Here is a 112,436-nt window from a genome sequence, read left to right on the forward strand (position 1 = left end):
GGCCGCGCCGCGGCCCGTGCTGATCTGCGTCGACCAGGAAGGCGGGCGCGTGCAGCGCTTCCGCGAGGGCTTCAGCGACCTGCCCGCGCTGGAAGGCTTCGGCCGCCTGTACCGCGAGGACCCGGAGGGCGCGCTGCGCCTGGCCGAGCAGCACGCCTGGCTGATGGCCAGCGAGATCCGCGCCACCGGCCTGGACCTGAGCTTCGCGCCGGTGGTCGACGTCGGCCACGGCAATCTCGCGATCGGCGACCGTGCGTTCTCCGAGGACCCGCAGGTGGTGGCCGAGTTCACCCGCGCCTACGTTCGCGGCATGCACGCGGTGGGCATGGCCGCCACGCTCAAGCACTTCCCCGGCCACGGCACGGTGCGCGAGGACACCCACTTCGACACCGCGGTCGATCCGCGCACGCTCGACGAGATCCGTGCCCACGACCTGGTGCCGTTCGTCGCCGGCATCGAGGCCGGGGCCGACGCGGTGATGCTGGCGCACGTGGTCTATCCGCAGGTGGCGCCGGAGCCGGCCGGTTACTCCTCGCGCTGGATCAACGACATCCTGCGCGGCGAGCTCGGCTTCCGCGGCGTGGTGTTCTCCGACGACATCGGCATGGCCGCGGCGTTCTCCGCCGGCGGGGTGAAGGCGCGCGTGGACGCGCACCTGGACGCCGGCTGCGACGTGGTCCTGGTCTGCCACCCGGAGCTGGTCGAGGAATCGCTGGCCGCGGTCGCGAACCGCAGCCTCAACACGATGGCGCTGGTCGGCCTGCTGGGACGCGGCGGACTGGGCTGGGATGGCCTGCTGGCCGACGACCGCTACGGCGGCGTGCAGGCGCAGCTGGCCGCGCGCATGGGGCAGACGGCATGAACGTACCGAAGTTGTCCGAAATCATGGAGTCGGCCGAACTGCTGTTCGACCGCGACGAGCTCGAGGACGCGATCGAGGACATCGCCGACGCGATCGTCCCCGACTACGCCCGGGACGGGCAGCCGCCGCTGTTCGTCACCGTGATGCACGGCGGCCTCCCGTTCGCCGGGCAGCTGGCGTTCGCGCTCGGCGAACGCGGGCTCGACGTCGAATTCGACTACCTGCACGCGACCCGCTACCGCGGCGCCACCACCGGCTCGCGCCTGGCCTGGCTGCACCGCCCGGCCACGCCGATGCGCGGCCGCCGCGTGCTGCTGGTCGACGACATCCTCGACGAGGGCCACACGCTCAAGGCGGTCAAGTACTGGTGCGAGGACCAGGGCGCGATCGACGTGCGGATCGCGGTGCTCGCGACCAAGGCCCACGACCGCTGCGTGGACGACATCTGCGCCGACTACAGCGGCGTCGAGGTGCCCGACCGCTACGTGTTCGGCTACGGCATGGACTTCCACGAGCAGGGGCGCAACCTGCCGGGGATCTACGCACTCGGCGACTGACGTCCGCCGGCGCGCCGCGTCCGACCGCCCGCCACCCGCGAACCGAACTGCCATGACCTCCGACCAGATCGAACTCGCCGTCATCGGCGGCACCGGCCTGTACGCGCTGGCCGAACTGCGCGACGTGTCCAGCCACCAGCCCGACACCCCGTACGGCACGCCGTCGGGCCCGGTGCGGGTGGGCACGCTCGGCGGCCGCAGGGTCGCGTTCCTCGCCCGCCACGGCGAATCGCATTCGGTGCCGCCGCACAAGGTGAACTACCGGGCCAATCTCGCCGCGCTCAGGGTGCTGGGCGCGCGCCAGGTGCTGGCGCTCAACACGGTCGGCGGCATCACCGAACGCTTCGGGCCGCGGGTGCTGGCCTGCCCGGACCAGCTGATCGACTACACCTGGGGCCGGATCTCGACCCTCTGCGAGGAACCGGGCACCGAAGTGCTGCACGTGGACTTCGGCGACCCGTACACGCCCGCGCTGCGCGCGCGGGTCCTGGCCGCGGCGGCCGCGGCGGGCGTCGCGGTGGTGGATGGCGGCTGCTACGGCGCCACCCAGGGCCCGCGGCTGGAGACGAAGGCGGAGATCGCGCGCATGCGCCGCGACGGCTGCGACCTGGTCGGCATGACCGGCATGCCCGAGGCCGGGCTGGCGCGCGAGATGGGCCTGGATTACGCCTGCCTGGCGATCGTGGCGAACTGGGCGGCGGGTGCCGGACCCGATCCGGATGAAACCATCACCCTCGAGGACGTGCTCGAAAACGTGGCGGCGGCGTCGGCCGGCATCCCGGCGCTGGTGTCGGCGCTGCTGGCCCGGTGATTGCATGGAACCCTGATGCTTTGCATACTCGGGCGGTCCGGGGAGGGCGGCTGCGGTTTGGCCGACCGGGCGCCACCAGCCATCACGAGGTTCGACGAGTCATGCAATACGGCACAGTGAAGTGGTTCAACGACGCCAAGGGGTTCGGGTTCATCGCGCCGGAAGACGGCAGCGCGGATGTGTTCGTCCACTACTCGGCGATCGACGCCAAGGGCTTCCGCAGCCTGCAGGAAGGACAGCGCGTCCAGTACGAGGTCACCCAGGGCCCGAAGGGCGCGCAGGCCGCCGGGGTCCAGCCGGTCGCCTGAGGAATCCGACAGGCACGATTTCAAGCCCCGCTCCGGCGGGGCTTTTTTCTGGGCGGGGCGCCGGCGGGGCGCGGGGGGACGGATGAAGCGCCGCATCGCGATCATCGGCTACGGCAGCGCCGGGCAATGCGCGGCGGTGCTGCTCGAGCGCGACGGCCACCACGTGGAGGTATTCGAGCGGGTGCCGGCGCCGGGACCGGTGGGCGCCGGGTTCCTGCTCCAGCCCAGCGGGCTGCAGGTGCTGTGGCGGATGGGGCTGCTCGAGGCGGTGCTCGCCCACGGCGCGCCGGTCGAACGGCTGTACGGCGAAACCGCCGCCGGACGCGCCGTGATGGACATGCGCTATGCCGGGCTCGATCCGCGCCTGGTGGGGGTGGGCCTGCAGCGCGGCGCGTTGTTCTCGATCCTCGCCGGGGCATTCGCCGGCCACGGGCAGGTCCGGGGCGGGACCGCGATCGCCGCGCTGGAGGACGAAGGACGGGTGCTGGTCGACGGCGCAGGCCGGCGCCATGGTCCCTACGACCTTGTGGTGGTGGCCGACGGCGCGGACTCGCTGCTGCGCGGCCAGGTCGGCCGGGTGCGCCGGGACCGCCCCTATCCCTGGGGTGCGCTGTGGTGCCTGCTGCCCGCGGCCGGCTGGCCGCACCTGCGCGAACTGCGCCAGCGCTATGCCGCGGCGCGACGGATGGTGGGCTTGCTGCCGGTGGGCACGCGGCCGGGCGAAGAGGTCGCGCGACTGGGATTCTTCTGGAGCCTGCCGATCGCGCAGTTCGATCGCTGGCACGCGGATGGCGTCGACGCCTGGAAATCGTCGGTGCTGGACCTGTGGCCGGAGGTCGAGCCGCTGCTGTCGGGCCTGTGCGAGCCGGCGCAGCTCGCCCGTGCCGGCTATCGCGACAGCGTGCTGGCGCGCTGGCACCGGGGGCGGGCGGTGCTGGTCGGGGACGCCGCGCATGCGATGAGCCCGCAGCTCGGGCAGGGCGTGAACATGGCGCTGCTCGACGCGATGGCGCTCGCCGACGCGCTGCGCACGCGCGGCGACGTGCACGATGCGCTCGCGGCGTTCGAGCGCGGGCGGCGCCGGCACGTGGCGATCTACCAGCTGTGGAGCCGCTGGCTGACGCCGATGTTCCAGTCCGAACTGGACATGGTGGCCCGCCTGCGCGACCTTGGGCTTGGTCCCGTCGGCCGGCTGCCGCTGGCACGCATGCACATGCTGCGGGTGCTCGGCGGCACCCAGCAGGGCCTGTTCGGCCGGCTCGCGCTGGACGAGGCGTTCGTCGAGGCGCTGGCCCGCGGGACCGCCCGGCAGGTGCAAGGAGGACAGTGATGGACGCCACCCACGTCGTCGAGAACCAGCCGCCGGAATTCGCGCCGCGCGACCTGTGGCGCGACGACGCCGCCCTGCGCGAGGCGCTGGCGCGCGAGGGCGGCGGCGCCTTCTCCGACGTCGTGGCGCGCTACGGCGCGCTGGCCGGCGGCGAGCTGCTGGCGCTGTCCTTCGACGCGCACCGCGACCGGCCACGGCTGCGCACGCACGACCGCCATGGCCACCGCATCGACACGGTGGAGTTCCATCCGCACTACCACCAGGTCATGGACGCGGCGATCGCCGGCGGGGTCGCCGGGCTGTCGTGGGCGCGGCCGGAGCCGGGCGCGCACGTGGCGCGCGCGGCGCTGTCCTACCTGCACTACCAGGCCGAGCCGGGCACCAGCTGCCCGCTCACCATGACCCACGCCGCGGTACCGGTGCTGGCGCGCGAGCCGTCGCTGCGCGAATGGGTGGCGAAGGTGGCGGCCTGCCGGTACGACCCGCGCGACGTGCCGGTGGCCGGCAAGCACGGCGTCACGCTCGGCATGGGCATGACCGAGAAGCAGGGCGGCAGCGACGTGCGCGCCAACACCACCACGGCGACGCCGCAGGCCGATGGCGGCTACGTGCTGCGCGGGCACAAGTGGTTCTTCTCGGCGCCGATGAGCGACGGCTTCCTGGTGCTGGCGCAGGCGCCGGGCGGGCTCACCTGTTTCCTGCTTCCGCGGCGGCTGCTGGACGGGACGCTCAACGGATTCCGGCTGATGCGGCTCAAGGACAAGCTGGGCGACTGGAGCAATGCGTCGTCGGAGATCGAGTTCGACGCGGCACGGGCGCATCGGATAGGCGAGGAAGGGCGCGGGGTCGCGACGATCATCCAGATGGTGATGCTCACCCGCCTGGACTGCATGCTCGGGTCGGCGGGGCTGATGCGCATGGCGTTCGCGCAGGCGCTGCATCACTGCCGGCACCGGCGCGCGTTCGGGCGGCGGCTCGTGGAGCAGCCGCTGATGCGCAACGTGCTGGCCGACCTGGCGATCGAGGCCGAGGCGGCGCTGGCGCTGTCGATGCGGGTGGCCGGCGCGGTGGATGCCGCGCCGCGCGACGCAGCGCAGGCGGCGTTCGCTCGGATCGCGACGGCGATCGGCAAGTTCTGGATCTGCAAGCGTGCGCCGGGCTTCGTCAACGAGGCGCAGGAGTGCCTGGGTGGCGCTGGATACGTGGAGGAATCGCTGCTGCCGCGGCTGTACCGGCAGGCGCCGCTCAACTCGATCTGGGAAGGCAGCGGCAACATCCAGTGCCTGGACGTGCTGCGGGCGCTCGCGCGCGAGCCGGAGACGGGCGCGGCGCTGCTGTCTTTCCTGGATTCCGCGGGCGGGCGGGACGATGCCTACGACGCCGGGCTGGAGAGGGTGCGCCGTCTGCTGGCAACGCCGCCGGGCGAAGCGCACGCGCGTTCGGCGGTGGCGGCATTGGCGGTGCAGCTCCAGGCGGCGGCGCTGCTGTCGGCGGGGAGTCCGCTGGCGGACGTGTTCTGCCGCAGCCGGTCTGGAGGCATCGGGCCGGGGGTGTATGGAGTGCTGGCGCCGGAGGTCGATTTCGATCTGGTGCTGGAGCGGGCCGGGGGCGGGTGACCTGGTCGGGCGGGGGCGCCCCGGGCAGGGTCGGAAGGCGAACTCGATGGTTTCGGCGCGACGGTTGGGTCGCGCCGCGGCCAGCGGGCCTGCTCCGCGAATGTCCGGCGCGCGCGGCGCACGCCTCCCCCTTGAGTCCGCTGCGCAGGCCAGCCGGCCACGGCGCATCTGGGCTCGGGCAACGTCGGGCGGGCGGAGGCGAATGACCGTGCTCCCTCCCCCGCAGGCGGGGGAGGAGGTAGACGGGGGCGCCCGGCTCCCTCCCCCGCGAGCGGGGGAGGGTTGGGGTGGGGGGAGGTCGCCAGCGCATGTCATGGGACCGCGGTGCCCCCCTCCCGGCCTCCCCCCGCAAGCGGGGGGAGGGGTAGACGGGGGCGCCCAGTTCCCTCCCCCGCGAGCGGGGGAGGGCGGCCTGCGGAACGGGAAAAGCCGGCCGCGGAGTCCCGGCGGCCGGCAGGGGGCAGGACGATCAGGTGCGACGGATCACTTCGACAGGAAGTCCAGCAGGTCCTGGTTGAGCCGCTCCTTGTGGGTGTCCGTGATGCCGTGGGGGCCGCCCTCGTAGACGACCAGCTCGGCGCCCTTGACCAGCGCCGCGGAGGCGCGTCCGGAGAGGTCGATCGGCACGATCTGGTCGTCGTCGCCGTGGATCACCAGGGTGGGCACGTCGATCTTCTTCAGGTCCTCGCGGAAGTCGGTGGCCGAGAACGCGGCGATCGAGTCGTAGGTGTTCTTGTGCCCGCCCTGCATGCCCTGGGCCCAGAACGACTGGACCAGGCCCGGGTTCGGCGTCGCGCCGGGGCGGTTGAAGCCGTAGAACGGGCCGGACGCGATGTCGAGGTACAGCTGCGAGCGGTTCTCGATCGAAGCCTTGCGCAGTCCGTCGAACACCTCGATCGGCAGGCCGCCGGGGTTGTCGCCGGTCCTGAGCATCAGCGGCGGGACCGCGGACACCAGCACCGCCTTCTTCACCCGCGAGGTGCCGTGGCGGCTGATGTAGCGGACCACTTCGCCGCCGCCGGTGGAGAAACCGACCAGGGTGACGTCGCGCAGGTCCAGGGCGTTGATCACCGCGGCCAGGTCGTCGGCGTAGTGGTCCATGTCGTTGCCGTCCCACGGCTGGCTCGAGCGGCCGTGGCCGCGGCGGTCGTGGGCGACGACGCGGTAGCCCTTCGAGGCCAGGAACAGCATCTGCGATTCCCAGCTGTCCGAACTCAGCGGCCAGCCGTGGCTGAAGGTGACGACCGGGCCGTCCTTCGGGCCCCAGTCCTTGAAATAGAGGCGCACGCCGTCCGCGGTAACGACGTAGTTGCCGTCGATGGTGGCGGCGGAAGCGGCCTGCGGGCCGGTGGCGGCAGCCAGGGCCAGGGTGCCGGCTGCGACGGTACGGGCAATGGTGTTCATGGCGTTGTCTCCGTGCAGTTGGGGGAGGGGGCCGGCCGGATCGCGGGCGGTGGTGGCGCCTGCGTGGTGTCGTCGACCGGCGAGGCATACTCTGGGCGCGTTGCCGGGACATCTGGTGATGTAAAGTCCTGAAAAGTTGACAGGGAGTCCGCCCATGACCGACCGGTTGGCTGCATTGATGGCGCACTTCCCGGTGCGGGCCCGGGTCTTCAACACCGGTCCGCTGTGCGGCATCAACACCGTCGTGGACGACGGGGAACACGGACAGCTGCACCTGCTGCGCGCCGGCGTGCTCGATCTCGTCCATGGCCGCGAGCAGATCCGCATCTCCAGGCCCAGCCTGCTGCTGTATCCGCGGCCGATGGCGCACCGCTTCATCACCGACGCCGAGCGCGGGGCCGACATGGTGTGCGCGCATCTGTCGTTCGAGGGAGGCGCGGGCAATCCGGTCGTGGCCAGCCTGCCAGCCTTCGTGTGCGTGCCGCTGGAGGAACTCGATGGCGCGGAGTCGCTGCTGTCGATCATGTTCGACGAGGCGTTCGGCGCGCGATGCGGGCGCATGGCCATCGTCGAGCGGCTGTTCGAGGTGGTGATGGTGCAGGTGCTGCGCCACCTGCTGCACGGCGGCGAGATCCGCGTCGGCATGCTGTCGGGGCTGGCGCATCCGCGCCTGCGGCATGCGCTGGTGGCGATGCATGAGGCGCCGGCGAAGGAGTGGCCACTGGAGGAACTGGCCCGGATCGCGGGCATGTCGCGCAGCGTGTTCGCGGCGACCTTCCGCGACACGGTCGGCGTCACCCCCGGGCAGTACCTGCAGTCCTGGCGGATCAGCCTCGCCCAGCAGGCGCTGCGGCGAGGCCGGCCGCTGAAGATCGTCGCTTCGCAGGTGGGCTACGGGAGCGAGGCCGCGCTCTCGCGCGCGTTCAAGGCGCAGACCGGGCACTCGCCGCGCGCGTGGCGCAAGACCAGCGTGGCGCCGCTGGCCGCCGCCGGCATGGGCCGATGAGTGGCACTGTCGCCCGTCCCGCGTCGCCGCAGAGGACCGCGCCCGGCGGCCCGCAGACGGCCTTGCGGAACATCGGCGCGGCCGGCCACGGACACCGGCTGTGGCGGCGGGTCCGCGCTCCCGCCGTGCGCATGGCGCCGGCGGAATGTGCGCGCGCGGCTCCGCCGCCCGCGCAAGGGGCCTCGGGTCAGGCCGCTTCCGGCTCGCCGCGCGCCCGGGCGAACGCCGCGGCCACGGCTTCCATCGCGGCGATCCAGGGGCCGGGCCCGTGGCTGACGCGGGCGACGCCGAGCCGCGCCAGCTCCTCGAAGGACGGGCAGCCCCGGACCCACATGATGTTGACCGGCAGCGGCGATCCCTGCACCACGCGCCGGATCAGTTCGGGTGCGACCAGGCCCGGCACGAACAGTCCGTCCGCGCCCGCGGCGGCATAGGCGCGGGCGCGCGCCAGCGCTTCGTCGACCAGGCCGGCATCGTGCGTGTCGGCCGGACGCTGCAGGAACAGGTCGGTGCGGGCATTGATGAAGAACGGCAGGCCCGCGGCTTCGGCCGCGGCGCGCGCCTGGGCGAGCCGGGCGGCCTGTTCTTCGACCGGACGCAGGCCCGACGCCAGCCCGTCCTCGAGGTTGCCGCCGACCGCGCCGGCCGCGATCGCGCGCGCGACGGTCTCGGCCGGGTCGTCGTAGCCGCGTTCCAGGTCCACCGTCAGGGGCAGTTCGCTCACCTTCGCGATCCGGGCAACCGTGTCCAGGGTCGCCTCCAGCGGCAACTGCTCGCCGTCGGGCAGGCCGTGTACGGCGGCGATCGCCCAGCTGCTGGTCGCCAGCGCCTCGGCGCCGCAGCCGGCGATGGTCCTGGCGCTGCCGGCGTCCCAGGCGTTGAACAGCAGCAGTGGCCGCGGGCCCTTGTGCAGGGCGCGGAAGACGTGGGCGGACGGGGTGCGTGGATGCATGGTATGGCTCCTGGCCGTGAAGTCGCGGCACAGGCTGCGCGCGGCGGCGACCGGCGGCAATGACGCGCAGGTCATGCCGCCATGACCCCCGGGTCATGGCGGACGCGTCGCGGCCGGCCGTATCCTCGCGGCATGGATGCAGCGCGCCAGCGACCGGGCAGCGACCTCGTGCCGACGCCGATCGGCGCACGGCTGCGCGAGTGGCGCACCGCGCGGCACCTGAGCCAGCTGCAGCTGGCGTTGGCCGCGGAAACCTCGGCCCGCCACCTGAGCTGCATCGAAACCGGCAAGTCGCGGCCCGGACGCGAACTGCTGGCGCGGCTGGCCGACGCGCTGGAAATGCCGCTGCGCGAGCGCAACGCACTGTTGCTGGACGCGGGCTTCGCGCCCCAGTTCCCCGAGAGCGCGCTCGGCGCGCCGGTGCTGGCGCGCATCGACCAGGCCATCGACGCGATCCTCGCCCAGCAGTCGCCGTACCCCGCCTTCCTGATCAACCGTCGCTGGGACGTGTTGCGCGCCAACGATGCCGCCGCGCGGGTCAACCGGCTGATGCTCGGTGGCCGCGACAGCGCCCACGCCAACATCATGCGCCAGTTCTTCGACCCGGCCGACCTGCGCGCGGCGGTCGCCAACTGGGAGGAGGTGGCCGGCGAACTGATCCGGCACCTGCACGAACAGGTCGCGGCCGTGCCGGGCGACCGCGTCGCGCGCGAACTGCTCGAGGAGATGCTGGCCTATCCCGGCGTCCCCGCGCGCTGGCGCACGCGCGACCTGTCGTCGCCGCCCTCGCCGCTGCTGACCACGACGCTGCGCCGCGACGGGGTCGAACTGCGCTTCTTCTCGACCATCACCACCTTCGCCATGCCGCGCGACATCACCCTGGACGAGCTGCACATCGAATGCTGCTTCCCGATGGACGACGCCACCGCGGCCCACTGCCGGGCGCTGGTCGACGGGTCCGCCGGCGCCCGGTTCAGTCGATGAACTGCAGCTTCGCCAGCTCGGCGTAGAGGCCGCCCTGGGCGAGCAGCTGGTCGTGCGTGCCCTGGGCGACGATGCGGCCGCGGTCCATCACCACGATCCGGTCGGCCTTGAGGACCGTCGCCAGCCGGTGCGCGACCACCAGGGTGGTGCGGCCTTCCATCAGGTGCTCGAGCGCGGTCTGCACTGCGCGCTCGCTCTGCGCGTCGAGCGCGGACGTCGCCTCGTCCAGCAGCAGGATCGGCGCGTCGCGCAGCAGCGCCCGGGCGATCGCGATGCGCTGCTGCTGGCCGCCCGACAGGCGCGCGCCGCGTTCGCCCAGCTGTTCGTCGTAGCCGGCGGGCAGGGCGCAGAGGAAGGCGTGCGCCTCGGCGGCCCTCGCGGCGGCCTCGACCTCGGCGTCGCTCGCCTCCAGGCGACCGTAGCGGATGTTCTCGCGCGCGCTGGCGGCGAAGATCGCCGGCTGCTGCGGGACCAGCGCGATCGCCCCGCGCAGTTCGACCGGATCGAGGCTGGCGATGTCGACGCCGTCGACCGTGATCCGCCCCGACTGCGGGTCGTGGAAGCGCAGCAGCATCGCGAACACGGTGCTCTTGCCCGCGCCCGACGGACCCACCAGGGCCACGGTTTCGCCGGGCTGGACCTCGAGGCTGAAGTGGTCCAGCGCCGGCGCGTCCGGACGGGTGGGGTAGTGGAAGGTCACGTCGTCGAAGCGGATCGCGCCGCGCAGCGGCTGCGGCAGCGTCGCCGGCTGCGCCGGCGCCGCGATGCCGCTGCGCTCGGACAGCAGCTCGCCGATCCGGCCCATGCCGCCGGCCGCGCGCTGCAGTTCGTTCCACACCTCGGCCAGCGCGCCCACCGAGCCCGCGCCCAGCAGCGCGTACAGCACGAACTGGCCGAGCGTGCCGGCCGTCATCTCGCCGCGGATCACGTCGTGCGCGCCCAGCCACAGCACCAGGATGATCGCGCCGAAGATCAGCGAGATCGCCACCGCGGTCACCAGCGCCTGCACCGTGATCCTGCGCCGGGCGGTGGCCACGGCGAGCGCCACCGCCGCAGCGAAGCGTCCGCGTTCGTACTCCTCGCGCGCGTGCGCCTGCACGGTGCGGATCGCCCCCAGCGCCTCGCTCGCCAGCGCGTTGGCGTCGGCCACGCGGTCCTGGCTCTGGCGCGAGATCTTCTGCAGCCTGCGGCCACCCAGCACCAGCGGCAGCACCAGCAGCGGGATGCCGACCAGCGCCCAGATCGCCAGCTTGGGGCTGGTGACCAGCAGCATCGCCACGCTGCCGACCACGGTCACCAGGCTGCGCAAGGCCACCGACATCGTCGTGCCGATCACGCTGCGCAGCAATTCGGTGTCGGCGGTGAGGCGAGAGACCAGCTCGCCGCTGCGGGTGCGCTCGAAGAACGACTGGTCGAGCCCGACCAGGTGGCCGTAGAGGCGGTTGCGCAGGTCGGCGACCACGCGCTCGCCCAGCAGCGAGACGAAGAAGAAGCGCGCCGCGGTGGCCAGCGCCAGGGCGATCGCCACCAGCAGCACCAGGGCGAAGGTCGCATCGATGTTGCTGCCGCTGCTGAAGCCGCGGTCGATGATCTGGCGCACCGCCACCGGCAGCGCAAGCGTCGCCGCGGAGGATCCGGCCAGCGCCAGCAGCCAGGCCGAGAACAGCGCCTTGTGGCGCATGACGAAGGGCCACAGCGTGCGCAGCGAGCCGATCGGCGCCCTGGTGGCGGTCGTGCCGGCGTCGCCGGACGGATTGCCGTGGGCGCCACCGCGCCGGTCGTGGGTGAACGCCATCAGCCTTCGTCGTGGAACCGTGCCCGGTCACGGGTGGCGTCGCGGAGCCGGGATTTCAAGTCGGCGACGGAATCGGCGGGGAGTTCGAGCTCGGCGCGCATGCCGTCGGCGTCGAAGGCCTCGCCCAGTTTCACCGCCGAGAACTGCGGCAGCAGGTGGTGGAGCTGGGCGATGTCGGCGAACGGAACGTGCACCGCGACGGTCGCGGTCTCCACCAGCGGCAGGCGCGGCGCCAGGCGCAGGCACTCGGCCGCGGCGCCGCCGTAGGCGCGCACCAGCCCGCCGGCGCCGAGCTTGATCCCGCCGAACCAGCGCGTGACCACGACCACCACCCGGTCGAATCCCTGGCCGTCGATCGCGGCCAGGATCGGGCGCCCGGCGGTGCCGGCCGGTTCGCCGTCGTCGCTGCTGCGGTAGTCCTGGCCCAGCCGCCAGGCCCAGCAGTTGTGGGTGGCGTCGGGGACCGACACCTCCTGCACGAACGCGGCCGCCTCCGCCGCCGACGCGACCGGCGCGGCATTGGCGAGGAAGCGGCTGTGCCTGACTTCGAGCGCGTGGCTGGCCCGCTCCGCCAGCGTGTCCAGGCTCATCGGTCGAGCAGCGGGCGCAGGTCGTCGGGGACCATGGCCTGCGGATGGCGGCGCACGAACTCCTGCAGGCTGGCGCGGGCCTCGTCGAGGCGGCCGTCGTCGCGCAGTTCGCGGATGCGCTGCAGCCAGGCCTCGCGCACGCCGGGCGAGTCGGCCGATGCGGGCGGCTCGTCGTCGAGTGGCTGGTCGGCGGCCATGTCGATCGGCGGCGGCGCCATCGCGGGTGCGGCCTGGCGCATGCGCGGGCGGGCCGCGGCCTGGTCGACGGCGGTCGGCGCGGCGGCCGCCGGAGGCGGTGGAGGCGGTGGAGGCGGTGGCACGAACAGCTCGGCTCCGGCTTCGGCCTCCGCGGCCTGCTCCGGCGCAGGCGGGGCGGGAGAAGGCATGGGCGGCGGCGGCGCGGGAGGCGAAGGCGGCGGCACGGCGGCCTCGGCGCGTCGGGCTTCGGCGCGCTCGGTCGCGGCCCGGGCCGCGGCGGCGCGGGCCGTGCGCTCCGCGGACTCCCTGGCGTCGCGCTCCGCGGCATCGGCCACTGGCGGCTCGGCGGGCGGGGGCGGCTGGGCCGGGGCGTCCGCGGCCTGCTTGCGTGCAGACTGGGCCTGTGGTGGCGCCGGGGTGGACGCGGCAGCGGGCGCCGCGGTGGCGTCCCCGCCGTCAGGGTCGGCTCCGGCGGCCGGCATCGCCGGGGCCGCCAGGGGGCGTGCGGCGGGCGCCGGGGGGCCGGCGACGGCGGCGGCTTCGGAGGGCCGTTCCACGACCGCGTCCGGCACCGGCCGCAGCTGCCAGGCCACGCCCAGCGCCAGCGCGAGCGAGGCGGCGATGCCGAAGCCCACCGGCCAGCGCAGCCGACGGCGCCGCGCATGCGGCGCCGGGCGCGGCTGCGGCGGCGCGCCGGAGCCGGCGGCTTCGGCCCGGGCGGCGGCGAGGATCGCGGCATCGAGGGCTGGCGAAGGCGCCGCCTTCGCGTCGAGCTGCGCCAGGCGGCGCGCCAGCTCGCGCTCGGCCGGGTCGAGCGGTTCGTGCGGCGGCCGGTTCACGGCACCACCTCCGGGCCCAGCCGGGCGCGCAGCTTGTCCATCGCGTAGCGCAGGCGCGATTTCACCGTTTCCCGCCCCACGCCGGTCACTTCCCCGATCTCCTCCAGGCTCAGTTCCTGCTCCAGGCGCAGCATCACCACCTCGCGCTGCTCGGGCGGCAGCGCGTCGAGCGCGAGCTGCAGCTGGCGGCGCTGCTCGAACTCCGACAGCCGCCGCTCCGGCGTGTCGGGATCGGGCACCCGGGCGGTGCGCTCGCCGGCGTCTTCCGGCGCCGCCGGCCGGTGGCGCAGGGCGCGCCAGTGGTCGGCCAGGCGGTTGTGCGCGATCCGGTACAGCCAGGTCGCGAACGCGGCCTCCGGCCTCCAGCCCGCGCGCGCGGCGATCACCTTCTGCCACACGTCCTGGAACAGTTCGTCGGCCAGCGCGCCGTCGCGCAGCTGCCCCAGCAGGTAGCGGTACAGGCGCAGCCGGTGGCGCGCGTAGAGCTGCTCGAACGCCGCCACGTCGCCCCGCGCATAGGCCAGCATCAGCGCTTCGTCTGCGGGTTCGGGGGCGGTGGCGGGCGCGGCCTCGTTCACCGGCAGCAGGGTAAGCCCTGCCCCGGACGGAGTGAAGCCGGCGCGGCCGCGCCGGCGTGGCGGGGCGGCCGCCGGCCGGGCGGCGATCGCGGTCGACATGGAGGTGCCAACGGACGGGCGGCGGGAACGGGGTTTGCCGGGGCAGGGCCCGAATGCCGTTATGCTTTGGAATTGGAGGTGTTTCACTTGTGAATATCCTGGCCGTCGAGGCGAGCGCGAGCGGTTCCCGGGTGCACCAGGGGCTTGCCGGCATCGCGACGCTGCTTGCGCGGACGCTGCCGGCCGGGGCATCGGTGGCCGTGGGCTGGCACGACCCGCTGCTGGGCAGCGGCACGTCGACCAGCGAGCGCGCGGGCAGCCGGCAGGTGCGGGCGGTGGAGGCGCTGCTGGGCGGAGCCGCGGCGTCCGGCGCCAAGGGCACGGAACTGAGCGACGCGTGGACCCTGGACGCGACCCGGATGGCGCTGGTCGTCGACGCCGGGGACGGACTGCCCGACGGCCTCCGCGACGGCTGGCTGGCGCTGGCCCGCAGCACCATCGACGCGACCTTCGCCAGCGCCCGCGCGCAGTCCCGGATCGAGGGCCTGCGCAAGTCCGAGCGCCTGCGCCAGGCCCTGTACCAGATCGCCGACCTGTCGGGATCCAACCTCGACATGCAGGAGATGCTGGCCCGCATCCACGCGATCGTCGGCACCCTGATGCCGGCCGAGAACTTCTACATCGTGCGCTACGACGACGTGCGCGACACGGTGCGGTTCCTGTACTTCGTCGACCAGCGCGACCCGTGGAAGGCCGACCCCGACCAGGAAATCCCGCTCTCGGACATGCCCAACAGCCTGACCGTGGCCATGCTGCGCCACGGCCGCCCGCTGCTGGGCCCGTCCGACCGGGTGCGGCGCATGCTCGGCGTCGAGCGCGACCCGGCGCACGGCCCGGACAGCGCCGACTGGCTCGGCGTGCCGATGCGCCGCGACGGCTACGTCGGCGGCGCGGTGGTGGTGCAGAGCTACGACCAGCCCGAGCGCTACACCCACGAGGACCGCGCCCTGCTCGAGTTCGTGGCCCAGCACATCCTCACCGCGCTCGACCGCAAGTCGGCGCGCGAGGAGCTCGAGCGCCGGGTCGAGGAACGCACCCGCGAACTGCAGCACGCCAACTGGGTGCTGGAGGCGGAGATCGTCGAGCGCGAGCGCGCCGAGCGGCTGCAGCGCGCGCTGTTCCGGATCAGCGAGCTGTCCACCACCGCCGGGAGCATCGAGCGCTTCTACGCCGAGGTGCACGGCGTCATCGACGAACTGCTCGACGCGCGCAACTTCTACATCGCCCTGCTCAGCGACGACGGCCGGCGCCTGGAGTTCCCGTATTCGGTGGACGAGCGCGACCCGGTGCGCAAGCCGCGCCCGCTCGGCCACGGCCTGACCGAGTACGTGCTGCGCACCGGCCGCGCGCTGCTGGTCGACCGCTACGGCATGGCCCAGCTCGAGGAAGCCGGGCAGCTGCGCAGCCACGGCTCGCGCGCGCACTGCTGGCTCGGCGTGCCGCTCTCGCGCGACGGCACCACGGTGGGCGTGATCGCGGTGCAGAGCTACACCGCCGGCACCGGCTTCACCACCGCCGACCAGGAACTGCTGACCTTCGTCGCCCACCACATCGACAGCGCGCTGGCGCGCAAGCGCGCCCAGGAGTGGCTCAAGGCCGCGCACGCCGAGCTCGAGTCGCGGGTCGAGGCGCGGACGCGGGAACTGGAGCAGGCCAACCGCGAGTTGCGCGCGCAGATCGGCGAGCGCGTGCGCGCGCAGCAGCGCCTCACCCACCAGGCGCGCCACGACCACCTCACCGGCCTGCCCAACCGGGTATTCCTGCTCGACCGGCTCGACAGCATGATGCTGGAGATGCACCAGGCCGGCCGGCAGCCGTTCGCGGTGCTGTTCCTCGACCTCGACCGGTTCAAGCTGATCAACGACTCGATGGGCCACGCCGCCGGCGACGCGATGCTGATCGAGGTCGGGCGCCGGATCCGCGGCGCGATCGGGGCCAGCGACATGGTGGCGCGGCTGGGCGGCGACGAGTTCGCGATCGTGCTCGATTCGGTCGCCGACGCCGACGCCGCCGACGCGGTGGCGGCGCGGATCCAGCAGAAGCTCGGCCGCTCGATGTGGGTGGCCGGGCGCGAACTGTTCCCCTCGGCCAGCATCGGCATCGCCCTGTGGCAGCCGCGCTACCGCCACGCCGACGAGCTGCTGCGCGACGCCGACGCGGCCATGTACCGGGCCAAGGCGCGCGGCCGCGACCGCAGCGAGCGCTTCGACGAGGAAATGCGCGCCGAGGCGATCCGCCTGCTCGACCTGGAGGCGGACCTGCGCCGCGCGATCCAGCGCGATGCGTTCGATCCCTACTTCCAGCCGATCGTGCGCCTGGCCGACGGCGCCGTGGTCGGGCACGAGGCGCTGCTGCGCTGGAAGCACGAGCAGCACGGCCACCTGCCTCCCTCGGAGTTCCTGCGAGTGTGCGAGGACAGCGGCCTGATCGAGCAGGTGGACTGGCTGCTGTACCGCCGGGTGGTGGACTGGATGGGCCGGCACCCGGACGGCTACGTGTCGATCAACGTCTCGCCGCGGCACTTCCACGCCGACGACTTCGCTGACCGCCTGCTGGAGATGGCACGCGAGGCCGGGGTCGATCCGCGGCGGCTGCGGATCGAGATCACCGAGGGCGCGCTGCTCGACGACGCCCCGCGCGCCGCGCGCATCCTGGGCACGCTGCGCGAGAAGGGCGTGGTCGCCCTGCTCGACGACTTCGGCACCGGCTTCTCGGCGCTGTCGTACCTGCACCGGTTCCCGATCCAGGCGCTGAAGATCGACCAGAGCTTCATCGCCGGCCTCGCCGGCGACACCCAGACCGAGAGCCTGGCCCTGGTGCGCGCGATCCTGGCGCTGGCCTCGACGCTCGGCATCGAGACCATCGGCGAGGGCGTGGAGACCGAACAGCAGCGCAAGGTGCTGGCCGACCTGGGCTGCACCTACGGCCAGGGCTTCCTGTTCGGGCGGCCGATGCCGCCCCGGGAAGGGCAGCGCCGGCGCGCCCGGCCGTCCGCGCTCAGCGTGCGATAGCCACGGGCGGTTCGTCCGCGGCGGTGCCCGCCACCAGCCGGCGCGCCCGCTCCACCAGGTCCACGAACTCCGCGCGCAGGCCCCAGCGGTCCTCGCCGCGCGACGCGCGCGCGGTCGCGGCGATGTCGCTCCAGTCCCAGTCGCCCAGGTGGGTGCCGCCGCGCAGCGCGTCGGCGAAGGCCGCGACGCTGGCGGCGAAGCGCAGGCTTGCCGATGGCGTCGTGCCGATCGCGCTGCGCAGGATCGGGGTTTCGACCAGGCGGCTGTCCGCCTCGTCCGGGCGCTTGTAGCGCAGGCGCAGGTGCGCCAGTTCGTTCGCCGCCGCGCCCCCCGCCGAAGGCGCCGCCGCGGTGCCGTAGCGCAGCGGCGGCAGGCGCTCTGCGCCGGAGCCGACCAGGGTGAGCTCGTACAGCGCGGTCACCTCGTGGCCGGCGCCGATGTCGCCGGCATCGACCCGGTCGTTGGCGAAGTCCTCGCGCGCCAGCATCCGGTTCTCGTAGCCGACCAGGCGGTACTCGGCCACGGTGGCCGGATTGAACTCGATCTGGATCTTCACGTCGCGGGCGATGGTGAGCAGGGTCGAGGACATCTCCTCGACCAGCACCTTGCGCGCTTCCTGCAGGGTGTCGACGTAGGCGTGGTTGCCGTCGCCGGCGTCGGCCAGGCGTTCGGCGAGGTGGTCGTTGTAGTTGCCGGTGCCGAAGCCGAGCGTGGTCAGGGCGATGCCCGACCTGCGCTGGTCGGCGACCATGGTCTCCAGCGAGCCGCCATCGACGGTGCCGACGTTGAAGTCGCCGTCGGTGGCCAGGATCACCCGGTTCACGCCGCCTTCGACGAAGGCGCGGCGGGCCATGGCGTAGGCCAGGCGGATGCCGTCGCCGCCGTTGGTGCTGCCGTGTGCCTGGAGTCGGTCGAGCGCAGCCAGGATCTCGTCCTTGCGGTCGCCGGGCGTGGGCGGCAGCACCAGGCCCGCGGTGCCGGCATAGGCCACGATCGAGACGCGGTCCTGCGGACGCAGCTGCCCGGCGAGTCCGGAGAGCGCCCGCTTGAGCAGCGGCAGCTTGTCGTCCGAGTCCATCGAACCCGAGGTGTCGACCAGGAACACCAGGTTGGCCGGCGGCAGCACGTCCTTCGGCACGTCGTAGCCCTTGATGCCGACCATCAACAGGTGCCGGCGCGCGTCCCACGGCGCCGGCGCGACCTCGGTGGTGACCCGGAACGGGGTTTCGCGCGACCCCGGCGCCGGATGGCCGTACGCGAAGTAGTTGATGAACTCCTCGGCGCGCACCGCGTCGGCCGGCGGGCGCATGCCGCGCCGCAGGAAGCCGCGCACGTTGCTGTAGCTGCCGGTGTCCACGTCGATCGAGAAGGTCGACACCGGCTGCTCGGCCGTGCGCTGCACCGGATTGTCGCCGGGTCGCTCGTAGCGGTCGGTCACCGCCGGCGGCGAGGACGGGTGCGGAGCGTAGGCGACCGGTGGCGGAGGCGGCGCGGGCGGAGCGAACGAGTCCATCGCGGACGCAGGCGCGGCCCTCCTGCTCGCGGCCTGGCTGCGTTGCAGCTGGCGGATCTCGGCCTGGCGCGCGCGCATCGCGTCGTGGGCGGCGGCCGCAGCCACTCCGGGTTCGCCCGGCGCGGCGACCTCAATGCCGGAGGTGGACGGCGGCGTCGAACGGCAGGCGGTGGCGAGCAGGGCGGTGGCGAGTGCGGCGGCGAGGGCGTTGCGGATCATGACCGGTCTCCCGTTGGGGTCGGGAACGGCAAACGGCCGACCGGGGCGAACGGGGTTCGACCCGCGCGCGGCACCGGCCCGGTCAGACGGGCAGGGCCTGCACCCGCGACAGCAGCCGCTCGAACACGGCGAACACGTCGGCATCGAGCTGGTGGCCCACCGCTTCCCCGAGCCGGCGCATCGCGGCCCGCGCCGGCATCGGCGCGCGGTACGGACGCCGGCTGGTCAGCGCGTCGAAGGCGTCGACCACCGACAGCACCCGGCACTCGAGCGGGATCTGCGTCCCGCGCAGCCCGTCGGGGTAGCCCGAACCGTCCACCGCCTCGTGGTGGTGGCGGATCAACCGCGCCACGCGCGTGGCGTCCTCGCGCGCCGTGGCCAGGAACAGGCGCTCGCCGCGCGCGGGATGGGTGCGCATCACGTCCCAGTCCCGGGCCTCGAGGGCGCGGTTGGCCAGCAGCACGCCATCGGGAATCCCGATCTTGCCCACGTCATGGAAGCGCGCGGCCAGGGCGAGGTCGCCCAGCGCCTGCGGGCCGAGGTCGCAATGGGTGCCGAGCAGGGCAGCCAGCTGGCTGACGCGGCCGCAGTGGGCGTCCGTGTCGGGGTCGCGCTGGTCGAGCGCGGCGGCGAGCACGTCCAGTGCGGCATCGTCGACGGACGGCGCGCCCGCGCATGCGGCGGGGAGGACTACGGACATCGGGGCGGTGTGGGTGGGGCGTGCGGGGGTGACGAAGCGGAGCCGCGCAGCGAACCGTCGCATTGCCGACATCGACCCGCGCATTCTACTGCGCCGGCCATGGCGTCGTCGGCCGGGGATAATGCCGGCATGCCCGCCCTCCGCCCGCCCGCCATCGCCCTGATGGGACCCACCGCCTCGGGCAAGACCGCGCTCGCGCTGGAGTGGGCCGGGCGCCATGGGGGCGAGATCGTCAGCGTCGATTCGGCGCTGGTCTATCGCGGCCTGGACATCGGCGCGGCCAAGCCCGACGCCGCCGAGCGCGCCCGCGTGCCGCACCACCTGCTCGACCTGCGCCAGCCCTGGCAGGCCTATTCGGCCGCGGAGTTCGCCCGCGACGCGCGCGCCGCGATCGAAGACATCGTCGCCCGCGGCCGCCTGCCGGTGCTCGCCGGCGGCACCGGGCTGTACTTCCAGGCGCTGCTGCGCGGACTCTCGCCGATGCCCGAGGCCGACCCGCCGACCCGCGCCGCGATCGCGCGCGAGGCCGCCGGACGCGGCTGGGCGGACATGCACCGGGAGCTGGCCGCGGTCGATCCGGTCGCCGCCGCGCGGATCAAGCCCGGCGACCCGCAGCGCATCCAGCGTGCGCTGGAGGTGTACCGGCTCAGCGGGCGTCCGATCAGCGAGTGGCAGCGCGAGGCCGCCCCCGCGCCGCGGCTGCCGGTGCGGGTGCTCAAGCTGGTGGTCGCGCCGGACGACCGCGCGCGCCTGCACGCGCGCATCGCCGCGCGCTTCGACGCCATGCTCGCGGCCGGGTTCCTCGACGAGGTGCGCGCGCTGCGGGCCCTGCCGGAACTGCGCGGCCACCCGGCGCCGCTCGACCTGCCGGCGATCCGCGCGGTCGGCTACCGCCAGGCCTGGGAGCACCTCGACGGCGCCACCGATGCGGCGCAGTTCCGCGAACGCGCCATCGCCGCCACCCGCCAGCTGGCCAAGCGCCAGCTCACCTGGCTGCGCGGCGAACTCGACGCACTGTGGTTCGACCCGGAGCGGCAGCGGGCGGCGCTGGACGACGCGGTGGGCCGCTTCCTGGGCCGCGGCTGAACCCCGCGCCGGCGCACGCGCCGCCCGGTCCATCCGCGCCCGCGGCGCCCCGTGCCGCGCCGTATGCGGGTTTTGTGAACCCGGCCGCCCGCCGAAACCCCGGTTGTGTACCATCGGGGATGCTGCCGCCGCGGGGGATGTTGCGGGTCGGGCGGCGCTGCCGGGAACCCGCGACCGTGCGCCGGCAGCCCACAACAATAACCAAGCTGGGGAAACACCATGTCCAAGGGGCAATCCTTGCAGGATCCTTTCCTGAACGCGCTGCGGCGCGAACGCGTGCCGGTGTCGATCTACCTCGTCAACGGCATCAAGCTGCAGGGGGTGATCGAGTCCTTCGACCAGTTCGTGGTCCTGCTGCGCAATACCGTGAGCCAGATGGTCTACAAGCACGCCATCTCCACCGTGGTGCCGGCGCGCAACGTGCGCGTGGGGCCGGGCGGCGGCGTCGTCCAGGCTTCCGGCGAGAACGGGGAGTCGCCGGCCGAGACCGCCTGAGGCGCCCGCGGTTGAAGTCGGGGCCGGCGGCCTCCATGTCCGGTGACTGAGCCAACCGCCGAGCCCCGATGCCGACCCAACTGTTCGAACGCTCCCGCAAGGGCGAGCACGCGCTGCTGATCCAGCCCCATGCCGGGGGCGCCCCCGACGATGCCGAACTCGAGGAGTTCTCCGAGCTGGCGCGCTCGGCCGGCGCGACCGTGGCCGGCGTCGTCACCGCGCGCATCGACCGGCCCAACCCGGCGACCCTGGTTGGCAGCGGCAAGCTCGAGGAGATCCGGGCGGTGTGCGAGGCGACCGGCGCCGACCTGGTGCTGGTCAACCACCCGCTCACTCCCGGCCAGGAACGCAACCTGGAAAAGGCGCTGGAGCGGCGCGTGGTCGACCGCACCGGCCTGATCCTCGACATCTTCGCCCAGCGCGCCCGCAGCCACGAAGGCAAGCTGCAGGTCGAACTGGCCCAGCTCAAGCACATGGCCACCCGCCTGGTGCGCGGCTGGACCCACCTGGAGCGCCAGCGCGGTGGTTCGATCGGCCTGCGCGGTCCCGGCGAGACCCAGCTCGAGACCGACCGCCGGCTGCTGCAGAAGCGCATGGACATGCTGCAGAAGCGGTTGGAGAAGGTCGAAGTGCAGCGCGGCCAGATGCGGCGCGCGCGGGTCCGCAGCGAACTGCCGCGGGTGGCCCTGGTCGGCTACACCAACGCCGGCAAGTCCACCCTGTTCAACGCCCTGACCGGTGCCGGCGCCTACGCCGCCGACCAGCTGTTCGCCACCCTCGACCCCACCGTGCGCCGGGTGGTCCTGCAGGGCCGGCCGCTGGTGCTGGCCGATACCGTCGGTTTCGTGCGCGACCTGCCGCATGAACTCGTGGCGGCGTTCCGCTCGACCCTGAGCGAGGCGCGCGAGGCCGACCTGCTGCTGCACGTGATCGACGCCGCCGACCCGCTGCGCGAGGAGCGCATCCAGCAGGTGGACGCGGTGCTGGCCGAGATCGGCGCGGGCGACATCCCGCAGCTGCTGGTGTTCAACAAGATCGACCGGATCGAGGGCGCGCAGGCGCGCCGCGACCTGCCCGAGCCCCTGGCCGCCGAGGCAGGCGCCGGGGCCGTCCCCGGCGGCACCGTGGCCCTGGCCCGCGAGCGGGTCTGGATCTCGGCGCGCGACGGCCTTGGCCTCGACCTGCTGCGCGACGCCCTCGGCGAGCGCCTGGCCAGGGGCCGCGTGGTGGGCGAACTGGCCCTGCCGCCGGATGCCGGCCGCCTGCGCGCGCGCCTGCACGCGCTCGACGCGGTGCGCGACGAATCCCACGACGAGCACGGCTGGAAGCTGCGCGTGGACCTGTCCGAGGCCGACGCCGCACGCCTGGCCACGCTGCCCGGCGGGGCGGCGCTGCGTCCGCTGCTGCCGGAGGTGGCCGCGGACTCCCTGTAAACTAGCCGTCCCGCCGCCCGCGGAACCACGGGCCACGGCCGCGCCAGAAGGCGCCCCGTGGCCGGGCCACCGCGCCGCGACGGGGCAGACGCACCGCCGGGCCAGTCCGGCGGCGCGCCCATCCCGACTGGAGCAGGCATGGCCTGGAACATCCCCGGCAAGAACAACGACGAGCGCCCCGGCAACCAGGGCCGCAATCCCTGGCCCCCCAGGCGGCGCCGCGGCAGCAACGGCCTCGGCGACTTCGGCGACCGCCTGCGCGGGGTCTTCGGCGGCGACGGCGGCGGCAGCCCGCTGCGCTGGATCGCGATCCTGCTCGTGGTGTGGCTGGTCTTCAACTGCTTCGTCCTGGTCGGCGAGCAGCAGCGTGGCGTGGTGCTGCGCTTCGGCGAGGTGGCCCGGGTGATGCAGCCCGGCCCCAACTTCAAGCTGCCGTGGCCGATCGAGACGGTGGAGAAGGTCGACGCCACCAGCGTGCGCACCTTCACCAACACCCTGCCGGTGCTGACCCGCGACGAGAACATCGTCATCGTCTCGTTCAACGTGCAGTACCGCGTCAGCGACCCCGAGCTGTTCCTGTTCGGCACCCAGAACGCGATCCGCGTGCTCGAGCAGGTGTCGCAGAGCGCGGTGCGCGAGCAGATCGGCCGCGCCGACCTGGACACCGCGCTCAACGCGCGCGGGCCGCTGTCGGTCGCCGCCTCGACCGCGCTGCAGGCCTCGCTCGACGCCTACCGCACCGGCCTGGTGGTCACCGAACTCAACCTGCAGGACGCGCGCCCGCCGGAGGAGGTCAAGCCGGCCTTCGACGAGGTCAACAGCGCCCAGCAGATGAACGAGCGCCTGGTCAACGAGGCCCGTGCCTACGCCGCGCGCGTGGTGCCGGAGGCGCGAGGCGACTCGCAGCGCCTGCGCACCACCGCCGAGGGCTACAAGACCGCGGTCGTGGCCCGCGCCACCGGTGACGCGCAGCGCTTCACGATGCTGCTCGACGCCTACCGCCAGGCGCCCGACGTCACCCGCCGCCGCCTGTGGCTGGAGACGGTCGAGCAGGTGCTGGCCGAGAACCGCAAGGTGGTCGGCGGCGACGGACGCCAGCTGATCTACGTGCCGATGACCCAGCCCGCCGGGCAGTCCGGCAGCCGCCGCGACGACAGCCAGCCGCCGGTGCTGCCGCAGGAAGTGATCGTGCCGCAGTCCGGCGCGACGCCCGACGCCGCCCTGCCGCGCCCGACCCGCGGCGCGCGCGCCGAAGGAGGTAGCCGATGAGACTGAACCTCGCCATCCCCGCCGTCCTGGTGGCGGCGCTGCTGCTGCTCGGCTCGGTCTTCGTGGTGCGCGAGGGCCAGACCGCGCTGGTGCTCAACCTCGGCCGCGTGGCCCGCACCAACCTCGAGCCGGGCCTGCACTTCAAGATCCCGCTGGTGGAGACCGCGCGGGTGTTCGACCGCCGCTTCTACGCCTCGGACTTCTCGCCCGAGCGCTACCTCACTTCCGAGCGCAAGGACGTGAGCGTGGACTTCGTGGCGATCGGCGTGATCAGCGACGTGGCCGACTTCTACCGCGCCACCGGCGGCAACATGGACATCGCCAACGACCGTCTGGCGCCGATCATCAAGGACTCGATGCGCAACGAGATCAACGCCCGCACCCTGCAGCAGCTGGTGTCGGGCGAGCGCGCCGAGATCATCGCCAACCAGCTCGAGGGCATCAACAAGGCCGCCGCGACGCTGGGCATGCGGGTGATCGACATCCGCCTCAAGCAGATCGACCTGCCCACCGACAGCGACGTGATCTCGCAGGTCTACGACCGCATGCGCGCCGAACGCCGCCAGGTCGCCTCGCGCCTGCGCGCCGAGGGCGAGGAGCAGGCGCGGATCATCCGCGCCCAGGCCGACCGCGAGCGCACCGTGCTGCTGGCCGAGGCCGAGCGCGACGCGCAGCGGCTGCGCGGCGAGGGCGATGCCGAGGCCACCCGCATCTACGGCGAGGCCGCCCAGCGCGACCCGGCGTTCTACGCGTTCCAGCGCAGCCTCGAGGCGTACCGCAACGCGTTCGAGAATGGCGAGTCGGTGATCGTGCTCGAGCGCAACGACCCGTTCCTGCAGTACATGCGCAGCGACCGCTGACGCGCGCCTCCGCCTCCCCGGCCGGGGAGGCCGGCCGGGACGGCGCCGCCGGCGCCGTCCACGGCGCCCATCTGCTCCGCCAACCAGGACCCGACCCGTGAAAGACCTCTGGGCCGCCCTCTGCCTCGTCGCCGTCCTCGAAGGCCTGATGCTGTTCGTCGCCCCCGGCGGCTGGAAACGGGCCGCCGAGCAGATGCTGGCCCTGTCCGACGCCCAGGTCCGCCGGATCGGGGGCGTGGTGCTTGCCCTCGGGCTCGTAGCGCTGTATTTCGTGCGCCACTGACGCGGCACTGGCCCCGGGGCCGGGAAACCCGGATAATGCGCAAAAGCCGGAGGGGCCCGATCCACGCGAGACGGTCCCCCGGCTTTTTCCATGCTTGCGCCCAGCGGTGCCGGACCGGCGTCGCCGGGCCTGGTGAGATCCACTCGAAGTGGTCGCGGCCCGGGGTCGCTTCTACAGGAGTCTTGCGGAAATGGGACAGTCGGTCGTCGTGTTGGGTGCCCAGTGGGGCGACGAGGGCAAGGGCAAGATCGTCGACCTGCTCACCGAGGAGGTGGGTGCGGTGGCGCGCTTCCAGGGAGGCCACAACGCCGGCCACACCCTGGTCATCGGCGGCCACAAGACCGTGCTGCACCTGATCCCGTCCGGCATCCTGCGCCCGGACGCGCTGTGCATGATCGGCAACGGCGTGGTGCTGAGCCCGGCCGCGCTGCGCAAGGAGATCGACGAGCTCGAGTCCAACGGCGTCGAGGTGCGCTCGCGGCTGAAGATCAGCCCGGCCACGCCGCTGATCATGCCGTACCACATCGCCCTCGACCAGGCGCGCGAGAAGGCCGCCGGCGGCAAGGCGATCGGCACCACCGGCCGCGGCATCGGCCCGGCCTACGAGGACAAGGTGGCGCGCCGCGGCATCCGCATCGCCGACCTGCACTATCCGGAGCAGCTGGCGGAGAAGCTGCGCGCCGCGCTCGACTACCACAACTTCGTGCTCACCAAGTACCTGGGCGTCGAGGCGGTCGACTACCAGGCCACGCTCGACGAGGCGCTGGCCTTCGGCGAGTACATCGAGCCGATGAAGTACGACGTCGCCGGCCTGCTGCACGAGCTGCGCAAGGCGGGCAAGCGGGTGCTGTTCGAGGGCGCGCAGGGCGCGCTGCTCGACATCGACCATGGCACCTATCCCTACGTCACCAGCTCCAACACCACGGTCGGCGGCGCGCTCGCCGGCACCGGCGTGGGCGCGGATGCGATCGACTACGTGCTCGGCATCGCCAAGGCCTACGCCACCCGCGTGGGCGGCGGCCCGTTCCCGACCGAACTCGACGACGAGATCGGCCAGGGCCTGCGCGACCGCGGCGCCGAGTACGGCGCCTCCACCGGCCGGCCGCGCCGCTGCGGCTGGATGGACATCGTCGCGCTCAAGCGCGCGGTGGCGATCAACGGCATCACCGGCCTGTGCATCACCAAGCTCGACGTGCTCGACGGCATGGACAAGCTCAAGGTGTGCATCGCGTACGAGTACCGCGGCAAGCGCACCGAGTATGCGCCGCTCGACGCCGCCGGCTGGGAGGAGATCACCCCGGTCTACCTCGAGTTCCCGGGCTGGGAGGAGAACACCCACGGCATCACGGAGTGGGACCACCTGCCGCCCGCGGCCCGCGCCTACCTGCGCGCGCTGGAGGAACTGGCCGGCTGCCCGCTGGCGATCGTCAGCACCGGCCCGGACCGCGACCACACCATCGTCCTGCAGGATCCGTTCGCCTGACCGGAACGCGGGCGGGCGTCGCCGCCCGCCCGGCTTGAACCGCGACTGAGCGCCGTCCGCCGGGCCACGCGGCCGCGTCCCCGGCTCACGCGGCCACAACGGGCCCGCTGGTCCACTTCCCCGGTGGCCAGCCCAGCACCCGCATCCAGACCGACCGAGACGCTCGAAGCGCGTTCGCGTGCCCGGCTGGGCCAGGGGCTGCCGCTTCCAGGACGCGGCGACACGCTCGGGCGCTGGCGGGCGCTGGCGGCGATCGGGGCCGAGGACCTGGCCCTGGCCAAGGTCCTGGAGGCGCACCACGACGCGCTGGCGATCCTGGCCGAACTCGATGCCGGGCCGCCGCCGCCCGGCACCCTGCTGGCGGTCTGGGCCGCGGAAGGCCCCGAGTCCACGGTCACGCTGCGCGAAGGCCCGGGCGGGCCGCGCCTGACCGGGCGCAAGCCCTGGTGCTCGGGCGCGCGCTTCGTCGATGCCGCCCTGCTCGCCGTCCGGGAGGGCGAGCAGCGCCAGCTGGTGCTGGTCGACCTGCGCCAGCCCGGGGTGCGCGTGCCGCCCTCGGGCTGGGACGCGGTGGGCATGTCCGCCATCGAAAGCGGACCGGTCGATTTTGAATCGGTGCCGTGCCGGCGCATCGGCGCGCCCGGTGCATACCTCGCGCGACCCGGCTTCTGGCATGGCGGCGCCGGCGTGGCCGCGTGCTGGCTGGGCGCGGCGATCGCGATCGCGCAGCGCATGGCCGATCCCGCGCGGGTCGAGCGCGATCCGCACCTGGCGGCCGCGCTCGGGCGCGTGGACATGGCGCTCGGTGCCGCAGCCGCGCTGCTGCGCGAACTGGCCGCGCGCATCGACGCCGACCCCGGCGAGCCGCACCTGCGCGAAGTGGTGCGCCTGCGTTCGGTGGTCGAGCGCGCCGGCCACGACGTGCTCGATGCCGCCGCCCGCACCATGGGGCCCGGGCCACTGTGCCTGGACCGCGAGCATGCGCAGCGCTGCGCCGATCTTTCGGTCTTCGTGCGCCAGAGCCACGCCGACCGCGACTGGGCCGCGCTCGGCCGCGAAGCGGCCATGCGGGAGGCGCCTTCGCGATGGGCGTTGTAGCGCTGCCGCGCATCGTCGGGCTGGGCCGGCGCGAGGCCGACTGGCGCCGCTCGCGCTGGCTGGCCGCGCTCGACGAGCGCACGCCGGCGGAACTGCTGCTGGGCTGGCAGCGGGTGGTGCTGGTGTCGCCGCACCCCGACGACGAAACGCTTGCCTGCGGCGGACTGCTGCGCGCGGCCGGCGCGATGGGGCTGGACGTCCATCTCGTCTCGGTGACCGACGGCGAGGCCTGCTACCCCGGTAACGCGCGCTGGACACCCGAGCGCCTGCGTGCGGTCCGCAGCAGCGAGGTGGCGCACGCGCTCGCCGCCCTCGGCGTGCGCGCGCAGGTGCACCGCCTCGGACTGCCCGACGGCGACGTCGACGGCCACCGCGAAGCGCTTGAAGCGACGCTGCGATCGATGTTGCGCCCCGGCGACCTGGTGCTCGCGCCCTGGGAGCAGGACGGGCATCCCGACCACGACGCCGTCGGCCACGCCGCGATCGCCGCGGTCGCCGGCAGCGACGCGCGCCTGCTGCGCTACCCGGTCTGGGCCTGGCACTGGCTGCAGGCCGACGCGCGCCAGGCGCCGTTCGAAGCGGTGCGCATGCCGCTGCCCCACGCCACGATCGCGCGCAAGCAGCGCGCGATCGCCTGCTTCGCCTCGCAGCTCGGCCTCGGCGTCCCCGGGGTCGCCAGCCCCGTGCTGCCGCCGCATGTCGTCGAGCGCTTCGAGCGCCCGTTCGAGGTCTATCTCACGTGAGCCTGGCGCGCTACTTCGAGCAGCTGTGGCAGGGCGGGGACGATCCGTTCGGCTACCGCAGCCGCTGGTACGAAGCCCGCAAGCGCGACCTGCTGCTGGCCACGCTGCCGCGACCGCTGTTCGAACGCGGCTGGGAAATCGGCTGCGCCAACGGCGAACTGACCCGCGAGCTGGCCGGGCGCTGCCGGGCCCTGCTCGGCACCGACCTCAACCCCCGCGCGGTGGCCGTGGCGCGCGAGCGCTGCACCGGCCTGCGCCATGTCGAACTGCGCTGCATGGAACATCCGCGCGAATGGCCCGACGGCCGGTTCGACCTGGTCGTGGTCGGAGAGATGGGCTACTACCTCGACGACACGGCGCTCAAGGCTTTCGCCAACCGGATCGAGACATCGCTCGAACGCAACGGCGTGCTGCTCGCCTGCCACTGGCGCCACGGCTTCGACGCGCGTCGGAGCGACACCGTGGGCGTGCACGCGCGCCTGGCCGCGATCCCCGGCCTGCACCGTATCGCCCACTACCGCGACGGCGACTTCCTGCTCGACTGCTGGAGCGGCGACGCCACCTCGGTGGGCCAGCGCGAGGGCCTGCGGTGATCGGCGTGCTGGTGCCTGCGCACGACGAGCAGGCGCTGATCGCCGGCTGCCTGCGTTCGATCCTGGTCGCCGCTCGCGCGCCAGGGTTGCGCGGCGAGCCGGTGCAGGTGGTGGTCGCGCTCGACGCGTGCAGCGACGGCACCGCCGACATCTGCGCCGCGATGGGCGTGCGCACCGTGTCGCTGGACGCGCGCTGCGTCGGCCGGGCGCGCGCCGCCGCGGCGGCGCTGCTGCTGGAGCAAGGCGCGCGCTGGCTTGCCTCCACCGATGCCGACAGCCAGGTGCCGCCCGACTGGCTCGCCGCGCAGCTCGCCTGCGGCGCCGACGCGTTCTTCGGCACCGTGCGCGTCACCGACTGGCTCGACTTCGCCCTGCGCGTGCGCGACGCCTTCCACGCCGGCGAACACCACGTCGACGGCCACCCGCACGTGCACGGCGCCAACCTCGGCGTGGCCGCGCACGCCTATCGCGCGGTCGGCGGCTTCCCGCCGCTGCCGGCCCACGAGGATCGCGCCCTGCGCGACGCCCTCGACCGCGCCGGCTTCGCCGTCGCCCGCCACGCCCAGCCGGCCGTCACCACCAGCGCCCGACGCGACGCCCGCGCCCGCCACGGCTTCGGCGACTACCTGCTGTCGCTCGAAGCGGCGGCCTGATCCCCGGGCATTCGCCCCCTCCCCGCAGCGTCCTCCACTTCCTCCCCGGCTGGCGGGGGAGGGGCGGGGCGTTTGGCCCGTCGGGGAGAAGGGCGCTGCCGGCCTTTCGCACCCGCGACTGGCCCGCGCCCTGTCCGGCGTGCACGCGGGCCCGGCCGAACGCTGGCCGCTGGGGCGACCGGCGCAAGAGGCCGGCATGTCGCGCAGCACCTTCGCCTTCCACGCAGTAGTCGCACCACCTCCGCCGACCAGGTCCTGCACAGGCGCCTGGGCCGCGCCGCCGCGCGCCTGCGCAGGGGCAGGGCGGCCACGGCCGTGGCGCCGGTGTCGGGGTTGGCGGACATGGCCGCGCTGTCGAAGGCGTTCCCGAGGCGGTCCGGGGTGTCGCCGAGGGGATGGATGCGGGAGGGAAGCTGGCGCCGACGTCCCAAGGACCGCGAGACCAGGGCCGGCCGTCCCAGCTTTTGCGACGCGGCCGGGGCAACATTCCGGCATCCACAGGGGAAAACCGCATGAGCCACGACATCCAGCCACTCGCGCGCGTAGTGGACGCGATCGCCTTCGCCGCCCACGCCCACCGCGCCCAGCGCCGCAAGGACGCCGACGCCACGCCCTACATCAACCACCCGGTCGCCCTGGTGCGCATCCTCGCCGTCGAGGCCGGCATCGACGACCCCGACGTCCTGTGCGCCGCCGCCCTGCACGACTACCTCGAGGACTGCTGCGGCCGCGACGGCCAGCCCAGCCCCGAGGAGGGCCGCCGCCAGCTGCGCGACCGCTTCGGCGAGGCCGTGCTTGCCTACGTCGAGGCCGTCACCGACGACAAGACCCTGCCCAAGGCCGAGCGCAAGCGCCTGCAGGTGGAACACGCCCGCCACGCACCCCACGGCGCCCGCCTGGTCAAGCTTGCCGACAAGATCGCGAACCTGCGGGACCTCATCGAGTTCCCGCCGGCCGATTGGCCGGCGTACCGGCGGCGGGAGTACTTCGAGTGGGCGGCTGAGGTGGTTACCCAGTTGAAGGGAACGCATCAGGCATTGGAAAACCTGTTCGAGCACCTGGTGGCATTGCGGCCGAGAGGTGCTGGGCTCTGATCGGAGCGGAACCTGCTGATTCCAGTCCGGTGCCCGTCCGACTGCGGTGACAGATGACAAGGCCTAACGGCAGAACGTGACGGGCAGCGTCAGACTGGCTGACGGATCCCTGACAGGCCCTGCCCGACGTCGTGGCACAGGTTTTGCTTGGTCCTCTCCGCCAACTATCGGGGAGGTGTTCCTATGGGTGCTCTCATGGAAGAGCTGATCCGCAGTCTGTCTGCCCAGACTGCGACCGACGTCTTCATTCTGCTCGTGATCGGCGTTTTCGCAGTCGCGGTGTTCCAGGCGTCCAAGCGGAGGCATTCCAGGTTCCTGGTCCATGCCCCGAGCGTCATGACGTCCCTGGGCATCCTCGGAACGTTCCTCGGCATCGTCATCGGCCTGCTCGAATTCGATGTCAACGACATCGACGGAAGTATCGGCCCCTTGCTCGAGGGCATGAAGACGGCATTCCTGACCAGTCTGGTTGGAATGACGTTTGCAATCCTGTTCAAGGCGGTGGACGCCTGGAAGTTCGCACCGGAGCGAGAGGCTGCCAGTGCTCCGGACGAGGTTACCCCAGCCCATATTCTTGCCGCGCTGGACAGGCAGGGCGAGAGCCTGTCGGCCATCGCACAGTCGCTCTCCGCCTCGGAGGAAGGCTCGGTGGTCGGTCAGCTCAAGATGGTTCGCGCTGACCTCGGTGACCACGCCAATCGGGCGAGATCGGAGCGTCAGCAGTTCCAGGAGAAGTTGTTCCGGCAGATGGAGGACTTCGCCAAGATGCTGTCGGAATCCGCCACCAAGGTCGTGATCGAGGCCCTCCAGCAGGTCATTTCCGACTTCAACCGGAATCTGACCGAGCAGTTCGGAGAGAACTTCAAGGCGCTGGATGAGTCGGTCAAGAAGCTCGTCGTGTGGCAGCAACAATACGCCGTTCAGGTTGAGCAGATGGGGCAGCAGTTCGCGCTGGGGGTCGAGGCTCTCCAGACGACAGGCGGTGCGATCGGACAGATCAAGGAAGACTGCGCACGCATTCCTGCCTCGATGGACGAGCTGCGAGAGGTCATCGAAGTCAATCAGCATCAGATCCGCGAACTTCAGCGCCACCTCGAGGCATTTGTCGCCATGCGGAATGAGGCCGTGTCCGCCGTGCCGGAGATTCGTGCGCAGATCGCGAACATGGTCGAGTCGCTGGACGAGGCTGCTTCGGATATGTCGACCGCGCTGACAGATCGTTCGGAGCAGTTCGCGACGCATGTCGAGCGCAGCACGGTCGCCATGAACGAAATGGCCAATGCAGTCTCGAACGAGGCCGAGCGGATCGGAAAGGAACTGGCGGAGTCCGTTAGCGAGATGTCGGCAACGGCCAGGGAGATGGTGCGCTCCCTGGAGAAGGCCTCGCAGGATGTGCATGAGCAAATTACCGCCTGCACTGAAGAAATGGCCGAGCTCATCCGGAGAGAGACGACTCGCGTCCTGACGGGCGTCGAGCAGCAGGTTGTCGCTGCGGTCGACAGGACCGGTGAGGCGGTCAACACGCAGCTGGAGGCTCTGGATCGGGCCGTGGCGCAGGAGCTGGAACGGGTGTTCAATCGTTTCGGACGGTCGCTTGCACAGATCTCGGATGGGTTCACCAATGACTATGCGTCGCTTGTGCAGCGTCTTTCCGAGCTGGCCAGGGTGGCGTCGTGATGCGTGCCGACATGTCCCAGATCATCGGCGACAATCCCGTCGGAGAGACGGACTCCGACCACTGGCTCAGTGTGTCGGACCTGATGTCAGGCCTGATGATCGTATTCCTGTTCATCGCCATCTCGATGATGCACTTCGTGCGAATCGAGCGTGACAGTATCAAGGAGATCGCGATGGCGTATCGCGATACCCAAGTGAGTCTTCACCGGGATCTGCTGGCGGAGTTCGGAGAGGACCTGGACCGATGGCAGGCCGAGATCGACGAGCAGACGCTGGAGGTCAGGTTCCTGAATCCGGAGATGCTTTTCGACAGCGGAAGAGCCACCATCCGGCGTCCGTTCCGGGACGTGCTCTCCAATTTCGTACCTCGATACATGGCCGTGATTCTCCGGTACAGGGATCGGATCGAGGAGGTTCGCATCGAGGGTCACACGAGCAGTGACTGGGCGCGGGGTGTCTCCGTGGACAATGCCTACTTCAACAACATGGGCCTATCGCAGGCGCGCGCCAATGAAGTGCTTCGGTACGCCTATGAAGTAACACCTTCGGATGAGGATCGCAGTTGGATGCGGGCGGCAGTTGCGGCCGTGGGGTTCTCCTCGGCCCGTCCGGTAATAGCGCCCGACGGGAGCGAGGATGTCTATCGCTCGCGAAGAGTGGCGTTCCGCGTGGTCACCGACTCCGAAACGCAGATCAAGCGCATTATCAACGACCGGCCTGGCAGGTGAGCCATGCGTTTGGACGTCGACTTCAGTGCGATCGAAGCGATCGCCGCTCGGTTCAGGTCCGAGCGAAAGTTCGAGATCAAGTCCGATGACGAGATGCCTCTGGAGCGTATCGACATCGAACTTGTGAAGGGTATCGAGATCCAGCTGTCCGATCTCGAGAGTGTCGACGGTTTGCTCGCCTACAAGGGCCGCCATGTCATTCTGTACATCCGCGACCACGCGGGCGGCTTCGACGACGCCATCCGGGATCCCGAGAATGGGAAGAGGTTCCACGTTGCGGACTGCGAGACCTTGGAATACATGCGGTCCCAGGGGAGATTCGAAAGGTACGTCGTCACCCAATCGACGACTGGTGACTTTGAGATCTCTGGAACCAGCTATGCGACGGGGCGGATCGCAAGTGGCGTCGCTCGTCTGAAGGTCTGCAAGAATTGCCTGCGAAAGCTCAATTATGATTCGTACGCACTTGCTCGGAGTTCTGAACGGAACAAGAAGCGTGATGCCTTCGATCTGCTGAAGTTCTTTGAAACCTATAGCACAAGATTCCGCCAGCTTCCGCGCGGCCTGGCCGACAGGCAGGAAGCGTCGGGGTACAGCCCATCGTGGCCGGAAACTTCAAGAAGGCTGCGCGAGGCGGCGTCCTTCACGTGCGAGGGCTGCACGGTTAGTCTTAGAGACCATCCGGAGCTGCTGCATGTCCACCACGTGAACGGCATCAAGAACGATGACAGGCGCTCGAATCTCCGCGTGCTTTGCAAGGATTGTCATCGGAAGGAGCCCATGCACGGACACATCTTCATCTCCAGAAAGGAGATGAGCATCATCACGCGGCTCCGGACCGAGCAAGGCGTCAGGCCGCGAGACTGGGAAGAGGCCCTCAGGCTGGCCGATCTCGCCATGCGCCCGACTATGGAGGTGGCACGGCATCAACAGTGGGGAGTACCCGAGTTTGATGTGGAGGTGCCGAGCACCAGGGGCCGAAGCCGGCTCGACGTGGTGTGGAAGGAGGACAGGCGTGCGATCGTGTATGAGAAGCCGTCCGAGCAGATCCCGGGATGGAGGATCGACACGGCCGGCGCCTTGCTCGACGAGCTGTCGTCGTCCCTGCGAGGTTGAAGCTGGCTAGGCGGCCGACCATTCCACGGAAAGTTCTTCCGCCTGCCTGAGGACGATTTCGGTCGCCTCCTCCTGCTTGTCAGGCGGGTACTTGTAGCGACGCAGGAGGGTCCGGACCATGACGCGCAGCCTGGCGCGCACTGTCTCGCGCTTGGCCCAGTCGACTGTGACGGAGTTGCGCAGGCTCTGTGTCAACTCGACGGCGATTCTCCTGAGGATTTCGTCCCCGAGTTCGCGAACGGCAGACTCATTGGCCGCCAGCGCATCGTAGAATGCGACTTCGGCCTGGTTGAGTCCCAGGCGTTCGCCGCGCTGGGCGGCTTCCTGGAACTTCTTGGCCATCTCGATCAGTTCTTCAATGACCTGGGCGGTCTCGATGGCACGGTTGCGGTAGCGGGTCAGGCTTTGCTGCAGCAGTTCGGAGAACTTGGTGCTCTGGACCACGTTGGTCTTGAAGCGTGACTTGATCTCGCCCTTGAGCAGGCGCTCCAGCAGCTCGACCGCCAGGTTGCGCTCCTTCATCTGGCGCACGTCTTCCAGGAACTCGTCGGACAGCACGCTGATATCCGGCCGTTTCAGGCCGGCGGCCGAGAAGATGTCGATGACCTCGTCGCTGACGACCGCGCGGCTGATGATCTGCCGCAGCGCATGCTCCTTCTGCTCGTCGGTCAGCTTCCTGTCGGTGCCGGCGTGCTTGGTCAGCGCTGCCTTGATCGCCTCGAGGAAGGCCAGCTCGTCGCGATAGGTCAGTGCCGCATCCAAGGTGCAGCACAGCGCGAAGGCCTTGCTGGCGGCAAGCACGGCGTCGGCGAAGCGCTTCTTGCCGTCTTCCAGTCCAAGGATGTGGTTGGCGACGGTGGGGAGCAGCTTCCAGGCATTGGTCCTGAATCCGGAATAGTCGACGCCGTGCAGCATCGAATGCAGCACGTCCATCTGCTCCTGCAGCACGGCCAGGGCTTCGTGCGCATCGATGGTGGGTTTGCCGCGGCCATGGGCCTGCGTGTAGCTCGCCAGGGCGGCCTTCAGCTCGTTGGCGATACCGATGTAGTCCACGACCAGGCCGCCAGGCTTGTCCTTGAACACCCGGTTCACGCGAGCGATCGCCTGCATCAGATTGTGGCCGCGCATCGGCTTGTCCACGTACATGGTGTGCAGGCAAGGCGCGTCGAATCCGGTCAGCCACATGTCGCGGACGATGACGAGCTTGAACGGATCGGAAGGGTCCTTGAAGCGCTTCTCCAGCTGCTTGCGGATGTCCTTGGTGTAGATGTGCGGCTTCAGCAGCGCCTTGTCCGAGGCCGAGCCGGTCATCACGATCTTGATGGCGCCCTGCATCGGGTCTTCGCTATGCCACTCGGGGCGCAGCGCGACAATGGCGTTGTACAGGTGGACGCAGATGTCGCGGCTCATGGCCACGACCATGGCCTTGCCGTCCATTGCGGTCAGCCGGTTCTCGAAGTGGTTCACGATGTCGGAGGCCACCTTCTGGATCCGCGGCGGCGCGCCGACCAGCTGCTCCAGTGCGGCCCAGCGGCGGAGCCGGGCGACCCTGGACCTCTCGTCTTCTTCGTCTTCGGTCAGCTCGTCCACCTCATCGTCCAGCTGGCTGACGTCCTCATCCTTCAGATCCAGCTTCGCGAGGCGGCTCTCGTAATAGATCGGCACGGTGGCGCCGTCACGCACCGCCTGCTCGATGTCGTAGATGTGGACGTAGTCGCCGAAGACGGCGCGGGTGTCGCGGTCGTCCATGCTGACCGGGGTGCCGGTAAAGGCGACGAAGGTGGCGCCGGGCAGGGCATCGCGCAGGTGCTGCGCATAGCCGTAACGGACTGTGCTGCCTCGCGGGTAGGGTGGCGTCGCCTCGGCGACCTTGCGTGCCTCGCCGTCGTTCGCCGCGGGCCCTGCCTCCTTCAGGTCTGTAGGGACAAGGCGCGCCTCGAACCCGTACTGGCTGCGATGGGCCTCATCGCAGATGACCACGATGTTGGAACGTTCCGAGAGCACGGGGAAGGTGTCTTCGTCCTCGCCCGGGGTGAACTTCTGGATCGTGGTGAAGATGATGCCGCCGGAGGGGCGGTTGGCCAGCAGGCGCCGGAGCTCGGGGCGGGTATCGGCCTGCACCGGGGTCTCGCGCAGCATCTCGCTGGCGGCGGCGAACACGCCGAACAGCTGGTTGTCCAGATCGTTGCGGTCGGTGACCACCACCAGGGTTGGATTGCCCATGCCGGGGTGCGCCATCAGCGTACCGGCCAGACAGGTCATCTCGATGCTCTTGCCCGCGCCCTGGGTGTGCCAGACCACGCCGCCCTTGCGCGTTCCGCCGGGAGCGGAAGCCTTGAGCACGCTTTGCACGACGGCACGTACCGCGTGGAACTGGTGGTAGGCGGCGATCTTCTTGACCAGCCGGCCGTCGTCCTCGAACAGGACGAAGTGGCGGATGTACTCCAGCAACAGGTCGCGCTGGAACAGACCATGCACCAGGGTCTCCAGCTCGCACATCGGGCCGAGCGGGTCCGTGGTCACGCCGTCGATGGTGCGCCAGGCCATGAAGCGCTCGCGATCGGCGGTCAGCGAACCCATGCGGGCCTGGACGCCGTCGCTGATGACTTGCAGCACATTGCTGTGGAACAGCTCGGGGATGTCCTCCTGATAGGCCTGCAACTGGTTCCAGGCGGCCCAGATGTCGGCGTCCTCGTCGCCGGGGTTCTTCAGTTCCACCACCACCAGCGGCAGGCCGTTGACGAACAGCACCACGTCGGGGCGCCGGGTGAGCTTGGGACCCTGCACGCTGAACTGGTTGACGGCCAGCCAGTCGTTGGCGGCCACGTTTTCGAAATCCAGGAGCCGGACCCGGGCGCCGCGGGTCTCCTCATTCCTCTGGAACTGCACCGGCACGCCGTCCACCAGCCAGCGGTGCAGCTGGCGGTTGGCATTGGCCAGGCCCGGCACGTTCGGGCTCAGCACCTGGCGCAGCGCGTCGTCGCGCGCACCGGGTGGGATGTCCGGATTGAGCCGGGCGATGGCGTCGCGTAAACGGCCCGCCAGGATCACTTGCCGGTAGGTGTCTCGTTCGGTGCCGGGCGTCCTCGCATCAGGCGGGGAAATGTCGGGGCCGTGGGCGATGTTCCAGCCAAGCGCCGACAGCCACCGCAGGGCGGCCTGTTCCACCATGTCCTCATTGAGAATCATGCCATCCCTCGCGTGCCCCCTGCGTCGTGCTCAGGCGCAGGCGCAGGCGCTGAAGCCCCTGTCACGGCCCCCTGAGGCAGATAGTGCCGTGCAGCCGCCCAGACTCCAAGTCGAGCGGTACCGCGTCCAGCAGATGGCCGTCCCCGACGTCGAAGAGCGGGATGACTCAGCCATCGAGAACCCGTCCGGCGTCGATTCCATAGGCTTCCTGAAGCACGCCGGTGATGCGCCCGGGCGACTTCAGCTTGATGAGGAAATTGCAGCCCTGATTCTGCGGCAGCCAGCGGGGGCAGCCAAGAAAGTATTCGTCAAGGAAGTCGTCATTACTGGCCGACTTCCGCTGCAGGCGCAGCGATTCGCCATGGACGGGGCAACGATAGTGCGACAAACCGATGTCGGATGCCTTGTTCTGCGCGCGTATGGCATCGAGTGCTTGCCGCAATCGCTGGCGGCGCCCGGGATCCAGGATCCTTCTTCGCACCTCGTCGGCCTTCATCTGGAACTCCGGACGGGTGACATCCATGAAGATCCGGAAGTCATCGTTCGACAGGCGCTCGATGTGACGGCAGGCATGCCTGCCGGATCCGTCCACGATGTACCAGCCCGAGCACCCCCAGAAGAAGTCCCGGATGCCGGGTGTTCCCACGCGGCGATCCCACTGCAGCGTCATCGCCCGTTGGCAGACACGGCACTTCTTGCCGTAGGTGGTCTGCCCCGTCAGCATGTCGATCAGGTGTGCGTTCTGCTCGGTCACCGTCGTGGATTGGTACTTGTTCTCCGGGTCGACCACATCTTCGGCAAATGACCCCGCTTCCAGATCATCCAGATCCTGGATCAGAGCAGCACGACGCGCCTTCAAGCGTTGCCATTCCGCCTTTTCGCGGTCGGTCAGCCGGCCGTTGTCGCGATAGGCCTTGCGCAGGCGCGCAATGCGCGCGTTGACCTCCTGCAGCTGGCGCTCGACGACCTCCTGTTCGGATCCCGCGTCGCCGCGTGCCCGTTGAATCCGCCGGGCGAGTTCATCCACGGTATCCCGCGCCACCTGCATGAGTTTGCTGGCGACAGGCGCAGTTGCGGCCACTGCTGCCTTGCCCGCACGCACCACCCCCCTGATGAGGGGATTGAACGTTTGCCCCAGCACCTGCAGCCAGCTCACGATCTGGCCTCCGCCCAGCCCAACAGATACGCAGACCGGGTGCCTTGTCTTTGGGTGGAGTGGCGTACGAGCTCACGCATGGCCTGGGTATTTCGCGCACGATCGAAAAACATGCCAGCGACCACGCCCGCTGAAGCTCCCAATAGCAGGCTGTCTGCCATCACCTTCACCAGTGCGCCGGTACTGCTGGCAACCAGTCCGCGGGCGGCGCGTTCGGAGGCGATCGCAACTGCGTCATCGAAACGCTGTCGCCCCACCAGCACCCCATATCCCTGGGTGCCCGCGATCACCAGAAGTGGAATCAACGGGTTGAAGACCTGCCAGAACTGGTCCAGCGTGCCGGGTGCCAGCTGGGCGTAGGTGTCGGAGATCGTCGTCCGAAGGTCCGCCTCGGACATATCGACATCCACTAGTCGGGTGTCGGACACGGCATGATCGGCGACTTCGTCCGTGGCGACGATCCGTATATCCGGATACCTGTCCAGCGCCTCCTTCACATAGCCGGCGCTGGTGGTGGCCTTCATCTGCAGGAACTCCACCGTGCGCCCATCCGCATCGACGATGCGCACGTCCCAGCCGGCCTGGTTCATCGACTCTGCCACCACTGCCTGCTGACCCGGGAGAAGCTGCAGGTCTCCCACGGTCTCTCCCGCATTGAGGCGGTCGACGACCAGATACTCGAAGTACTTGCCCTTGGCCGCGTTCAGCATACCCAGCCACTGCGCTTCGGAGTAGGAGTGCAGGGCATCGGGGTCGAACGACGGGTTGGTGTCGCGGATTGCCTGGACCGCCAGCCCGTCCAGCGCCTCCCGGTCCATGTAGGCAAGGGAGGCGGCAACCGCGGCCAGGTCCATCAGGCGAGTGCGCCGCAGCCCATGGTGGCGGCGGACGATCCGGTCGAGTGCATCCGGGTCATCGCTGGCGTGCGCACGGTATCTGGAGGCCAGGGCGCGCAGGTAGCGGACGTCCATCGTCAGCGCCCGATGATGATGCCTGGCGGATCCGTGGGGTCCGCGTCGTCGTAAAGGCTGCTGGCAATGGCAGCCAGCTGGCCCTCCAGGCGCGCCACGCGTTCTTCCAGGGGGGCGGCGCCACCCTGTCCGGGCGGTGCCTGCTCCAGGCGCGTCACGCGCGCCTCCAGCTGCGCCAGAACCGCGTCCATCCCGGACAGGACTTGCTCGATCCGGGAAAAGTATTCCCGCAGCTCACCCTGCAGGTCCGAAAGGCTCAAGCTCATCTGAGTTCCCCTTGAAGCGTCCCCGGCGCCAGCCGGGCCCGTTTCCCCGGGGAGCCGGCAGTCCGACGTTATCGCAGAATGCCGGCTTCGACCACCACCGGCGGAGCGGCGGGCACGCAACTGTGGATTCAGGGGGGCGGGCCGATAGCCTCGATCACGATGCCGCCGAAGCGGGCTTCGTCGGCGCGGCAGCGGATGCCGCGGATCCAGCAGTCGTCGCTGTCGTAGGGCTCCCCGGTGTCAGCGTATTGCGCAGCGTAGCCGCCGCTCAAGTCGACATTCAAGAACTCCAGGCGGCGACCAGCGCGATCGGTGGCTTCGGAGAAGCAGTCGGGGCAGACGTGGCGTGGGTAGCGCGACGAGGGCTGTACCGCTGTGCCGCAGATGGGGCAGGCCTGGGCGCTCATGCCACGGCCTCGATGGCGGCCTCGGCTTCCGGCAGGCGGAGTTTGCCGGAGATCAAGCGGGGGAGCAGCGTGTCCCTCAAGGCTGCAAGCGTGCGCGCGGTGCCGATGTTTGCGTGGATACGTTCAAACAGCGGGGCAACCATCGCATTGAATGCCACGGCTACGTTCTCCGGCGGCAAGACCACGTCGAACTTGCCAACATCGTGCCAACTTGTTCGCGGCATCCGGGCCCCGTTGGAGAGTTGTGTCGCATACGAAATGAGCGCATCGCTGGACGCATGCATGGCCAAGAAGCCTAGCCATTCCCCTGCCTTCGGGCGCAACACCAGAATGTCCGTTGAGCACACACCACGGCACGGAGCGAGACCAACCTTGTGGAAATAGGGCCTGAGCTTTCCGAACAAGACGTCACTTCGCTCAAACCAGAACTTGCCGCTCCCGAGACCATCTGCAGTGCCGACGTTGTCAAGAGCAATACTCCTGCGCGGCATGTGTTCCAGGCCAATGTATGTTGTATCCGCAGGCATTTGTCCTGGCTTCGCCTGCACTCGCGGATTGGTGCAAATGGCGTCTAGCTTGCCGGATACCCACCCCTTCGGAATCACCCCCAGCGCCGATTCCTCGAACTCGGCGGGGAACAGCGCCGCCGTGGCGGCGTCCATGCCTCCGGGCTCGCGGCCATCGGCCTTGGCGCGCACCGGGTCGAAGTCGATGAACCAGCTCTTGAACAGGGCTTGGGCGATGGATTCGAGGGTAGCGTTGGTTTGGCGCAGGAGGTCGATGCGGTCGTCGAGGCTCCCGAGCAAATCGGCGACTTCAATCTGAGTCACAAAGTTCGGCAATGGAATTTGAACTCGCCGCAGTTCTGACTGCCGGATGCCCTGTACGGTGGTGCCAGAGGCGCGGCCGAATATGTCGGCGCGGACGTTTTCAGTCTGCAACGCGTAGTACAGGAAGCGTCCGTGAAGTCGGCCGGGCTTTGGACGGATGGCGAACAACCGTTGACCGAGAACCCAATCGACGTCCTTATCAATAAACGCGAGTTCGCCCAACGGTGCCTCAGACGTCATGACTACGTCGCCGCGACGAAGTGGTGTCCTCATCCACTTTTGGTAGATGCTTTCGTTGACGTATCGAGGCTCGTCTGCGTCAAGTTGAACCCGGCCGCCTTTTACAACCTTGGCAGAGATGACGCGGTGGCCGGCAGGAGAGAACTCGCCGCCGAGCTTGAGAGGAGTGATTCCGCGCCGGTCCAAGATGTCTTCGACAATCTCTTCGAGCGGGAACCAAGGTACCTCAGACTGCATAGCCCAAGCCTCCCAACTTCTCGCGAATGAGCAAGTCCAGTTCCGCCCCCTTCGCCATCTGCTCGGCCAGCTGCGCGGTCAGGCGGTCCATCTTCTCGCTGAACGCCTCGTCGTCGTCCTCGGTTTCCTCGGCGCCCACGTAGCGCCCCGGCGTCAGCACATGGCCGTGCTCGGCGATCTCGGCCAGCTTCACCGAGCGGCAGAAGCCTGGCACGTCGGCATAGGGTTCGTCGGCGCCAGCCTCGCCATCGGCGCGCCATCGGTGCACGGTGGAGGCGATGCGGGCGATGTCCTCCTCGTCGAACACGCGATTGACGCGGGTGGCCATGCGGCCCAGCTTGCGGGCGTCGATGAACAGCACTTCGCCGCGGCGGTCGCGGGCCGGCTTGCCGCCGGGTGCTGGTGCGCCGCTCTTGTCCTTGGCCAGGAACCACAGGCAGGCCGGGATCTGGGTGTTGAAGAACAGCTGCGGGGGCAGGGCGACCATCACATCCACCACGTCGGCCTCGACCATCGCGCGGCGGATGGCGCCTTCGTTGTTCTGGTTGGAGCTCATGCTGCCGTTGGCCAGGACCACGCCGGCCTGGCCGCGCGGGCTCAGGTGAAACAGGATGTGCTGCAGCCAGGCGTAGTTGGCATTGCCGGCGGGCGGCGTGCCATGGACCCAGCGCTTGTCGTCGACCAGACGCTCGCCGCCCCAGTCGCTGATGTTGAACGGTGGGTTGGCCAGAATGTAGTCGGCGCGCAGGTCCGGGTGCTGGTCGCGGTGGAAGGTGTCGGCCGGTTCCTTGCCCAGGTCGGCGGCCAGGCCGCGGATGGCCAGGTTCATGGCCACCAGACGCCAGGTGGTGGGGTTGGCTTCCTGGCCGTAGATGCTGATGTCGTCGGCCTTGCCGCCGTGTGCCTCGATGAACTTCTCGCTCTGCACGAACATGCCGCCCGAGCCGCAGCAGGGGTCATATACGCGCCCGTGGTGCGGGGCCAGCACCTCGACCAGCACCTTGACCACCGAGGCCGGCGTGTAGAACTGGCCGCCCTTCTTGCCCTCGGCGCTGGCGAACTGGCCGAGAAAGTACTCGTACACCTCGCCCAGCAGGTCCTTGGCGCGGTGGCCTTCGCCGAAGCCGATGGTGGAGACCAGGTCCACCAGCTCGCCCAGGCGGCCGGGCTCCAGCTGCGTGCGGCCGAAGCGCTTGTCGAGGATGCCCTTCAGGCGCGGGTTGTCGGCCTCGATGGCCTCCAGCGCCTGATCGATGCGCACCCCGATGTCGGCCTGCTTGGCCTGGGCGCGGATGGCCTCCCAGCGGGCGCTGGCCGGCACCCAGAACACATTGGCCATCGTGTAGTAGTCGCGCTCCTCCAGCGCCTCGGCGTGGTCGGCCGGGTCGGGCAGGTGGAGGTCGCTGGATGCGTCGGCGAACGCGGCCTGCAGCACGGCACGGCGCTCGTCGAAAGCATCGCTGATGTACTTGAGGAAGATCAGGCCGAGCACGATGTGCTTGTACTCGGCCGCGTCCATGGAGGACCGCAGCTTGTCGGCCGCGGCCCAGAGGGTCTTCTTGAGGTCCTGGTTCATCTTTCCCCGGTGTTCCCGTGCGGATCACACCGCCACCATCACGAATGGCGGTGATCAGGGGCAAGATTATGCGCTGGCGCGCGGGGCGGGGAAGCCCAAGACCCTGGCGGGGCGGTCAAGAACCCGCCTCGGAGCCAGGTCACGCTGTCTGACACAGCGGACTGGGCAGGTGGCCCGAGTCAAGATCCAGCGGCAGTACATGGAGGATGTGACCAGCGCCGTAGTCGAACGGTCGCAGAGGCGCGTCGAACGTCTCGCAGGCGGGATAGACCAGCGCCAGCTCGCCAGCGCCGCTGCGGTACCGGTGGGCGTAGGCGAACATCTGGTAGAAGTCCGCCTGGCTCAGGCCGTAGTGATTGGCCGCGTCCGAAGCATCGAGGAGCTTCCACTTGGCATCGACGACCCAGGTGGAGCCCTGGTACTCGATCAGGAAATCCGGGCGCAGCTGGAAGACGGATCGCCCGTCATGACGGCACAGTGACTGGCCGGCGGCCTGGGTACGGAGGCGGGCACTGTGGGGCAGGCTACGGCGCAACGTCCGCTCTACATAGCGCTCGAATACCTTCTCCATTGGAAACAACAGGCTGAGCCCGGTCCACTGGCCCAGCGAGGACAGAGGGTTGCGGTCGTCGAGGATCAGCTCGCACCAGGTGCGGATGGCGCGATAGTGCTGCATCAGGCGATCGCTGCTCCAGCGACGGAAGTCGCCGGCCACGTCGTGGCTGGGCTGGATGTCCGCCAGCTGGTGCCCCAGCTCGTGAGCCAGCCGCCAGTTGCCCGGATCCCGGGTGGCCCAGGATGCTTTGGCCAGCGCCGCGGCGATCAGGCGGTTCTCCGGGCGGTTCGGGTCGTAAACATGGTGCTCCACCTGAAACAGGTGCCGCCGTGGCGGCGGTTGGCGTACCTGTCGGGCGACCAGCAGGCGACCACGCAGAAATCGGGCCTCTTCCTCCACAAGCCGGTAGTCGAAGCGCAGGCCGCGACGGGCCAGTGCGTTCAGCTCCTGCAGGAAGCACTGGATGATCCATTCGCTCACCGGCGCGTCGAAGGTTTCCAGCGCCGAAGGCGCGGACTCGCGGACCGGCAGATCGAGGGCTTCGCGCAGCATCCGGACCAGCACCCGTCTGGCCGCGACCACGGTCGTCAGGCCATGGGTTTGCTTGGGCAGGATCTCGATGCGCGTACCGCACGGTGTTTCCAGGACGCCGACATAGTTGTCCAGCCGGAGCCAGCGGCGACCTTCGATCTGTACGAGCGGAGCGCTGCCGCGGTGGCGCACGGATTCTGCGCAGAGCCATTCGAACGCAGATGCCGGCACGCTGGCCACGTCGAGACTACCAGTCGATACCGGGCCGACGGTCAATCTTGCGTGTTCGCGGACCGTAATCGTGTTCACGCGGTGGCCGGGTCTGCGTAAAGGATCAACCGATAGGCATCCACCTGTCCGAAAGCATCCGGATTGATCTCCCAGACGGTGCCGGGGCGCGGAAGTTCGATGTCCGCTCCGAGCAGGGCTTCCGGATCATGATCGGATTGGCGCACGAACTGCAGCGGATGCGGTTTGCGGTGGTCATTGAGCACCCAGGCGATCCGCTGCCAGTCCTCGAAGAAGTACTCCTGCAGGAGAGGCAGGACCTGGCGTCTGAAGATACTGGCCAGTACCTCGAGACTGGGGTCCGCGCGAAGCGGCATGAAGTAGGCATGGCCGAGCGTGTAGTCCCGGCCCATGAGAAGTTCGATGCGCCGATTCATCGTGGATAGCAGGCGGTCCACTGGCACGCCTTCCACATCGATGCCTGAGAGGGCTGCGACATCCGGCAGCATCTCGACGAACTCGAACCGGCGCCGCAGGGCGACGTCGAGTCCTGCGAGCGACCGGTCGGCGGTGTTCATGGTGCCGATCAGGTGCACGTTCGCCGGAACGCTGAAGCGATCCTTGGAATAGGGTAGGGTCACTTCGAGTGCTTCGGGGCATCCGGCACGCTTGGACGGCTCGATCAGGGTGATGACTTCGCCGAAGATGCGCGAGACATTGCCGCGGTTGATCTCGTCGATGATCAGGACGCGAGGCTGCGGTTCTCCGGAACCCGCCTCCTCTGGAGCGAGCAATGAGCTGAGGCGGTCCAGGTTGATAGACCCCGGTCGAAGTTCATAGATGGTCATCTGGCTGAACCGGTTTTCCATCAGGTCCGCGTAAGGACGAGGCGGATCGTATCGGCGCAACCAGTTCACGGGTCGAGCCTGGACGTAGGTGCCCACGTCATCCCGGGTGAGGAACTGATACTCCCCGGTGACCTCGCCGATTGCCCTGAACTTGAGGTTGCCATGGGTCACGACGATGAGGTCGCCCTTGCGCATCTCGCGGATGAAGAGATTGAGCGCGGTGATGTCGTAGGAGGAATTGTCGATGTCAGGCTTCAACGCCTTCACGCGATCCAGGATCTCGGCACGTGAACCGACGCCTGTCAGGTCGGCGCCGGCGCCGAAGCCAAGCAACGCATACCCTCCTGACATGCAGGCTTCGTAGACGTGTCCTTCCGCTTGCGCGTCGCCGAGCGAGACCTTCCAGATGCGTCGTCCGCTGATGTCGACGGGCGACCCTGTTGCAGCTGTCGTGCGGCTCCGCGCGGCCTCGCACAGTTCCTTGAAGACCCCATCCTCCACCTCGTACCGGATCTCGCCATCCTCGGCCTTGGCGCGGATGCCTTCGATGAAGTCCTCGTAGCTGAAGCTCTGGTGGAAGGTCACGAATCGTACCTGGCCGGAATGCGCAAGTTCGTCGAAACGTGCCTTCAGTTTTCCGCGATCCGCAGCGTTCCGCCTTAGGAACTCGGGGTCAAGAAGTGCCAGCGTCTCGTTGATCGTGTGATAGGTCTTTCCTGTCCCCGGTGGGCCGAAAAGGATCTTGTTGGTGGGTGTTGATTGCGGCACCTGGACGTGCTCCCCTGGTTGTCTCCGATGATCAGGCACGGACGCGTCATACCAGTCGCAGAGCGACTGAAGCTGCGCGATTGAGCTGACACCTACAGCGTAGGCGGCGTGACCCTTGGCCAGGCTCTTTGCATGAGCAGCCAGATGGTGATTGCGATTCTTCTCGGGCGGATATGGTTCGACGTTTCCGCTGAGATCGGGAGGCGGCTGCCTGGAGACGAACACCATGAGGTTCGTCTTGGCCGATGGATTGGGCCCCGGATCGAATGCCAGTGCGCGGCCGGCCACATTGCGGAACGCCGTGATGTGGCTGGTCCCGCTGCGGGTGCCCGGGTAACGGGCCTCCAACCACTGTGTGGCGATGGCGGCATTGAAAGACGGCTTCCCTACCTGCCTGATCGCGGTCTTGTTGGTGCTGGTGGCGAACGGATCCGGGTAGATCTCCCAGACTCCGTGGATGGCCGGGTCGTAAGTCACGTAGTACGAGCCTTCGCCCACGCCTACCTTGAACAGACGGTCGTAGCGATGTCCGCTGTCCGTTCTGCGGGGCTCCTTTCCCGTATGATAGGAGGCCCGTGAGGGCGCGTTGACCGAGACGGCGTTCAGATCGGCCGTTACCGTACTGAAGGGAATGTCCGGCCGGAACTTCTTGAGATGTTCCCAGACTTCGTATCGGTTCGCCTGGCCTCCGAGTTCCGCGACTGCGTCGGCAGCCTGCTCCCACTGTGGCTTCGTGATATCGACCATCGCGACTTCTTCCCCAGATACAACCGCCGTGCGGCGGCCCCCCGGCGAGTATCCTGACATGACGGCCGCACCTTTGGTGCAGCTGAGTCCTCTGTCAGACGGGGGATGCCGCGAATGGGAAACCGGCGGGCGCTGGAGTCGATCGTTCATTTGCGGTGCCCTGGCTGCGCTCGCGCAGTTCTACCGACGCGCACGCCTGGGGCGAAATGCGACTCTCCTTCGCGATGCCGTATGTCGGGACTCAAGCAGCCCCAAGCCGATCCAACGGGATCCGCAAATACCGCACCCCATTCCCCTCCGCCGGCGGCAGCGCCCCGCCGCGGATGTTCACCTGCAGCGCCGGCAGCAGCAGCTTGGGCACCGGCAGGCTGGCGTCGCGGTTGGTGCGCAGGCGGACGTAGGCGTCCTCGTCGACGTCGCCGGCCAGGTGGACGTTGCTGGCGCGCTCTTCGGCCACGGTGGTGGCGGGGGTGGCGTCGCGGCCGGCGGGCGGGTAGTCGTGGCAGAGGTAGAGGCGGGTATCGGCGGGCAGGTCGAGCAGGCGGCGCAGGGAGCGGTAGAGGGTGGCGGCGTCGCCGCCCGGGAAGTCGGCGCGGGCGGTGCCGGTGTCGGGGGCGAACAGGGTGTCGCCGATGAAGGCGGCATCGCCGACCACGTAGGTGATGCTGTCCTCGGTGTGGCCGGGGGTGGCGATCACGCGGGCGTCGAGCGTGCCGATGCGGAACTCGTCGCCGTCGGCGAACAGGTGGTCGAACTGGCGGCCGTCGACCGGGAAGTCCGGTTCGAGGTTGAAGATCTCCTTGAAGCGCGCCTGCACGCCGGTGATGCCCCGGCCGATGGCCACCTTGGCGCCGGTCTGCTCGCGCAGCCAGGCGGCGGCGGACATGTGGTCGGCGTGGGCGTGGGTCTCGAGGATCCACTCGACCGCCAGGCTGTGCGCGTGGGCGGCGTCGAGCAGCCTGCGCGCGGAGTCGTACGCGATGCGGGCGCTGGCCGGCTCGAAGTCCATCACCGGGTCGATGATCGCGGCGTGGCCGCCGTCGTGGTCGTAGACCAGATGCGAGAAGGTGCCGGTGGCGGGATCGTGGAAGCTTTCGACCTGTGGGTTCATGGCGGGGCCTGCGTGGGTCGGTGGCGGCGGTGCGGGCGCAGCCGTCGCGTGTGCATCCCGGCCGTGGCCGGGTGTCCGGTCCGTTCCCTGGGCCTGCTTCCTGCGCTGGAGCCGGCGTTCGCGGCTCGCCGGGGGCTTCCACGGCCGGTCGCCCGGGGCCGGCCCTTGCCGCGGAGTATAGGCGCGGGGCCCGGGCGCGCCGCGGCGTTCCCGCCGTCGATCGGCGGGCGTAGCGTGAGGCCCTGGTCTGCAACAATGGGCCGGCGGCAACGACCCCGGCGGCCTTGGGCGGGGAAGTGGCGCGCCTGCTTTCACGCCGTCGTGACTGCGTTCTGCTGGAGTTGCCGGCAGCCACCGGTCGACCCTGGAGAGATGCCATGATGCCCCCCGATCCCACTCCGCCCGGCGAGGCCCCACCCGGCCTCCGCACCTCCATTCTCGCGCCGGTCTTCGTTCCCACCGCGGTCGTGGTGCTGGCGCTGGTGGCGCTGTCGTTCGCGGCACCGGACACGTCGGCGGCGCTGTTCGGGCGGGCGCAGGCCTGGGTGGCGGACGAGGCGGGGTGGTTCACCATCCTGGCGGTGGCGGGGTTCCTGGTGTTCGTGGTGGGACTGGGGGCGAGCGGGCTGGGGCGGATCCGGCTGGGGCCGGACCACAGCCGGCCCGACTACAGCTATCCCACCTGGTTCGCGATGCTGTTCGCGGCGGGGATGGGCATCGGGCTGATGTTCTTCGGCGTGGCCGAGCCGATCATCCATTTCGCCGATCCGCCAGTGGGCGATGCGCTGTCGGTGGCGGCGGCGCGGCAGGCGATGCGGATCACCTTCTTCCACTGGGGCATCCACGCGTGGGCGGTCTACGCGGTGGTGGCGCTGTCGCTGGCCTATTTCTCCTACCGGCACGGGCTGCCGCTGCGGATCCGCTCGGCGCTGTACCCGCTGGTCGGCGAGCGCATCCATGGCGGCATCGGCCACGCGGTCGACACCTTCGCGGTGCTGGGCACGATCTTCGGCCTGGCCACGTCGCTGGGGCTGGGCGTCATCCAGATCAACTCGGGGCTGAGCTACCTGTTCCAGACGCCGGTGGGCGTGGGGGTTCAGGTGCTGCTGATCGTGGTGATCACGCTGATGGCCACCGGCTCGGTGTTCTCGGGCCTGGACCGCGGGATCCGGCGGCTGTCGGAACTGAACATGGTGCTGGCGCTGGCGCTGATGGGCTTCGTGCTGCTGGCCGGTCCCACCGTGCACCTGCTGCAGGCGCTGGTGCAGAACACCGGGATGTACCTCTCGAACATCTTCTCGATGACCTTCAACCTCTACGCCTACCAGCCCAGCGGCTGGCTGGGCGGCTGGACGTTGTTCTACTGGGGCTGGTGGATCGCGTGGTCGCCGTTCGTGGGCATGTTCATCGCCCGGATCTCGCGCGGGCGCACGGTGCGCGAGTTCGTGGTCGGCGTGCTGCTGGTGCCGCTGGGCTTCACCTTCCTGTGGATGACGGTGTACGGCAACAGCGCGCTGTACCAGGTGATGGGCGAACTTGCGACCGCCGGCACCTCGCGCCTGGTCGAGGCGGTGCGCGCCGACACCTCGGTAGCGCTGTTCCAGTTCCTCGAGTCGTATCCGCTGGCCACGGTCACGTCGGCGGTCGCCACATTGCTGGTGGTGGTGTTCTTCGTCACGTCGGCCGACTCGGGCGCGCTGGTGATCGACATGCTCTCGTCCAGGGACGACCGGGAGTCGCCGGTGTGGCAACGGATCTTCTGGTCGCTCACCGTGGGGGCGGTGGCCATCGCCCTGTTGCTGGCCGGCGGGCTGGAGGCGCTGCAGGCGGCCACGATCGCCAGCGCGCTGCCGTTCACCGTGGTCATGCTGCTGATGTGCTGGGGCCTGCTGCGGGCGCTGCGGATGGATGCGGCGCGACGCCTGACCCTGCGCAGCGCGCGGGTGGCACCCCTGGCCGGTGGCGTGGGCGACTGGAAGACGCGCTTGCGCACGCTGATGCAGCATCCCACGCGCCCGCAGGTGATGCGGTACCTTCGCGAGACGGTGCGGCCCGCGCTCGAGGCGGTGGCGGCGGAGCTGCGGCTGCAGGGGCTGGAGGTGCACGTGGGCGAAGGCGAGCACGGCGGCCCCTGGCTGCGCGTGGGCCATGGCGAGGAGATGGACTTCTTCTACGGCGTGCGCCCCGTGGCCTACGAACCCGCCGAATTCATGCTCGCCGACCCGCGCCGCCGGCCGCGCGAGGACGAGCAGCCCTTTCGCGCCGAAGTGCACCTGCGCGAGGGTGGGCAGGACTACGACGTGATGGGCTGGAGCCGCGACGAACTGATCCACGACGTGCTGGACCAGTACGGGCGCCACCTCCACTTCCTCAACGCCGTGCGTTGAGCGCAGCAGCGCGCGGCAACCAGCCCCTGGTAGGAGCGGCTTCAGCCGCGACCCGCACGTTCGGAGATCCCGGTCGCGGCTGAAGCCGCTCCTACAGGCGTGGGGTGGATGTCGCCGGGCTCCACGATGGCCGCGGCCACGCGCGGGCGCGCGCGGTCGCGGTGTCGACGCGACCGTCCGCGTCGCGGGCGGGCGGACGCGTCGCGGCCGTGCAGGCTCAGCCTGTGAGACGGGCCGCCACGACACTGGCCCGCCCATCCAGGGCAGGTCCATCGATGAACGCCATCGTCCACGCCAGGCCGCTGCCTGCGCCCGCGCCGTCCGGCGGCCAGCTGGCGCGCCGGCTCGCCGACCGCTATTCCGACCGGGTCACCGGGCAGTTCACCATCCCCGGCCGGGCGCCCGACCTGCGGCCGCTGCCGCGCGAGCTGCCGCCGGCGCTGGCCGCGGCGCTGCAGGCGCGCGGGATCCGCTCGCTGTACGCGCACCAGGCGCGGGCCTGGGAGGCGGCGCGGGCGGGGCGGCACGTGGTGGTGGCCACGCCCACGGCCTCGGGCAAGTCGCTGTGCTACACCCTGCCGGTGGTCAGCGCGGCGCTGGAGCAGGGCGCCAAGGCGCTGTACCTGTTCCCGACCAAGGCGCTGGCGCAGGACCAGGTGGCCGAGCTGCTCGAGCTCAACAAGGCCGGCGACCTCGGCCTGCGCGCGGCCACCTTCGACGGCGACACGCCGGGCGATGCGCGCCAGGCGATCCGCCTGCACGGCGACGTGGTGGTCAGCAACCCGGACATGCTCCACCAGGCGATCCTGCCGCACCACACCAAGTGGGCGCGGTTCTTCGAGAACCTGCGCTACGTGGTGATCGACGAGGTGCACACCTACCGCGGCGTGTTCGGCTCGCACGTGGCGAACGTGATCCGGCGGCTCAAGCGGGTATGCGCGTTCTACGGCGCGAGGCCGCAGTTCATCCTGTGCTCGGCCACGATCGGCAACGCGGCCGGACACGCCGCGGCATTGATCGAGGACGCGGTGGAGGCGATCACCGAGAGCGGCGCGCCCAGCGGCGACAAGCACATCCTGCTGTGGAACCCGCCGGTGGTGAACCCGGACCTGGGCATCCGCGCCTCGGCGCGCTCGCAGGCCAACCGGATCGCGCGGATGGCGATCAAGGCCGGGCTCAAGACGATGGTGTTCTGCCAGTCGCGGCTGATGGTGGAGGTGCTGACCAAGTACCTCAAGGAGGTGTTCGACAGCGATCCGCGCAAGCCGCGCCGGATCCGCGCCTACCGCGGCGGCTACCTGCCCACCGAGCGGCGCGAGGTGGAGCGCGAGATGCGCTCGGGCCGCGTGGACGGCATCGTCAGCACCTCGGCGCTGGAGCTGGGCGTGGACATCGGCAGCCTGGACGTGGTGGTGCTCAACGGCTACCCGGGCTCGATCGCGCAGACCTGGCAGCGCTTCGGCCGCGCCGGGCGCCGCCAGCAGCCTTCGATCGGGGTGCTGGTGGCGAGCAGCCTGCCGCTCGACCAGTACGTGGTGCGGCATCCGGAGTTCTTCGCCAGTGCCACGCCCGAGCAGGCGCGCATCGCGCCCGACCAGCCGCTGATCCTGATGGACCACATCCGCTGCGCCGCCTTCGAACTGCCGTTCGTGGAGGGCGACATGTTCGGGCCGGTGGAACCGGGGCCGTGGCTGGAGGTGCTGGCCGAGAGCGGCGTGCTGCACCAGGAAGGCGGGCGCTGGGAGTGGATCGCCGACAGCTATCCGGCGCAGGCGGTGAACCTGCGCTCGGTGGCCGACGGCAACTTCGTGGTGGTGGACCGCACCGACTCGCGCCAGGCGATCATCGCCGAGGTCGATTACTCGGCGGCCGCGCTCACGCTGTACGAGGGCGCGATCCACATGGTCCAGTCCGAGCCCTTCCAGGTCGAGCGCCTGGACTGGGAGGGGCGCAAGGCCTACGTGCGCAGGACCCACGTCGACTACTACACCGACGCCATCGACTACACCAGGCTCAAGGTGCTCGACGAGGCCGAGGGCGCGCCGGCGGGTCAGGGCAGCGCGCACCACGGCGAGGTGCACGTGCTGCGGCGGGTGTCGGGCTACAAGAAGATCCGCTTCCACACCCACGAGAACATCGGCTACGGGCCGGTGAACCTGCCGGACCAGGAGCTGCACACCACCGCCTGCTGGTGGCAGCTGCCGCAGCACGTGCTCGAAGCGCGCTTCGCCTCGCGCCAGGAGGCGCTGGACGGGTTCCTGTCGGCGGCCTACGCGCTGCACCTGGTGGCGATGGTGTCGGTGATGGCCGAGGGGCGCGACCTGCAGAAGGCCGTGGGCAGCGGCGACGGCGCCTGGTTCGCCACCGCCGACCAGGGCGGGCGCGGCCAGCTGCGCTCGGGCGACAGCGGCGAGGAGCTGGCGGATCCCACGCGCGGGTTCACGCCGACGCTGTTCCTCTACGACAACTACCCGGGCGGCGTCGGGCTGTCGCTGCCGCTGTTCGAGCGGCGCGAGGACCTGCGCCGGCAGGCGCTCGAGCTCATCCGCGCGTGTCCCTGCGCGCACGGCTGCCCGGCCTGCGTCGGCCCGGTGCTGGCCTCGAGCGAGGTGGACGGCAGCTCGGTCAAGGAGGCCGGGACCAGGGTGCTGGAACTGCTGGGGGAGGCGGCTTGAGCGCGCTGGCGAACCGGTTGGCGGGATTGCGGCGACAGGCGGGCGCAGCGTCGATGGCGCCGGCTGGTGCCGCGGTGCCGTCCAGTCCTCCGCCAGCGCCGCCGATGCCGCAGCCTGCGTCGGCTTCCGACCAGCTGGCGCAGCTGCGCAAGCTGCTCGGGCTGCGTCCGGCCGCGCCGGCGGTCGTGCGCAGCCTCGATCGCCGGCTCGACGGCGCGGAGCTGGCGCCGGGCCTGCGCTGCATCGAGACCTGGGTCCCGTTCGAGCGGCTGCCGGAGCGGCTGGACCTGTCCGCGCTGGGCATGGACGCTGTCGAGACCCGGCGCATCCTCGCCTTCGACACCGAGACCACGGGTCTGGCCGGTGGCACCGGCACGCGCGCCTTCATGATCGGCGCCAGCGACTGGCGCGATGGCGGCCTGCGCATCCGCCAGCTGTTGATGACCACGATGGGCGCCGAGCAGGCGATGCTGCGCGAGTTCGCCGCGTGGCTGGAACCGGGCACGGTGCTTCTGTCCTACAACGGCAAGTGCTACGACCGGCCGCTGTTGAGCACGCGCTACACGCTGGCGCGGCTGCCCGACCCGGTGCTCGGCCGCGAGCACATCGACCTGCTGCATCCCGTGCGCCGCCTCTACCGCGGGGTGTGGGAGAACTGCCGCCTCGCCACCGCCGAACGCCAGCTGCTGGGCGTGGTGCGCGAGGACGACCTGCCGGGCTCCCAGGCCCCGGCCGCGTGGCTGTCCTACCTGCGCGGCGGTAGCGCCGAGCGACTGCGCAAGGTGGCCGAGCACAACGCCCAGGACCTGCGCAGCCTCTCCGGCCTCCTGGCCCACTTCCACGCCCTCGCCCAGGGCGGCGAAGCGCTGCGCCAGGCGTACCGGCCCGAGACCCGCTGACCGGCGCGCCGGCGGGGGCGTCCTGCCTCGCGCGAAGACCGCTTGCCGCCGCCCCGCCAGGCACCGCGTCCTGGGCCTGCGGGAGGGACGCGGACGGCTACGAGTGGAGGCGCAACGCCCCATCTGGCCTCCCGCCATCGCCAGTGCCATCCTTCCAACGACGACAGTCCAGGAAGCCGGCATGTCCCCAGGCATTTCCAGCCCGGGCCGATGGCGCACGGTCGCGCCATGGCTCATCGCCGTTCTCGCGACGACCGCGCACGCCCAGGACCCGGACCTGCCGCCGGTGGAATGGCCCGACATCCCCGCGCACGCCGCCGACGCCGACGGCTTCGCGCCGCCACGGTGGCGCGTGGAGCACGCGGTCGCCGGCCGCCTCGACGCCGACGAGCGCGAGGACCTGCTGCTGGTGCTACGCATGGACGATCCCGCCAATGTCATCGTCCACGACGGCCCCGGCGAATCGCCGTTCGACAGCAACCCGCGCATGCTGGTGCTGGCGGTCGCCGACGGCGACGGCTACCGGCGCGTCGCGGTCGACAACGCGCTGGTCCCGCGCCAGCCGTCACCGGTCTTCGACGATTTCCTCGCCGACGCGCCGGCCATCGCCCCGAGCCGCGTGTTCAGCGTCTCGCTCCGGTCCTGGGCCAGCGCGGGCAGCTGGACCACGACCACGCGCAGTTTCGCCTTCCGCCTGCAGGACGGCTGCGTGCGGCTGGTCGGCTTCGACGAGGAATCGCTGCATCGCGCCTCGGGGGAGATCACGCGGCGCAGCTTCAACTTCCTCACGCGCAGCGCCTGGGAAAGCAGCGGCAGCATTGAGCGCGACGACGAGGACGCACGCAGGGCGATGCGGCTGCCGGCGGACGTCGTCTGCCTGGCGGACGTGGGGGACGGGTTCGCGTTCGAGCCTGGCGTGGAAGGCTGAAGCGGCTCGACGGCGAGGGCGCGCCACTGCCGCGTGGATGTCCGGCGGGGCATGGTGGCGGTGCTTGCCGCCTGCTCCAACGGAGCCCGGGCGGCTGGGCCGAGGCGCCGGTCGGCGATCAGCCGTTGCTCGCGGCCACCATCGTGTCGGCGGCAGGCGCCGCATCCGAAGCGGTCCCGCCGGTATCCGATGGCGCGAACGACACCGCGGCGATGAAGCACGCCGCGAACGCCAGCAGGATGGCGTAGCCGACCGCCACGTCCAGCCGGCGCCTGCGGCGCGCGGTGCCGTCCTGTCGGGCCTGGGGATCGTTGTGCATGGCCGGCTCCATCCTGGTGGGCCGTGCAGACTGCGATGGCAGGCGTCGCCAGCTCGTGAATGGCGGCGGGACGGCCGCGCGGGGAGGTCTGCCCGCCGCCCCTTGCGGAACAAGAATTATTCGCATTTAATACGGATCTCCGGCCGGACCTGCCGTCGCGTGACGACGGCGGCCGGGCTGGCGGCGACGCCAGCGGACCGGTCTGCAAGCCCCCCAGCCGCGGCATGCCAGGGGCGATGACATCGCCACCTCCCCCCGGGAAGACCATGCCCCGCACGACCTCCTCGCGGCCTGTCCGCGCCCATTGCCGTCCTCCAGCCGGCCGTTCGGCCGCCGTCCCCGCCCGCATGCGCGTGGGCCTGATTGCGGCCTGCATGCCGGGACTCGCCCTTGCGGCGGGCGTCCCGGACGCCACGGCCGAATCCAGCGCCACCGACCTCGACGCGGTCCTCGTCGTCGCCCAGCGCGCCAGCCGGGTCAGCAACGGCGCGCTCAACCTCGACCTGGAGATCCGCGACACGCCGCAGTCGATCAGCGTGGTCGACGCCGCGCAGATGCGCCGCTTCGGCGCCGACAGCGTGAACGAGGCCCTGCGCCTGGCCACCGGCGTGCGCGTGGACGAGTGGGAGACCAACCGCACCAGCTACGGCGCGCGCGGCTTCGACATCCTCAACACCCAGGTCGATGGCGTCGGCATGCCCAACAGCTGGGGCATCGCCACCGGCGCCATCGACGCCTTCGGCTACGAGAAGGTCGAGGTGATCCGCGGCGCCAACGGCCTGCTCACCGGCGTGGGCAACGCCGCGGGCACGATCAACTACGTGCGCAAGCGTCCCACCAACGAACGCCAGGGGCTGTTCGGCCTGTCCTACGGGTCGTGGGATACGTTGCGCGCCGAGTTCGACTACTCGACGCCGTTCACCGTCGACGGCACCTGGGCCGGGCGCGTGGTCGCCGCGCACGAGGACGGCGACTCCTGGCTGCGCGCCAACCACGACCGCCGCGACTTCGTCTACGGCGTGGTCGATGGCCAGGTCGGCCGGAACGGCACGCTGGCGCTGGGCTGGTCGTACCAGCGCACGCGCTCGGACGGGATCATGTGGGGCGCGCTGGTGTTCGTGGACGCCGACGGCCGTCAGCTCGAGTGGCCCACCAGCGCCACCACCACCCAGGACTGGACGTACTGGAACACCACCACCCACACCGCCTTCATCGAGTACCGGCACCGCCTCGGCGACGACTGGCAGCTCAAGCTTGCCTACAACCATCGGCGCTTCAGCGGCGACGAGCGCATGTTCTACGCCTACGACGGCGCGGGCGCGGGACTGGAGCCCGGCACCGGACTCGGCCTGGTCGGCTACCCGTGGGGGGGCGACGACCGCGTCGTGGCGCGCCTGGGCACGGCGACGCTGGACGGTCGCTTCGAGGCCTTCGGCCGCGCGCACGAGCTGGTGGTCGGCGTGAGTGCCTCGCGCAGCAGCGACGATGGGCGCGAACGCGCGGCCGATCCCGACGCGCCGGCCTGGGGCCCGCTGCCGCCGTTCCCGTATCCCACCAGCGCGCTGCCCGAGCCGGCCTGGGGCGAACCGGTGCAGTACTCCGCGCTCAACCAGTCGCTCGAGCGCGTGTTCGGCACCACCCGCCTGGCGTTGACCGATCGGCTCAAGGCGATCCTCGGCGTCAACCACGCGCGCTACCGTCGCCATGGCCGCTCGTACGCGCTCGACTTCGACCAGTCCACCCGCCACACCAGCCCCTATGCCGGACTGACCTTCGACTTCAGCGAGCGCCTGCTCGGCTACGTGAGCTGGTCGGACATCTATCAACCACAGGACCAGGTGGACGCGGACGACCGCTACCTCGATCCGAGCAGGGGCGTGAACGTCGAGGCCGGGATCAAGGCCGACTGGCTCGACGGCCGCCTGCTGACCACGTTCGCCGTGTTCAGGGCCGACCAGGACGGACTGGCGACCCCCACCGGCGAATACAACGAATACGGCTCGTACGTGTACGCGCCGGTGGACGTGCGCTCGAAGGGCGTGGAACTCGAAGCGGTGGGCCGGCTCGGCGAGCACCTCGATGTCGTGTTCGGCGTCACCGCGCTGGAGCTGGACGGCCTCGACGGCGAGGACACCTATCCCTGGGTGCCGCGCCGCACGGCCAACCTGCAGCTGGCCGGGCGCGTGCCTTCCGTCCCGGCGCTGGGCTGGGGCGTGGCCGGGCGCTGGCAGTCCGGCGTGTGGAATACCGAATCGAGCGGGTTCCGCGTGCGCCAGGACGCTTACGAGGTGGTGGATGCGTTCGTGTCCTGGGAGCTGCGGCCCAACGCCACCTTGCGACTGAACGTGCGCAACCTGGGCGACCGGAAGTACATCAACACGCTGCGCTACAGCGGCTACTACGGCGCGCCCGCGAACTACACGCTGAGCTTCGACTGGAGGTTCCAGTGAGCACGCCTGCCTGCGCCCCATGAGCCACGACGAGGCCACCGCCATGTCCCGCGCCAGCCCCGCCATCGCCAGCGCCACGGGCCGCCGGCGCAGATTGCGCTTCGCCTCGCGCGTGCTGGTCGCGGTGCTTGGGGGCTACGCCTTCGCCTGGGGCGTGGTCGCGGCCGGGACGGCGCTGATGTACGCCGCGGGGATGGGCTTCCACGACGCCGAGTTCCTGTCCAGCCTGCTCGGCGTGCTGGCGCTCCTGGTGGCGTTGCTGTGGGCGTTCGCGGTGCGGCGCGAATGGCTGGCGTGGGTGGTGCTGCCGGGCGGGGGCACCGTGCTCGCAGGCGTCGCGTCGCTGGTGCAGGCGTTGCTGGCCTGAGGAGGAGGGAACATGTTCCAGGGATTCCGCCAGGCGATGGCATGGGTGCACACCTGGTTCGGCCTGGTGCTGGGTTTCGTGCTGATGGCGGCGTTCTTCTTCGGCGCGCTGTCGGTGTTCGACCGCGAGATCGACCGCTGGGCGATCCCTGCGACGCGGTTCGAGCCGCAGCCGATGCCGTCGTTCGACGCGGTGCTGCGGCCGGCGTTCGAGCGCATCCAGCCCACGCCCGAGGCGATCGAGGCGATGCGCCCGAGGGTGGACGGGTCGATGCCCGCGCAGTACGACACCGTCGGGACCTGGAGCGCCTACACCACCCACCGCGATCCGGTGCTGCAGCTGTTCGCCGGCTTCGTCGTGCCCAATGCCAGGCACGCGGGCGACCTGCTGTGGGCCGACGCCACCATCGACCCGCGCGACGGCCGGCCGCTGCCCGACGACCGGCTCAAGGTCGGCAGCGGCTTCTTCTTCCCGCTGCACTACGGGCTGACGCTGGACTGGCGGAACCTCGGCATCTGGATCGTGGGCCTGTCGGCGCTGGTGATGCTGGCCGCGCTGGCCACCGGCGTCGTGATGCACCGGCACCTGTTCCGCGAGTTCTTCACCTTCCGGCCCGACCGCGCGCGGCTGCGCTCGGTGCTCGACCTGCACAACCTCACCGGCGTGGTGGCGCTGCCGTTCCACTTCTTCTTCGCGCTGACCGGACTGCTGATCTTCGCCGCGACCTACTACTTCCCGGTCGGCCATACCCAGTTGCACGAGCTGCACGACCTCAACGCGCGCCTCGAGGCCGGCCGCACCGGGTTGCCGCACGAGCGCGCCGGCGTGGCGGCCGGGCTGGCGGACGTGGACGCGATGGTGGCCGACGCGCGGCGCCGCTGGGCCGAGGACGGCAAGGCCGGCGACGTCGGCTTCCTGGTGCTGCAGCACGTGGGCGATGCCAACGGCTACGTCAGCGTGTACCGCGCGGGCACCGACCGCATCGCCCTGGTCGGCGATGGCATCCACTACCGGGCCGCGACCGGGGAGCTGATCCGCGAGGATCCCGCGCCCACCCCGGTGGAGCGGATGGCGCAGTTCCTGACCGGGCTGCACCTGCAGCACTTCCGCCACTGGCTGCTGCGCTGGCTGTACGTGCTCGGCGGACTGGCCGGCGCCGTGTGCATCGCCACCGGCTTCGTCTTCTTCGTCGAGAAGCGCAAGCGCCAGCATGCGCGCCAGGGCCGGCAGGGCGCACGCGTGGTCGATGCGCTCGCGGTGGCGGCGGTCACCGGCATGGTGCTGGCGGCCCTGGGCATCCTGGTCGCGAACCGGCTCCTGCCCGAGGACCTGCCGGCGCGCGCGACCTGGGAGCGCTGCGCGTTCTGGGGCACGTGGATGGCCGCACTGCTGCATGCGGCGTGGCGCAGCGCGCCGGTCGCGCAGGGGCTGCCCAATCCGGCGTGGCGCGAACAGGCGACGGCGATCGCCGTGCTCGCGGTTTCGGCGGCCGTGCTCAACTGGATCACCACCGGCGACCACCTGCTGCGCACGCTGGGTGCGGGCAACTGGCCGGTGGCGGGAGTGGATCTTGCGCTGCTGGCGACGGCCGCGATCGCCGCGGCCGGCGCATGGCGATTGCGGCGGCGGGCGAGGGCGGTCGCCACGCCGCGGCATGCGGTCGGTCCGGAGCCGCGCCATGCATGACTCCTCCGGCGCGTGGCTGCTGTTGGCCGCCGTCGCCTGCGCGCTGGCGGGGATGGGCTGGCTGGCGCTCTCGTTGCCCGCGCACGTGCAACAGGCATGGGGGCGGAATGCGCCCGCAGGCCTGTTGCGGCTGCATCGCGCGCTCGGTGCCGCGGCGGTGGCGCTTGCGCTGGTGCTGTGCCTGGGCGCCGACCACGCGAGCATCGCGGTCCTGGTGTGGGCCATGACGCTCAGCGGCGCCGCGCTCGCGGTCGCGTTCGCGCTGGCCTGGCGGCCGTGCTGGCTGCGCGCGCTTGCGCCATGGATGCGTGGGCGGGTGCGCTGACGAGGTCGAGCGTCCTGGCCAAGGTGGCAGGCGGCGGACGTTGCCCCTGCCGGTCGACAACACCACCTGCACGTCGGTGAATCCGCGCAGGAAACGCATTCAGGAAAAAGTCCGCGCGCCACACGTGCCACTCACGTCGCGGCGCGCACCTTGTCGGTCGGCCGGCATCCGCCGGACGCACGCAACGACACACCGACAGGGAGCACTTCGATGACGAACCAGAACGACGACAGGCATGCACACGGCGACGCCAACCGCGATCCGATCACCGGCACCCCGGGCGCACACCCGGTTGGCACCGGCGTGGGCGCGACCGCGGGTGGGGTGGCGGGCGCGGCGGTCGGCTCGGTGGCCGGGCCGGTGGGCTCGGCGGCAAGTCGATGGCCGAACGGGTGAACCCGACGGTCGAGGACGCCTATTGGCGCGAGCACTACAGCGCCGAGACCTACCACGATCCGCAGTACGGCTACGAGGACTATGCGCCGGCCTACCGCACCGGTTACGAAGGCCGCGCGCGGTTCGCCGACCGCGACTTCGAGCAGGCCGAGCCGGACCTGCGTGCCGAGTACGAGCGCGGCCGCGGGAGCTCGCGCCTGGAGTGGGACCGCGCGCGCGACGCGACCCGTGCCGCGTGGCACCGTGTCGAGCGCGCGCTGCCGGGCGACGCGGACGGCGACGGCCGCTGAGTTGCGCCGCGCCTCGCGCGCGGCCGGGGCCCCGCGGATTGCGGGGCCCTTTTTCGTTGCCGGGGGCATGGTTCGCCCCCACCCCGGCCCTCCCCCGCGAGCGGGGGAGGGGGTGTGACGGCGGTGGGGGTGACCGGGCAGGCCCTGCCCCTTGCCCCGCCTGCGGGGGAGGGAGTGTGACGGGCAGAGGCATGGGGCGGCCGGGCAGGCCCCGGCCCTTCCCCCGCTTGTGGGGGAGGGCCGGGACGGGGGCCGTGCCGGACGCGAGGACTTGCGGCGCGCGTCGGCTGGAGCTTGCCCCCACCCCAACCCTCCCCCGCGCGCGGGGGAGGGGGGTGTAACGGTCGATGGAGGCGACCGGGCAGTCGCTGCCCCTTCCCCCGCTCGCGGGGGAAGGCCGGGATGGGGGCACTCTCCGGCGCGAACATCCGCAGCAAGGCCACCGGACCTTGCCGCCCCTGCGTTCCACCTCGCGACAACGCCCGCCGTGCGATGGTTCGGGGCGATCCGCACGCCGTCCGCGCCATGCACCTGGTCCAGCTGTTCCTTCCCCTCCGCGACAACGACGGCGCCGCCTTCCCGCGGACGCTGTTCGACGAGGCGCGCGCCGAGCTGACCGAAGTGTTCGGCGGCGTCACCGCCTTCGTCCGCTCGCCCGCGCTTGGCGCATGGGAAGACGACGACGGCGCGGTGCGGCGCGACGAGGTGGTGCTGCTGGAAGTGATGACGGCGCACCTGGACCACGGCTGGTGGGCGCACTACCGCTGGCAGCTGGAGCAGCGCTTCGACCAGGACGAGGTGCTGGTGCGGGCGATGCAGGTCGAGCGGCTGTAACCCGGCGGCAAGGCCCGCGCCATGCGGCATCATGGCGCGATGCACTCCACGCCAACCTCCGCGATCACGCGCGCGGGCATCGCCCGCCAGGCCTGGCCGATCATCCTGGCCAATGCCGCGGTGCCGCTGCTGGGGCTGGTGGATACCGCGGTCATCGGCCATTACGGCGATACCGCGGGGCTCGGCGCGCTGGCGCTGGGCGCGCTGCTGTTCAACGTGCTGTACTGGAGCTTCGGCTTCCTGCGCATGGCCACGACCGGCTTCATCGCGCAGGCGGACGGCGCCGGCGACGAGGCGGAAGTGCGCGCCACGCTGGCGCGCTCGCTGCTGCTTGGGCTGGCGCTGGGCGCCTGCCTGGTGCTGCTGCAGTGGCCGCTGGCGGCGGCGTGGTTTGCGCTGATGGACGCCAGCGACGCCGTGGGCGGGCAGGGCACGGCCTACTTCCAGGCGCGGATCTGGGGCGCGCCCGCGGCGCTGGCACTGTATGCCTTCAGCGGCGCGCTGATCGGGCTCGGCCGCAGCCGGACGCTGATGGCGGTGCAGCTCCTGCTCAACGGGCTCAATGCGGTGCTCGACGTGTACTTCGCCGGCGTGCTCGACATGGGCGCGCGCGGGATCGGGCTGGGTACGGCGATCGCCGAGTGGGCGACGTGCGCGGTGGCGGCGCTGGTGCTGTGGTGGGCGCTGCGGGCGCGGCACCGCGACCGGGAGCCGTTCCTGCCGCTGGCGCGGCTGCGCGACGCTGTGCGGCTGCGGCGGATGATGGCGGCCAACGGCGACATCATGCTGCGCACGCTGTGCCTGCTGGCCGGGTTCGGCTGGTTCACCAGCCAGGGCGCGCGCCTGGGCGACGCCACGCTCGCCGCCAATCACCTGCTGCTGCAGCTGGTGTCGTTCAGCGCCTTCTTCCTCGACGGCTTCGCATTCGTGGCCGAGGCGCTGGTGGGCGCGGCGGTTGGCGCCGGCGATCGCGCGCGGCTGCGGCGCGCGGTGCGGCTGTCGAGCGAACTGGCCGGGGCCACCGCGGCGGCGCTGGCGCTGGCGATCTGGCTGGGCGGCGCGGCGGTGGTGTCGCTGCTGACGTCGTTGCCGGACGTCGTGGCCGGGGCGCGTGCCTTCCTGCCTTGGGTGGGGCTGTACGTGCTGCTGTCGGTGGCCGCGTTCCAGCTCGACGGCATCTTCATCGGCGCCACCTGGACGCGGGCGATGCGCAACGCGTCGGTCGCGTCGCTGGCGGTGTTCGTGCTGTGCGGATGGCCCGCCGTGGCGCACTGGGGCAACCACGGCCTGTGGGCCTCGTTCGTGGTATTCGTGGTGGCGCGGGCGCTTGCGCTGCTGCCGTACTACCTGCGCCTGGAGCGCGCGGTCACGCCGGTTTGCGCGCGCTGAGGAAGGTCCACAGGTCGCGGTAGGACGGCACAAGCACGCCCTGCTCGCAGCGGTCGGTGAAGTGGGCGTCGACCGCGTCGCGGATCAGCGGCAGCAGTTCGCGCCGCGTGGCGCGGTCGTCGGCGTCGCGCAGGCCGTGGCCGCAGCACTGCATGCTGAGCACGCCGCCGGGGCGCAGGGCGCGCGCGATGCGCGCGACGATGCCGGCGATGAAGTCGGCCCGGCTCTGGCCTTCGCGCACCGGGTCCATGGTCAGGTCGTAGATCACCGCGTCGAGGTCGCGCGCCTTGTCGATCCAGGCGAACGCATCGCCGACCACGACGTTGGCGTGGGGACTGTCGAAGGCGTCGCCGCACAGGGCGGGCAGGTACTGGCGGGACAGTTCGATCACGCGCCGGTCGATCTCGACCATGGTGATCGCGGGCGGGGGCGCGTCGAGCGGCGCGAACGCGCGCAGCAGCTCGTTGAGCACGCCGCCGTCGCCGCCGCCGAGGATCGCCACGCGCGCGGGGCGGTGCAGCTCCAGCAGCGGGCTGGCCATGGCCACGCCGTAGGCGGTGTCGGATTCGGAGATCTGCAGGTCGTCGTCGAGGAACAGCTGGCCGCCGAAACGGGGATGGCGGGTGACCACGACGTGCTGGAAGCCGGTGTGCTCGTCGGCCAGCAGGTTGGCGGGGGCCGGCCGGGCCGGCGCGGGATGGGGCTGGAATCCGGCGCGATGGCCGATGGATGCGTGCATCGGGACTCCTGTTCGGGTGGAGGAAACCCCCCATCCTCGCGGCTGGGGGCCGGGGGTGCAAGTTGGCTGCCAGAGGATGGCCGGAATTCGCCGATGTTCGGCGATCATGCCGTCATCATGAAGGCATGGCGATCAATCCTGCAGTGACGCCTGCAGGGCGGTGGCCAGGGCGGCATCCCCGCTGACCAGATCGCGCCAGCGAAGTTCCACGCCGCGGCGGTGGCCCTTCGGGGCGAGCCTCAGGCCGTCGCGGTCCATTCGCAGAGTGTATGCCCGGCCGTCGATGTCCAGTTCACGACGAAGCGGCCGGTCGCCGAGGGGCGTGGTCATCGGGCGTCTCCCGGGGGCAAGGCGTCGGCGCCGCCGGGCCGGCGGCACCGGGGGTCAGGCGGCGCGGGTGCCCGGATCGCCGGCCGGCAGGGCGAAGGCGCGCGGCCCCGGGGTTTCGGCATGCGAGGCCGGCAGCGGCGCCATGAGTTCCGGCGGGCAGGCGGCGAAGCCGTATTCGGCCAGCACCCGGGCGGCCTTCAGTTCGAAGGCGAACGCATCCTCGGGCTGGCAGCGCGCGCGCAGGTCGCGGATGTCCGAGCGCACGCGTTCCCAGAACCGGTCGTCGTCGTCCGGCAGCGCCATGCAGGCCTGGAGCCGGCGGGTGAATTCGTCCACGCATTCGTCGAGGACGCTGCGCGCCCGCGGCGGAGCCGCGGCAGGAAGCGCGCGCGAGCCTGCAGCGGACGCGTGCAGTGACGCGGCGGTGCGGTCTTCCATGGGGCCGGACATTGGGGATGGGTCCTTCGGGATTCAAGAGGGGGTCAGGCAGTCGAACGGCGCCTGTACGGGAGCCACTGTGGGCGAAGGCGCGGAAGCGCGCCGTGAAAGCCGCACGCCGGGGTTCAGATGGATGAACCCGCCGGGCCGCGCGGTCGTGGCCGCGGCATCGCGTCCGGGCGCCCGGGCGTGGCGGACCGCCGCATACGCCCCCGTCGCGTCGCCTGCGGCGACAATGGGGTTCCACCCACGACCGCCCCCGCCTTGTCGCCGCAACGCCTGCTGCCGCTGATCATCGCCACCGCGCTGTTCATCGAGAACATGGACTCGACGGCGATCTCGACCTCGCTGCCGCAGATCGCCGCGGACCTGGGGGTGGAGCCGGTCGCGCTCAAGCTCGCGCTCACCACCTACATGCTGGCGCTGGCGGTGTTCATCCCGGTGAGCGGCTGGATCGCCGACCGCTTCGGCGCGCGGCGCGTGTTCATCGCCGCGATCGGCGTGTTCCTGCTCGGGTCGCTGGCGTGCGCGGCCAGCAGCGGCCTCGGGCAGCTGGTGGCGGCCAGGTTCCTGCAGGGCGTGGGCGGGGCGATGATGGTGCCGGTCGGGCGCCTGGTGCTCCTGCGCAGCGTGGAGAAGTCCGAACTGGTGCGCGCGCTGAGCTGGCTCACGATCCCGGCGATGCTCGGGCCGATGCTCGGGCCGGTGGTCGGCGGCGCGATCACCACCTACACCCACTGGCGCCTCATCTTCCTGGTCAACCTGCCGATGGGCGTGCTGGGCATGTGGCTGGCATGGCGCCACATCCCCGAACTGCGCCAGGCGGTGGGTCCGCTGGACGTGCGCGGGTTCGCGCTGTCGGCGGCGGGACTGTCGCTGGCGATGTTCGCGCTCTCGGCGATCGGCCGTGGCCTCGTGCCGGGCGCGGTGCTGGCGGCTTGCGGCCTGGCCGGTGCCTCGCTGCTGGCGCTGTACGTGCGCCATGCGCGAAGCCATCCGCAACCGCTGCTGCGCCTGGACCTGCTGCGCGTGCCCACCTTCCGCGCCTCGGTGCTGGGCGGCTCGCTGTTCCGGATCGGCACCGGCGCCACGCCGTTCCTGCTGCCGCTGATGCTGCAGCTCTCGTTCGGGCTCGACCCGCTGCAGTCGGGCCTGGTGACCTTCACCTCGACCGCGGGCGCGATGGTGATGAAGACGGTGGCGCCGGCGATCCTGCACCGGGTGGGTTTCCGGCCCGTGCTGCTGTGGAACGGGCTGGCGGCCTCGCTGCTGCTGTGCGGGTTCGGGCTGTTCCGTGCCGACACGCCGTACGCGCTGATGGTCGGCGTGCTGCTCGCGAGCGGCTTCCTGCGGTCGCTGCAGTTCACCAGCCTCAACGCGCTTGCCTACGCCGACATCGACCAGGCGCGCATGAGCCAGGCCAGCAGCCTGGCGGCCATGGCGCAGCAGCTGGCGCTGGCGCTGGGCGTGACCGTCGGTGGCTTCGCGCTCAGCCTGGCCGGCGTGGTCACCGGCCGCGAGGAGGACGCGGCGATCAACTTCACCTTCGCCTTCCTCACCGTCGGCCTGCTGTCGATGGGTTCGGCGTGGCAGCTGCGCCGGCTGCCCGCGAATGCCGCGGCGGAAATGGCCGGCCGCGCCGAGCCCGGCAAGGAAGTCACCGAGCCCAAGCCCGAGGCGCGTCCGCAGGCGTGATCCACCCCCGCGTGCCCAGCCGCCGGCGGCCACCGCCCGGTCGCGGTCGTCGTGCGTGGCCCGGTACAGGGCGGCGTCGATGCGCTCGAGTTCGAGGTCCAGGCTGGTGTCCGGGCCGAGTTCGATCTCGCCGTATCCGATCGAGACGGTGACCGCGAGCTCCCGCCCCGACGTGGGCACCGGCGCGGCGCGCAAGGCGTCGAGCAGGCGTCCGGCGATGTCCGTCGCGCTGGTCTGGCCGCCGATGCCGGGCGCGAGCAGGATGAACTCCTCGCCGCCCCAGCGCGCGACGACGTCGCGATCGCGCATGGTGGCCGCCAGGCGCCTGGCCACCTCGCGCGGCACGTCGGCGCCCGCGGCGTGGCCGAAACGGTCGTTGATGCCCTTGAAGTGGTCGAGGTCGAGCAGGACCAGCATCGCCCGGCCCGGCGCCATGGACTTGAGGGACTCGAAGCGGCGGAGGAAGTGCAGCCGGTTGCGGATGCCGGTGAGGGCATCGTGCGCGTTCTCGTGGTCGAGCTGCGCGTTCGCTTCGGCCAGCCGCCGGCTGGAGCGTCGAAGCCGCAGGTACGACCACGCCAGCACCAGCGCGACGATGCTCACAGAAACCCGCGCGCGGCAGGTAGGCCGCGTGGGCGACCGCCCGGCGCCGTGGCGCGCCGGGCTTCCGGTCGCAACGGGATCGCTGGTCCAATGGTGGCGGATGGGCGTGGTCGCCCACAGTGCACGGCACGCGCCGCAGGAGAACGCATGAGCTATTGCGAGGAGTTCGCGACGCGCGCACCGGCACGGGCCGAACTCGAGGCCGCGCCGGGGCTGCTGCTGCTGGAATTCGGCGCGCCCTGGTGCGGGCACTGCCGCGCGGCGCAGCCGCCGCTGCGCGCGCTGCTGGAAGGCCGCGACGACGTCACCCACGTCAAGGTCGAGGACGGCAAGGGCCGCCCGCTCGGCCGCGCCTTCGGGGTGAAGCTGTGGCCGACCCTGGTGCTGCTGCGCGACGGCGATGAGCAGGCGAGGGTGGTGCGGCCGCGGGTGATCGACGATCTGCAGCCCCTGGTCGACGTGCTGGCGGAGGCCGGCGACGGCGCCACGCCGGGCTGACCTCGAGGCGCCCCGGGACTTCCCGGGCCGGTTCACCTTGGTGAATCCGCCAGGCCGACGGCGGCACCGCAAAACGCGACGGCGGATCTCGCCTCCTGCGACCGATGGGTGTACAAATGTACACCATGAGCCCCGCCGACGCCCTTCCCCCGCAACGCGCCGCCGTCCTGGCCTTCCTGCGCCGGGAACTGGCCGCCGGCCGCGCCCCGAGCCTGGCCGAGATCGCCGAGGCCTTCGGCTTCGCCTCGCGCAACGCTGCGCAGAAGCACGTGCAGGCGCTGGTGGCCGACGGCCTGCTCGAGCTCGAACCCGGGCGCAAGCGCGGCCTGCGACTGCCCGGCCGCCCCGACCAGCTGCCGCTGCCGGTGCTCGGCCAGGTGGCGGCGGGCGTGCCGATCGGCGCCGACATCGGCAGCGACGAACTGCTGCTGCTCGACCGCGCCCTGTTCGCCGAGAAGCCCGACTACCTGCTGAAGGTGAAAGGCGATTCGATGCGCGACGACGGCATCTTCGACGGCGACCTGGTGGCGGTGAAGCGCACCGGCGAGGCGCGCAGCGGCCAGGTGGTGGTGGCGCGGATCGACGGCGAGATCACCATCAAGCGGCTCGAACGCGGGCGCAGCCGGATCCGGCTGCTGCCGCGCAATCCCGAACACGCGCCGATCGAGGTCCAGCCCGGGCAGGACTTCGCCATCGAAGGCGTGTACTGCGGCCTGGTGCGGCGGGGCTGACATGGCGGCCGTGGTCGCACTCGAGGACCTGCTCGCCGCGCGCACCCTGTGGCACGCCGGGCGCAGCGCGCGCCAGGCCGCCGACGGCGAGCCGACCGGCCACGCCGCGCTCGACGCGTTGCTGCCCCAGGGCGGCTGGCCGCGCCGCGCGCTGACCGAACTGCTGCTGCCGGCCGACGGCGTGGGCGAACTGGCGCTGCTGATGCCGACGCTGGCGCGCTGCACCCGCGCGGGGGAGCGGGTGGCGGTGATCGCGCCGCCCTACGTGCCCTATGCGCCGGCGTGGCAGGCGGCGGGCCTCGACCTGTCCCGGCTGTGCATCGTCGAGGCCGCGCCGCGCGATGCGCTGTGGGCGTTCGAACAGTGCCTGCGCAGCGGCGCCTGCGGCGCGGTGCTGGGCTGGCCGCAGCAGGCCGACGCGCGCGCGCTGCGGCGGCTGCAGGTGGCGGCCGACAGCGGCCGCTGCCTGGGCTTCGCCCTGCGCGATCGCCGGCATGCGGCCAATGCGTCGCCGGCCGCGCTGCGGCTGGAGGCGGTGCGCGGCGAGCGCGGCATCGCCTGGCACGTGCGCAAGTGCCGCGGCGGCCCGGTGCCGTCGGCGCCGTTCGTGCCGGAGCCCGATTCCATCTTCATCGGCGTGCCGCCCGTGGCTCCTTTTCCCGCCCGCGAGCCATCTGCTCCCTCCCCCGCAAGCGGGGGAAGGAGTCAAGGCGACGCGTGCGTTGTTGCTCCCTCCCCCGTGCGCGGGGGAGGGCCGGGGCGTGGGCAAGCCGGCATCGTTGCCCCCCGCGCCTCCGCCTCGCCCCCATCCCAACCTTCCCCCGCAAGCGGGGGAAGGAGCCAAGGCGATGCGTGCGTTGTTGCCCCCTCCCCCGTGCGCGGGGGAGGGCCGGGGTGGGGGCAACCCCGCGTCGCGGCCTCGCACGCCTTCGACGCGCGCCCATCCGCTTCAAGCGACAGTGCGCAGCACGAGCTCCTGCTCGTCCAGGCGCCTGCGCCGTCCGCGCGTGACTGACGTCGATGCTCTGGGCCTGCGTACTGCTGCCGCAACTGGCGCTGGATGGCGTCCTCCGCCGTTTGCCTGAGCCCGACGCACCGCTGGCCCTGGTGACCGGGCCGGCGCAGCTGCGCACCCTGCACGCAGTGAACCCCGCCGCCGCCGCGGCCGGGCTGCGTCCTGGCATGCGCCTGGTCGCCGCGCACGCGCTGCTGCCCGACTTCGCCATGGTCGAATATGACCCTCAGGCCGAGGCGCGCTGGCAGCGCTTCCTCGCCGCCTGGGCGTACCGGCACAGCTCGCTGGTGAGCGCGCAGTGGCCGGGCTGCCTGGTGCTGGAGGTGCGCGGCAGCTTCCGCCTGCTCGGGCCGTGGCCGCGGATCGAGCGCCGCCTGCGCGAGGAGCTGCAGGCGCTGGGCTTCGTCCACCGCATCGCGCTCGCGCCCACGCCACGCGCCGCGCATGTGCTGGCCGGCCTGCGCGACGGCCTGGCGCTGATGCACCGCGACGCGATGGTGGCCACGCTCGACCGGGTGCCGGTGCGCCGCGCGCGCCTGCCCGGCGACTGCGGCGAACGCCTGCAGCGCATGGGCGTGCGCGACCTCGGCGCCCTGCGCGCGCTGCCGCGCGACGCGCTGCGCCGGCGTTTCGGCCGGGAATTGCCCGACCACCTCGACCGCCTCTACGGCGAGGCCGACGATCCGCTCGACTGCTACCAGCCCCCGGACCACTTCGACGCGCGCCTGGAGCTGGGCTACGAGGTCGAAAGCCACATGGCCCTGCTGTTCCCGCTGCGGCGGCTGGTCGGCGACCTGTGCACATTCCTGTCGATGCGCGATGGCGGCGTGCAGCGCTTCGTGCTGCGGCTCGAACACGAGGTCGGGCACACCGACGTCGAGGTGGGCCTGCTTTCGGCCGAGCGCGATCCGGCGATGCTGTTCGAGGTCACCCGCACCCGGCTGGAGAAGGTGCGGCTGGCGCGGCCCGTGGTCGGCGTGCGCCTGGTCGCGCGCGAACTGCCGCCGTTCGCGCCGGCCTCGCGCGACCTGTTCGACGCCCGCAACCAGCAGCAGCTGCCGTGGCCGCAGCTGCGCGAGCGGCTGCGCGCGCGCCTGGGCGACGAGGCGGTGTACGCGGTGGCACCCTCGGGCGACCCGCGCCCCGAGCGCGCGTGGCGGCGGGTGGCCGAAGGCGCGGTCGACATCGACGAGGCGCCGCCGCGTCCGCCGCGTCCGTGCTGGCTGCTGCCGCGTCCGATCCCGCTGCGCGACCCGCGCCCGCGCATCGTTTCCGGGCCCGAACGGCTGGAGAGCGGCTGGTGGGACGGCGAGGACGCGCGCCGCGACTACTACGTCATCGAAACCTCGCAGGGCCAGCGCGCCTGGGCCTTCGCCCCGCCGGGCGAGCAGGGCCACTGGATGCTGCAGGGGTGGTTTTCGTGAACGCGTTCCTGCTCCCTCCCCCGCGTGCGGGGGAGGGTTGGGGTGGGGGCAGGGCAGATGCTCGCGTCATCCAACGCGCGCCTGTGGCGCGCCCCCCATCCCGGCCTTCCCCCGCAAGCGGGGGAAGGAGTGGAAGCAGGTCGCACGCGCTGTTGCTCCCTCCCCCGCGTGCGGGGGAGGGTTGGGGTGGGGGCAGGGCAGATGCTCGCGCCATCCAACGCGCGCCTGCGGCGCGCCCCCANCCCGGCCTTCCCCCGCAAGCGGGGGAAGGGGTGGAAGCGGGCCGCACGCGCTGTTGCTCCCTCCCCCGCGTGCGGGGGAGGGTTGGGGTGGGGCGGGCCGGCAGTGAGCGCCTGGAGGAGCCTCGGGTGCCTGCGCCATGACTGACCAAGACGGCATCGATCGCGACACGCCCGGCGGTCGCCCGCCGCGCGCCTGGGAAACCGCGCGCCGCCTGCGCGGGCTGGCCGCGGCCGCCAACGACGACGCGCCAGTGGAGGACGGACTGCCGGCCTACGCCGAGCTGCACTGCCTGTCCGACTTCTCCTTCCTGCGCGGCGCGGCCAGTGCCGAGCAGCTGTTCGCGCGCGCAGCCCAGGTCGGCTACGAGACGTTGGCGATCACCGACGAGTGCTCGCTGGCCGGCATCGTGCGCGCGCTGGAGGCCTCGCGCGCCACCGGCGTGCGCCTGGTCGTCGGCAGCGAGTTCGTCCTCGACTGCGGGCTCAAGTGCGTGCTGCTGGTCGAGACCGCATCGGGCTACACGCGGCTGTGCGAACTGGTCACCCACGCCCGCCGCGCGGTCGAGGGCAAGGGCTACCGGCTCGCGCGCGCGGACGTCGAACGCCGGCTGTCGGATGTCGACCCGTCGGTGTGCGGCCTGTTCGCGCTGTGGATCCCGGGGCGCACGCCCGATCCGGAGCAGGGCCGCTGGCTGCGCCGGGTGTTCGGCGAACGCGCCTTCCTCGCCGTGGAGCTGCACCGCGAGCAGGACGACGCGGCGCGGCTGTCGCGGTTGCTGGCGATGGCGGCGGCGCTGCGCATGGTCCCGGTGGCGGCCGGCGACGTGCACATGGACGTGCGCCGGCGCCGCGTGCTCCAGGACACGATGACCGCGATCCGCCACAACCTGCCGCTGGACCGCTGCGGCGCGCACCTGTTCCGCAACGGCGAGCGCCACCTGCGCACGCGCCGCGCGCTGGCCAACATCTACGGCGCGGTCGAGGGCGGCGCCGCGCTGCTGGCCAACGCGGTGGAACTGGCGCGACGCTGCACCTTCGACCTCGGCCGCGACCTGCGCTACCGCTATCCGGTGGAGCTGGTGCCCGAGGGCCACACCCCGTCCACCTGGCTGCGCGAACTCACCCTGCGCGGCATGCGCGAACGCTGGCCGGAGGGCGCGCCGGCGGACGTGGCCCGCCAGGTCGAGGACGAACTGGCGCTGATCTCGGAGCTGGAGTACGAGGCCTTCTTCCTCACCGTCGAGGACATCGTCCGCTTCGCGAAATCCAGGGGCATCCTCTGCCAGGGCCGCGGGTCGTCCGCGAACTCGGCGGTGTGCTACGCGCTCGGGATCACCGTGGTGAACCCGGCCGAGAGCCGCCTGCTGATGGCGCGCTTCCTGTCCAGGGACCGCGGCGAGCCGCCGGACATCGACGTCGACTTCGAGCACGAGCGGCGCGAGGAGGTGCTGCAGTACGTCTACGCCAAGTACGGCCGCCACCGCGCCGCGCTGGCCGCGACCGTGATCCGCTACCGCGGCAAGAGCGCGGTGCGCGACGCGGCCAAGGCGTTCGGCCTGCCGCCCGACCAGGTCGCGCTGCTGGCCGAATGCTTCGGCTGGGGCAACGGCGAGACGCCGATGGAGCAGCGCCTGCGCGAGGCGGGATTCGATCCGGGCAATCCCGTCATCCAGCGCGTGCTGGCGGTGACGATGCAGCTGCGTGGGCATCCGCGGCACCTGTCCCAGCACGTGGGCGGTTTCGTGATCAGCGACGCGCCGCTGGCCACCGTGGTGCCGGTCGAGAACGCCTCGATGCCGGGGCGCAGCATCATCCAGTGGGACAAGGACGACCTGGAGACGATGCGGCTGCTCAAGGTCGACTGCCTGGCGTTGGGCATGCTCACCTGCATCCGCAAGGCGGTGGACCTGGTCGCGAAGCATCGCGGCCACGTGGTGGATCTCGCGCGGCTGCCCACCGACGACCGGCCCACCTACGCCATGATCCAGGCCGCCGACACCGTGGGCGTGTTCCAGATCGAGTCGCGCGCGCAGATGAGCATGCTGCCGCGGCTCAGGCCGGAGCGGTACTACGACCTGGTGGTGGAAGTGGCGATCGTGCGGCCAGGCCCCATCCAGGGCGACATGGTGCACCCCTACCTGCGGCGCCGGCAGGGCAGGGAGCCGGTGACCTATCCCTCCGAGGGGGTGAAGGAGATCCTCGGCCCGACCCTGGGCATCCCGCTGTTCCAGGAACAGGTGATGGAGCTGGTGATCCACGCCGGCTACACGCCGAGCGAAGCCGACAACCTGCGCCGCTCGATGGCCGCCTGGCGCCGCGGCGGCGACATGGAGCCGCACCGCGTGCGCATCCGCGAGCTGATGGAGGAGAAGGGCTACGCGAGCGAGTTCATCGACCAGATCTTCGAACAGATCAAGGGCTTCGGTTCCTACGGCTTCCCGCAGAGCCACGCCGCCTCGTTCGCCAAGCTGGTCTGGATCAGCAGCTGGCTCAAGCGCCACGAGCCGGCGGCCTTCGCCTGCGCCCTGCTCAACTCGCAGCCGATGGGCTTCTACTCGCCGGCGCAGATCGTGCAGGACGCGCGGCGCGGGCATCGGTCCGGGCGCCCGCCGGTGGAGGTGCGCCCGATCGATGTCGCCTGCAGCGACTGGGACTGCACGCTCGAGGGCGGGCATCCGCGGCGCGGCGTGGACGATGGCGGGCAGCCGGCGATCCGGCTCGGGCTGCGCATGGTGGCGGGCCTGTCGGAAGACATGGGCAAGGCGATCGTCGCATCGCGCATGGAGCGACCGTTCGCGAGCATCGCCGACCTGTGCCTGCGCGCCGGGCTGGACGCGAAGGCGCGCGGCGTGCTGGCCGAGGCCGGCGCGCTGTCCGCGCTGGCCGGGCACCGCCACGCCGCGCGCTGGGCGGTGGCGGGGATCGAGCGCCGGCGCCCGCTGCTGCCGGGCAGTCCGGAGGAGGACGCGGTGGACCTGCCGGCGCCGTCGCCCGGCGAGGAAGTGGTGTCGGATTACCGCAGCACCGGCCTGACCCTGGGCCCGCATCCGCTGTCGCTGCTGCGCGAGCGGCTGCGCGGGCGCAGCGTGCTCGATTCGCGCCAGCTGCGCGAACTGCCGCACGGGCGCGGCGCCTTCGTCGCCGGCATCGTCACCCAGCGCCAGCGGCCCGGCACCGCCAGGGGCACGATCTTCGTCACCCTCGAGGACGAGCACGGCATGGTCAACGTGGTGGTCTGGCCGCACGTGGCGCTGCGCCGGCGCAAGGCGCTGCTGTGCGCGCGGCTGCTGGGCGTGCGCGGGCGCTGGGAGCAGGTGGACGGCGTGTGCCACCTGATCGCGCGCGACCTGGAGGACATGACCCCGCTGCTCGGCGGCGTCCACCCCAGCTCGCGGGACTTCCACTGATGGGCGCGCTGCGCACCGCCTCGCTCGCCGGCGACCTGTTCGCGCCGCCGGTGCTGCAGCTGGTCGAGGACGCGCAGGGCGGGGCGCGCTACTGGACGTCGGTGGTCGATCCCGATACCGCGCGGCGCTGGTTCGATGCGCTGGTCGAGGGCGCCGACTGGCACAGCCTGCGCCGGCCGATGTACGACCGCGTGGTCGGCGTGCCGCGGCTGCTGGCGTCGTACGCCATCGACGAGCTGCCGCCGCACCTGCCGCTGGCCGCGATCCACGAGGTGGTGCGGCGCCACGTGCCCGCGCCGTTCACCTCGATCGGCATGAACCTCTACCGCGACGGCAACGACAGCGTGGCCATGCATGGCGACAAGCTGCACCTGCTGGGCGAAGGCCATCCGGTGGCGGTGTTCTCGCTCGGCGCGCCGCGGCGGATGCTGATCCGCGCGAAACGCAACCACGCCGACCGCGTCGCCGTCGACCTGGTGCCCGGCAGCCTGCTGGCGATGAGCCACGCCATGCAGACCACCCACGAGCACGGCATCCCCAAGGTGCGGGAAGCCGGTCCGCGGATCAGCGTGGTGTTCCGGGCGCGCGGCCGGTGAGCCGAGCGCCCGGAGGCATGCGTCAGGCAGCCTGCTCCCGGTCGGCCAGCCACACCTGCCGGTACGACGGCCGGGCCGCGAAGTCCTGCAGCCAGCGCTGCACGTTGGCGTGGCGCGAAGCGTCCACGCCGCAGTAGGTGCTGTAGGTGACGACGCTGGCCACGACCAGGTCGGCCAGCGAGTAGTCGTCGCCGAGCAGGTACGGCGCCTTCGCCAGCTGCGCGTCGAGCCGGCCGAGCGCGGCGTCCAGCCGCAACAGCGCCTCGGCGGCGAGCGGCGGATGGTGCAGCGAGGCGTCCACGCGCGGGCTCTGCGAGAAGTTGAGCACGTTGATCAGCGCGCCGTAGCTCACGTAGGCCCAGGTGGTCCAGGACAGCGCCGCCAGGCGCTGCGGCGAGCCGGCCGCGGGCCACAGGCCGCGCTCGACGCCGTACCGGTCGCCGAGCCACTGCAGGATCGCCAGCGCCTCGTACAGCGGGGTACCGTCGACCACGAGGGTCGGAACCACGCCGTGCGGATTGACCGCCAGGTACGCGGGCGACTTCTGCTCGCCCCTGGCCAGGTCGAACAGCACCAGTTCGAACTCGACCCCGAGTTCGACCAGGGCGTGGTGGACCGGGGTGGCGCTGGACATCGGTGCGGCGAACAGCTTCAGGGTCATGGCGTCGCTCCTCGGGGCTGGATCGGAAGGGAGCCCGGCGCTCCGGCCGGGCAGCACCAAGGTAGCCGGCCTTGCGGACAGTTCCGGTCCGCAAGCCGTGGCATCCTGCGCCCATGATCGAGACCTCCTCCCGCCTGCTGCGGCTGCTCGCCCTGCTCCAGTCGCGTTCGTTCTGGCGCGGCCGCGAGCTGGCCGAGCGCATGGACGTGACCGAACGCACCGTGCGCCGCGACATCGACCGGCTGCGCAGCCTCGGTTACCCGGTGGAGTCGAGCGCGGGCACCGCCGGCGGCTACCAGCTCGCCGCGGGCAGCAACCTGCCGCCGCTGCTGCTCGAGGACGACGAGGCGCTGGCGGTCTCGCTCGGGCTGCGCATGGCCACGGCCGGCACCGTGGTCGGCATGGAGGAGGCGGCGCTGCGCGCGCTGGCCAAGCTCGAGCAGGTGATGCCGGCGCGGCTGCGCACGCGGGTGCGCAACCTGCATGCGGCGGTGGTGCCGCTGGGCCCGGGCGGTCCGGGCATCCCGCATGCGCTGCTGGTGGCGCTGGCCAATGCCTGCCGCGCGCTGCAGTGCCTGCGCTTCGCCTACGAGGACCAGCAGGGACGCAGCAGCGAACGCGACGTGGAGCCGCATGCGCTGGTGTCCACCGGTTCGCGCTGGTACCTGCTGGCCTGGGACCGCGGCCGTGGCGACTGGCGGACCTTCCGCGTCGACCGCATCGGCGGCCTGCCGCACGCGCCTGGCGACCGCTTCCTGCCGCGCAAGGTGCCCGGCGGCGACGCGGCGGCCTTCGTGGCGCGCGCGATCACCACCCAGGGGCATGCGCTGCGCGCGCGGGTGGAACTGCATGCGCCGCTGGGGCGCATGCGCAGGTGCATCCCGCCGTCGGCCGGCAGGCTCACCCGCCTGGACGATGGCCGCTGCCTGCTGGAGACCGGCGCGCAGCGCCCCGACCTGCTCGCCTACCACCTGGTGATGCTGGACGTGCCGTTCGTGGTGCTCGAACCGGTGGAACTCGAGGAGCACATGCAGGCGCTGGCGACGCGGCTGTCGCGTGCAGTGCGTGCGTCGCGCGGTCGACGCGCGAATCCGGTGCTTGCATGAGGCGTGGGCTCAGCAGGCGTGGTGGCGCACCCAGGCGAGGTAGGCGTCCATCCAGTCCTGCAGGAACTCGCGGCTGCCTTCGGCGATGCCGCCGTTCCCGGTGAGCACGTCGTCGGCCTTGAGGAAGGCTTCGGGCTGGCCGAGCGTGGGCATGTCGAGGTAGGCGAGGATCGTCCGCAGGTGCTGCTGCGCCACCGCGGTGCCGATCGCGCCGATCGACACCCCGATGATCCCGGCCGGCTTGTCTGGGAACGCGCTGTCGCCGTAGGGCCGCGAGGCGTGGTCGAGCGCGTTCTTGAGCACGCCCGGGATCGAACGGTTGTATTCGGGAGTGACGAACAGCAGGCCGTCGGCGTCGCGGATGCCCTGTTTGAGCCGCACCACGGGCGCGGGCGGGGAGTCGTCGTCGTCCTGGTTGTACAGCGGCAGGTCGTCGATGCGCAGGCGACGGAACTCCACGTCTCCGGGCGCGAGCGTCTGCAGCGCATCGGCAAGGCGTGCGTTGAACGAATCGGCGCGCAGGCTGCCGACGATCACGGCGATGTTCAGGGTCATGGCGTTGTCCTCGGGTGCGGGCGTCGACTGCATGGCGACCGCGCCAGGGCACCATGCGGCCAATGCCGTGAACGCCGCGTCTGGGCTGTGCGTTCGCGCGCCTCCGCCGCAGGACGGGCGGCGAGGGCGGGCCGCGGACCGCCGCGCGCCGCGTCGCCCACGTCGCCAAGGCCTTCGACCCGCGCATCGTGCGCAGGCGGGCGCGGCACGGATCCTGCATGCGGCGCGCGCCAGGCCGGGCTGGAACGTGCCGCGGGGCAAGCGGGCGGCGGTATGCGCCGCCCGGCGTTCAAGGACTGGCGGGTCGCTGCCGTTCACGACTGCATGCAGGAACGTTCCGGACACCCGCTGATGCCCGGTCCGCTGCGTGGGCGACGGATCCACGCCGCAGACACCGGCACGTGCCGTGGCGCGCTTGCGCATGCGGCGCGCGCTTGGCATCGTGGCCCCGGGCCACGGAGGACGTGAGCGTCATGGCAGACGACCTGCACGCGCCGGGAGGAGGGTCGGCTGCCACCGTACGGCGCGTCGGCGTCGCGGTCGGCCTGCTGCTGATGGCGGGCCTGGCGCTGCTGCTGCAGCAGGACCGCCAGGCCAGGGTCGCCGCCGCCCATCGCCAGTCGCTGGCGCTCGCGTCGGGCGTGGACCGCCTGCTGCATTACGGACTGCGCAACCTCGAGCGCGCGCTCAAGGGCATCGCCGCGGACGCCGCCACGTGGAAGTCGGCCGCGCCGGACCAGCGCGATCTGCTGCTCGCGGCCGCGATCGAGGGCGTGGCCGCGCGCCAGCCGGAACTGCACTCGATCGTGCTCGTCGACGCGCAGGGCAATGCACTTTCCGAAGGCGAGGGGGATCCCGGCTTCCCGCAATGGCGCGACGGCGGCGGCGATGGCCTGGCCGTGGGGCCGCTGCGCGCCGGTGGCGAGGGCGAGTGGTGGCTGAGCCTGGCGGTCCGGCACGAGCCCGGCCGCTGGCTGCTTGCCCGCCTGCGCACCGCCGAGCTGGAACGGATGATCCGCGGCCTGGACACCGGCGCGCGCGGACACGTCACCATCCTCGATGCGCAGGGCGTCCTGCTCGCCCGGGTGCCGTCCGGCGAGGCCGGACCGTTCACCGGCCAGCGCGCGCCGCTGCCGCCGTCCCTGCGCACCGGCGGGAGGACCGGCCTCGAGCGCGGCGTCAGTCCGTTCGACGGCGTCGAGCGGGCGCGGGGATTCAGCGCCGCGAGCGGCTTCGACCTGGTGGTCGCCGCGGGGATCAGCATCGACGACGCGCTGGCGGGCTGGCACCGGTTGCTCGGCATCGCGGCGCTGCTGGCCCTGCTGTACTGGATCGGCCTGGCCTACCTGGTGCGGCGCCTGGGCCTGGCCGAGCGGGCGCACGCCGGCCTGATCGAGGAGCTCGAGGCGCAGGCGGACTGGCTCGACCAGGCCCAGCGCGCCGCGAGCACCGGCGTGTGGCGGATCGAGTCCGACGGCGAACACGCGCGCATGTCGCCGCACACCGCGCTGATGTACGGGCTGGATCCGCGCGACGGCGTGTATCCGCTGTCCGACGTGTTCGGCGCCATGCACGAGGAGGACCGCCCGCGGGTGCAGGAGGAATTCCGGCGCACGGTGGAGGCCGGCGTGCCGTACCTGTCGGAGCATCGCGTGGTGCTCCCCGACGGCAGCGTGCGCTGGGTCACCGCCCGCGGCGGCATCGCCGGCGGCGATGGACGCACCGGACCGCGCATCACCGGGACCGTGGTCGACGTGACCGACCGCCACCTGGCGCGCGCGCGCGTGGCGCGCGCCGAAGCCCAGTTCCGCGCACTGTTCGAGCGCAACCCGCTGCCGTTCTGGGTGTTCGACGAGGAAACGCTGCGCTTCCTGGCCGTGAACGACGCGGCGGCACGCGCCTACGGCTACGACGTGGACGAATTCCTGTCGATGACCATCCTCGACATCCGGCCGCAGGACGAGGCGCCGCAGGTGGTCGAGACCATCCGGTCGCGCCGCCCGGGGACGGAGACCGACGGCGTATGGACCCACCAGCGCCGCGACGGCAGCCGGTTCACCGCGCGGGTGTTCAGCAGCAGCATCGAGTTCAATGGCCGGCCCGCGCGGCTGGTGCTGGCCGAGGACATCAGCGACCGCATCGCCTACGAGCGCGAGCTCGCCTGGCGCGCCACCCACGACCCGACCACCGGCCTGCAGACGGTGGCCTCGCTCATCGGCGAGCTGGACGCGATGTCGCTGCGCGATTCCAGGGTCCGCTACGCGGTGGCGTTCGTGCGCCTGCGCGAGATGGAGCGGTTGGCGCCGACCCTGGGCCAGCGGATCAGCGAGAAGCTGCTGCGCGGGATCGCGGCGCGGGTCGAGGCGCTGGGCCGCGACTACGGGATGGCCGGCTACTGGCCGGGGCAGTCGTTCGTGGTGGTCACGCTGGATCCGTCGCGGTTGCCGGCGCTGATGGCGGCGCTCGAAGCGATGGTCAACGCCCCGGTCGAACTCGAGGGCGGCGCGCATCCGATCGAGGCCTCGATCGGCATCGCCGAAGGCCCCGAGGCGGGCGAGGCCGCCGAACAGGTGGTCGGGCACGCCGCGCTGGCCGCGATCCAGGCCTGGCGGGAGCAGGTGCCGACCCTGTCCTACGACCGGACCATGGCGGTGCAGGCGGCCGAGCGCCTGGTGCTGGCGCGGCGGATCCGCACCGCGCTTGACCAGGAGGAGTTCGAACTGCACTTCCAGCCGATCCAGCGCCTGTCCGACGGCAGGATCGTGGCGCTGGAGGCGCTGCTGCGCTGGCGCCAGGGCGAAGGCTACGTGCCGCCGGACGTGTTCATCCCGCTGGCCGAGGCCTCCGGCCTGATCGTGCCGATCGGGCGCTGGACGCTGGAACAGGCGGCGAGGGCGCACGTGCGGCTGGCGGAGTGCGGCCTCGCCGACGTCGCGATCGCGGTCAACGTCTCGCCGGTGCAGCTGCTGGCCGACAACGTCCTGGCGACCATCGACGACCTGCGCAGGCGCCATGCGATCCCGCGCGGCGCGCTGCACGTCGAGCTCACCGAGAGCGTGCTGTTGCGCCGGCCGCAGGTGGCGCGGATGCGGATGCTGGAGCTGCGCGTGGCAGGGGTGCGGATCTCGATCGACGACTTCGGCACCGGCTTCTCGAGCATGGCCTACCTGCGCAACCTGCCGCTGGACTACGTCAAGATCGACCGCGCGTTCGTGCGCGACGTGCACGTCGACCCGCGCAACGCGTCGATCTGCCGGGCCATGTTCGCGCTGGCGCGCGGCCTCGACCTGGGCACCATCGCCGAGGGCGTGGAATCGGCCGACGAGCTGGCCTGGCTGCGCGCGAACGGCTGCGACCAGGCGCAGGGCTACCACATCGGGCGCCCGGTGCCGCTGGAGCAGGTGATCGGGCTGATCCGCGCCGCGGCCTGAACCGCGGCGCGGGCCGCCCGGCCGGCGCCGTCAGGCCCCGGCAGGCGCCTCCTTCCACGCATCGACCGGGATACAGGCGCAGAACACGTTCTTGTCGCCGTGCACGTTGTCCACGCGCGCCACCGGCGGCCAGTACTTCTGCCGGCGCAGCACCGGAAGCGGGAACACCGCCAGTTCGCGCGGGTAGGCGTGGGTCCACTCGCCGGCGGTGGCCATGCTGGCGGTGTGCGGCGCGTTCTTGAGCGGGTTGTCCTCGCGGTCCAGGCGTCCGTCCTCGATCGCGCGGATCTCCTCGCGGATCTGGATCATCGCGTCGATGAACCGGTCCAGTTCGTGCAGCGACTCGCTCTCGGTCGGCTCCACCATCAGCGTGCCGGCGACCGGGAAGCTCAGGGTCGGGGCGTGGAAGCCGAAGTCGATCAGGCGCTTGGCCACGTCCTCGGCGGTGACGCCGGTGGCCTTCTCCAGCGGGCGCAGGTCGAGGATGCACTCGTGCGCCACCAGGCCGTTGCGTCCGCTGTAGAGCGTGCGGTAGTGCGGCGCCAGCCGCCTGGAGATGTAGTTGGCGTTGAGCAGCGCCACCTGGGTGGCCTTGCGCAGGCCGGCCGCGCCCATCATCGCGATGTACATCCAGCTGATCGGCAGGATCGACGCGCTGCCGTGGGCCGCGGCCGAGACCATGCCGACCGCGCCGCTCGCGTGCTTGTGGCCGCGCGGCAGGAACGGCGCCAGGTGCGCCTTCACCGCGCACGGCCCGACGCCCGGGCCGCCGCCGCCGTGCGGGATGCAGAAGGTCTTGTGCAGGTTGAGGTGGGAGACGTCCGAGCCCCACTTGCCCGGCTTGGCCAGGCCGACCAGCGCGTTCATGTTGGCGCCATCGGTGTACACCTGGCCGCCGTGGGCGTGGACGATCTCGCAGATCTCGACCACGTCCTCCTCGAACACGCCGTGGGTGGACGGGTAGGTCATCATGATCGCGGCCAGGTTGGCCGAGTGCTGCCCGGCCTTGGCGCGGATGTCGTCGATGTCGATGTTGCCGTTGGCGTCGCAGCGGGTGACCACGACCTTCATCCCGGCCATCTGCGCGCTGGCCGGGTTGGTGCCGTGCGCGGATTCGGGGATCAGGCAGATGTCGCGATGACCCTCGCCGCGCGAGGCGTGGTATGCGCGGATCGCGAGCAGGCCGGCGTACTCGCCCTGGGCGCCCGAATTGGGCTGGAAGCTGACCGCGTCGTAGCCGGTGATCTCGACCAGCATCGCCTCGAGCGATTCGACCAGTTCCTGGTAGCCACGGGTCTGCGACGGCGGCGCCAGCGGGTGCACGTTGGCGAACTCGGGCCACGTGATCGGGATCATCTCCGCGGTGGCGTTGAGCTTCATGGTGCACGAGCCGAGCGGGATCATGGTCCGGTCCATGGCCAGGTCCTTGTCGGCCAGGCTGCGCATGTAGCGCAGCAGCTCGTGTTCGCTGTGGTGGGTGTTGAACACCGGGTGCTGCAGGAACTTCGATTCGCGCAACAGGCCGGCCGGCAGCGCGTCGGGCGCCTCCGCGTCGATCGCGTCGATCGAGGCATCGGTGAGGTCGGCGCCGAACACCTTGGCCAGCGCGACGAGGTCGGCGCGGGTCACGGTCTCGTCGAGGCTGATGCCCACCCGGCCGGCATCGATCTTGCGCAGGTTGATGCGCTGGTGGCTGGCGTAGGTGTGGATCTGCTCGGCGTCCACGCCGGTGACGTGCAGGGTGTCGAAGAAGCCGTCGTCCACCCGGACGCCAGCGCGGCGCAGCGCCTCGGCCAGGACCACGGCCTGGCGGTGCACGCGGCGCGCGATCCGCACCAGTCCGTCGGGCCCGTGGTACACCGCGTACATCGAAGCCATCACCGCCAGCAGCACCTGCGCGGTGCAGATGTTGCTGGTCGCCTTCTCGCGGCGGATGTGCTGCTCGCGGGTCTGCAGGGTCAGGCGGTAGGCGGGGTTGCCCTCGGCGTCGACCGAGACGCCGATCAGGCGGCCGGGCATCGAGCGCTTGAACGCGTCGCGGCAGGCCATGAACGCCGCGTGCGGGCCGCCGAAGCCGAACGGCACGCCGAAGCGCTGGCTGTTGCCGACCACGATGTCGGCGCCCCATTCGCCCGGCGGCTTGAGCAGGGCCAGGGCCAGCAGGTCCGTGGCCACGGCGACCACGCCGCCGCGCGCGTGCACCGCCTCGGCCAGCGCGGCGTGGTCGCCGACGTGGCCCCAGGTGTCGGGGTACTGCAGCAGGACGCCGAAGCTGTCGACCGTGGCCGCGTCCGCGACCGGGCCCACCACCAGCTCGATGCCGAGGCCGTCGGCGCGGGTGCGCACCACCTCCAGGGTCTGCGGATGCACGTGGTCGGCGACGAAGAACACGTTCGACTTCGCCTTCGACGCGCGCCGGGCCAGGGTCATCGCTTCGCCGGCGGCGGTGGCCTCGTCCAGCAGCGAGGCGTTGGCGATGTCCATGCCGGTGAGGTCGGCGCACATCTGCTGGAAGTTGATCAGCGCCTCCATCCGGCCCTGGGAGATTTCCGCCTGGTACGGGGTGTAGGCGGTGTACCAGGCGGGGTTCTCGAGGATGTTGCGCAGGATCACCGGCGGGGTGCGGGTGCCGTAGTAGCCCTGGCCGATGAAGCTGCGGAAGACGTCGTTCTTCTTGGCGATGGCGCGGATCGCGGCCAGCGCCTCCTCCTCGGTCTGCGCGCCCGGCAGGGCCAGCCCGTCGCCGGACTTGATGCTGGCCGGGACGATGGCCGCGGTCATCGACTCGAGCGAGTCGTGGCCGATGGCCTGGAGCATGTGCGCGATCTCGGCGTCGTTGGGGCCGATGTGGCGCTCGATGAAGGCGTCGTGGTGTTCGAGGTCGCGCAGGCTGGGCTTGGACATGGCGGAAGGCACCTGGGTTCGGGGACGCGGGACGGCGCGCGTGCAGGGCGCAGGCGGTCGTCTGCGGTGGTGCCCCTCTGTCCTTCTGCCTGAGAGTTTGGAACCGCGTGGGTTGGCCGCGTGGTTCGTGCCCCTTCGGCGCCGGTTCCGGCAGTGCCGGGCGGTCTCTCCAGAGTGTTGGTCGCGTGCGGTGGTATCGGGCCTGAGCGATTACGGGCGTTTGCGCCTTCGGCAGCGGGGCCGGGGCCCGCGCTTCTCCCACCGCAGCGGCGTGGATTATACCCGCCGGCCCCTGCCGCCGGGGTCGGCGCGGGGGATCGGCGCGGGGGATCGGCGCGTGGCTTGTTAATCTTGTGCGTCCCCCCGAGCCGTCGCGGTCCCCGCGTGAATCCTGTCGTCTGTTCCCCGTCCCGGCCCGGCGCGGCGCGCCGAGGCCTCCGCGGCGTGCCCGGCCGGTGCGCCGGACGCCTTGGCCCCGCCATCGGCGGGGCAGCCGCGGCGCCGGGAGGCGGGCGATGAGCGCGCGCATCCCCGGGCAGCGCACCCTCGCCCTGCTGCTGGCGGGGCTGGCCATGTTCGGCCCGTTCTCGATCGACATGATCTTCCCGGCGTTCCCGGCGATGGGTGTCGACCTGGGCGCGGACAAGCTGGCGATGCAGCAGACCATCAGCATCTACCTGGTCGCCTACGCGCTGATGAGCCTGGTCCACGGCCCGCTGTCGGACCTGCTCGGGCGGCGACGGGTGATCCTGACCGGGCTGGTCGTCTTCGCCTTCGCCTCGGCCGGCTGCGCGCTGTCCACCGACATGCCCACGCTGCTGGCGTTCCGCGCCCTGCAGGGGCTGTCGGCCGGCGTGGGCCTGATCGTCGGTCGCGCGGTGATCCGCGACGTGCTGCATGGCCACGACGCGCAGCGGCTGATGAGCCAGGTGTCGATGATCTTCGGCGCCGCCCCGGCGATCGCGCCGATCGTGGGCGGCTGGCTGCTGGGCTGGGGGCGGTGGACGCTGATCTTCTGGTTCCTGGTCGGCTTCACCGGGCTGCTGTGGCTGGCGACCTGGCGTTGGCTGCCCGAGACCCTGCCGCCGGACGCGCGGCTGGCGCCGTCGCCGCGGCGGCTGCTGCGCGACTACGCGTGGATCGCGCTCAACCCGCGCTTCCAGCGCCTGGCCGCGGCCGGTGCGTTCAACTTCGGCGCGCTGTTCCTGTACATCGCCTCGGCACCGGCGTTCGTGCTCGACCTGCTGCGGCTGGACGAACGCAGCTTCGGCTGGTTCTTCATCCCGACGATCAGCGGGATGATGGTCGGCGCCTACGTGTCGGGGCGCACCGCGGGACGGGTCAGCGGGCCGCGCCTGGTGGAGATCGGCTTCGCCTGCAGCGCCGTGGCGATGCTGGCCAACATCGCGTACAGCGTGCTGGCCGCGCAGCCGGCGATCCCGTGGGCGGTGCTGCCGATGGTCGGCAACGCGTTCGGCATCGCCCTGGTGTTCCCGATCGTGACCCTGTCGATCCTCGACATGTACCCGCGCCACCGCGGCTCGGCCTCGTCGCTGCAGGCGTTCACCGGGCTGGTGCTCAACGCGGTGCTGGCCGGCGTGGTCTCGCCGCTGGTGAGCCACGACCCGGTCATGCTGGCGGTGCCGGCGGCCGGTTTCGTGCTGCTGGGCTGGGCGATGTGGCGCTGGGAATCGCGCCGCGCGGCGCCGCCGTCCGCGGGCCAGGCGCCGCCGGTGGAACTGGAGCCGACCGGGCAGCTCTAGGCCGCGCGCCGCATCGGCGCGGGCGCGTCAGCGGCGCGGGTCGAGCGGATGGGCGCCGTTGCGGCGCCGCGGTGCGGCCGGCACCGGCGCCAGGTACTGCTGGATGCGCGGGAACACCAGGTCCAGGCGCGAGTACCAGTCGCGGTTGCCGGAATCGGCGAGGCTGCCGGAGTTCGGGCATGCCGCGTATCCGCCGTACAGGCCGCCGTGCAGGCGGTAGCTGCCGTCGTTGCCGCGCACGAACAGGCCCGACCCGCTGCTGCCCCCCTCGGTGGTCCCGGACAGCCAGCCCACCGCGCGCATGCCCGGCTCGTCGTCGGCCGGCACGTGGCGGCCGAACGACACCTTCTTCGCGTCGCCCGACGGATGGTGGATCGCCACCACGTCCGCGCCCGTGGGCAGGCCGGCCGCGTCCCAGCCGGCGAAGGTCGCGCCCGCCGGCGCCGGGTTGCGCAGGCGCAGCAGCATCGCGTCGGTGTGCTCGTCGTCGAACAGGACGTCGGCGCCGCCGCCGAGGGTGGCGCGGCTGGTGGACGTGCCGCTGTTGCACGAGGCCGCTTCGTAGTTCCAGTAGGTCGTCAGGCTGGCCGCCACGCGCGCCATGTCCTGCGCCGGCACGTCGCCGGAGCCGCCGGCGAAGCAGTGCCGGGCGGTCCAGAAGTAGGGGACCTGGGTGGACGGGTCGGTGTCGTTGAGCAGGGTGCCGGTGCAGATGTAGGCACCGATGGCCGTGCCGTTGCTGCGGTAGAGGTTGAACACCATGTGCGCGACGGCGTCCTTGGCCCGGACGAAGTCCGCGCCGAGTTCGCCGACCTTGCACGCCGTGTCGATGTTGCAGGCGCCGGACTCGCCGAGCTTCTCGAGGATCTTGAAGTCGCTGCGGCTGTTGGTCACCAGGTGGGCGACCTGCGGCACGGCGATGCGCGGCGCGCCGGGGTCCGAGCCGGCCGGGACGAAGACCTCGATGGTCTGGGTCTCGCCGTCGGTGGCCGGGGTCCAGTACAGGCCGCCGGGGTCGAGCGCGCGCAGCGCCTCGGCACCGGGTATCCGCACGATCTCGCCCAGCGGCAGTTCCGAGCCGCGCACGCGCAGCTCGGCGTCCGCCGGCAGTCCCTGCAGCGACAGCCCGGCCCGCAGGCCCATCGCCACCGGCGACGTCACTTCCAGGGTCGCCACCCGGCCGCCCGCGACCGCGCGCCACTGCAGCTCCAGCGGGACGGCCTTGCCGGCCGGCGCCGCGCGGCCCACGCCGATCTGGACCGGCGTCGGCCGGCGCCGGTCGCGGGCGCGGTTGGCGTCGTCCAGCGCCACCAGCTGCGCCAGCGGGACCTCGGGAAAGCGCACCCGGGTCGCCAGCGACGGGTCGAAGGCGGCGTCGCGCCAGGCCAGCTTCGCCGGCGGCGCGGACCGGCTGCGCTCGCCGTCCACCCGCGGCAGGTCGGCGGCGAAGGAGGTGGCCGCGCAGGCGGCCACGCAGAGCGCGAGCAGGAGTCTGGACATGGCGTTCGGACGGGTTCGGGAAGGAGCTCGGGCGCGCGGGGCGGGCGCTGGAGCCCGCCCCGCCGACGGGTCAGCCGTTGTCGGCGGCGGGCGCGGGGGCCGGCGCGGGCGCCGGCGCCTGCCAGCCGCACGAGCGGCCTTCGTTCTGCTGCTTGAGCCACTCCTGCAGCGGCGCGAAGTACTCGAGCACCGCCGAGGCGTCCATGGTCTCGCCGCCGGTCAGCTCCTTCATCGTCTGCTGCCACGGCTGGCTGGCGCCCTTGGACAGCATCGCCCAGAACTTCTCGCCCGCGGCCTTGTTGCCGGCGAAGGTGCACTCGTACAGCGGACCCTGGTGGCCGGCCGCGTCGCACAGCGCCTTGTAGAACTGGAACTGCAGCACGTGCGAGAGGAAGTAGCGGGTGTAGGGCGTGTTGCCCGGCACGTGGTACTTGGCGCCCGGGTCGAAGAAGTCCTCGCCGCGCGGCGCCACCGGCGCCACGCCCTGGTACTTCGCCTTCAGTTCCCACCAGGCCTGGTTGTAGCGGTCCGGGGTGATCGAGCCGTCGAACACGCCCCACCGCCAGCGGTCGATCATCAGACCGAAGGGCATGAACGCCACCTTCGCCAGCGCCATGCGCATCTGCGCGTTGACCAGGGCCTCCTGGCTGGTCTGCTGGTCGCCGACCAGGCCGATCGACTTCAGGTAGGCCGGGGTCATGGCCAGCTCGATCGTGTCGCCGATCGCTTCGTGGAAGCCGTCGTGGGCGCCGGCCTGGAACAGCGGCGGCAGGTGGTTGTAGGCCAGGTAGTAGTACACGTGGCCCAGCTCGTGGTAGATGGTGAAGAAGTCCTCTTCGTTGGGCTTGATGCACATCTTGGTGCGCACGTCGGGCGACTTGCCGTCCTCGCCGCCCATGTTCATGTCCCAGGCGCTGGCGTGGCAGACCACGTCGCGGTCGCGCGGCTTGATGAACTGGGTCTTCTCCCAGTAGCTCTCCGGCAGCTTCGGCATGCCGAGCGAGACGTAGAACTCCTCGGCCTGGCGGGTCATCTGCCTGGCGCTCTCGAGCTGCGCGGCGCGCACCACCTCGGCGCGGCGCTCGCTGTCGATCAGCGCGTTCTCCCTGGCCAGGCGCGCGTTGAGTTCGGACTGGTAGCGGCGTTCGAGCGCGCCGCCGACGTCGAGGTCGGCGCCGGCCTGCTGCTGGCTGTAGGGCGCGAGGATGTCCCAGAGGTTGCCCCAGTCCTGCTGCCACATGTTGCCCATCAGGTGCGCCGGCAGCAGCCCGTCGACCGAACCGCGGCCCGGGTACTGCGCCTCCAGGCGGGCGCGGGCGTAGCAGTGCAGCTGTTCGTACAGCGGCTTGACCTGGCCCCACAGGCGGTCGGTCTCGGCCGCGAGTTCGACCGGCGACATGTCGTAGCCCGAACGCCACATCTCGCCGGCGTCGGCGTAGCCCAGTTCGCGCGCGCCCTCGTTGACCAGCTCCACGAAGCGCACGTAATCCTCGCGCATTGGCCGCGAGATCGAATGCCAGCCCTGCCATGCGTCGAGCTGGGCCTCGTAGCTGCGGTCCTTGGCCAGCACGTCTTCCAGCGCGCCGAGCTGGCGGCAGCTGGACGGATCCTCCGGGTTGGAGCAGTAGGTGCCGGCGCCGTACATGCCCTCCATGCGGGTGGCGATGCGGGTGAGCTCGGCCAGCTTCTGCGGGTCGCGCGGCGCCGGCATCGAGGTGCCGAGCTTGAGCAGGTTGATCGCGCGCGCGGTCTCGGGCGACATGTCCTGGCCCTCGAACCTGCGCGCCTGCTCGATCCACGCGTTGAGCGAGGTCAGGAACTTCTCGTTGGCCTTGGCCGCGAGCAGCTGGCTGTCGTCGATGATGTAGGTGTTCGACAGCCACTGCGCCGCGGTGAGTTCCGGGTACATCTCCTTGAGTTCGGCATTGACGCGGGCGATGAACGCATCGGCGGTCTCGTCCTGCGGCGCGGGCCGGGTCGTGCCGGGCGCGGCGGCGTCGGTCGCGGTGGGTTCGCGCTGGCAGGCGGACAGGGCGAGGCTGGCGGCGATCGCCAGGACGAGCATGGGTCGGTGGTGTTTCACGGCGTTTCCCGCGGGATGCACGAAGGCGTTGCGCGCAGGCTAGGGCGCGCGCGGGGGACGACGCAAGTGCGATCGGGCGCAGGCCGCGCCGCGGCCGCGCTCAGGCGCGCGGGATGCGCAGGCGGCGCTCGCCGTCGACCAGCCCACGGGCCTGCAGCCAGGCCCACGCCGCGTCCGCGTCGCGCTCGACGTAGGCGCGCGCGCTGCCGAGGCGGAAGGTGTAGCCCCAGGCATCCATGTCGGCGAGGATGCGGTCGCGCCCCACTCCCGGGATGGCGTCGCCGAGCAGCGCCTGCAGCACGCACACCGCGTCTTCTTCCTCGACCGAATCGGTCGCGTCGGTGTGCACGGCCCGGCGCCGTTCCGGCGGCAGCACGACCAGGTGGCAGGCCTCGTGCAGCAGCGAGTGCAGCGGGGTGTCGCCGCGCGCGTACACGACGCAGCCGACGATGCCGGCCTCGGGTTCCCCCCAGTAGCTGCCGGGGATCGGCGCGTCGTCGGCCACGCGGCGCAGCTCCAGCCCGTAGCGCGCGAGCAGCCCGGCGACGTGCGATCCGTCGACGTCGCGCAGCAGCAGGACGCCGTGGGCTTGGGGAAGGGGCGCGGTCATCGGGGCTGGCGGCCGGGGTCGCGGGGATGGCCGGCGCCGCGCCTGCGGTCGCCGGATCTTGGGGGCATCGCCCGCGGCGCGGGCGTGCGGGCGGCGGCATGCCCGCCGCCGTGCCGGGGTCAGGCGGTGGCGGGCCGGTTCTCGGGCAGCGCCACCGAGATGTCGAGCACGTCGTGTTCGCCGTCCTTGACCAGGTCCACCTTGACCGCGTCCACGTCGACGCTCACGTACTTGCGGATCACCTCCAGCAGCTCGCGCTGCAGCAGGGGCAGGTAGTCGGGCGCGCCGCGGCTGGTCCGCTCCTGCGCGACGATGATGCGCAGGCGGTCCTTGGCGATCGCCGCCGTGTTCTGCCTCGGCTTGAGGAAATCGAACAGTCCCATCGTCAACCTCCGAAGAGCTTGCTGAAGAAGCCCTTCTTCTCGGCCTGGGTGAAACGCATCGGCCGGTCTTCGCCGAGCAGTCGCGCAACCGCGTCGTCGTAGGCCTGGCCGGCGCTGGATTCGCCCGCCAGGATCACCGGTTCGCCCTTGTTGGAGGCGTCGAGCACGTCGGGCGACTCGGGGATCACGCCGAGGGTCTTGATGCCCAGCACCTCCTCGACGTCGGCGATCGAGAGCATTTCCCCCTTCTCCACCCGGTCGGGGTTGTAGCGGGTGAGCAGCAGGTGCTCCTGCACCCGCTCGCCGGCCTCGGCCTTGCGGGTCTTGGAGGCGAGCAGGCCGAGGATGCGGTCGGAGTCGCGCACCGAGGACACCTCGGGGTTGACCACCACCACCGCGCGGTCGGCGAAGTACATGGCCAGGAACGCACCCTTCTCGATGCCGGCCGGGGAGTCGCAGATGATGTATTCGAAGCCGTCGTCGGCCAGTTCCTTGAGCACGCGCTCCACGCCTTCCTTGGTCAGCGCGTCCTTGTCGCGCGTCTGCGAGGCGGCCAGCACGTACAGGTTCTCGAAGCGCTTGTCCTTGATCAGCGCCTGCCGGAGCGAGGCCTCGCCCTGGACGACGTTGACGAAGTCGTACACCACGCGGCGCTCGCACCCCATGATCAGGTCGAGGTTGCGCAGGCCCACGTCGAAGTCGATGACCGCGACCTTCTTGCCGCGGCGGGCGAGGCCGTTGGCCAGGCTGGCGCTGCTGGTGGTCTTGCCGACGCCTCCCTTGCCCGAGGTGACCACGATGATTTCAGCCAAAACACGTCTCCTGTGTGTGCCGCCGTCAGTCGAGTGCGGCGATCTTGAGTTCTTCGTTCTCCAGCCAGACCTGCACCGGCTTGCCGTGCAGTTCCTTCGGGATATCTTCCAGTACTTTGTAGTGGCCGGCCACGGCGACGAGCTCGGCGTGGAAGGCGCGGCAGAAGATGCGCGCGCCCGCGTTGCCCTGGGCGCCGGCCAGCGCGCGGCCGCGCAGCGGGCCGTAGATGTGGATCGAGCCGTCGGCGATCACCTCGGCGCCGGCGCCGACCTGGGAGAGGATCGTCAGGTCGCGGTTCTCGGCATAGACCTGCTGGCCCGAGCGCACCGGCGCGGCCTGGACCAGGCCCGGGGCGGAGGCCGCGGGGCGGGGCGCCGCCGCGCGCGCGGCCGGGGCGGGTTCGGGCGCCGGCCGGGCGGCCGGGCGCGGCGCTACGGTCTCAGTCGCGCCTGCGACAGGCTCGTACTGGGCCCGGAACTTGGCCAGCAGCGGGAGCCCGAGCTCGACCGCCAGGGCCTCGTTGTCGCTGCTGCCCCAGGCCAGCGCCACCGGCAGCACCCCGGCCTCGCGCAGGGCCTCGATCAGCGCCCTCGCGGTGGCCGCGTCGGGGGTCGCCGTCAGGCCGCCGAAGTCCAGGATCACCGCGGCGCGCGCGAACAGCTTCGGCGCCCGCGCGACCCGCTCGCGCATCTCCGCGGCCAGGCGCGCGATGTCGAGGGTGCGCACGCGCAGGTTGGCGATCCCCACCTGGCCGATCTTGAGCTCGCCGGCCGGTTCGAAATCCATCGCCGCGCTCATGCGTCGGCCACCGCGGCCGGTACCCGCGGACGCGAGATCCACGGCAAGTCGGGCAGGTTGTCGCCATAGGTGGCGCGCACCCACTCGTAGCTGCACATTTCCTTGGCCATCATCGAGGCGCGGATGCCGTTCTCGGGCATCACGTGCTGGCCGATCTCGTGGAAGCCGAAGCTGCCGTGGAACACGCGCACCGGGTCGGCGTCGTGTTCGAGGAACACCTCGCAGGTCAGCAGCGGGTAGCGCAGCTCGGCATGGCTCTGGGCGTCGGCGTAGAACGCCCGACCCACGCCGCCGCCGCGGCGGCGGCTGCTGACCACGATCCGGTCGATGTAGAAGAACCGCTCGCAGTGGGCCCGGAACCAGTGGAAGTTGCTGCTGTCGTGGTCGGCTTCCGAGCCCATGCCGACGAGGAAGCCCACCAGGGCGCCGTCGCGCTCGGCGACGCGGAAGTATTCGGCGGTGTCGTAGAACCTGCGGATGCGCGCGGTATCCAGCGGCAGGATCGTCGGGCCGGCGGCGTTGTTGAGGGTGAGGACTGAATCCAGCTCATGCTCCCGCACGTCGCGGATGACGATCGACATTCCAGAACTCCAGGGGACTGCAGGGGGCGCGGGCGTCGCGCGGAACGGGGCAGCGGGCCATGGCCCGCCGATGCGCCGCCGGATGCGCGCCGCCCGGGGGTGGCCGCGCGCGCCGGCCGCGCCTCCCGGCGCGGAACGCCCACCGGCACCACCCACCGGTAGACGGCGCGGGCGCCGTGCGACGGTCAATGCGATGCCGGTCGCGATTATCGCACGGCCCCCGCCGCGCCGCGACCGCGCGCGGGGCCGTCGCGCATGACTTGTTGGGGGGTCTCCGGCGCCCGGAAAGCGCCTACCATGCCCGCATGCTCTCGCGCCTCGACCACGCCCGCCTGCTGCGCTACGCCGGCCTGTTCACCTGGGCGGTGATCGTGCTGCCGCTGTGGCTGATCTCGCGGCCGGTGGAGGAGGGCGAGCCGGCCGGCATCGGTGCCGGCTGGCCGGCCTGGATCGCCTGGGCGATCTTCGGCTTCGGCTTCGCCTGGCTCAGCCGCGCGCTCGATTCGCGCCGGGTCAACCTGGTCGACTACCTGCTGCTGGGCCTGATGATCGGCAGCGCGGTGGCCCTGAGCTACTACAGCAACAGCGGACTGGGCGTGCTGCTGCTGATGGTGGCGGCGTGCGTGCTGCCCTGGCTGCTGCCGCTGCCGGCCAGCATCGCGGTCCTGGTCCTGAGCGAGATCGTGGTGATCCCGGTCTATACCCGGGCGCTGGGCTTCATGTGGTTCGAGGCGGTGATGCAGTCGGTGCTGTACGCCGGCTTCACCTGTTTCGTGTTCGCGACCGGCTACGTGGCCCGGCAGCAGGTACTGGCCCGGGACGAGCAGCGGCGCCTGAACGCCGAGCTGCGCGCCACCCGGGCCCTGCTGGCCGAGAGCGTGCGGGTCAACGAGCGGACCCGGATCTCGCGCGAGCTGCACGACCTGCTCGGCCACCACCTGACCGCGCTGAGCCTGAACCTGGAGGTCGCCAACCACCTGGTCAGCGGCCAGGCCCAGGAGCACGTCACCCAGGCCCACACCCTGGCCAAGCTGCTGCTGAGCGACGTGCGCGAGGCGGTGAGCCGGCTGCGCGAGGACGACGCCATCGACATGCGCACGACCCTGCTGCCGCTGGCCGACAACGTGCCGGGGCTGCGGATCGACATGGACATGCCGCTCACCTTCCTGGTCGACGACCCGGAGCGGGCCCACGTCCTGCTGCGCTGCACACAGGAAATCATCACCAACGCCGTGCGCCACGCCGAGGCCACCCTGCTGCGGCTGCGCTACAGTTTCGACGGCGACGCCGTGACCCTGGAGGCGCGCGACGACGGCCGCGGGGCCGAGGTCGCGGTCGCCGGCAACGGCCTGCGCGGCATGCGCGAACGCCTGGCGGCGTACGGCGGGTCGCTCGAGGTCGAGACCGCGCCCGGCAGCGGCTTCACCGTGCGCCTGCGCCTGCCGATGGACGGCGCGGTGCTGGCGCACGACGGCGCCGGCCCCGCGGCCGGGGCGTCCGAGGACAGTGCGCCGGGCCAGGAAGGCGCCCACCGACACCACCCGCTGGAGGTCCCATGATCCGAGTCTGCCTTGTCGACGACCAGACCCTTGTGAGGCAGGGCATCCGCTCGCTGCTGGCGCTGGACGACGGCATCGAGGTCGTCGCCGAGGCCGGCGACGGCAAGCAGGCGGTGGAGCTGATCCCCGAGGTCCGCCCCGACGTGGTGCTCATGGACATGCGGATGCCGGTGATGTCGGGCCTGGAGGCGCTGCAGGCGCTCTCGCGCGCCGGCCAGCTGCCGCCGACCATCATCCTGACCACCTTCGACGACGACCAGCTGGTGCTGGCCGGCATGAAGGCCGGGGCCCGCGGCTATCTGCTCAAGGACGTGTCGCTGGAACAGCTGGTCGGCGCGATCCGGACCGTGGCCGCGGGCGGCTCGCTGGTCCAGCCGGCGGTGACCCAGCGCCTGCTCTCGGGCCTGGAGCACATGCGCAACGAGTTCGTCAGCCTCGACCGGCCCGACCCGCTGACCGATCGCGAGACCGAGATCCTGCGCCTGATGGCCGGCGGCTTTTCCAACAAGGAGATCGCCAACTCGCTGGGCGTGGCCGAGGGCACCATCAAGAACCACGTCTCGAACATCCTCTCCAAGCTCGGCGTCCGCGACCGCACCCGCGCCGTGCTCAAGGCGTTCGAGCTGCAGCTGGTCTGACGCGGACGGCAGGCCGGCCCGCCGCGACGCGGCGGGCGGTCGCGGGCGGCTGCCGGACCGGTCGCCGCGGGCGGTCCCCGGGTGGAAGGGGTGGCGTCCCCCCGGGAGAAGCCCCGACGCTTCGGATCCTTCCCCTGCGCGGGCGCACGCCTGCGACAAAAGTACCCGCAGCGGGCAGATGCCGGTCGGTGGAACCGGGCCCGGCACCGGTTGGCGCGGCCTGCGCGGCGGATGGTTGCGAGGCCAACCGATCCCCCGCGCTGCCGGGCGGGCCCGGACGGGTCGCGGGCCGTGCAGGGTTCTTGCTAGCATTGGCCACTTGCGCCCGCGACGGCGGGAAATGGTCCCGGAGAACCCTGAATGACCCGTTTGATCGAGATCCTGATTTCAATGGCGATCGTCGCCGTGCTGTTCGTGCTCGTGGGCGTGTTCCTGCCGTCGAGCCGCACGATCACCGAGAAGGTCGAGACCAACCGGCGGGCCGCGATCGTCTTCGACACGCTGAACGCGACGCACCGGTTCCATGAGTGGAACCCGCTCGCCCTGCGCGACCCGGCGATCAGGATCACCCGCTCGGGTCCGGAGTCGGGCGTGGGCGCGCGCCTGGACTACGAGTCCAGGCCGCTGGGCAAGGGCAGCTGGGAGATCGTGGAGAGCGAACCCGACAGCCGCGTGGTGTACGCCCTGGAGAACCGCGACCGCGGCGCCAACAAGCGCATGGAGTTCAACCTGCGGCCGACCGGGCGCGGCGGGCGCAACATCGAGATCACCCAGACCTACACGGTGGACTACGGCTGGAACCTGCTCGGCCGCTACGCCGGCATGTACGTGCGCGGCCACGTGGGCGAGGACATGAAGATCGGCCTGTCCAAGCTCACCAGCATCCTGGCCGCGGTTCCCAACGTCGACTACCGCGCCGAGGGCGTGCCGCTGACCAACCTGGGCGTGGTCGAGCTGCCCGCCGAGAACCTGCTGGTCGTCTCGGCCGGCGCCATCGAGCGCAACAACGAGGCCATCAAGCGTTCGATGAAGTCGAACAGCGAGTGGATCAAGCGCACGATGGAAGCCAACGACCTGGTCGCCGCCGGGCCGCTGCGCATCGTCTCCACCGAGCTCGGCCGCGAGAACTACACCTTCGACGTTGTCCAGCCGGTCCGTCGCAAGGGCGCGGACGATGCCGGCGGCAACGGCGGCAACGAGGAAGGCGAAGGCGAGGAGGCGCAGCCCGTCGCCCAGGCGCCGGCCGTGGACGAGGGCGAGCTCGAGGTGAAGATTCCCGAGGGCGCGCCGGTGCAGTACGTCCGCACCGAGCCGGGCCAGTTCGCGCACGGCGAGTACAAGGGCTACATGGCCGAGCTGGAGAACGTGCGCAACGCGGTGCGTGCCTGGGCCGTCACCCACGGCCGCGACGTCACCGACCGTCCGTTCGAGTTCTACAAGAACGGCATCGACAACGCGTTCACCGCGGACGGCGAGTTCGAGGTGTTCTGGAGGCTCCGCGAGTAATCCGCGCCGCCATGCATGCGTTCGCCACGCGCCGCATCCCCCCGGGGGTGCGGCGCGCTGCGTTCAGGGGGAGCCCGCGGTGAAGGCGGTGCCCGCACCGCTGGTGCGCTGGCTGCGCGCCAAGGGCGCGCTGATGGCCGGCGCCGGGGTCGCGCTGGCCGCGTATGCCTCGCACGCCGCCGCCGACGGGGACCGTGCTGTGCTGCAGGCCGCGGCGGTGATGGCCTTCGGCCACGGCGTCGCGATCGCGGCCCTGGCGCGGCCACGGATGCCGCGGGTGGCTGCGCTGGCGGTCGGGTTGCTGCTGGCCGGCAGCCTGGTGTTCGCGGGCACCCTGGCATGGCGGGTGCTGGGGGGCGGCAGTTCCGCCGCGGCCCCGTTCGGGGGCGGGATGATGATCCTGGGGTGGCTGCTGTACGCAGCCTCGCCGCTGGAGGACTGACGCCGATGCCACGGCACGCACGCGGGTTCGACACCGGCGGCGCCTGGGAGCACCTGCTGCGCCGCGACCGCAGGCTGGCGAAGTGGATGCGGCGGCTGGGCCCGATCCCGCCCGAGCCGCGCTGGCGCCGCCCGTTCGACCCGGTGGACGCGCTGGCGCGGGCGATCCTGTTCCAGCAGCTCAGCGGCAAGGCCGCATCGACGATCGTGGCGCGGGTGGAGGCCGCGATCGGCAGCCGCCGCCTGCACGCCGACACCCTGGGCCGGATCGACGATGCCACCCTGCGTGCCTGCGGCGTCTCGGGCAACAAGACCCTGGCCCTGCGCGACCTGGCCGCGCGCGAGGCGCGCGGCGAGATCCCGACCCTGCGTCGCATGTCGACCATGCGCGAGGACGAGATCGTGGCCGCGCTGGTCCCGATCCGCGGCATCGGCCGCTGGACCGTGGAAATGATGCTGATGTTCCGCCTCGGCCGGCCGGACGTGCTGCCGGTCGACGACCTGGGCGTGCGCAAGGGCGTCCAGCGGGTGGACGGACTCGAGGCGATGCCGACCCCGCGCGAACTGGCCGAACGCGGCGAGCGCTGGGGTCCCTACCGCACCTACGCCTCGCTCTACCTGTGGCGCATCGCCGACCTGGCCGCCGGGGCGGCGGCGCCGACCAACCGTTCGCAGGACTAGGGCGCGGCGGCGGGCAGGGCATCGCACCGGTCGACCGGGGCCGCGGCGCCCCGTGCCCGGCCGGGCGTCATTGCACCGCGTCGGGACCGACGAACCGCCAGTGCCACGGCTCGTACACGATGCCGTGCGGGTTGCCGCGCGGGTAGCTCATGGCGAATCCGTGCGCGGCCGCGTGCCGCGACAGCCAGTCGAACGCGGGCGTGGCCTCGAACGACTCCTCCGCCGGCGGCTCGCCCGGCGTGCCGATGTCCAGCGCGTCGCCGGCGTGGTGTTCGCTGAAGCCCGGCGCGGCGTTCACCGCCAGGATCTCGGCCACCGCGAGGCCGCGCGCCAGCTTCCGTTCGAAGATGCCCAGCTGGTAGTCGTGGCTGCGGTAGCCCGAGATCGCCTCCAGCACCACGCCGTCGCGCGCCGCGGCCTCGCGCAGGCACTGCCACGCGCGCGCGGCGCCGGGCAGCAGCCACAGCGGCCGCCGGTAGCGGTCGAACCCGGCCAGGGCCAGGAACTCGGGCTCGGCGACCACGTCCAGCCCGGTGTCCGCGGCGTAGGCGTCCGGGTCCAGGCCGAGCGCGTGGAGCCGCTGGGCCAGCCGGTCGGGCGGCAGCACGCCCGGGTCGAGCCTGCCGCGCAGGCGCGGTGGCGCATCGAGCAGGTCCAGCGCTTCGTCGATCCCCGGCTCGCGCGCCAGCCGAGGCACCAGCGGCATCAGGCCCGCGTCGAGCACGGCCGCCAGGTACTGGCCGTCGCGCTTGCGGCGCAGGACGTGGCCGGCATGGGCCAGCACCCGGGCATCGGCGCTGGCGCGCGCGCGCAGCAGCCAGGCGGGCCACAGTTCGATCCGGGGCGTGTTGAGCAGGAAGCGGGAGCGGGTACGCATCCGTGCAGCTTAGCCGCCGCGTGCGGCGCGGGCGATGCGCAGCCTCGCCAGCATGGCGCGCGGGTCGCGCGCACCGAGCAGGAGCATCCGTCCGCCGCGTTCGGGCAGGACGAGCACGCGCTCGCGCGAGCCCAGCAGGCAGAACGCACGGCGGCGGTTGCGCAGCAGGTACCACCCGGCGCTGAGGCCGGGGAGGTCCATGTTGCGTCCGCCGGTCCAGGTGCCGAGTTCGGGATGCGCGCGCAGGTCGAGGATGCGCGCGTGGTCCAGGTCCAGCGCCTCCAGCGGCACGCGCCGGGTGAAGAAGGTCGCCGCCACCACCAGCTCGCCGCGGTCGAGGGTGATCGACCAGCGTCGCAGCGCCAGCCCGGGCAGGGCCAGCAGCGCGGCGAGCGCGAACGGCAGCAGCTGCCAGCCCGGCGCGGGCGGGAGCCGGCCGCCGGTGCCCGCCAGCCCGACGACCGCCAGTGCGGTCGCGAGCCCGGCGAGGAACAGGCGCGACACCGGCGGCACGGGGTCCACCGGGAAGTCGTGCCGCGCCTGCGCGGCGTCCTGCCGGTGGGCGGGGCCGGCGTCCCTTCCGAGCCTGGCGTCGGTCATGGCACCGAGGTGGCGGCCGGGCGCTGCCATCGGCGCTACTGCGGCCCGCCGCTGGCGGGGACGAAGTGCAGGCCGGCGACCCTGCCGTCGCCGTCGAAGGCGACGGTGGCGTCCAGCGACGCCTGCTCGCGGTGGATCCGGTAGACCACCACGGTGTAGCCGTCATGGCGCACCACGCGCGGCGGGGCGCGCTCGACGACGGCACCGGTGGCCTCGATCTGCCGCTGCACGTCGGCCAGCTTGTCGGGCCCGAGCGCGGCCTGCATCTGCGCGTTGAAGTCGGCGCCCGCGCCTTCGAAGTCGCCCGACTCCATGCGCTCGAGCACCTTGTCGGCCAGGGCGATCGCGTCCTGGTCGGCGATCCCGGCCTCCGCGGGCGGGGCGGGGTCCTGGGCCAGGACCGGGGCGGAAACGGCCAGCGCCAGGCACAGCGCGGCGGCGAAGCGGTGGATCCTCATGGTGTGCTCCTTGTTCGGCGACGGATGCGGTCTCGACGTGGGCCGGGTCGCCGATGTGACCGGCCGGCGCCGAAGGCGTGCGTGCGCCCGGCGCACGGTCATCCGGGCGGATTGCCGGGTTCCTCCCCGCGCACGGGCAGGCGTCCCGCCTTGCGCAGGGCGTCGCGCAGCACGTACTCGATCTGGGCGTTGACGCTGCGCAGTTCGTCGTCGGCCCACTTCTGCATCGCCTCGAGTACGGCCGGACTGATGCGCAGCGGATAGGCCTTCTTCTCCGCCATCAGCCGCCGCCCCCGGGCCAGTCGCCCCGGCGCGCGCGGGCCACGGCGAGGGCCATGGCCAGCACCAGCCCGTTGACCACCAGCACCAGGACCGCCACCAGCGCGAGCATCCGCGCCTGGTCGGCACCCCATGCGGCCATGCCGGCGGCCATGGCCAGCATCGCCACCCCGACCATGCGCATCAGCCGCGCCAGGCGGTCGTCGAGGGCGCGGCGCCGGCGCTCGTCCATGCCGCGCGCGCCGCGCGCGACCGGCACGCGGCCGTCGCGCAGCCAGCCGGCGCTGACGAAGGCGGGCAGGGCCAGCAGGGCGAAGACGGCGGCGGCCAGGTAGTGGGGCTGCATGGCGCTCAGTACAGGGATCCGGCGTTCACGACCGGCTGGGTGCCGCGGTCGCCGCACAGCACCACCAGCAGGTTGCTGACCATCGCAGCGCGACGCTCGTCGTCCAGGCGCACGGTGCCGTTCTTCTCCAGCTCGGCCAGGGCCATCTCCACCATGCCCACCGCGCCGGCGACGATCCGGGTGCGGGCCGCGATCACCGCGTTGGCCTGCTGGCGCTGCAGCATCGCCTGGGCGATCTCGGGCGCGTAGGCGAGGTGGCTGATGCGCGCCTCGAGCACTTCCACGCCGGCCGCGTGCAGGCGTTCGTCGAGCTGCTCCTTGAGCCGCTCGGAGATTTCCGCCGGGTGGCTGCGCAGCGAGATGTCGCCTTCCTCGTGCTGGTCGTAGGGGTAGCTGGTGGCCATCGCGCGCAGCGCGGCCTCGGACTGGATGTGGACGAAGCTCTCGTAGTCGTCGACGTTGAACACCGCCTCGGCCGAATCGACCACGCGCCAGACGATCACCGCGGCGATCTCGATCGGCGAGCCGTCCAGCTCGTTGACCTTGAGCCGGCCGCTCTCGAAGTTGCGCACCCGCAGCGAGATCTTGCGCTTGGCGTAGAAGGGGTTGTTCCAGCGCAGCCCGTCCTGCTTGACCGTGCCGACGTACTTGCCGAACAGGCTCAGCACCGCCGCCTGGTTGGGTTCGACCTTGTAGGCGCCGGTGACGAGGAAGGCGCAGACCACGGCGAGCGCGATGCCCGGGACCGGCTGCCCGCCGGGCGCGGCCATCCACGCGATCCCGGCAATGGTGGCCGCCAGCAGGATCAGTACTACCGGGATGCCGGGCAGGGAACGGATCGGGTTCTCTTTCATGGCAGGTTTTCCTGGTCTGGTTGCGGGGCCGGCCGGACAGGCACGGGGACTTGCAATGAAGTGATATCACGATGATATCTGTTTGCCAAGTCCCCGGCCGGTGCGCCCGCCGCCCGGCCGGCGCCGGGGCGGCGGCGCTGGCTAGAATGCGCAGCCCACCGCCCGGACCCGTGCCCATGTCCTGCACCCTCGGTACCCCGCTCTCGCCCTCGGCCACGCGCGTCCTGCTGCTGGGATCCGGGGAACTGGGCAAGGAGGTGGCGATCGAGCTGCAGCGGCTGGGAGTCGAGGTGATCGCCGCCGACCGCTATGCCGACGCGCCGGCGATGCAGGTCGCCCACCGCAGCCACGTGCTCGACATGCTTGATGCCACCGCGCTGGCCGCGCTGGTCGAGCGCGAGCGCCCGCACCTGGTGGTGCCGGAGATCGAGGCCATCCACACCCGTACCCTGGTCGAGCTCGAGCGCGACCACGGCCAGCGCGTCATCCCCACCGCGCGCGCGGCCTGGCTGACCATGGACCGCGAGGGCATCCGCCGCCTCGCCGCCGAGACCCTGGGCCTGCCGACCTCGCCCTACCGGTTCGTCGACACCGAGGACGAGTACCGCGAGGCCGTCGCCGCCATCGGCCTGCCGTGCGTGGTCAAGCCGGTGATGTCGTCCTCGGGCAAGGGACAGAGCACGGTGCGCCGCGAGGAAGACATCGCGCCGGCGTGGGCGTATGCGCAGACCGGCGGGCGCACCGGCGCCGGCCGCTGCATCGTCGAGGGCTTCATCGACTTCGATTACGAGATCACCCTGCTCACCGTGCGCCATGCCGGCGGCACCTCGTTCTGCGCTCCGATCGGCCACCTGCAGCGCGACGGCGACTACCGCGAGAGCTGGCAGCCGCAGTCGATGCGGCCGCGCGCGCTGGAGCGGGCGATGCAGGTCGCGCGCGCGATCACCGACGACCTCGGCGGCTGGGGGGTGTTCGGCGTGGAGCTGTTCGTGAAGGGCGACGAGGTCTGGTTCAGCGAGGTCTCGCCACGCCCGCACGACACCGGCCTGGTCACGCTGGTCTCCCAGGACCTGAGCGAGTTCGCGCTGCACGCGCGCGCCATCCTCGGCCTGCCGGTGGGTGCGGAGGATGGCGGCTTCGTCCCGCAGCGCGGCCCGTCGGCATCGAGCGCGGTGCTGGCCGAAGGCCACGGCGTGCCGGTGTTCAGCAACCTCGAGGCGGCGCTGCGCGCGCCCGACACCGCGCTGCGGCTGTTCGGCAAGCCGCGGGTCGACGGCCAGCGCCGGGTCGGCGTGACCCTCGCGCGCGCGGACTCGGTCGACGCCGCGCGCGCGGTCGCGCGCCAGGCCACCGCCGCCCTCGCCATCGAGCTGAAGTGATCGCGTCCGTGGTCCGGACCCCACCGACGGAGCAGCCATGAACGGCAGCAGCGGCTATGCCGTGTTCTTCCATCCGCAGGCGATCGAGGCGCTCGGCGACCCGATCAAGCCCTACCTGCAGGGCGCCGATGGCCCGGACCCGCACGTGGTCTGCAGCGAGATCGACACCGCCGGCGCCTTCGTCGAGATGACCATGGCCGGCCGCACGCCGGAGGGCCGCGACGTCAGCCTGGAGCTGCTGGTGCCCAGCGGCATGGTGCGGATGATCGTGTCGAGCCAGCAGGTCGGCGGCTTCGGCTTCCGTCCGCACGCGCCTTCGCCGCCGGGCGACGCCGCGTAGCGCAGGCGCGGTAGCACCGCGCCGCTAGTCGGGCAGCAGGTCGATCCAGACCGCGTGGTGGTCGCTGGCGGCGGCCAGCGCTTCGTCCGGATGCCCGGGCGGCGGCCAGAACACGCCCGACCCGGCCAGCCGGAACCCGGTCGAGGGCAGGACGTAGTCCACGCGCAGGTTGCCCACGCGCGGACCGAAACGGCCGGTATCGTGCGCGTGCGGCGCCCGGTGGTCGGCGTTGGCGCCGCCGTCGAACCCGGCAGCCGCCTCGGCGCCCTCGCTGCGCGGCGGCGCGTGCGGCAGCACGCGCGGGTGGTGGACGAGTCGCTCGATCACCGCGTTGTCGCCGGCGCCGTCGTGCGGATCGTTGTTGAGGTCGCCAAGGACCACGAAGCGCTCGCCCTCGGCCAGGCCGCCGCAGCGGCCGGCGTCGTCGCACAGCCACGCGTCCTGGCCGGCGGCCGGGCCCACGTACTCGAGCCAGAACCGGATCTCGTCGTGGTTGCGCAGCAGGTTGCGGCGCTCGGGCCCGTCGAAGGCCGGCGGCGTGGGATGCGAGGCGAGCACGTGCACGCGGCCCAGCGGGGTGTCGACCGGGACGTCCCAGTGCGACTTCGACGACAGCCGCAGCTGCTTCCAGACCTGGTCGTCGTGGAACGGCGCGCCGGTGTCCGGATCGACCGGCCGCCGGGCGCCCGGCATCGCGCTCCACTTCAGCAGGCGGAAAGTGCGCGCCGCGTCCGCGTCGATCGGGTAACGCGACAGCAGCAGCATGCCGTACTGGCCCGGGTGCAGGCCGTAGCCCCAGGCGTCGTTGCCGCGCTCGCGGCCGTCGCCGCCGACGCTGCCGTTGCCGTCCAGGTCCAGGCCGCTGCGCTCGCCGGTGTTGACCGGGGCGAGGTAGCGATGGGGATAGCGGAGCGGTTCGCCGCCGCCGGGCTGCGCCTGCTCCAGGTAGCGGCGCTGGAACAGGTCCGCGGCGCGGCCGTCGGGGTCGTGGTCGAACTCGTTGAGCAGGACGATGTCCGGGCGGATCCGCTGCAGCACCGCGGCGATGCGCTGGGCCTGGGTGCTGCCCAGTTCCAGCCGCGCCACCAGTCCGCCCGGGTCCTCGTCGTGCAGCGAGACGTTGTAGGTGGCGACGCGGAGCGGGGCGGTGACGGGCATGTCGGGTCCGGACTGGGAGGCGCGGCCATGGACGTTGACGCGGACGCAGGCGGCGAGGGCGATCGCCGCCAGCACGGCGAACGGGGCGAGTGCGTGCTTGCGGTTCATGCGGCTGCGATCTCCTCGAACGGGCGCCAGCGGCGGCCGTCGAACCCTTCGAGCGGTCGGAACCTGCGCTTGTAGTCCATCTTGCCGTGTCCGGCGATCCAGTAGCCGAGGTAGAGGTGGCGGCGGCGGTCGCGCGCCGCCCATTCGACCTGGCGCAGGATCGCGAGCGTGCCCAGGCCGCGCGCGGCGTGGTCGGGGTCGTAGAAGGTGTACACGGCGGACATGGCGCGCTCGTCGATGTCGGTCACCGCCACGGCGAGCAGGTGGCCGTGCTCGCGCAGCTCGAGGAAGCGGGTGTTGGCCCAGCTGCCGACCAGGAACTGGTCGAACTCGTGCGCGCCGTGGCCGTCCATGCCGCCGCCGGGGTGGCGCGCGGACAGGTAGCGCTGGTACAGCGCCAGGCGTTCGGCATTGCGTTCGGCCGGCAGCACCCGCGCCTCGACCGTGCGGTTGCGCTGCAGGCAGCGGCGCTGGCTGCGGTCGGGACGGAAGTCCTCGACCGGGATGCGGACCGCCACGCAGGCGCGGCAGCCGACGCAGTGCGGGCGGTAGACGATGTCGCCGGAGCGGCGGAAGCCCCATTCCAGCGCCTGCGGGTAGAAGGCGGCGATGCGTTCGTCGCGCGGGTCGAACACCAGGTCGCGGGCGATGCGCCCGGGCCAGTAGCCGCAGGGGTGGTCGCCGGTATGGAACAGCCGCAGGTGTTCGTTCTCGCGCATTGCGGCGCCAGCATACTGCGCCGGGTCGCAGCGGGCGCGACCGCGCAGGTGTCCGCCAGCTGAACCGGTCCGGGCGCGGGTCAACGGTTCCGGCGGCGGGCGCGTTGACGGGGGCACGGCGGCGCTGGAGCCGCAGTCCCCGAGGAACCCGCACATGAAGCACAGGACCCTGTTCACCGCGCTTGCGATCGCCCTGATGGCCGCCGCCGGCGCCAGCGCCGCGGAGCCGGCGAACGCCCCGCAGCGCGGGACCAAGCCCACCCTCGACGCCAACGGCGACGGCGTGATCGATCGCGCCGAAGCGGCGAAGTTCCCGCGCCTGGCGGCGCGTTTCGACCAGCTCGACCGCAACGGCGACGGCCGCCTCGATGCCAGCGAGCGTCCGCGCCACGGCCACGGCATGCGCCACGGCCGCGGCGGCCACCGCGGTGGCCACTTCGGCCACTTCCAGGATCCGGCCCGCCTGGACACGGACAACGACGGCCGCCTGTCGAAGGCGGAGGTCGAGGCCGCCGGCCAGGGCCGCGGCAAGCGCGGCAACCGGATGCTCGAGCAGTTCGATGCGATCGACGCGAACCGCGACGGCTACCTGGTCCGCGCCGAGATCCGCGCGTGGCACGCGCAGCAGATGAAGCAGCGCAGGGCCGGCATGGAGAAGCGCTTCGAGGAGCGTTTCGCCGCGGCCGACCTCAACGGCGACGGCAAGCTCAGCCGGGTCGAGGTCGACGAGAAGATGCCGCGCCTGTCCCCGCGCTTCGCCTGGATGGACGACAACCGCGACGGCTTCCTGAGCCGCGACGAGCTGCGCCCGGCGCGCCGCTGATCCCCGGTTGCATGGCGATTGCAGCCCGCATCCCCGGATGCGGGCTTTTTTCTGCCTTGCGTCGTGCGGCGGCCGGCCCCTCCAGCCGCCTTCGGGGACCCAGGGCCAAGGCGTGCGCCCTCAGCCGAAATGCAGGTGCGCGATCACCAGCGAGCCGATCACGATGATGTTGTTCATCATCAGCCCGGCGCGGCCCCAGGTGAGGCGGTAGGCCAGCAGGCGCTGCTTCGCGCCCACCGGGTCGCGCCGCATGTCGCGCTCGAACATCGGCGCCATCCTGCGCGGCAGCATGACCAGCAGCTGCCAGTTCATGGCCAGCAGCGCGACCGCGATGACGATGAAGGTCCGGCTGGCGTCGTGGAACGCGAAGTGGGTGGCGACGATCAGGGCCACCATCACCAGCGAGAACAGCATGTAGCGGCGCGAGAACCGGAGCAGCATGTCGCGCTCCTGGTCGTTGTCGGCGAAGTCGAGGATGATCCCGCGCGCGAACCAGGCCGCGACCAGGCCGCCCAGCAGGCCACCGGCGGCCGCGCCGGCCACGCCCAGCGCGAAGCGGGCGGCCAGGCTGCCCGCGATCGAGCGGGTGGCCAGACCGACCCCCGCCGCGGCGGCCGGCTTGCTGATGCCGAGCGCGGCGGTGACGCCGACCGCGAACGCGGCCGACGGCGCGCTGGAACGCGCGAATTCGCTGAAGCGCCTGAGCAGGTCCTCGCGCACGCTCTGGCGCGCGCGCGACAGCCGCTTGCGCACCGCCGCGTCCGACAGGCCCAGCAGCGACGCCACCTGCTTGGAGCTCTGGCCTTCGCGGTAGTACAGCAGCAGCACTTCGCGGCTGTCCTCGGGCAGCTCGGAGATCAGGTCGGCGGCCACCGCCTCGCGCTCGGCGTCGAGCGCCTGCTCCAGCGGGCAGCCGTCGGGATCGGCGGCGTGCTGGATCGCGATGTCCGCCGCCTCGCCCTGGAGCATGCGGTTGCGGCGTCCGCGCAGGTGGTCGTGGGCCAGGTTGCGGGTGATCTGGCGCAGCCAGGGCAGGAAGCTGGACGGGCTCTTGAGCCGCGCCAGGTTGTGCCAGGCCGACAGGAAGGCCTCCTGGGCGATGTCCTCGCTGGTGGCCACGTCGCGGGTGATCGCCAGGGCCACGGCGGTCACCGTGTTCTGGCTGGCGGCGACGATGCGGCCGTAGGCGTCGCGGTCTCCGTTCACCGCGGCGGGCAGTTCGCGCTTGATCAGCAGGTCGATGGCTTCGGTGGACATGGGCGGCCCGTTGCGATGGCTTGCCGAACGTGACGGTGCGGGGAGGGAAACGTGACCGGTCAGGGGGCGCCGAGCACCAGCCACCGCGTCCCGTCGCGGCGGACCTCCAGCCGGCGTTCGGCCGCCACGTGGTCCCCGCGGGTGGTGGACAGGGCGACCGTGCCGGTGCCCGAGCCGTCGGTGCGGTAGTCGTCCACGGCGACGTGCAGCCAGTCCCCGGCGCCGGTGCAGGCGTCGGCCGGGCGCGGGTCGAGGCCGGCCTCGCGGGCGGCCTCGAGTGCGGTGGCGCCGGCTTCGTCGCCGTCCAGCGACAGGCACAGGGTGGCGGCGGGCTCCACGGCAAGCTCCATCGCGGCGAGGGTGGCGGCCAGCGCGGGCGGGGTCGGGATGCGGTGCACGACTTCGGCGTCCACGGCGAAGGGCTGCAGCGCCGGATCGATCGCCGCGGCCGGCGACGGCGCCCGGGCCGGTTCGGGCAGGTCCCAGCCGGGGTTGCGGAACTGGTTGAGCCACAGCGCCAGCGCCACCGCGGCCACGACCAGCAGGGCGAAGCGCACCCGCGCGCGGCGGGTCGGCGAGGACTCGCGCAGGCGCGCGGCGTGGCCGGTGGAGGGCAGGAAGCTCGACGGATTGGCCGGCGAGGCCTCGAGCAGGCCGGCCTCGCGCAGCAGCTGGCGCGCGCGCGGCTGGTCGTCGGAGCGGACCACCCACACCGTGGCGCGCGGGGCGGGCTTGTGGTGGTCGCGGTAGCTGAAGTTGCCGCGGATCCCGCTGCGCAGGCCCTGCGGGTTCTCCACCCGCACCTCGATGCCTTCGTCGGCGAGCAGCTTCGCCACCGCCTCGGCGTTCTCGATCCGCGCGCTGCTGAAGACCTGGCGCATCTCAGCCGGTTCCCTTGACCCGGATCATGCCTTCCTGCGCGGTGCTGGCGACCAGGCGCCCGTCCTGCGAGAACACCTGGCCGCGCGCGAGCCCGCGCGCGCCCTGCGCGCTGGGGCTGTCGATGGAGTACAGCAGCCACTCGTCGGCGCGGAAAGGACGGTGGAACCACAGCGCGTGGTCGAGCGAGGCCATCTGCACGTCGGGCTGGTAGTAGCTGATCCCGTGCGGGTAGGTCGCGGTGCCGAGCAGATGGAAATCGGAGGCGTAGGCGAGCAGCGACCGGTGCAGCTCGGGCGCGTCGCCGACGCGCTCGCCGAGGCGGAACCAGACCTGGTCGAACGGCGGCCTGCGCGCCGGGCGCAGTTCGTTGCGCGGATGCACCGGGCGGAATTCGAACGGACCGGTGCGGTCCAGCCAGCGCCGCACCTTGGTCGGCAGCGAGGCCAGTACCCCGGGATCGATCCGCGGCGCCGGCTCGACCTCGTCCGGGCCCGGCACCTGCGGCATCGGCGGCTGGTGCTCGACACCCTCTTCCTCGGCCTGGAACGACGCGGCGCAGAAGAAGATCACCTTGCCGTGCTGGATCGCGGTGACCCGGCGCACCGAGAAGCTGCCGCCGTCGCGGGTGCGGTCGACGTGGTACACGATCGGGTGCTCGATGTTGCCCGCGCGCAGGAAGTAGGCGTGCAGCGAATGCGCCGGACGCGGCTGCGGCATGGTCGCCTGCGCCGCCGACAGCGCCTGGCCCAGTACCTGGCCGCCGAACACGTAGCGGGTCCCGATGTCGCGGCTCTGGCCGCGGAACAGGTCTTCTTCCAGGCGTTCGAGCGAGAGCAGGTCGATCAGTTCGGAAACGGGCGAATCCATGGCGGGTCCGGCGGGAAATCGCCCGCGATTATACGGGCCGCCCCGCGCCGGGCCGGTTCAGGGAATGCGCTGCAGTCCGCAGCCCGCCAGCACGCGTGGCCACGGGAACAGCGGCCCCGGATCGCGCTTGCGCGCCACCGTTACCGCGGGATCGTCACTGGCCGGCACCCGTTCGGTGTCGAGGTCCTCGTGGCCGGCGATGTGGCGCAGCGCGGGCAGGGTGGCGCGCAGGTGGCCGAGCAGCGCCAGCAGCGCCTCGACCTGGGCGTCGGGGTAGGGCTCGTCCATCGCCTGGTGGGACGCGGCCAGCCAGTCCGGCCAGCGGCCGCGGTTCACCAGTTCGATCCCGACCGAGCGCGCGTTGTGGCCGCGCACGTGGTGGGCGACGCGTTCGGGTGGCACGTACTCGACGATGCGGCCGTCGCGGTCGATGTACCAGTGGCCGCTGTTGCCGGTGCCGCTGCCGGGGTAGCGCACCTGCTCGCCGAAGGCGCGCGCGGTGGCGAGGTCGGGCAGTTCCGTGCAGTGGACGACCACCAGGTCCACGGCGTCGAGGCCACGGGCCTGGAGCCGCGTTGCGTAGGGCAGGTGGTCGACGTGGATCGGCGGGACGCCGGTCGGTTGCGGCATGCCGCGATGCTAGCATTGCGCGATGCAGATCCCGCCTCCCGGAACCGCGATGCACGCCTTGATGACCCGGTTCCCGCGCGAGGGGCAGTTGCGCTGGATCGGGCTGCGTCCGGCGCGCGACGTGCCGATGCGCGAGGTGCCATCGGCCGAGGCGCGTACCGGCGCCGGACTGGTCGGCGACCGCTACGCCGGCGGCAGCGGCAAGCGCGGCGTGACCCTGATCCAGGCCGAACACCTGCCGGCGATCGCGGCGCTGGCCGGACGCGACGCGGTCGCGCCGGCGATCCTGCGCCGCAACCTGGTCGTCTCCGGCATCGCGCTGGTGGCGCTGCGTGGCCAGCGCTTCCGCGTCGGCGGGGTGCTGCTGGAAGGGACAGACAGCTGCGACCCGTGTTCGCGCATGGAGCAGGCGCTCGGCCCGGGCGGCTACAACGCCCTGCGCGGCATGGGCGGCCTGTGTGCGCGCGTGCTCGAGGGCGGCACGCTGCGGATCGGCGATGCGGTGGCGTGGGTGGGGGCATGAGCGCGCGCGGCCACTGCATCCTCTCGCACGGTTTCGAAAGCGGTCCCGACGCCACCAAGGTCACCGCCCTGGCCGAGGTCGCCGAGCGCCTGGGCTGGACCCACGAGCGTCCCGACTACACCGACCTCGACGCCAGGACCGACGTCAGCCGCCTCGGCGACGTGGCCGCGCGCGTGGCGCGCCTGCAGGCGCTGGCGCAGGCCGCCGCCGCGCGCGGGCCGCTGGTCCTGGCCGGTTCCAGCCTCGGCGCCTGGATCTCGGGCCAGGTGTCGCTGCGCGTGCCGGTGCGCGCGCTGTTCCTGATGGCGCCGCCGACGCGCATGGGCGAGGCGCCGCCGCTGCAGGCCGCGGAGGTGCCGACCTCGATCGTGCACGGCTGGCGCGACGAACTGATCGACGCGATGCACGTGGTCGAATGGGCGCGCGCGCGCCGCGCGACCCTGTTGCTGGTGGACGACAGCCATCGCCTCGAGGCGAACGTGGAGACCTCCGCGCAGGCCTTCGCGCGCCTGCTCGAACGCCTGCCATGAGGTTCTTCGCCTCCTGCGCCAAGGGCCTGGAGTACCTGCTCGCCGACGAGCTGGCCGCGCTGGGTTGCCGCCGCGCCACCGCCGCGGTGGCCGGGGTCAACGCCGAGGGCGAGCTCGCGGTCGCCCAGCGCGCGGTGCTGTGGTCGCGCCTGGCCAGCCGCGTGCTGTGGCCGCTGGCCGAGTACGACTGCGACGGCGAGCAGGCGCTGTACGACGGCGCCCGCGCGCTGCCCTGGCACGAGCACCTCGATGCGGGCATGACGCTGGCCGTGGACGCGCACGTCTCCGGCGGGGCGATCACCCATGCGCGCTTTGCGGCGCAGCGGCTCAAGGACGCGGTGGTCGATGCGCTGCGCGCGCATTCGGGCGCGCGCCCCGACGTCGACGTCGGGGCGCCCGACCTGCGGCTGAACCTGGTGGTGCGCAAGGGCCGCGCGATCGTGTCGGTCGACCTCGGCGGCCCGCTGCACCGCCGCGGCTGGCGCATCGCCCAGGGCGACGCGCCGCTCAAGGAGACCCTGGCCGCGGCCGTGCTGCTGCGTGGCGGCTGGCCGCGGCTGTACCACGAGGGTGGCGCGCTGCTCGATCCGATGTGCGGCAGCGGCACCCTGCTCATCGAAGGGGCGCTGATGGCGGCCGACGTGGCGCCCGGGCTGTCGCGCTACGACGGCCGCGCGCCCACGCGCTGGCACGGCTTCGATGTCGCGGGCTGGGAGGCGCTGGTCGACGAGGCGCTGGCGCGCGAGCGCGCGGGCCGCGCAGCGTTGAAGCCGGTGTTCGACGGCAGCGACGCCGATCCGGCGGCGATCCGCGCGGCGCGCGAGAACGCGACCGTGGCCGGCCTGCGGGACGCGATCCGCTGGCAGGTGCGCGACGTGGCCAGCCTCGGTGCGGGAGACGTCGGCGCCGCGCCGCGCGGCCTGGTCGCCTGCAACCCGCCCTACGACGCGCGCCTGGCCGCGGACCCCGCGCTGTACCGCAGCCTCGGCGTCGCGCTGCGCCGCGCCGTTCCGGGCTGGCGCGCCAGCCTGCTGTGCGGCGACCGCGAACTGTCCTTCGCCACCGGCCTGCGCGCGAAGAAGACGTACGCGATGTTCAATGGCGCACTCGAGTGCACGCTGGTCGTGTGCGATCCGGTGCAGCCCGAGCGCACGCAGGCCGCCCCGCGCGAGCTGTCCGAGGGCGCGCGCATGGTCGCCAACCGCCTGCGCAAGACGCTGCGCGCCTCCCGCGCCTGGCGCGAGCGCGATGGCATCGACTGCTTCCGTGCCTACGACGCCGACATCCCCGAGTACGCGGCCGCGGTCGACGTGTACACCGAGGCCGATTCGCGCGCGCGCTGGCTGCACGTGCAGGAGTACGCCGCGCCGCCGGAGATTCCGGAGGCGGTCGCGCGCCGGCGCTTCGGCGAGCTGCTCGCCGGCGCCGCCGATGCGCTGGAGGTGCCGCGCGAGCGGATCGCGGTGAAGACCCGCGCCCGCGGCAAGGGCGGCAGCAAGTACGGCCACATGGCCCACCGCGGCGAGTTCATCACCGTGCGCGAGGGCGACGTGCGGCTGCAGGTGAACCTGTTCGACTACCTCGACACCGGCCTGTTCCTCGACCACCGCCCGCTGCGCCTGCGCCTGGCGGCCGAGGCGCGCGGCAAGCGCTTCCTCAACCTGTTCTGCTACACCGGCGCGGCGACCGTGCACGCCGCGGCCGGCGGCGCCGCGCAGACCACCAGCGTCGACCTGTCGGCGACCTACCTCGAATGGCTGGCCGACAACCTGCGCGGGAACGGCATCGGTGGCACCCGCCACCGCATCGCCCAGGCCGACGCCATGGCCTGGCTGCGCGCCGACCGGGGCCAGTACGACCTGGTGTTCTGCGACCCGCCGACCTTCTCCAACTCCGCGCGCGCCGGCGACTTCGACGTGCAGCGCTCGCACGTGGAGCTGCTGCGGCTGGCGGTCGCTCGGCTGGCGCCGGGCGGGGTGCTGTACTTTTCCAACAACTTCCGCCGTTTCCGGCTCGACCACGACGCGGTGTCCGCCTTCGCCGAGGTCGAGGACATCAGCGCCGCCACCATCCCGCCCGACTTCGCCCGCAACCCGCGCATCCACCGCGCCTGGCGCGTGGCCCCGCGCTGAGGCTGGCGCGGCGCACGGCTGGCAAGTACCGTTCCACCGGCGTGCGTTCCGCCCGCGCGCGAAGGCGCCCATATCGGCTGCCACCTTCCGAGAGGGACCTGCCATGAACGCATCCGTGCCTGCCAGCGACGCCCGCGTGGTCCGCAAGGTCCGCGGCATGCCCGCATCCGACGGCGCCGGGGTCAAGCTGACCCGGGTGATCGGCGGCGGCATGCTGCCCGACCTCGATCCGTTCCTGCTGCTCGACGAGTTCGCCACCGACCGGCCGGACGACTACCTGGCCGGCTTCCCCGACCATCCGCACCGCGGCTTCGAGACCGTGACCTACATGCTCGAGGGGCGCATGCGCCACCGCGACAACCACGGCAACGAGGGCCTGCTGGTCCCCGGCGCGGTGCAGTGGATGACCGCCGGCCGCGGCCTGGTGCACTCGGAGATGCCCGAGCAGCAGGAAGGACGCATGCGCGGTTTCCAGCTGTGGGTGAACCTGCCGGCCAGCGACAAGATGACCGCGCCGCGCTACCAGGAATTCCCGCCGGAGCGGCTGCCGGTGGCGTCGCCGGCCGAGGGCGTTGTGGTGAAGCTGATCGCGGGCGAGGTCGAAGGCGTGCGCGGCCCGATCGTGCAGCCGGCGACCGATCCGCTGTACCTGGACGTCAGCCTCGCGCCGGGCGCGCGCTGGGCGCATGGACTCCCGTCCGGGCACAACGCCTTCGCCTACGTGTTCGAAGGCGCTCTCGCGGTCGGCGAGGGCGAGGACGCCCGCCCGGTGTCGGCCGGCGAGCTCGCGGTGCTGGGTGGCGGCGAGCGGCTGGCGCTGGCGGCGGGCGCGGAGGGCGCGCGCCTGATCCTGGTGGCCGGCCGTCCCCTGCAGGAACCGGTCGCGCGCTACGGACCCTTCGTGATGAACACGCGAGAGGAACTCATGCAGGCGTTCGTGGATTACCAGGAAGGCCGTTTCTGAACGTCTGCCAGGTCCGGATGTCCGCCGGACATCCGGGACCGGCACGCAACTTGCGAGCCAACCGGGGCGTGTGGGAGCGCGCGCCGGCCCGGCGGGCGGAAGGCAGGGGGTATAGTGGATCCGGAAATGGAGTTCGCCCCCCTGCCGGACGTTGAACGCCACGGTGCTGTCGCAGTGCAGCACATCCCCCATGCAGAGCTGTGGCCTCGTGGTCCCTTCGCTACATGGAGTGCCTTCCGATGAAACCGATACTGCTGATGCTCGCGGGCCTGCTCTGGGCGGGCCATGCCTTCGCGCAGGACGCGGCGGAGAACTGTCCCGAGCTGCCGCCCGATGCGGACGTGACCTGGGACGTGGTCAACGGCCCCGATTTCCTCTTCTGCCGGGCGA

Annotated in this window: 100 protein-coding genes, 3 pseudogenes and 1 riboswitch (2 of these 104 only partly in view); of the genes and pseudogenes, 59 read left to right on the top strand and 44 right to left on the bottom strand. The window is 71.8% G+C overall.

Annotated features, from left to right (window positions below; all coding sequences use genetic code 11):
- The 6 genes from nagZ to LUTJ29_RS0111085 all read left to right on the top strand — a co-directional run.
- A protein-coding gene (nagZ, locus tag LUTJ29_RS0111060; RefSeq protein WP_027072567.1) for a beta-N-acetylhexosaminidase crosses the window boundary here: on the top strand, nt 1–862 show its 3' portion. The gene continues 146 nt to the left of window position 1, outside the view; the window shows 862 of its 1,008 coding nt (coding positions 147–1,008); its start codon lies beyond the left edge, outside the window; it ends in the stop codon at nt 860–862.
- Nucleotides 859–1,419, top strand: coding sequence for a hypoxanthine-guanine phosphoribosyltransferase (locus LUTJ29_RS0111065; protein WP_027072568.1), 561 nt, complete (start codon nt 859–861; stop codon nt 1,417–1,419). The genes nagZ and LUTJ29_RS0111065 overlap by 4 nt, the downstream gene beginning before the upstream one ends.
- A 52-nt stretch (nt 1,420–1,471) precedes the next feature.
- A complete protein-coding gene (locus LUTJ29_RS0111070) occupies nt 1,472–2,230 on the top strand; it encodes an S-methyl-5'-thioinosine phosphorylase (RefSeq protein WP_027072569.1) in 759 nt (252 codons plus the stop codon).
- 101 nt (nt 2,231–2,331) lie between these two features.
- The gene (locus tag LUTJ29_RS0111075) at nt 2,332–2,538 is read left to right on the top strand and encodes a cold-shock protein (protein WP_027072570.1); all 207 of its coding nucleotides are present in this window, start codon (nt 2,332–2,334) and stop codon (nt 2,536–2,538) included.
- Between the two features lie 82 nt (nt 2,539–2,620).
- Nucleotides 2,621–3,868 (top strand): NAD(P)/FAD-dependent oxidoreductase, encoded by a 1,248-nt coding sequence (locus LUTJ29_RS0111080; protein WP_027072571.1) that lies wholly within the window; start codon nt 2,621–2,623, stop codon nt 3,866–3,868.
- The gene (locus LUTJ29_RS0111085) at nt 3,868–5,484 is read left to right on the top strand and encodes an acyl-CoA dehydrogenase family protein (RefSeq protein ID WP_043741190.1); all 1,617 of its coding nucleotides are present in this window, start codon (nt 3,868–3,870) and stop codon (nt 5,482–5,484) included. The genes LUTJ29_RS0111080 and LUTJ29_RS0111085 overlap by 1 nt, the downstream gene beginning before the upstream one ends.
- A 483-nt stretch (nt 5,485–5,967) precedes the next feature.
- On the opposite strand, the gene LUTJ29_RS0111090 is transcribed toward LUTJ29_RS0111085, so the two are convergent.
- Entirely contained in the window at nt 5,968–6,888 is a 921-nt protein-coding gene (locus LUTJ29_RS0111090; protein WP_027072573.1) for an alpha/beta hydrolase, read from the bottom strand.
- Between the two features lie 154 nt (nt 6,889–7,042).
- On the opposite strand from LUTJ29_RS0111090, the gene LUTJ29_RS0111095 reads away from it, so the two are divergent.
- Entirely contained in the window at nt 7,043–7,894 is an 852-nt protein-coding gene (locus tag LUTJ29_RS0111095) for an AraC family transcriptional regulator (protein ID WP_027072574.1), read from the top strand.
- A gap of 187 nt (nt 7,895–8,081) precedes the next feature.
- Here LUTJ29_RS0111095 and LUTJ29_RS0111100 read toward each other — a convergent pair whose 3' ends face one another.
- Nucleotides 8,082–8,846: an isocitrate lyase/phosphoenolpyruvate mutase family protein gene (locus LUTJ29_RS0111100; protein ID WP_027072575.1), complete on the bottom strand. Its 765-nt coding sequence runs from the start codon at nt 8,844–8,846 to the stop codon at nt 8,082–8,084.
- Between the two features lie 132 nt (nt 8,847–8,978).
- On the opposite strand from LUTJ29_RS0111100, the gene LUTJ29_RS0111105 reads away from it, so the two are divergent.
- Complete coding sequence (locus LUTJ29_RS0111105) at nt 8,979–9,830, top strand: helix-turn-helix transcriptional regulator (RefSeq protein ID WP_051322947.1); 852 nt, start codon at nt 8,979–8,981, stop codon at nt 9,828–9,830.
- Here the strand turns inward: LUTJ29_RS0111105 and LUTJ29_RS17205 are convergent.
- Genes LUTJ29_RS17205 through LUTJ29_RS0111125 form a run of 4 tightly spaced genes read right to left on the bottom strand, consistent with a single transcriptional unit; the run spans nt 9,820 to nt 13,929 of the window.
- Nucleotides 9,820–11,625, bottom strand: a complete 1,806-nt coding sequence (locus LUTJ29_RS17205) for an ABC transporter transmembrane domain-containing protein (protein WP_084524842.1) — start codon at nt 11,623–11,625, stop codon at nt 9,820–9,822. The two genes, LUTJ29_RS0111105 and LUTJ29_RS17205, sit on opposite strands and share 11 nt — an antisense overlap.
- Nucleotides 11,625–12,215 (bottom strand): YigZ family protein, encoded by a 591-nt coding sequence (locus LUTJ29_RS0111115; RefSeq protein WP_027072577.1) that lies wholly within the window; start codon nt 12,213–12,215, stop codon nt 11,625–11,627. Before LUTJ29_RS0111115 ends, LUTJ29_RS17205 begins: the two co-directional genes overlap by 1 nt.
- Nucleotides 12,212–13,252, bottom strand: coding sequence for a hypothetical protein (locus LUTJ29_RS0111120; RefSeq protein WP_027072578.1), 1,041 nt, complete (start codon nt 13,250–13,252; stop codon nt 12,212–12,214). The genes LUTJ29_RS0111115 and LUTJ29_RS0111120 overlap by 4 nt, the downstream gene beginning before the upstream one ends.
- Nucleotides 13,249–13,929: an RNA polymerase sigma factor gene (locus LUTJ29_RS0111125; protein WP_084524843.1), complete on the bottom strand. Its 681-nt coding sequence runs from the start codon at nt 13,927–13,929 to the stop codon at nt 13,249–13,251. Before LUTJ29_RS0111125 ends, LUTJ29_RS0111120 begins: the two co-directional genes overlap by 4 nt.
- Nucleotides 13,930–14,018: 89 nt before the next feature.
- Between LUTJ29_RS0111125 and LUTJ29_RS17210 the strand changes: the two genes are divergently transcribed.
- Complete coding sequence (locus tag LUTJ29_RS17210; RefSeq protein WP_232221201.1) at nt 14,019–16,940, top strand: EAL domain-containing protein; 2,922 nt, start codon at nt 14,019–14,021, stop codon at nt 16,938–16,940.
- Here the strand turns inward: LUTJ29_RS17210 and LUTJ29_RS0111135 are convergent.
- Complete coding sequence (locus LUTJ29_RS0111135; RefSeq protein ID WP_027072580.1) at nt 16,927–18,672, bottom strand: VWA domain-containing protein; 1,746 nt, start codon at nt 18,670–18,672, stop codon at nt 16,927–16,929. The two genes, LUTJ29_RS17210 and LUTJ29_RS0111135, sit on opposite strands and share 14 nt — an antisense overlap.
- An 82-nt stretch (nt 18,673–18,754) precedes the next feature.
- Nucleotides 18,755–19,372, bottom strand: a complete 618-nt coding sequence (locus LUTJ29_RS0111140) for an HD domain-containing phosphohydrolase (protein WP_027072581.1) — start codon at nt 19,370–19,372, stop codon at nt 18,755–18,757.
- A 129-nt stretch (nt 19,373–19,501) separates the two neighbouring features.
- Between LUTJ29_RS0111140 and miaA the strand changes: the two genes are divergently transcribed.
- The 15 genes from miaA (at nt 19,502) to LUTJ29_RS0111215 (ending at nt 33,983) form a co-directional block, all read left to right on the top strand.
- Nucleotides 19,502–20,458, top strand: coding sequence for a tRNA (adenosine(37)-N6)-dimethylallyltransferase MiaA (gene miaA, locus LUTJ29_RS0111145; RefSeq protein WP_027072582.1), 957 nt, complete (start codon nt 19,502–19,504; stop codon nt 20,456–20,458).
- A gap of 219 nt (nt 20,459–20,677) precedes the next feature.
- A complete protein-coding gene (gene hfq, locus LUTJ29_RS0111150; RefSeq protein WP_027072583.1) occupies nt 20,678–20,953 on the top strand; it encodes an RNA chaperone Hfq in 276 nt (91 codons plus the stop codon).
- 80 nt (nt 20,954–21,033) lie between these two features.
- On the top strand, nt 21,034–22,386 hold the full coding sequence (hflX, locus tag LUTJ29_RS0111155; protein WP_027072584.1) for a ribosome rescue GTPase HflX: 1,353 nt from the start codon (nt 21,034–21,036) through the stop codon (nt 22,384–22,386).
- Nucleotides 22,387–22,524: 138 nt separating this feature from the next.
- The gene (gene hflK / locus LUTJ29_RS0111160) at nt 22,525–23,655 is read left to right on the top strand and encodes an FtsH protease activity modulator HflK (protein WP_027072585.1); all 1,131 of its coding nucleotides are present in this window, start codon (nt 22,525–22,527) and stop codon (nt 23,653–23,655) included.
- Entirely contained in the window at nt 23,652–24,515 is an 864-nt protein-coding gene (gene hflC, locus LUTJ29_RS0111165) for a protease modulator HflC (RefSeq protein ID WP_027072586.1), read from the top strand. The genes hflK and hflC overlap by 4 nt, the downstream gene beginning before the upstream one ends.
- A 97-nt stretch (nt 24,516–24,612) precedes the next feature.
- On the top strand, nt 24,613–24,798 hold the full coding sequence (locus LUTJ29_RS0111170; protein ID WP_027072587.1) for a DUF2065 family protein: 186 nt from the start codon (nt 24,613–24,615) through the stop codon (nt 24,796–24,798).
- Nucleotides 24,799–24,988: 190 nt separating this feature from the next.
- Nucleotides 24,989–26,281 (top strand): adenylosuccinate synthase, encoded by a 1,293-nt coding sequence (locus LUTJ29_RS0111175; RefSeq protein ID WP_027072588.1) that lies wholly within the window; start codon nt 24,989–24,991, stop codon nt 26,279–26,281.
- Nucleotides 26,282–26,404: 123 nt separating this feature from the next.
- Entirely contained in the window at nt 26,405–27,379 is a 975-nt protein-coding gene (locus LUTJ29_RS0111180; RefSeq protein ID WP_027072589.1) for an acyl-CoA dehydrogenase family protein, read from the top strand.
- Complete coding sequence (locus LUTJ29_RS0111185) at nt 27,367–28,122, top strand: PIG-L family deacetylase (RefSeq protein ID WP_027072590.1); 756 nt, start codon at nt 27,367–27,369, stop codon at nt 28,120–28,122. The genes LUTJ29_RS0111180 and LUTJ29_RS0111185 overlap by 13 nt, the downstream gene beginning before the upstream one ends.
- Nucleotides 28,119–28,715: a class I SAM-dependent methyltransferase gene (locus LUTJ29_RS0111190; protein ID WP_027072591.1), complete on the top strand. Its 597-nt coding sequence runs from the start codon at nt 28,119–28,121 to the stop codon at nt 28,713–28,715. The genes LUTJ29_RS0111185 and LUTJ29_RS0111190 overlap by 4 nt, the downstream gene beginning before the upstream one ends.
- Nucleotides 28,712–29,368 (top strand): glycosyltransferase, encoded by a 657-nt coding sequence (locus LUTJ29_RS0111195; protein ID WP_027072592.1) that lies wholly within the window; start codon nt 28,712–28,714, stop codon nt 29,366–29,368. Before LUTJ29_RS0111190 ends, LUTJ29_RS0111195 begins: the two co-directional genes overlap by 4 nt.
- Before the next feature lie 512 nt (nt 29,369–29,880).
- Nucleotides 29,881–30,462, top strand: a complete 582-nt coding sequence (locus LUTJ29_RS0111200) for an HD domain-containing protein (protein WP_027072593.1) — start codon at nt 29,881–29,883, stop codon at nt 30,460–30,462.
- Nucleotides 30,463–30,657: 195 nt separating this feature from the next.
- Nucleotides 30,658–32,139, top strand: coding sequence for a MotA/TolQ/ExbB proton channel family protein (locus LUTJ29_RS0111205; protein ID WP_144774164.1), 1,482 nt, complete (start codon nt 30,658–30,660; stop codon nt 32,137–32,139).
- An 11-nt stretch (nt 32,140–32,150) separates the two neighbouring features.
- Nucleotides 32,151–32,867, top strand: coding sequence for an OmpA family protein (locus tag LUTJ29_RS0111210; protein ID WP_027072595.1), 717 nt, complete (start codon nt 32,151–32,153; stop codon nt 32,865–32,867).
- Between the two features lie 3 nt (nt 32,868–32,870).
- A complete protein-coding gene (locus LUTJ29_RS0111215) occupies nt 32,871–33,983 on the top strand; it encodes an HNH endonuclease signature motif containing protein (protein WP_027072596.1) in 1,113 nt (370 codons plus the stop codon).
- 6 nt (nt 33,984–33,989) lie between these two features.
- Here the strand turns inward: LUTJ29_RS0111215 and LUTJ29_RS0111220 are convergent, their stop codons facing one another.
- The 10 genes from LUTJ29_RS0111220 to LUTJ29_RS0111265 form a co-directional block, all read right to left on the bottom strand.
- Nucleotides 33,990–37,172: a type I restriction endonuclease subunit R gene (locus LUTJ29_RS0111220; protein ID WP_027072597.1), complete on the bottom strand. Its 3,183-nt coding sequence runs from the start codon at nt 37,170–37,172 to the stop codon at nt 33,990–33,992.
- 166 nt (nt 37,173–37,338) lie between these two features.
- On the bottom strand, nt 37,339–38,328 hold the full coding sequence (locus tag LUTJ29_RS0111225; RefSeq protein ID WP_027072598.1) for a hypothetical protein: 990 nt from the start codon (nt 38,326–38,328) through the stop codon (nt 37,339–37,341).
- Entirely contained in the window at nt 38,325–39,299 is a 975-nt protein-coding gene (locus tag LUTJ29_RS0111230; RefSeq protein ID WP_027072599.1) for a hypothetical protein, read from the bottom strand. The genes LUTJ29_RS0111225 and LUTJ29_RS0111230 overlap by 4 nt, the downstream gene beginning before the upstream one ends.
- Nucleotides 39,300–39,301: 2 nt before the next feature.
- Complete coding sequence (locus tag LUTJ29_RS0111235) at nt 39,302–39,565, bottom strand: hypothetical protein (RefSeq protein ID WP_027072600.1); 264 nt, start codon at nt 39,563–39,565, stop codon at nt 39,302–39,304.
- A gap of 128 nt (nt 39,566–39,693) precedes the next feature.
- Entirely contained in the window at nt 39,694–39,972 is a 279-nt protein-coding gene (locus tag LUTJ29_RS0111240) for a hypothetical protein (protein WP_027072601.1), read from the bottom strand.
- The gene (locus LUTJ29_RS0111245) at nt 39,969–41,279 is read right to left on the bottom strand and encodes a restriction endonuclease subunit S (RefSeq protein ID WP_027072602.1); all 1,311 of its coding nucleotides are present in this window, start codon (nt 41,277–41,279) and stop codon (nt 39,969–39,971) included. Before LUTJ29_RS0111245 ends, LUTJ29_RS0111240 begins: the two co-directional genes overlap by 4 nt.
- Nucleotides 41,269–42,855: a class I SAM-dependent DNA methyltransferase gene (locus tag LUTJ29_RS0111250; protein WP_027072603.1), complete on the bottom strand. Its 1,587-nt coding sequence runs from the start codon at nt 42,853–42,855 to the stop codon at nt 41,269–41,271. The genes LUTJ29_RS0111245 and LUTJ29_RS0111250 overlap by 11 nt, the downstream gene beginning before the upstream one ends.
- Nucleotides 42,856–42,994: 139 nt before the next feature.
- Nucleotides 42,995–44,251, bottom strand: a complete 1,257-nt coding sequence (locus LUTJ29_RS0111255; RefSeq protein ID WP_027072604.1) for an McrC family protein — start codon at nt 44,249–44,251, stop codon at nt 42,995–42,997.
- Nucleotides 44,248–46,533, bottom strand: a complete 2,286-nt coding sequence (locus tag LUTJ29_RS18445; protein ID WP_186441932.1) for an AAA family ATPase — start codon at nt 46,531–46,533, stop codon at nt 44,248–44,250. The genes LUTJ29_RS0111255 and LUTJ29_RS18445 overlap by 4 nt, the downstream gene beginning before the upstream one ends.
- A 241-nt stretch (nt 46,534–46,774) precedes the next feature.
- Nucleotides 46,775–47,644, bottom strand: a complete 870-nt coding sequence (locus tag LUTJ29_RS0111265; protein ID WP_027072605.1) for an MBL fold metallo-hydrolase — start codon at nt 47,642–47,644, stop codon at nt 46,775–46,777.
- A gap of 377 nt (nt 47,645–48,021) precedes the next feature.
- Here LUTJ29_RS0111265 and betT point away from each other — a divergent pair, with 377 nt between their 5' ends.
- From betT to LUTJ29_RS0111285, 4 genes and pseudogenes are all read left to right on the top strand, one after another.
- Entirely contained in the window at nt 48,022–50,031 is a 2,010-nt protein-coding gene (gene betT, locus LUTJ29_RS0111270; RefSeq protein ID WP_232221202.1) for a choline BCCT transporter BetT, read from the top strand.
- Between the two features lie 341 nt (nt 50,032–50,372).
- A pseudogene (locus LUTJ29_RS0111275) lies at nt 50,373–52,706 on the top strand (DEAD/DEAH box helicase); the annotation flags it as partial.
- Nucleotides 52,707–52,810: 104 nt separating this feature from the next.
- A complete protein-coding gene (locus LUTJ29_RS0111280; protein ID WP_043741193.1) occupies nt 52,811–53,605 on the top strand; it encodes a ribonuclease H-like domain-containing protein in 795 nt (264 codons plus the stop codon).
- A 181-nt stretch (nt 53,606–53,786) separates the two neighbouring features.
- Complete coding sequence (locus LUTJ29_RS0111285) at nt 53,787–54,533, top strand: hypothetical protein (RefSeq protein WP_027072609.1); 747 nt, start codon at nt 53,787–53,789, stop codon at nt 54,531–54,533.
- A 118-nt stretch (nt 54,534–54,651) separates the two neighbouring features.
- Here the strand turns inward: LUTJ29_RS0111285 and LUTJ29_RS0111290 are convergent, their stop codons facing one another.
- Nucleotides 54,652–54,852, bottom strand: coding sequence for a hypothetical protein (locus LUTJ29_RS0111290; RefSeq protein ID WP_144774629.1), 201 nt, complete (start codon nt 54,850–54,852; stop codon nt 54,652–54,654).
- Nucleotides 54,853–55,226: 374 nt separating this feature from the next.
- Between LUTJ29_RS0111290 and LUTJ29_RS0111295 the strand changes: the two genes are divergently transcribed.
- The 8 genes from LUTJ29_RS0111295 (at nt 55,227) to LUTJ29_RS0111325 (ending at nt 62,589) form a co-directional block, all read left to right on the top strand.
- A complete protein-coding gene (locus LUTJ29_RS0111295) occupies nt 55,227–57,302 on the top strand; it encodes a TonB-dependent siderophore receptor (RefSeq protein ID WP_144774630.1) in 2,076 nt (691 codons plus the stop codon).
- A gap of 19 nt (nt 57,303–57,321) precedes the next feature.
- Nucleotides 57,322–57,669: an iron uptake protein gene (locus LUTJ29_RS0111300; RefSeq protein WP_232221203.1), complete on the top strand. Its 348-nt coding sequence runs from the start codon at nt 57,322–57,324 to the stop codon at nt 57,667–57,669.
- Between the two features lie 12 nt (nt 57,670–57,681).
- Nucleotides 57,682–59,355 carry a PepSY-associated TM helix domain-containing protein gene (locus LUTJ29_RS0111305; RefSeq protein WP_027072613.1) on the top strand — a complete coding sequence of 558 codons (1,674 nt, stop codon included), beginning with the start codon at nt 57,682–57,684 and terminating at the stop codon, nt 59,353–59,355.
- Nucleotides 59,348–59,680: a DUF3325 family protein gene (locus LUTJ29_RS0111310; RefSeq protein WP_027072614.1), complete on the top strand. Its 333-nt coding sequence runs from the start codon at nt 59,348–59,350 to the stop codon at nt 59,678–59,680. The genes LUTJ29_RS0111305 and LUTJ29_RS0111310 overlap by 8 nt, the downstream gene beginning before the upstream one ends.
- Nucleotides 59,681–59,890: 210 nt before the next feature.
- Complete coding sequence (locus LUTJ29_RS18845) at nt 59,891–60,076, top strand: hypothetical protein (RefSeq protein WP_198012676.1); 186 nt, start codon at nt 59,891–59,893, stop codon at nt 60,074–60,076.
- Nucleotides 60,061–60,366 carry a hypothetical protein gene (locus LUTJ29_RS18850; protein WP_198012677.1) on the top strand — a complete coding sequence of 102 codons (306 nt, stop codon included), beginning with the start codon at nt 60,061–60,063 and terminating at the stop codon, nt 60,364–60,366. The genes LUTJ29_RS18845 and LUTJ29_RS18850 overlap by 16 nt, the downstream gene beginning before the upstream one ends.
- 525 nt (nt 60,367–60,891) lie before the next feature.
- A complete protein-coding gene (locus LUTJ29_RS0111320; RefSeq protein WP_027072615.1) occupies nt 60,892–61,200 on the top strand; it encodes a hypothetical protein in 309 nt (102 codons plus the stop codon).
- A gap of 39 nt (nt 61,201–61,239) precedes the next feature.
- Nucleotides 61,240–62,589 carry an MATE family efflux transporter gene (locus tag LUTJ29_RS0111325; protein ID WP_027072616.1) on the top strand — a complete coding sequence of 450 codons (1,350 nt, stop codon included), beginning with the start codon at nt 61,240–61,242 and terminating at the stop codon, nt 62,587–62,589.
- Here the strand turns inward: LUTJ29_RS0111325 and LUTJ29_RS0111330 are convergent.
- The 3 genes from LUTJ29_RS0111330 to LUTJ29_RS0111340 all read right to left on the bottom strand — a co-directional run bounded on the left by LUTJ29_RS0111330 (nt 62,567) and on the right by LUTJ29_RS0111340 (nt 64,096).
- Nucleotides 62,567–63,328: a spermine synthase gene (locus tag LUTJ29_RS0111330; RefSeq protein ID WP_027072617.1), complete on the bottom strand. Its 762-nt coding sequence runs from the start codon at nt 63,326–63,328 to the stop codon at nt 62,567–62,569. The two genes, LUTJ29_RS0111325 and LUTJ29_RS0111330, sit on opposite strands and share 23 nt — an antisense overlap.
- Before the next feature lie 132 nt (nt 63,329–63,460).
- A complete protein-coding gene (locus LUTJ29_RS0111335; RefSeq protein ID WP_027072618.1) occupies nt 63,461–63,658 on the bottom strand; it encodes a hypothetical protein in 198 nt (65 codons plus the stop codon).
- A gap of 54 nt (nt 63,659–63,712) precedes the next feature.
- Nucleotides 63,713–64,096, bottom strand: coding sequence for a hypothetical protein (locus tag LUTJ29_RS0111340; RefSeq protein ID WP_027072619.1), 384 nt, complete (start codon nt 64,094–64,096; stop codon nt 63,713–63,715).
- A gap of 264 nt (nt 64,097–64,360) precedes the next feature.
- On the opposite strand from LUTJ29_RS0111340, the gene LUTJ29_RS0111345 reads away from it, so the two are divergent.
- The 7 genes and pseudogenes from LUTJ29_RS0111345 to LUTJ29_RS0111380 all read left to right on the top strand — a co-directional run bounded on the left by LUTJ29_RS0111345 (nt 64,361) and on the right by LUTJ29_RS0111380 (nt 74,307).
- Nucleotides 64,361–65,791: an MFS transporter gene (locus LUTJ29_RS0111345; RefSeq protein ID WP_027072620.1), complete on the top strand. Its 1,431-nt coding sequence runs from the start codon at nt 64,361–64,363 to the stop codon at nt 65,789–65,791.
- A 750-nt stretch (nt 65,792–66,541) separates the two neighbouring features.
- Nucleotides 66,542–66,892 (top strand): thioredoxin family protein, encoded by a 351-nt coding sequence (locus LUTJ29_RS0111355; RefSeq protein ID WP_027072622.1) that lies wholly within the window; start codon nt 66,542–66,544, stop codon nt 66,890–66,892.
- A 125-nt stretch (nt 66,893–67,017) separates the two neighbouring features.
- A complete protein-coding gene (gene lexA, locus LUTJ29_RS0111360) occupies nt 67,018–67,623 on the top strand; it encodes a transcriptional repressor LexA (RefSeq protein WP_027072623.1) in 606 nt (201 codons plus the stop codon).
- A 1-nt stretch (nt 67,624) separates the two neighbouring features.
- Nucleotides 67,625–68,227: pseudogene (imuA, locus tag LUTJ29_RS19070) on the top strand (translesion DNA synthesis-associated protein ImuA); the annotation flags it as partial.
- A 416-nt stretch (nt 68,228–68,643) separates the two neighbouring features.
- Complete coding sequence (locus LUTJ29_RS0111370; RefSeq protein ID WP_027072624.1) at nt 68,644–70,062, top strand: DNA polymerase Y family protein; 1,419 nt, start codon at nt 68,644–68,646, stop codon at nt 70,060–70,062.
- 379 nt (nt 70,063–70,441) lie between these two features.
- Entirely contained in the window at nt 70,442–73,711 is a 3,270-nt protein-coding gene (locus tag LUTJ29_RS0111375) for an error-prone DNA polymerase (RefSeq protein WP_027072625.1), read from the top strand.
- The gene (locus tag LUTJ29_RS0111380; protein ID WP_043741198.1) at nt 73,711–74,307 is read left to right on the top strand and encodes an alpha-ketoglutarate-dependent dioxygenase AlkB; all 597 of its coding nucleotides are present in this window, start codon (nt 73,711–73,713) and stop codon (nt 74,305–74,307) included. The genes LUTJ29_RS0111375 and LUTJ29_RS0111380 overlap by 1 nt, the downstream gene beginning before the upstream one ends.
- A 22-nt stretch (nt 74,308–74,329) precedes the next feature.
- Here LUTJ29_RS0111380 and LUTJ29_RS0111385 read toward each other — a convergent pair whose 3' ends face one another.
- Nucleotides 74,330–74,968, bottom strand: a complete 639-nt coding sequence (locus LUTJ29_RS0111385) for a glutathione S-transferase family protein (protein WP_027072627.1) — start codon at nt 74,966–74,968, stop codon at nt 74,330–74,332.
- 113 nt (nt 74,969–75,081) lie between these two features.
- Here LUTJ29_RS0111385 and LUTJ29_RS0111390 point away from each other — a divergent pair, with 113 nt between their 5' ends.
- Complete coding sequence (locus LUTJ29_RS0111390; protein ID WP_027072628.1) at nt 75,082–76,074, top strand: YafY family protein; 993 nt, start codon at nt 75,082–75,084, stop codon at nt 76,072–76,074.
- A 9-nt stretch (nt 76,075–76,083) separates the two neighbouring features.
- On the opposite strand, the gene LUTJ29_RS0111395 is transcribed toward LUTJ29_RS0111390, so the two are convergent.
- Nucleotides 76,084–76,629, bottom strand: a complete 546-nt coding sequence (locus LUTJ29_RS0111395; RefSeq protein ID WP_027072629.1) for an NAD(P)H-dependent oxidoreductase — start codon at nt 76,627–76,629, stop codon at nt 76,084–76,086.
- Between the two features lie 473 nt (nt 76,630–77,102).
- Here LUTJ29_RS0111395 and LUTJ29_RS17230 point away from each other — a divergent pair, with 473 nt between their 5' ends.
- Nucleotides 77,103–80,060: an EAL domain-containing protein gene (locus LUTJ29_RS17230; RefSeq protein ID WP_051322950.1), complete on the top strand. Its 2,958-nt coding sequence runs from the start codon at nt 77,103–77,105 to the stop codon at nt 80,058–80,060.
- Between the two features lie 30 nt (nt 80,061–80,090).
- On the opposite strand, the gene gcvP is transcribed toward LUTJ29_RS17230, so the two are convergent.
- Nucleotides 80,091–82,964 carry an aminomethyl-transferring glycine dehydrogenase gene (gene gcvP / locus LUTJ29_RS0111410; RefSeq protein ID WP_043741202.1) on the bottom strand — a complete coding sequence of 958 codons (2,874 nt, stop codon included), beginning with the start codon at nt 82,962–82,964 and terminating at the stop codon, nt 80,091–80,093.
- Nucleotides 82,965–83,031: 67 nt separating this feature from the next.
- Nucleotides 83,032–83,147, bottom strand: a riboswitch (glycine riboswitch).
- Nucleotides 83,148–83,479: 332 nt separating this feature from the next.
- On the opposite strand from gcvP, the gene LUTJ29_RS0111415 reads away from it, so the two are divergent.
- Nucleotides 83,480–84,727, top strand: coding sequence for a multidrug effflux MFS transporter (locus LUTJ29_RS0111415; RefSeq protein WP_027072631.1), 1,248 nt, complete (start codon nt 83,480–83,482; stop codon nt 84,725–84,727).
- Between the two features lie 27 nt (nt 84,728–84,754).
- On the opposite strand, the gene LUTJ29_RS0111420 is transcribed toward LUTJ29_RS0111415, so the two are convergent.
- From LUTJ29_RS0111420 to LUTJ29_RS0111450, 7 genes are all read right to left on the bottom strand, one after another.
- The gene (locus tag LUTJ29_RS0111420; RefSeq protein WP_027072632.1) at nt 84,755–86,227 is read right to left on the bottom strand and encodes a trypsin-like peptidase domain-containing protein; all 1,473 of its coding nucleotides are present in this window, start codon (nt 86,225–86,227) and stop codon (nt 84,755–84,757) included.
- Between the two features lie 70 nt (nt 86,228–86,297).
- Nucleotides 86,298–88,292, bottom strand: a complete 1,995-nt coding sequence (locus LUTJ29_RS0111425; RefSeq protein WP_043741206.1) for a M2 family metallopeptidase — start codon at nt 88,290–88,292, stop codon at nt 86,298–86,300.
- A gap of 118 nt (nt 88,293–88,410) precedes the next feature.
- On the bottom strand, nt 88,411–88,920 hold the full coding sequence (locus LUTJ29_RS17235) for a hypothetical protein (protein ID WP_051322951.1): 510 nt from the start codon (nt 88,918–88,920) through the stop codon (nt 88,411–88,413).
- Between the two features lie 119 nt (nt 88,921–89,039).
- Nucleotides 89,040–89,303, bottom strand: a complete 264-nt coding sequence (gene minE / locus LUTJ29_RS0111435; protein WP_027072634.1) for a cell division topological specificity factor MinE — start codon at nt 89,301–89,303, stop codon at nt 89,040–89,042.
- Nucleotides 89,304–89,305: 2 nt separating this feature from the next.
- Nucleotides 89,306–90,115, bottom strand: a complete 810-nt coding sequence (minD, locus tag LUTJ29_RS0111440; RefSeq protein WP_027072635.1) for a septum site-determining protein MinD — start codon at nt 90,113–90,115, stop codon at nt 89,306–89,308.
- A gap of 25 nt (nt 90,116–90,140) precedes the next feature.
- Complete coding sequence (minC, locus tag LUTJ29_RS0111445; protein ID WP_084524857.1) at nt 90,141–90,902, bottom strand: septum site-determining protein MinC; 762 nt, start codon at nt 90,900–90,902, stop codon at nt 90,141–90,143.
- A gap of 8 nt (nt 90,903–90,910) precedes the next feature.
- Nucleotides 90,911–91,495, bottom strand: a complete 585-nt coding sequence (locus tag LUTJ29_RS0111450; RefSeq protein WP_027072637.1) for a GNAT family N-acetyltransferase — start codon at nt 91,493–91,495, stop codon at nt 90,911–90,913.
- Nucleotides 91,496–91,800: 305 nt separating this feature from the next.
- On the opposite strand from LUTJ29_RS0111450, the pseudogene LUTJ29_RS17240 reads away from it, so the two are divergent.
- The 5 genes and pseudogenes from LUTJ29_RS17240 to LUTJ29_RS0111475 all read left to right on the top strand — a co-directional run.
- Nucleotides 91,801–92,958: pseudogene (locus LUTJ29_RS17240) on the top strand (sensor histidine kinase); the annotation flags it as partial.
- Nucleotides 92,959–93,050: 92 nt separating this feature from the next.
- On the top strand, nt 93,051–93,692 hold the full coding sequence (locus tag LUTJ29_RS0111460; protein ID WP_027072638.1) for a response regulator transcription factor: 642 nt from the start codon (nt 93,051–93,053) through the stop codon (nt 93,690–93,692).
- Nucleotides 93,693–94,052: 360 nt separating this feature from the next.
- Nucleotides 94,053–95,198 (top strand): SRPBCC family protein, encoded by a 1,146-nt coding sequence (locus LUTJ29_RS0111465; protein ID WP_027072639.1) that lies wholly within the window; start codon nt 94,053–94,055, stop codon nt 95,196–95,198.
- 79 nt (nt 95,199–95,277) lie between these two features.
- Entirely contained in the window at nt 95,278–95,640 is a 363-nt protein-coding gene (locus LUTJ29_RS0111470; protein ID WP_043741208.1) for a DUF423 domain-containing protein, read from the top strand.
- Nucleotides 95,641–95,645: 5 nt separating this feature from the next.
- Nucleotides 95,646–96,320: a DNA-3-methyladenine glycosylase gene (locus LUTJ29_RS0111475; RefSeq protein ID WP_027072641.1), complete on the top strand. Its 675-nt coding sequence runs from the start codon at nt 95,646–95,648 to the stop codon at nt 96,318–96,320.
- A 67-nt stretch (nt 96,321–96,387) separates the two neighbouring features.
- On the opposite strand, the gene LUTJ29_RS0111480 is transcribed toward LUTJ29_RS0111475, so the two are convergent.
- The 6 genes from LUTJ29_RS0111480 to LUTJ29_RS0111505 all read right to left on the bottom strand — a co-directional run bounded on the left by LUTJ29_RS0111480 (nt 96,388) and on the right by LUTJ29_RS0111505 (nt 99,734).
- The gene (locus LUTJ29_RS0111480) at nt 96,388–97,197 is read right to left on the bottom strand and encodes a M15 family metallopeptidase (RefSeq protein ID WP_027072642.1); all 810 of its coding nucleotides are present in this window, start codon (nt 97,195–97,197) and stop codon (nt 96,388–96,390) included.
- Nucleotides 97,198–97,206: 9 nt separating this feature from the next.
- A complete protein-coding gene (locus LUTJ29_RS18135) occupies nt 97,207–97,797 on the bottom strand; it encodes a hypothetical protein (protein WP_051322952.1) in 591 nt (196 codons plus the stop codon).
- A gap of 35 nt (nt 97,798–97,832) precedes the next feature.
- The gene (locus LUTJ29_RS0111490; protein WP_027072643.1) at nt 97,833–98,255 is read right to left on the bottom strand and encodes a DUF3887 domain-containing protein; all 423 of its coding nucleotides are present in this window, start codon (nt 98,253–98,255) and stop codon (nt 97,833–97,835) included.
- 98 nt (nt 98,256–98,353) lie between these two features.
- The gene (locus LUTJ29_RS0111495) at nt 98,354–98,536 is read right to left on the bottom strand and encodes an Arc family DNA-binding protein (protein ID WP_027072644.1); all 183 of its coding nucleotides are present in this window, start codon (nt 98,534–98,536) and stop codon (nt 98,354–98,356) included.
- Complete coding sequence (locus LUTJ29_RS0111500) at nt 98,536–98,880, bottom strand: hypothetical protein (RefSeq protein ID WP_027072645.1); 345 nt, start codon at nt 98,878–98,880, stop codon at nt 98,536–98,538. The genes LUTJ29_RS0111495 and LUTJ29_RS0111500 overlap by 1 nt, the downstream gene beginning before the upstream one ends.
- A gap of 5 nt (nt 98,881–98,885) precedes the next feature.
- The gene (locus LUTJ29_RS0111505) at nt 98,886–99,734 is read right to left on the bottom strand and encodes an SPFH domain-containing protein (RefSeq protein WP_027072646.1); all 849 of its coding nucleotides are present in this window, start codon (nt 99,732–99,734) and stop codon (nt 98,886–98,888) included.
- A 176-nt stretch (nt 99,735–99,910) separates the two neighbouring features.
- Here LUTJ29_RS0111505 and purT point away from each other — a divergent pair, with 176 nt between their 5' ends.
- Together purT and LUTJ29_RS0111515 are read left to right on the top strand one after the other, a co-directional pair.
- The gene (purT, locus tag LUTJ29_RS0111510; RefSeq protein ID WP_043741211.1) at nt 99,911–101,113 is read left to right on the top strand and encodes a formate-dependent phosphoribosylglycinamide formyltransferase; all 1,203 of its coding nucleotides are present in this window, start codon (nt 99,911–99,913) and stop codon (nt 101,111–101,113) included.
- A gap of 37 nt (nt 101,114–101,150) precedes the next feature.
- A complete protein-coding gene (locus LUTJ29_RS0111515) occupies nt 101,151–101,453 on the top strand; it encodes a hypothetical protein (RefSeq protein ID WP_027072648.1) in 303 nt (100 codons plus the stop codon).
- Nucleotides 101,454–101,477: 24 nt separating this feature from the next.
- Here LUTJ29_RS0111515 and LUTJ29_RS0111520 read toward each other — a convergent pair whose 3' ends face one another.
- Nucleotides 101,478–102,719: an endonuclease/exonuclease/phosphatase family protein gene (locus tag LUTJ29_RS0111520; RefSeq protein ID WP_043741214.1), complete on the bottom strand. Its 1,242-nt coding sequence runs from the start codon at nt 102,717–102,719 to the stop codon at nt 101,478–101,480.
- Nucleotides 102,716–103,438, bottom strand: coding sequence for an arginyltransferase (locus LUTJ29_RS0111525; protein WP_027072650.1), 723 nt, complete (start codon nt 103,436–103,438; stop codon nt 102,716–102,718). The genes LUTJ29_RS0111520 and LUTJ29_RS0111525 overlap by 4 nt, the downstream gene beginning before the upstream one ends.
- Nucleotides 103,439–103,592: 154 nt before the next feature.
- On the opposite strand from LUTJ29_RS0111525, the gene LUTJ29_RS0111530 reads away from it, so the two are divergent.
- The gene (locus LUTJ29_RS0111530; RefSeq protein WP_027072651.1) at nt 103,593–104,261 is read left to right on the top strand and encodes a hypothetical protein; all 669 of its coding nucleotides are present in this window, start codon (nt 103,593–103,595) and stop codon (nt 104,259–104,261) included.
- A 120-nt stretch (nt 104,262–104,381) separates the two neighbouring features.
- On the opposite strand, the gene LUTJ29_RS0111535 is transcribed toward LUTJ29_RS0111530, so the two are convergent.
- Genes LUTJ29_RS0111535 through LUTJ29_RS0111550 form a run of 4 tightly spaced genes read right to left on the bottom strand, consistent with a single transcriptional unit; the run spans nt 104,382 to nt 107,897 of the window.
- Nucleotides 104,382–105,518: an RNA polymerase sigma factor gene (locus LUTJ29_RS0111535; protein WP_027072652.1), complete on the bottom strand. Its 1,137-nt coding sequence runs from the start codon at nt 105,516–105,518 to the stop codon at nt 104,382–104,384.
- A gap of 59 nt (nt 105,519–105,577) precedes the next feature.
- The gene (locus LUTJ29_RS18140; RefSeq protein ID WP_051322953.1) at nt 105,578–106,399 is read right to left on the bottom strand and encodes a DUF2007 domain-containing protein; all 822 of its coding nucleotides are present in this window, start codon (nt 106,397–106,399) and stop codon (nt 105,578–105,580) included.
- 1 nt (nt 106,400) lies between these two features.
- Complete coding sequence (gene tesB, locus LUTJ29_RS0111545; protein ID WP_027072653.1) at nt 106,401–107,267, bottom strand: acyl-CoA thioesterase II; 867 nt, start codon at nt 107,265–107,267, stop codon at nt 106,401–106,403.
- Nucleotides 107,268–107,324: 57 nt separating this feature from the next.
- Nucleotides 107,325–107,897: an N-acetylmuramoyl-L-alanine amidase gene (locus LUTJ29_RS0111550; RefSeq protein ID WP_027072654.1), complete on the bottom strand. Its 573-nt coding sequence runs from the start codon at nt 107,895–107,897 to the stop codon at nt 107,325–107,327.
- A 61-nt stretch (nt 107,898–107,958) separates the two neighbouring features.
- Between LUTJ29_RS0111550 and LUTJ29_RS0111555 the strand changes: the two genes are divergently transcribed.
- From LUTJ29_RS0111555 to LUTJ29_RS18145, 5 genes are all read left to right on the top strand, one after another.
- Entirely contained in the window at nt 107,959–108,420 is a 462-nt protein-coding gene (locus LUTJ29_RS0111555) for an MOSC domain-containing protein (protein WP_144774671.1), read from the top strand.
- Nucleotides 108,417–108,950 carry an alpha/beta hydrolase gene (locus LUTJ29_RS0111560; RefSeq protein ID WP_043741221.1) on the top strand — a complete coding sequence of 178 codons (534 nt, stop codon included), beginning with the start codon at nt 108,417–108,419 and terminating at the stop codon, nt 108,948–108,950. Before LUTJ29_RS0111555 ends, LUTJ29_RS0111560 begins: the two co-directional genes overlap by 4 nt.
- Nucleotides 108,947–111,082 (top strand): bifunctional 23S rRNA (guanine(2069)-N(7))-methyltransferase RlmK/23S rRNA (guanine(2445)-N(2))-methyltransferase RlmL, encoded by a 2,136-nt coding sequence (rlmKL, locus tag LUTJ29_RS0111565; RefSeq protein WP_027072657.1) that lies wholly within the window; start codon nt 108,947–108,949, stop codon nt 111,080–111,082. The genes LUTJ29_RS0111560 and rlmKL overlap by 4 nt, the downstream gene beginning before the upstream one ends.
- Before the next feature lie 103 nt (nt 111,083–111,185).
- Nucleotides 111,186–112,046 (top strand): pirin family protein, encoded by an 861-nt coding sequence (locus LUTJ29_RS0111570; RefSeq protein WP_027072658.1) that lies wholly within the window; start codon nt 111,186–111,188, stop codon nt 112,044–112,046.
- A gap of 239 nt (nt 112,047–112,285) precedes the next feature.
- A protein-coding gene (locus tag LUTJ29_RS18145; RefSeq protein ID WP_144774662.1) for a hypothetical protein crosses the window boundary here: on the top strand, nt 112,286–112,436 show its 5' end (the start). It continues 296 nt past the right edge of the window; 151 of the gene's 447 nt are visible here — the first part of the coding sequence; its start codon is at nt 112,286–112,288; its stop codon lies off the right edge, out of view.

Origin of the sequence: Luteimonas sp. J29 (assembly GCF_000472505.1) — a bacterium.
In the GTDB taxonomy this organism is placed as follows: domain Bacteria; phylum Pseudomonadota; class Gammaproteobacteria; order Xanthomonadales; family Xanthomonadaceae; genus Luteimonas.

Coding starts and splice junctions, on each gene's coding strand:
- LUTJ29_RS0111065 (WP_027072568.1), top strand. CDS start 859: ATGAACGTACCGAAGTTGTCCGAAATCATGGAGTCGGCCGAACTGCTG.
- LUTJ29_RS0111070 (WP_027072569.1), top strand. CDS start 1,472: ATGACCTCCGACCAGATCGAACTCGCCGTCATCGGCGGCACCGGCCTG.
- LUTJ29_RS0111075 (WP_027072570.1), top strand. CDS start 2,332: ATGCAATACGGCACAGTGAAGTGGTTCAACGACGCCAAGGGGTTCGGG.
- LUTJ29_RS0111080 (WP_027072571.1), top strand. CDS start 2,621: ATGAAGCGCCGCATCGCGATCATCGGCTACGGCAGCGCCGGGCAATGC.
- LUTJ29_RS0111085 (WP_043741190.1), top strand. CDS start 3,868: ATGGACGCCACCCACGTCGTCGAGAACCAGCCGCCGGAATTCGCGCCG.
- LUTJ29_RS0111090 (WP_027072573.1), bottom strand. CDS start 6,888: ATGAACACCATTGCCCGTACCGTCGCAGCCGGCACCCTGGCCCTGGCT.
- LUTJ29_RS0111095 (WP_027072574.1), top strand. CDS start 7,043: ATGACCGACCGGTTGGCTGCATTGATGGCGCACTTCCCGGTGCGGGCC.
- LUTJ29_RS0111100 (WP_027072575.1), bottom strand. CDS start 8,846: ATGCATCCACGCACCCCGTCCGCCCACGTCTTCCGCGCCCTGCACAAG.
- LUTJ29_RS0111105 (WP_051322947.1), top strand. CDS start 8,979: ATGGATGCAGCGCGCCAGCGACCGGGCAGCGACCTCGTGCCGACGCCG.
- LUTJ29_RS17205 (WP_084524842.1), bottom strand. CDS start 11,625: ATGGCGTTCACCCACGACCGGCGCGGTGGCGCCCACGGCAATCCGTCC.
- LUTJ29_RS0111115 (WP_027072577.1), bottom strand. CDS start 12,215: ATGAGCCTGGACACGCTGGCGGAGCGGGCCAGCCACGCGCTCGAAGTC.
- LUTJ29_RS0111125 (WP_084524843.1), bottom strand. CDS start 13,929: ATGTCGACCGCGATCGCCGCCCGGCCGGCGGCCGCCCCGCCACGCCGG.
- LUTJ29_RS0111135 (WP_027072580.1), bottom strand. CDS start 18,672: ATGATCCGCAACGCCCTCGCCGCCGCACTCGCCACCGCCCTGCTCGCC.
- LUTJ29_RS0111140 (WP_027072581.1), bottom strand. CDS start 19,372: ATGTCCGTAGTCCTCCCCGCCGCATGCGCGGGCGCGCCGTCCGTCGAC.
- miaA (WP_027072582.1), top strand. CDS start 19,502: ATGCCCGCCCTCCGCCCGCCCGCCATCGCCCTGATGGGACCCACCGCC.
- hfq (WP_027072583.1), top strand. CDS start 20,678: ATGTCCAAGGGGCAATCCTTGCAGGATCCTTTCCTGAACGCGCTGCGG.
- hflK (WP_027072585.1), top strand. CDS start 22,525: ATGGCCTGGAACATCCCCGGCAAGAACAACGACGAGCGCCCCGGCAAC.
- hflC (WP_027072586.1), top strand. CDS start 23,652: ATGAGACTGAACCTCGCCATCCCCGCCGTCCTGGTGGCGGCGCTGCTG.
- LUTJ29_RS0111175 (WP_027072588.1), top strand. CDS start 24,989: ATGGGACAGTCGGTCGTCGTGTTGGGTGCCCAGTGGGGCGACGAGGGC.
- LUTJ29_RS0111185 (WP_027072590.1), top strand. CDS start 27,367: ATGGGCGTTGTAGCGCTGCCGCGCATCGTCGGGCTGGGCCGGCGCGAG.
- LUTJ29_RS0111200 (WP_027072593.1), top strand. CDS start 29,881: ATGAGCCACGACATCCAGCCACTCGCGCGCGTAGTGGACGCGATCGCC.
- LUTJ29_RS0111205 (WP_144774164.1), top strand. CDS start 30,658: ATGGAAGAGCTGATCCGCAGTCTGTCTGCCCAGACTGCGACCGACGTC.
- LUTJ29_RS0111210 (WP_027072595.1), top strand. CDS start 32,151: ATGTCCCAGATCATCGGCGACAATCCCGTCGGAGAGACGGACTCCGAC.
- LUTJ29_RS0111215 (WP_027072596.1), top strand. CDS start 32,871: ATGCGTTTGGACGTCGACTTCAGTGCGATCGAAGCGATCGCCGCTCGG.
- LUTJ29_RS0111220 (WP_027072597.1), bottom strand. CDS start 37,172: ATGATTCTCAATGAGGACATGGTGGAACAGGCCGCCCTGCGGTGGCTG.
- LUTJ29_RS0111230 (WP_027072599.1), bottom strand. CDS start 39,299: ATGGACGTCCGCTACCTGCGCGCCCTGGCCTCCAGATACCGTGCGCAC.
- LUTJ29_RS0111235 (WP_027072600.1), bottom strand. CDS start 39,565: ATGAGCTTGAGCCTTTCGGACCTGCAGGGTGAGCTGCGGGAATACTTT.
- LUTJ29_RS0111240 (WP_027072601.1), bottom strand. CDS start 39,972: ATGAGCGCCCAGGCCTGCCCCATCTGCGGCACAGCGGTACAGCCCTCG.
- LUTJ29_RS0111245 (WP_027072602.1), bottom strand. CDS start 41,279: ATGCAGTCTGAGGTACCTTGGTTCCCGCTCGAAGAGATTGTCGAAGAC.
- LUTJ29_RS0111250 (WP_027072603.1), bottom strand. CDS start 42,855: ATGAACCAGGACCTCAAGAAGACCCTCTGGGCCGCGGCCGACAAGCTG.
- LUTJ29_RS18445 (WP_186441932.1), bottom strand. CDS start 46,533: ATGGTCGATATCACGAAGCCACAGTGGGAGCAGGCTGCCGACGCAGTC.
- LUTJ29_RS0111265 (WP_027072605.1), bottom strand. CDS start 47,644: ATGAACCCACAGGTCGAAAGCTTCCACGATCCCGCCACCGGCACCTTC.
- betT (WP_232221202.1), top strand. CDS start 48,022: ATGATGCCCCCCGATCCCACTCCGCCCGGCGAGGCCCCACCCGGCCTC.
- LUTJ29_RS0111280 (WP_043741193.1), top strand. CDS start 52,811: ATGCCGCAGCCTGCGTCGGCTTCCGACCAGCTGGCGCAGCTGCGCAAG.
- LUTJ29_RS0111285 (WP_027072609.1), top strand. CDS start 53,787: ATGTCCCCAGGCATTTCCAGCCCGGGCCGATGGCGCACGGTCGCGCCA.
- LUTJ29_RS0111290 (WP_144774629.1), bottom strand. CDS start 54,852: ATGCACAACGATCCCCAGGCCCGACAGGACGGCACCGCGCGCCGCAGG.
- LUTJ29_RS0111295 (WP_144774630.1), top strand. CDS start 55,227: ATGCCGGGACTCGCCCTTGCGGCGGGCGTCCCGGACGCCACGGCCGAA.
- LUTJ29_RS0111300 (WP_232221203.1), top strand. CDS start 57,322: ATGAGCCACGACGAGGCCACCGCCATGTCCCGCGCCAGCCCCGCCATC.
- LUTJ29_RS0111305 (WP_027072613.1), top strand. CDS start 57,682: ATGTTCCAGGGATTCCGCCAGGCGATGGCATGGGTGCACACCTGGTTC.
- LUTJ29_RS0111310 (WP_027072614.1), top strand. CDS start 59,348: ATGCATGACTCCTCCGGCGCGTGGCTGCTGTTGGCCGCCGTCGCCTGC.
- LUTJ29_RS18845 (WP_198012676.1), top strand. CDS start 59,891: ATGACGAACCAGAACGACGACAGGCATGCACACGGCGACGCCAACCGC.
- LUTJ29_RS18850 (WP_198012677.1), top strand. CDS start 60,061: ATGGCCGAACGGGTGAACCCGACGGTCGAGGACGCCTATTGGCGCGAG.
- LUTJ29_RS0111320 (WP_027072615.1), top strand. CDS start 60,892: ATGCACCTGGTCCAGCTGTTCCTTCCCCTCCGCGACAACGACGGCGCC.
- LUTJ29_RS0111325 (WP_027072616.1), top strand. CDS start 61,240: ATGCACTCCACGCCAACCTCCGCGATCACGCGCGCGGGCATCGCCCGC.
- LUTJ29_RS0111330 (WP_027072617.1), bottom strand. CDS start 63,328: ATGCACGCATCCATCGGCCATCGCGCCGGATTCCAGCCCCATCCCGCG.
- LUTJ29_RS0111335 (WP_027072618.1), bottom strand. CDS start 63,658: ATGACCACGCCCCTCGGCGACCGGCCGCTTCGTCGTGAACTGGACATC.
- LUTJ29_RS0111340 (WP_027072619.1), bottom strand. CDS start 64,096: ATGGAAGACCGCACCGCCGCGTCACTGCACGCGTCCGCTGCAGGCTCG.
- LUTJ29_RS0111355 (WP_027072622.1), top strand. CDS start 66,542: ATGAGCTATTGCGAGGAGTTCGCGACGCGCGCACCGGCACGGGCCGAA.
- lexA (WP_027072623.1), top strand. CDS start 67,018: ATGAGCCCCGCCGACGCCCTTCCCCCGCAACGCGCCGCCGTCCTGGCC.
- LUTJ29_RS0111370 (WP_027072624.1), top strand. CDS start 68,644: ATGCTCTGGGCCTGCGTACTGCTGCCGCAACTGGCGCTGGATGGCGTC.
- LUTJ29_RS0111375 (WP_027072625.1), top strand. CDS start 70,442: ATGACTGACCAAGACGGCATCGATCGCGACACGCCCGGCGGTCGCCCG.
- LUTJ29_RS0111380 (WP_043741198.1), top strand. CDS start 73,711: ATGGGCGCGCTGCGCACCGCCTCGCTCGCCGGCGACCTGTTCGCGCCG.
- LUTJ29_RS0111385 (WP_027072627.1), bottom strand. CDS start 74,968: ATGACCCTGAAGCTGTTCGCCGCACCGATGTCCAGCGCCACCCCGGTC.
- LUTJ29_RS0111390 (WP_027072628.1), top strand. CDS start 75,082: ATGATCGAGACCTCCTCCCGCCTGCTGCGGCTGCTCGCCCTGCTCCAG.
- LUTJ29_RS0111395 (WP_027072629.1), bottom strand. CDS start 76,629: ATGACCCTGAACATCGCCGTGATCGTCGGCAGCCTGCGCGCCGATTCG.
- LUTJ29_RS17230 (WP_051322950.1), top strand. CDS start 77,103: ATGGCAGACGACCTGCACGCGCCGGGAGGAGGGTCGGCTGCCACCGTA.
- gcvP (WP_043741202.1), bottom strand. CDS start 82,964: ATGTCCAAGCCCAGCCTGCGCGACCTCGAACACCACGACGCCTTCATC.
- LUTJ29_RS0111415 (WP_027072631.1), top strand. CDS start 83,480: ATGAGCGCGCGCATCCCCGGGCAGCGCACCCTCGCCCTGCTGCTGGCG.
- LUTJ29_RS0111420 (WP_027072632.1), bottom strand. CDS start 86,227: ATGTCCAGACTCCTGCTCGCGCTCTGCGTGGCCGCCTGCGCGGCCACC.
- LUTJ29_RS0111425 (WP_043741206.1), bottom strand. CDS start 88,292: ATGCTCGTCCTGGCGATCGCCGCCAGCCTCGCCCTGTCCGCCTGCCAG.
- LUTJ29_RS17235 (WP_051322951.1), bottom strand. CDS start 88,920: ATGACCGCGCCCCTTCCCCAAGCCCACGGCGTCCTGCTGCTGCGCGAC.
- minE (WP_027072634.1), bottom strand. CDS start 89,303: ATGGGACTGTTCGATTTCCTCAAGCCGAGGCAGAACACGGCGGCGATC.
- minC (WP_084524857.1), bottom strand. CDS start 90,902: ATGGATTTCGAACCGGCCGGCGAGCTCAAGATCGGCCAGGTGGGGATC.
- LUTJ29_RS0111450 (WP_027072637.1), bottom strand. CDS start 91,495: ATGTCGATCGTCATCCGCGACGTGCGGGAGCATGAGCTGGATTCAGTC.
- LUTJ29_RS0111460 (WP_027072638.1), top strand. CDS start 93,051: ATGATCCGAGTCTGCCTTGTCGACGACCAGACCCTTGTGAGGCAGGGC.
- LUTJ29_RS0111465 (WP_027072639.1), top strand. CDS start 94,053: ATGACCCGTTTGATCGAGATCCTGATTTCAATGGCGATCGTCGCCGTG.
- LUTJ29_RS0111475 (WP_027072641.1), top strand. CDS start 95,646: ATGCCACGGCACGCACGCGGGTTCGACACCGGCGGCGCCTGGGAGCAC.
- LUTJ29_RS0111480 (WP_027072642.1), bottom strand. CDS start 97,197: ATGCGTACCCGCTCCCGCTTCCTGCTCAACACGCCCCGGATCGAACTG.
- LUTJ29_RS18135 (WP_051322952.1), bottom strand. CDS start 97,797: ATGACCGACGCCAGGCTCGGAAGGGACGCCGGCCCCGCCCACCGGCAG.
- LUTJ29_RS0111490 (WP_027072643.1), bottom strand. CDS start 98,255: ATGAGGATCCACCGCTTCGCCGCCGCGCTGTGCCTGGCGCTGGCCGTT.
- LUTJ29_RS0111495 (WP_027072644.1), bottom strand. CDS start 98,536: ATGGCGGAGAAGAAGGCCTATCCGCTGCGCATCAGTCCGGCCGTACTC.
- LUTJ29_RS0111500 (WP_027072645.1), bottom strand. CDS start 98,880: ATGCAGCCCCACTACCTGGCCGCCGCCGTCTTCGCCCTGCTGGCCCTG.
- LUTJ29_RS0111505 (WP_027072646.1), bottom strand. CDS start 99,734: ATGAAAGAGAACCCGATCCGTTCCCTGCCCGGCATCCCGGTAGTACTG.
- purT (WP_043741211.1), top strand. CDS start 99,911: ATGTCCTGCACCCTCGGTACCCCGCTCTCGCCCTCGGCCACGCGCGTC.
- LUTJ29_RS0111515 (WP_027072648.1), top strand. CDS start 101,151: ATGAACGGCAGCAGCGGCTATGCCGTGTTCTTCCATCCGCAGGCGATC.
- LUTJ29_RS0111520 (WP_043741214.1), bottom strand. CDS start 102,719: ATGAACCGCAAGCACGCACTCGCCCCGTTCGCCGTGCTGGCGGCGATC.
- LUTJ29_RS0111525 (WP_027072650.1), bottom strand. CDS start 103,438: ATGCGCGAGAACGAACACCTGCGGCTGTTCCATACCGGCGACCACCCC.
- LUTJ29_RS0111530 (WP_027072651.1), top strand. CDS start 103,593: ATGAAGCACAGGACCCTGTTCACCGCGCTTGCGATCGCCCTGATGGCC.
- LUTJ29_RS0111535 (WP_027072652.1), bottom strand. CDS start 105,518: ATGTCCACCGAAGCCATCGACCTGCTGATCAAGCGCGAACTGCCCGCC.
- LUTJ29_RS18140 (WP_051322953.1), bottom strand. CDS start 106,399: ATGCGCCAGGTCTTCAGCAGCGCGCGGATCGAGAACGCCGAGGCGGTG.
- tesB (WP_027072653.1), bottom strand. CDS start 107,267: ATGGATTCGCCCGTTTCCGAACTGATCGACCTGCTCTCGCTCGAACGC.
- LUTJ29_RS0111550 (WP_027072654.1), bottom strand. CDS start 107,897: ATGCCGCAACCGACCGGCGTCCCGCCGATCCACGTCGACCACCTGCCC.
- LUTJ29_RS0111555 (WP_144774671.1), top strand. CDS start 107,959: ATGACCCGGTTCCCGCGCGAGGGGCAGTTGCGCTGGATCGGGCTGCGT.
- LUTJ29_RS0111560 (WP_043741221.1), top strand. CDS start 108,417: ATGAGCGCGCGCGGCCACTGCATCCTCTCGCACGGTTTCGAAAGCGGT.
- rlmKL (WP_027072657.1), top strand. CDS start 108,947: ATGAGGTTCTTCGCCTCCTGCGCCAAGGGCCTGGAGTACCTGCTCGCC.
- LUTJ29_RS0111570 (WP_027072658.1), top strand. CDS start 111,186: ATGAACGCATCCGTGCCTGCCAGCGACGCCCGCGTGGTCCGCAAGGTC.